The sequence below is a fragment of the Hyalangium sp. genome, from assembly GCF_045802625.1.
In the GTDB taxonomy this organism is placed as follows: domain Bacteria; phylum Myxococcota; class Myxococcia; order Myxococcales; family Myxococcaceae; genus Hyalangium.
Window position 1 is genome coordinate 1 of sequence record NZ_JBJMQP010000117.1, and the last position, 82,228, is coordinate 82,228.

The 82,228-nt window shown below is 68.1% G+C and carries 71 protein-coding genes; 45 read left to right on the top strand and 26 right to left on the bottom strand.

The genetic code is table 11. The annotated features are described in order from the left end of the window. Window positions 1–237: 237 nt before the first annotated feature. On the top strand, window positions 238–609 hold the full coding sequence (locus tag ACJ8AT_RS21575; protein WP_407739678.1) for a hypothetical protein: 372 nt from the start codon (window positions 238–240) through the stop codon (window positions 607–609). Window positions 610–639: 30 nt separating this feature from the next. Here ACJ8AT_RS21575 and ACJ8AT_RS21580 read toward each other — a convergent pair whose 3' ends face one another. After that, the gene (locus ACJ8AT_RS21580; RefSeq protein ID WP_407739679.1) at window positions 640–1,686 is read right to left on the bottom strand and encodes a hypothetical protein; all 1,047 of its coding nucleotides are present in this window, start codon (window positions 1,684–1,686) and stop codon (window positions 640–642) included. Between the two features lie 590 nt (window positions 1,687–2,276). Between ACJ8AT_RS21580 and ACJ8AT_RS21585 the strand changes: the two genes are divergently transcribed. The 3 genes from ACJ8AT_RS21585 to ACJ8AT_RS21595 are packed head-to-tail and all read left to right on the top strand — an operon-like array spanning window position 2,277 to window position 7,277. Beyond that, a complete protein-coding gene (locus ACJ8AT_RS21585) occupies window positions 2,277–4,277 on the top strand; it encodes a protein kinase domain-containing protein (protein WP_407739680.1) in 2,001 nt (666 codons plus the stop codon). Further along, complete coding sequence (locus ACJ8AT_RS21590; protein WP_407739681.1) at window positions 4,274–5,140, top strand: hypothetical protein; 867 nt, start codon at window positions 4,274–4,276, stop codon at window positions 5,138–5,140. The genes ACJ8AT_RS21585 and ACJ8AT_RS21590 overlap by 4 nt, the downstream gene beginning before the upstream one ends. A 13-nt stretch (window positions 5,141–5,153) precedes the next feature. Beyond that, window positions 5,154–7,277 carry a hypothetical protein gene (locus ACJ8AT_RS21595; protein WP_407739682.1) on the top strand — a complete coding sequence of 708 codons (2,124 nt, stop codon included), beginning with the start codon at window positions 5,154–5,156 and terminating at the stop codon, window positions 7,275–7,277. Between the two features lies 1 nt (window position 7,278). On the opposite strand, the gene ACJ8AT_RS21600 is transcribed toward ACJ8AT_RS21595, so the two are convergent. Further along, window positions 7,279–7,980 carry an aspartate/glutamate racemase family protein gene (locus ACJ8AT_RS21600; RefSeq protein ID WP_407739683.1) on the bottom strand — a complete coding sequence of 234 codons (702 nt, stop codon included), beginning with the start codon at window positions 7,978–7,980 and terminating at the stop codon, window positions 7,279–7,281. Between the two features lie 25 nt (window positions 7,981–8,005). Then, window positions 8,006–9,691: a M28 family metallopeptidase gene (locus tag ACJ8AT_RS21605; protein ID WP_407739684.1), complete on the bottom strand. Its 1,686-nt coding sequence runs from the start codon at window positions 9,689–9,691 to the stop codon at window positions 8,006–8,008. 101 nt (window positions 9,692–9,792) lie between these two features. Between ACJ8AT_RS21605 and ACJ8AT_RS21610 the strand changes: the two genes are divergently transcribed. Both ACJ8AT_RS21610 and ACJ8AT_RS21615 read left to right on the top strand, forming a co-directional pair. Continuing rightward, window positions 9,793–10,665 carry an alpha-ketoglutarate-dependent dioxygenase AlkB gene (locus tag ACJ8AT_RS21610; protein WP_407739685.1) on the top strand — a complete coding sequence of 291 codons (873 nt, stop codon included), beginning with the start codon at window positions 9,793–9,795 and terminating at the stop codon, window positions 10,663–10,665. Between the two features lie 109 nt (window positions 10,666–10,774). Then, window positions 10,775–11,563: a trypsin-like serine protease gene (locus ACJ8AT_RS21615; RefSeq protein WP_407739686.1), complete on the top strand. Its 789-nt coding sequence runs from the start codon at window positions 10,775–10,777 to the stop codon at window positions 11,561–11,563. 80 nt (window positions 11,564–11,643) lie between these two features. Here the strand turns inward: ACJ8AT_RS21615 and ACJ8AT_RS21620 are convergent, their stop codons facing one another. The 3 genes from ACJ8AT_RS21620 to ACJ8AT_RS21630 all read right to left on the bottom strand — a co-directional run bounded on the left by ACJ8AT_RS21620 (window position 11,644) and on the right by ACJ8AT_RS21630 (window position 17,394). Then, window positions 11,644–14,397 (bottom strand): M16 family metallopeptidase, encoded by a 2,754-nt coding sequence (locus ACJ8AT_RS21620; protein ID WP_407739687.1) that lies wholly within the window; start codon window positions 14,395–14,397, stop codon window positions 11,644–11,646. A gap of 81 nt (window positions 14,398–14,478) precedes the next feature. Next, complete coding sequence (locus ACJ8AT_RS21625) at window positions 14,479–16,065, bottom strand: hypothetical protein (RefSeq protein WP_407739688.1); 1,587 nt, start codon at window positions 16,063–16,065, stop codon at window positions 14,479–14,481. 72 nt (window positions 16,066–16,137) lie between these two features. After that, window positions 16,138–17,394, bottom strand: a complete 1,257-nt coding sequence (locus ACJ8AT_RS21630) for an AI-2E family transporter (RefSeq protein WP_407739689.1) — start codon at window positions 17,392–17,394, stop codon at window positions 16,138–16,140. A 38-nt stretch (window positions 17,395–17,432) separates the two neighbouring features. On the opposite strand from ACJ8AT_RS21630, the gene ACJ8AT_RS21635 reads away from it, so the two are divergent. Then, a complete protein-coding gene (locus tag ACJ8AT_RS21635; RefSeq protein ID WP_407739690.1) occupies window positions 17,433–17,921 on the top strand; it encodes a hypothetical protein in 489 nt (162 codons plus the stop codon). A 15-nt stretch (window positions 17,922–17,936) separates the two neighbouring features. Here the strand turns inward: ACJ8AT_RS21635 and ACJ8AT_RS21640 are convergent, their stop codons facing one another. The 4 genes from ACJ8AT_RS21640 to ACJ8AT_RS21655 all read right to left on the bottom strand — a co-directional run bounded on the left by ACJ8AT_RS21640 (window position 17,937) and on the right by ACJ8AT_RS21655 (window position 21,801). Next, window positions 17,937–18,050: an aminopeptidase gene (locus tag ACJ8AT_RS21640; protein WP_407739691.1), complete on the bottom strand. Its 114-nt coding sequence runs from the start codon at window positions 18,048–18,050 to the stop codon at window positions 17,937–17,939. 32 nt (window positions 18,051–18,082) lie between these two features. Next, a complete protein-coding gene (locus tag ACJ8AT_RS21645; RefSeq protein ID WP_407739692.1) occupies window positions 18,083–19,417 on the bottom strand; it encodes a P1 family peptidase in 1,335 nt (444 codons plus the stop codon). Window positions 19,418–19,451: 34 nt separating this feature from the next. Continuing rightward, window positions 19,452–20,099 (bottom strand): TetR/AcrR family transcriptional regulator, encoded by a 648-nt coding sequence (locus ACJ8AT_RS21650; RefSeq protein WP_407739693.1) that lies wholly within the window; start codon window positions 20,097–20,099, stop codon window positions 19,452–19,454. Window positions 20,100–20,181: 82 nt separating this feature from the next. Next, window positions 20,182–21,801 (bottom strand): hypothetical protein, encoded by a 1,620-nt coding sequence (locus ACJ8AT_RS21655; RefSeq protein WP_407739694.1) that lies wholly within the window; start codon window positions 21,799–21,801, stop codon window positions 20,182–20,184. Window positions 21,802–22,128: 327 nt separating this feature from the next. On the opposite strand from ACJ8AT_RS21655, the gene ACJ8AT_RS21660 reads away from it, so the two are divergent. Further along, a complete protein-coding gene (locus ACJ8AT_RS21660; RefSeq protein WP_407739695.1) occupies window positions 22,129–23,574 on the top strand; it encodes a serine/threonine protein kinase in 1,446 nt (481 codons plus the stop codon). Window positions 23,575–23,647: 73 nt separating this feature from the next. Here ACJ8AT_RS21660 and ACJ8AT_RS21665 read toward each other — a convergent pair whose 3' ends face one another. The 3 genes from ACJ8AT_RS21665 to ACJ8AT_RS21675 form a co-directional block, all read right to left on the bottom strand. Next, the gene (locus ACJ8AT_RS21665) at window positions 23,648–24,406 is read right to left on the bottom strand and encodes a DUF5953 family protein (protein ID WP_407739696.1); all 759 of its coding nucleotides are present in this window, start codon (window positions 24,404–24,406) and stop codon (window positions 23,648–23,650) included. Further along, entirely contained in the window at window positions 24,407–25,060 is a 654-nt protein-coding gene (locus tag ACJ8AT_RS21670; RefSeq protein WP_407739697.1) for a DUF6310 domain-containing protein, read from the bottom strand. A 267-nt stretch (window positions 25,061–25,327) separates the two neighbouring features. Further along, on the bottom strand, window positions 25,328–26,386 hold the full coding sequence (locus ACJ8AT_RS21675) for a hypothetical protein (RefSeq protein WP_407739698.1): 1,059 nt from the start codon (window positions 26,384–26,386) through the stop codon (window positions 25,328–25,330). Between the two features lie 157 nt (window positions 26,387–26,543). On the opposite strand from ACJ8AT_RS21675, the gene ACJ8AT_RS21680 reads away from it, so the two are divergent. Next, window positions 26,544–26,774, top strand: a complete 231-nt coding sequence (locus ACJ8AT_RS21680; protein WP_407739699.1) for a hypothetical protein — start codon at window positions 26,544–26,546, stop codon at window positions 26,772–26,774. 104 nt (window positions 26,775–26,878) lie between these two features. On the opposite strand, the gene ACJ8AT_RS21685 is transcribed toward ACJ8AT_RS21680, so the two are convergent. Beyond that, the gene (locus tag ACJ8AT_RS21685) at window positions 26,879–27,082 is read right to left on the bottom strand and encodes a cold-shock protein (protein WP_407739700.1); all 204 of its coding nucleotides are present in this window, start codon (window positions 27,080–27,082) and stop codon (window positions 26,879–26,881) included. 259 nt (window positions 27,083–27,341) lie between these two features. Between ACJ8AT_RS21685 and ACJ8AT_RS21690 the strand changes: the two genes are divergently transcribed. Further along, window positions 27,342–28,259: a fatty acid desaturase family protein gene (locus ACJ8AT_RS21690; protein WP_407739701.1), complete on the top strand. Its 918-nt coding sequence runs from the start codon at window positions 27,342–27,344 to the stop codon at window positions 28,257–28,259. A gap of 19 nt (window positions 28,260–28,278) precedes the next feature. On the opposite strand, the gene ACJ8AT_RS21695 is transcribed toward ACJ8AT_RS21690, so the two are convergent. After that, window positions 28,279–28,926 carry a hypothetical protein gene (locus ACJ8AT_RS21695; RefSeq protein WP_407739702.1) on the bottom strand — a complete coding sequence of 216 codons (648 nt, stop codon included), beginning with the start codon at window positions 28,924–28,926 and terminating at the stop codon, window positions 28,279–28,281. A 29-nt stretch (window positions 28,927–28,955) separates the two neighbouring features. After that, window positions 28,956–32,063, bottom strand: a complete 3,108-nt coding sequence (locus ACJ8AT_RS21700; protein ID WP_407739703.1) for a TonB-dependent receptor domain-containing protein — start codon at window positions 32,061–32,063, stop codon at window positions 28,956–28,958. Window positions 32,064–32,267: 204 nt separating this feature from the next. On the opposite strand from ACJ8AT_RS21700, the gene ACJ8AT_RS21705 reads away from it, so the two are divergent. The 20 genes from ACJ8AT_RS21705 (at window position 32,268) to ACJ8AT_RS21800 (ending at window position 53,325) form a co-directional block, all read left to right on the top strand. Next, entirely contained in the window at window positions 32,268–32,918 is a 651-nt protein-coding gene (locus tag ACJ8AT_RS21705) for a hypothetical protein (RefSeq protein WP_407739704.1), read from the top strand. A 34-nt stretch (window positions 32,919–32,952) separates the two neighbouring features. Beyond that, complete coding sequence (pxpB, locus tag ACJ8AT_RS21710; RefSeq protein ID WP_407739705.1) at window positions 32,953–33,618, top strand: 5-oxoprolinase subunit PxpB; 666 nt, start codon at window positions 32,953–32,955, stop codon at window positions 33,616–33,618. Then, on the top strand, window positions 33,615–34,544 hold the full coding sequence (locus ACJ8AT_RS21715) for a biotin-dependent carboxyltransferase family protein (RefSeq protein ID WP_407739706.1): 930 nt from the start codon (window positions 33,615–33,617) through the stop codon (window positions 34,542–34,544). Before pxpB ends, ACJ8AT_RS21715 begins: the two co-directional genes overlap by 4 nt. Beyond that, complete coding sequence (locus ACJ8AT_RS21720) at window positions 34,544–35,770, top strand: MFS transporter (RefSeq protein WP_407739747.1); 1,227 nt, start codon at window positions 34,544–34,546, stop codon at window positions 35,768–35,770. Before ACJ8AT_RS21715 ends, ACJ8AT_RS21720 begins: the two co-directional genes overlap by 1 nt. Window positions 35,771–35,798: 28 nt before the next feature. Continuing rightward, entirely contained in the window at window positions 35,799–36,491 is a 693-nt protein-coding gene (locus ACJ8AT_RS21725; protein WP_407739707.1) for a 5-oxoprolinase subunit PxpA, read from the top strand. Window positions 36,492–36,567: 76 nt separating this feature from the next. After that, on the top strand, window positions 36,568–37,299 hold the full coding sequence (locus tag ACJ8AT_RS21730; RefSeq protein WP_407739708.1) for an SDR family NAD(P)-dependent oxidoreductase: 732 nt from the start codon (window positions 36,568–36,570) through the stop codon (window positions 37,297–37,299). A gap of 19 nt (window positions 37,300–37,318) precedes the next feature. After that, window positions 37,319–38,464, top strand: a complete 1,146-nt coding sequence (locus ACJ8AT_RS21735; RefSeq protein WP_407739709.1) for an NIF family HAD-type phosphatase — start codon at window positions 37,319–37,321, stop codon at window positions 38,462–38,464. A gap of 172 nt (window positions 38,465–38,636) precedes the next feature. Further along, complete coding sequence (locus ACJ8AT_RS21740; protein ID WP_407739710.1) at window positions 38,637–39,230, top strand: hypothetical protein; 594 nt, start codon at window positions 38,637–38,639, stop codon at window positions 39,228–39,230. 140 nt (window positions 39,231–39,370) lie between these two features. Further along, on the top strand, window positions 39,371–40,900 hold the full coding sequence (locus ACJ8AT_RS21745) for a Ca2+-dependent phosphoinositide-specific phospholipase C (protein WP_407739711.1): 1,530 nt from the start codon (window positions 39,371–39,373) through the stop codon (window positions 40,898–40,900). A 68-nt stretch (window positions 40,901–40,968) separates the two neighbouring features. Beyond that, the gene (locus ACJ8AT_RS21750; protein WP_407739712.1) at window positions 40,969–41,628 is read left to right on the top strand and encodes a hypothetical protein; all 660 of its coding nucleotides are present in this window, start codon (window positions 40,969–40,971) and stop codon (window positions 41,626–41,628) included. Between the two features lie 252 nt (window positions 41,629–41,880). Beyond that, window positions 41,881–43,752: a DNRLRE domain-containing protein gene (locus tag ACJ8AT_RS21755; protein WP_407739713.1), complete on the top strand. Its 1,872-nt coding sequence runs from the start codon at window positions 41,881–41,883 to the stop codon at window positions 43,750–43,752. 156 nt (window positions 43,753–43,908) lie between these two features. Further along, entirely contained in the window at window positions 43,909–45,810 is a 1,902-nt protein-coding gene (locus ACJ8AT_RS21760) for a hypothetical protein (RefSeq protein ID WP_407739714.1), read from the top strand. 59 nt (window positions 45,811–45,869) lie between these two features. Beyond that, window positions 45,870–47,282, top strand: coding sequence for a vWA domain-containing protein (locus ACJ8AT_RS21765; protein ID WP_407739715.1), 1,413 nt, complete (start codon window positions 45,870–45,872; stop codon window positions 47,280–47,282). A gap of 38 nt (window positions 47,283–47,320) precedes the next feature. Next, entirely contained in the window at window positions 47,321–48,166 is an 846-nt protein-coding gene (locus tag ACJ8AT_RS21770; protein WP_407739716.1) for a polyphosphate kinase 2 family protein, read from the top strand. A 73-nt stretch (window positions 48,167–48,239) separates the two neighbouring features. Continuing rightward, the gene (locus ACJ8AT_RS21775) at window positions 48,240–49,223 is read left to right on the top strand and encodes a zinc-dependent alcohol dehydrogenase family protein (protein WP_407739717.1); all 984 of its coding nucleotides are present in this window, start codon (window positions 48,240–48,242) and stop codon (window positions 49,221–49,223) included. Between the two features lie 25 nt (window positions 49,224–49,248). Beyond that, window positions 49,249–50,016 carry a glucose 1-dehydrogenase gene (locus tag ACJ8AT_RS21780; protein WP_407739718.1) on the top strand — a complete coding sequence of 256 codons (768 nt, stop codon included), beginning with the start codon at window positions 49,249–49,251 and terminating at the stop codon, window positions 50,014–50,016. 38 nt (window positions 50,017–50,054) lie between these two features. Beyond that, window positions 50,055–50,408 (top strand): DUF2019 domain-containing protein, encoded by a 354-nt coding sequence (locus ACJ8AT_RS21785; protein WP_407739719.1) that lies wholly within the window; start codon window positions 50,055–50,057, stop codon window positions 50,406–50,408. Between the two features lie 394 nt (window positions 50,409–50,802). Then, entirely contained in the window at window positions 50,803–51,432 is a 630-nt protein-coding gene (locus ACJ8AT_RS21790; protein WP_407739720.1) for a hypothetical protein, read from the top strand. A 394-nt stretch (window positions 51,433–51,826) separates the two neighbouring features. Beyond that, window positions 51,827–52,966, top strand: coding sequence for a hypothetical protein (locus ACJ8AT_RS21795; RefSeq protein WP_407739721.1), 1,140 nt, complete (start codon window positions 51,827–51,829; stop codon window positions 52,964–52,966). Next, window positions 52,963–53,325 carry a hypothetical protein gene (locus tag ACJ8AT_RS21800; RefSeq protein WP_407739722.1) on the top strand — a complete coding sequence of 121 codons (363 nt, stop codon included), beginning with the start codon at window positions 52,963–52,965 and terminating at the stop codon, window positions 53,323–53,325. Before ACJ8AT_RS21795 ends, ACJ8AT_RS21800 begins: the two co-directional genes overlap by 4 nt. Window positions 53,326–53,334: 9 nt before the next feature. Here the strand turns inward: ACJ8AT_RS21800 and ACJ8AT_RS21805 are convergent, their stop codons facing one another. The 3 genes from ACJ8AT_RS21805 to ACJ8AT_RS21815 are packed head-to-tail and all read right to left on the bottom strand — an operon-like array spanning window position 53,335 to window position 57,560. Beyond that, window positions 53,335–54,135: a M15 family metallopeptidase gene (locus ACJ8AT_RS21805; RefSeq protein ID WP_407739723.1), complete on the bottom strand. Its 801-nt coding sequence runs from the start codon at window positions 54,133–54,135 to the stop codon at window positions 53,335–53,337. Between the two features lie 59 nt (window positions 54,136–54,194). Continuing rightward, on the bottom strand, window positions 54,195–55,106 hold the full coding sequence (locus ACJ8AT_RS21810; protein ID WP_407739724.1) for a CapA family protein: 912 nt from the start codon (window positions 55,104–55,106) through the stop codon (window positions 54,195–54,197). Next, window positions 55,107–57,560 (bottom strand): protein kinase domain-containing protein, encoded by a 2,454-nt coding sequence (locus tag ACJ8AT_RS21815; RefSeq protein WP_407739725.1) that lies wholly within the window; start codon window positions 57,558–57,560, stop codon window positions 55,107–55,109. Window positions 57,561–57,800: 240 nt separating this feature from the next. Between ACJ8AT_RS21815 and ACJ8AT_RS21820 the strand changes: the two genes are divergently transcribed. Together ACJ8AT_RS21820 and ACJ8AT_RS21825 are read left to right on the top strand one after the other, a co-directional pair. After that, window positions 57,801–59,222 carry an ATP-binding protein gene (locus ACJ8AT_RS21820; protein WP_407739726.1) on the top strand — a complete coding sequence of 474 codons (1,422 nt, stop codon included), beginning with the start codon at window positions 57,801–57,803 and terminating at the stop codon, window positions 59,220–59,222. 56 nt (window positions 59,223–59,278) lie between these two features. Further along, window positions 59,279–59,965 (top strand): SDR family NAD(P)-dependent oxidoreductase, encoded by a 687-nt coding sequence (locus ACJ8AT_RS21825; RefSeq protein WP_407739727.1) that lies wholly within the window; start codon window positions 59,279–59,281, stop codon window positions 59,963–59,965. Window positions 59,966–59,997: 32 nt separating this feature from the next. Here the strand turns inward: ACJ8AT_RS21825 and ACJ8AT_RS21830 are convergent, their stop codons facing one another. Next, the gene (locus ACJ8AT_RS21830; RefSeq protein WP_407739728.1) at window positions 59,998–61,995 is read right to left on the bottom strand and encodes a protein kinase domain-containing protein; all 1,998 of its coding nucleotides are present in this window, start codon (window positions 61,993–61,995) and stop codon (window positions 59,998–60,000) included. A 221-nt stretch (window positions 61,996–62,216) separates the two neighbouring features. On the opposite strand from ACJ8AT_RS21830, the gene ACJ8AT_RS21835 reads away from it, so the two are divergent. Then, a complete protein-coding gene (locus ACJ8AT_RS21835; protein ID WP_407739729.1) occupies window positions 62,217–63,284 on the top strand; it encodes an MBL fold metallo-hydrolase in 1,068 nt (355 codons plus the stop codon). Between the two features lie 102 nt (window positions 63,285–63,386). Here the strand turns inward: ACJ8AT_RS21835 and ACJ8AT_RS21840 are convergent, their stop codons facing one another. The 5 genes from ACJ8AT_RS21840 to ACJ8AT_RS21860 form a co-directional block, all read right to left on the bottom strand. Continuing rightward, window positions 63,387–65,570 carry an ATP-grasp domain-containing protein gene (locus ACJ8AT_RS21840; RefSeq protein WP_407739730.1) on the bottom strand — a complete coding sequence of 728 codons (2,184 nt, stop codon included), beginning with the start codon at window positions 65,568–65,570 and terminating at the stop codon, window positions 63,387–63,389. Further along, the gene (locus ACJ8AT_RS21845; protein ID WP_407739731.1) at window positions 65,555–66,172 is read right to left on the bottom strand and encodes an RDD family protein; all 618 of its coding nucleotides are present in this window, start codon (window positions 66,170–66,172) and stop codon (window positions 65,555–65,557) included. Before ACJ8AT_RS21845 ends, ACJ8AT_RS21840 begins: the two co-directional genes overlap by 16 nt. Window positions 66,173–66,195: 23 nt before the next feature. Beyond that, complete coding sequence (locus ACJ8AT_RS21850; RefSeq protein ID WP_407739732.1) at window positions 66,196–66,588, bottom strand: hypothetical protein; 393 nt, start codon at window positions 66,586–66,588, stop codon at window positions 66,196–66,198. A 198-nt stretch (window positions 66,589–66,786) separates the two neighbouring features. Continuing rightward, entirely contained in the window at window positions 66,787–67,755 is a 969-nt protein-coding gene (gene hemB / locus ACJ8AT_RS21855; protein WP_407739733.1) for a porphobilinogen synthase, read from the bottom strand. Between the two features lie 126 nt (window positions 67,756–67,881). After that, complete coding sequence (locus tag ACJ8AT_RS21860) at window positions 67,882–68,073, bottom strand: hypothetical protein (protein ID WP_407739734.1); 192 nt, start codon at window positions 68,071–68,073, stop codon at window positions 67,882–67,884. A gap of 232 nt (window positions 68,074–68,305) precedes the next feature. Here ACJ8AT_RS21860 and ACJ8AT_RS21865 point away from each other — a divergent pair, with 232 nt between their 5' ends. From ACJ8AT_RS21865 to ACJ8AT_RS21920, 12 genes are all read left to right on the top strand, one after another. Continuing rightward, window positions 68,306–69,217 (top strand): ABC transporter ATP-binding protein, encoded by a 912-nt coding sequence (locus ACJ8AT_RS21865; protein WP_407739735.1) that lies wholly within the window; start codon window positions 68,306–68,308, stop codon window positions 69,215–69,217. Beyond that, window positions 69,214–70,050 (top strand): hypothetical protein, encoded by an 837-nt coding sequence (locus ACJ8AT_RS21870; protein WP_407739736.1) that lies wholly within the window; start codon window positions 69,214–69,216, stop codon window positions 70,048–70,050. The genes ACJ8AT_RS21865 and ACJ8AT_RS21870 overlap by 4 nt, the downstream gene beginning before the upstream one ends. Next, entirely contained in the window at window positions 70,050–71,177 is a 1,128-nt protein-coding gene (locus tag ACJ8AT_RS21875; protein WP_407739737.1) for a hypothetical protein, read from the top strand. The genes ACJ8AT_RS21870 and ACJ8AT_RS21875 overlap by 1 nt, the downstream gene beginning before the upstream one ends. Further along, window positions 71,174–71,338, top strand: coding sequence for a hypothetical protein (locus ACJ8AT_RS21880; protein ID WP_407739738.1), 165 nt, complete (start codon window positions 71,174–71,176; stop codon window positions 71,336–71,338). Before ACJ8AT_RS21875 ends, ACJ8AT_RS21880 begins: the two co-directional genes overlap by 4 nt. 7 nt (window positions 71,339–71,345) lie before the next feature. Continuing rightward, window positions 71,346–71,837: a YkgJ family cysteine cluster protein gene (locus tag ACJ8AT_RS21885; RefSeq protein WP_407739739.1), complete on the top strand. Its 492-nt coding sequence runs from the start codon at window positions 71,346–71,348 to the stop codon at window positions 71,835–71,837. A 108-nt stretch (window positions 71,838–71,945) separates the two neighbouring features. Further along, window positions 71,946–72,824, top strand: coding sequence for a DUF2381 family protein (locus ACJ8AT_RS21890; protein WP_407739740.1), 879 nt, complete (start codon window positions 71,946–71,948; stop codon window positions 72,822–72,824). 11 nt (window positions 72,825–72,835) lie between these two features. Next, a complete protein-coding gene (locus tag ACJ8AT_RS21895) occupies window positions 72,836–73,330 on the top strand; it encodes a serine/threonine protein kinase (protein WP_407739741.1) in 495 nt (164 codons plus the stop codon). A gap of 850 nt (window positions 73,331–74,180) precedes the next feature. Further along, the gene (locus ACJ8AT_RS21900; protein WP_407739742.1) at window positions 74,181–76,394 is read left to right on the top strand and encodes an ATP-binding protein; all 2,214 of its coding nucleotides are present in this window, start codon (window positions 74,181–74,183) and stop codon (window positions 76,392–76,394) included. A 206-nt stretch (window positions 76,395–76,600) separates the two neighbouring features. Beyond that, window positions 76,601–77,080: a hypothetical protein gene (locus ACJ8AT_RS21905; protein ID WP_407739743.1), complete on the top strand. Its 480-nt coding sequence runs from the start codon at window positions 76,601–76,603 to the stop codon at window positions 77,078–77,080. Between the two features lie 90 nt (window positions 77,081–77,170). Continuing rightward, on the top strand, window positions 77,171–78,787 hold the full coding sequence (locus ACJ8AT_RS21910) for a serine/threonine-protein kinase (RefSeq protein WP_407739744.1): 1,617 nt from the start codon (window positions 77,171–77,173) through the stop codon (window positions 78,785–78,787). A gap of 118 nt (window positions 78,788–78,905) precedes the next feature. Beyond that, window positions 78,906–80,105 carry a crotonyl-CoA carboxylase/reductase gene (ccrA, locus tag ACJ8AT_RS21915; protein ID WP_407739748.1) on the top strand — a complete coding sequence of 400 codons (1,200 nt, stop codon included), beginning with the start codon at window positions 78,906–78,908 and terminating at the stop codon, window positions 80,103–80,105. 494 nt (window positions 80,106–80,599) lie between these two features. Beyond that, entirely contained in the window at window positions 80,600–81,844 is a 1,245-nt protein-coding gene (locus ACJ8AT_RS21920; RefSeq protein WP_407739745.1) for an ISAs1 family transposase, read from the top strand. Window positions 81,845–81,901: 57 nt separating this feature from the next. Here the strand turns inward: ACJ8AT_RS21920 and ACJ8AT_RS21925 are convergent. Further along, the coding region (locus ACJ8AT_RS21925) for a hypothetical protein (protein WP_407739746.1) at window positions 81,902–82,228 on the bottom strand (327 nt) is incomplete at its 5' end.

Genomic DNA, 82,228 nt, shown 5'->3' on the forward strand with positions numbered 1-82,228 from the left:
AGTTCACCTTCGGCGAGGGAGATCTCATCGACGCGGAGGCCGAGGGTCCGGACTACACGGTGATCGACTCGCGGCCCGAGATCCAGCACTCGAGCCTCATCCGCGTGCGCGCGAACTTCGACGCCGAGGTGATGCACTCGGCCGAGCAGTTGTAGTCCTCCGCCTTCCTGAAGCGGGGCATCCCGCGTCGCGAGCAGGCTGAGCCCGGAGGTTCCATCGGGCTCGGGAGATGTTAGGTTGCGCCGCCGTGCCGCGCATCAGAGCGCGCCGAGCGTCTTCGGGTTCGCCATGGCGGTCCACCCGAACAACCCGGACATCGCCTGGCGAGTGCCCGCCATCAAGGACGAGCGGCGAGTCCCCGTGGACGCCTGCGTCGTCGTCTCTCGAACGCGCGACGGAGGCCGGAGCTGGGAGGTGCTGCGCGAGGGGCTGCCCCAGGAGCATGCGTATGATCTCACGCTGCGCCACGCGCTCGACGTGGACGCCACGGGAGACAGGCTCGCGTTCGGCAGCACGACCGGCTCGCTCTGGGTGTCCGAGAACGGCGGGGACTCCTGGGCGCAGGTCTCCGCGCACCTGCCCCCGGTCTACGCAGTGCGCTTCGCCTGAGTGACTCTGCGGCGGCGAACGGAGCCGCCGTCAGTCGTGGGCCAGGTAGCGCACGGCGCTGGAGCCGAAGATCTGCTCCGGCGCCTGCTGCTGGCCTCGCGGCGCGTACGCGCTGGCCAGCCGGAGCTTCCCGTCCGGCCCCAGCGGCCCCGGCTCCACCACGGCGAAGCGCGGGCCCACGGGTGTGTCGGCCATGGCAATGACTGGCAGCCCTCGCGCGGTGGCCTCCATCAGGGCACTGCCCGCCACGACGCGCCAGCCTCGTGAGGGCGCGGTCTCGTTCAGCCACTTCCACAGCTCCGCGGGCGTGCCCGGCCGGAAGAGGCCCGGGGCCCCCGCCGGGAAGGCGTGCTCCAGCGTGGTGTGCAGGGAGTTCATCACGTCGAAGACGAAGAGGTGCCCGGCCTCGCGCGGCTCCACGGCCCGAGGGGCATAGCGGGGGTGGGTGGCCACCGCGTACTGGTTGATGACGTCCTGCGTCTGGCTCACCGTGCGCTGCCCCGGATAGCTCTGCACGGCCGCCACGAGGAGCTGCTCGGAGGCCCCCTTGTCCCGCCCGGACTGCTCGAGCAGCTTGTTGAGCTTGTTGGCCCTCAACATCACCGAGGTGGAGAGGCCCGGCTTGCGCGGAGCATCGTCGGCTGCCGGCTTCTGCTTCGGGGCGGGCCTGGGCTCTTCCGCGGGAGCGGCCACCGGGCGCTGGGGAGCCGGAAGGTTCTGGACCACCGCGGGGCGTGGGCCCGTGCCACCTGTCCTCGGGCTGCTGCCAGGGGACTCCACGGCCGCGACGCCTGGGGGCTTCTGCACCCCCGGGGCCGCCGGCACGGGAGTGGTGCGCGGCGCGGGACGGTGGAGCTCCGCGGGGCTCGGAGGAACCTTGGGCGCCCGTTCGGGGTCTCTTACGGGTGTGGAGGTGACCTTCTCTTTGACGTCCTCCGTGACAGGCAGGCGGATGGGCCGCATGGGCACCGTCGGTGCGCTGGAGGATTCTTCTGCCTTCCCCACGCGAATGGGCCTCATGGGCACCGTCGGCGCGCTGGAGGATTCTTCTGCCTTCTCCACGCGAATGGGCCTCATGGGCACCGTCGGCGCGCTCGACGCCCTGTCTGCCGGAGCGCGAGGGTTCGACTTGCGAGGCTCCATGGGACGCCGGGACGCCGGTGGCGGCGACACCTGTAGGGGGACCGCCTCCACCTTGAGCACGGTCTTCGTCTCGGCGCCCGGAGGGGCCTCTCGCGAGCTCTTCGGGGCGGAGGAGGCCGCCGCCTGCTCGCTCCCTTTGGGCTCAGTTGGAGGGCCACGCGGAGGCGAGTTGTCCTGTCCCATCGAGGGATACCTCAAAGATCACGGTGAAGTGCTTCACCCACCATCGTACCGGGTATGTCCGGGCTCGCGCCAACGCAGTCAAGCACTCGCGGGTGTCCATTTCTGGGACGGAAGTTCCCGTTTCTGGGACGAGCAAGCAGGCCCGCGGGTACTCGTCTCCGCGCCGGTGAGCGCCCCCCGAAAGCCGGGCCTGTCTGCTTGGAATGATGCTCTGCGTTGTGTGATATTCGCCGTGACAATTCAGTCCGCTGTGGGGGGGCTCAAGCACCACCAATGGTTGAGACCCAGGCGGCATGCGGCCTCCATGCCCGGGTGAGTGCCAACTACCTATGAATCAACCCATGCGCAGCTTGCTGAAGTGCTCCCAGTGCGGAGCCATGCTGCCTCCAGGTTCCACGGTCTGCCCCCGTGACGGTGCGCGCGCCGTGGCGGACAACCCCTTCGTGGACGAGGCCACCGTCCGCAGCCCCTCGGCGGGCGCCCGCGCCAACGGCAAGACCCCTCCAAGCGGCGTCATGCCCCAGCCGGCTCCCGCCCAGGCCGAGCCGGACGAGGACGTGGACGAGAAGTCCTGGGAAGCGACGGTGTCGCGCGACGTGCTGGTGGGCAAGAAGCTGGGCGACTTCGTCGTCAAGCGCCGCATCGGCGCCGGCGGCATGGGCATCGTCTACGAGGGCGAGCACCCCATCATCGGCCGCAAGGTGGCCATCAAGATCCTGCGGCCGGAGTTCTCCGAGGGCGCCAGGGATCTGATCGCCGAGGCCCGCGCGGCCAGCGCCATCCGCCACCGGGGCATCATCGACGTCTTTGGCTTCGGCACCATCCCGCACATTGGCCAGTACCTGGTCATGGAGTACCTGGAGGGCACGCCGCTCGACGAGATCATCTCCCAGCGCGCCCCCATGCTGGAGGTGGAGGTCATCGCGCTGCTGGACGAGCTGCTCGCCGCGCTCGGCGCCGCCCACGCCATGGGCGTCATCCACCGCGATCTCAAGCCGGGCAACATCTTCGTGGTGCGCGACAGCGGCGGCGGCGAGTCGGTGAAGGTGCTGGACTTCGGCCTGGCCAAGCGCACCGAGATGCCCCATGGCACCACCCCGCAGACCCGGGGCAGCATGATCGTCGGCACCCCCGAGTACATGGCGCCCGAGCAGGCCACGGGCCAGTCGGTGGGCCCGCATACGGATCTCTACGCGGTGGGCGTCATCGCCTTCGAGATGCTCACCCGGCGGCTGCCCTTCGAGGGCACGTCGGCCATGGCCATCGCCATCCAGCACGTGCAGGCCAAGCCACCGGCGCCGTCCACCTACGTGGATCTGCACCCGGATCTGGACGAGCTGGTGCTGCGGCTGCTGGCGAAGACCACCGACAAGCGCCCCACATCCGCGGAGGCGGTGCGCCGCGAGCTGAAGCAGATCTCCCGGCTGCTCGCCGACGGCGCCACGCGCCTGGAGCCGTCTCCGCGGGGCGAGAAGCCCTCCGACGAGCTGCCGAACGTGCGCCCCGAGCGCTTCGCCGCGCCCGCGCCTGAGCGTCCCGCCCCCAGGAACCCGCGGCCGGCGGCCGAGTCCATCACCGTCACACGCAAGACGCCCGGAACGGGCGAGACTCCCGTCAGCCAGCCGCGCCTGGCACCCCTCACCCGCGAGCCTGCGTCCGCCCGTCCCGCGCGAGTGGGCTCCGGGACGTTCCAGGCTTCCGCCGATCCCGAGCCGCGCGCCTCGCCTCTGAGCACCGAGCGGGTCCCCGTCATCCGCCCCAACCGGCTGCCGCAGCTCGCGGTGGCGGGAGTGATCGTCGCGGTGCTCGCGGGCCTGGGCATCTGGGCCCTGCGGCGCGGAGACACGCCCACCCCCGTGCCCCCCACCGTGGTGGAGGCCCCTGCCAACCCGGACAAGCCCATCAAGCCCACGCCCCCGGTCGTGGACTCACACCCGGCGAATCCCCCGGTGACGAATCCCCAGGTCACCGTGACGCCGCCCGGGCAGACGGTGAAGCCTCCGCAGACCCCGGAGACGACCCAGCCTCAGAAGCGGCCCGGAGAGCACCCGGAAACTGTCATGGCGACCAATCCCTCCCACCCCAAGAACAGGCCCGGGCACGTGGGGACTGGCGTCTTGCGCATCATGTCGCTCGCCTGGGCGGACATCACCGTGGATGGGCAGGAGAAGGGCCGGCTGCCGCGCGACAACGATCTGATCCTGCCCGTGGGCAGGCATCGGCTGCTGCTGCGCAACCCCGGCTTCAAACCCTACGAGGCCACCATCACCATCACCGCCGACGAGACGACGGAACACAAGGTGACCTGGCAGAGGGCTGACCCTGCCGACGAGGGGCAATGAGAACCACCGTTCTGCTGACCTTGGGGTGGACGTTGTTCATGGCGCTCCCAGCCCACGCGGAGCTGCGCGGCGTGGCGCTCTACGAGCGCGGGGACTACGTCCGAGCACGCAAGGAGCTCACCGCGGAGCTCAACTCGCCTGGGCTCTCCAAGGAGGATCGCGTCAAGGCCCGGCTGTACCTGGCGGCGGCGCTGTTCGCCTCGGGCGCGGAGGACTCCGCCCGGCTCCAGCTGGAGGAGCTGTTCGTGTCCGCGTCCACGGTCCAGGTGGATCCCATCCTCTTCCCGCCAGACTTCGTGGCCCTGGCCGAGAAGGCCCGCCAGAACGTGGAGGCGCAGCGCCAGGAGGCCGAGCGCCAGAGCCAGGAGGCCGAGCGTCAGCGCCTGGAGGCCGAGCGCAAGGCGCGAGAAGAGGCCGAGGCCCGGAACAAGCCCCCTCCCCCTCCAGAGCCTCAGGAGGAAGAGGAGCCCAGCGCGGTGCAGCTGCGCCCGGAGCTCTTTGGCTTCGCGGATCCGGTGGGCAAGGGAATTGGCCTGGGTGGCGGGCTGACGCTGGGGCTGGGCTCGGTGGATCTGAACGCGCACGTGCTGGCAGGAAAGAAACCCGGCGTCGGGGCGGAGGTGGGGCTGCTGCTGGGCAGCGGCACGGTGCAGCCACGGCTGGCGCTGCGTGCCACGGCCGTGCCGGGCTTGTCCGCCGTGGGTGGCGGAGCGGTGGCGGGGCTCCGGCTGGCTCCCTCCGGCAGCCTCACCTTCCTGCTGGACGTGGGAGCCGAGTACCTCAAGCTGGGCTCCCAGTACGAGTCCGCCTACCACTCCTTCGTCCTGACCGGCTCCGCGGGTGTGGGCTTCAATCTGCTCTAAGAGGATCTTCACTGTGTCCATTCACCTTCCGCGGAGCGCCAGGCTGGCCGCCGCGCTCGTGTCGCTGGCCGCTGTCACCCTCCCGCTGACCGCGAAGGCCCAGGTGGCCGCTACTCCTCAATGGAATACGTTCCTCGGTGGTGGCGGCGATGACCGCATCACGGCCATCGTGCATACCCAAGGCGACGAGGTCATCGTCGTCGGCGTCACGACTTCCCTGAGCCTCGAGCCCACTCCGTCGCCTTCGGGGAGCAAGACCGATCAAGACATCTTCGTCGCCCGCTTCGATACGAGCGGGGCCCTCCTGTGGAAGCAGGTGTTGGGAGGCTCGGGACAGGATGTGCCCGCCGCCGTCGCGGTTGACCTTCAGGAGCGGGTGTACATCGCGGGTAAGACCAGCTCCGTTGCCGCGACCGTCACGAACGCAGGCACCTTGTATGGCGCCAATTCGTCAGGGGATGACGCCTTCCTGGCCCGGTTGCAATTCAACGGAAGCCCCGACTGGTTCATGTACCTGGCAGGCAGCGGAGCGGACGCCGCCACGGGCCTGACCGTCATCCACGTCAATGACGTCATCACCCCGGCGAACAATGTCGCGGTCGCCTATGTCTCAGGGGTGACGACCTCGCCTGGATTTCTCGGTGGAGCGAACACCGCCGGTGCAGCGGATGGCTTCGTGACGGCGGTGGACTTCAGCACCACGCCCTCGCTCAAGTGGCCGGGCAAGACCACGCTCGTCGGCGGTACCGAGGTGGACCGGCTCAACGGCATCACCCAGGACGGGATCAAGCTGCTGGTGGTGGGAACGACCGCGTCCACGACGCTCCCCTACGACTCCTCCATCCTCTCCAACACCTTCCAAGGCGGCAGCGAGGATGCCTTGGTGGGCAGGCTGGACGCCAAGACGGGCGCGCTGGAGTGGCTGTCCTATGTGGGAGGCAACGGAGACGATGAGGGCAACGCCATCGCGCTGATTACGGCACCTCGGCAGATCGCGATCGCAGGCAGCACCCTGTCCACCAACATCGGCCCCACGCCGCCACTCGCGAAGAAGAACGCCTTTGCCGCATGGATCGCCGACGGCGGGCCTCTCAAGCGGATCCAGGTGTTCGGAGGCAGCGACGATGACGAGGCGCTGACCATCGCGGCGGATAGCGGCTATGGGACTACCTACATCGGCGGCAGGACGCTCTCCTCGGACTTCCCCTCCACCACCAGCAGCCACGCGTTCGACACCTCGTTCCAGCAGATGGAAGGCTTTGTGGTCGCGCTCTCCCCAATCGGAGGGAGTGGCTGGTCCTCCTTCGTTGGCGGACCGGGCGCGGACGAGGTCACCGCCCTCAGTGTCCATGCGTCGTCGAAGCTCGCCGTCGGCATGCAAACCGCATCGTCCACGGGGTTGCCTTCCAATACCCAGGCCCAGTCCTATGACACGAGCTTCAACACGCCCACGGATGGATACGTCGCGTCCCTGACCCTGGCGGACGTCGTGCCGCCCAACGCTGGCCAGGCGAAGGTGAACGACCGCCCGGTTCTCGATGACACCCCAGACGACATCGACGACACATCCTCCACCGACACGATCGCCGCCAACTGGAGCGGATTCACGGGCAGCTCGCTCACCTACGAGTGGGCCATTGGGACCCAAGCTGATCCTGTGGCGATACGGCCCTTCCGTTCGGTAGGCACCGCGACTCATGCCATGGACTCATCGCTGTCCCTGGCACCAGGGACTCGGTACATCGTCACCATTCGAGCCCAGGACGCCTATGGGCTGGCCGCGGTCGCCTCGTCCGACGGAGTGCTGACCCCTGGCACTCCTCCTGACACCGATGGGGGAGTGGATGGCGGCACGGAGATGGACGGCGGCACGACACCGGACGGCGGCACGACACCGGACGGTGGCACGGCGACGGATGGCGGCACGGTGACGGATGGCGGCACGGGTGGCCCGGACGGTGGTGGCGGCGGAGACGATGGCGGCACAGGCGGTGATGACGGCGGCACGAACCCTGACGATCTCAAGTCGCCCGTGGGCTGGGGGTGTGCCTCGGCGGGAGGAGCGGCCCTACCCCTGCTGATCGGCCTGATGGCCTTGATGCTCGCGGCGCGCAGGTTCAGCGCTTCGAGGCGGTGATTTACGCAGCTGCGTCCTGCACGGCCCGGCGCAGCGCCGCCTGCGCGAGCAACCGTGTGGAATCGAGCGTCGGCAGCGGAGAGTTCGAGTCGCTCATGATCAACGGGACCTCGGTGCAGCCGAGGACGACGGCATCACAGCCTTCGGCGCTCATCCGTCCGATGACCCGTTGAAAACAAGCGACCGCCTCGGGCTTGAAGACGCCGTACACCAGCTCCTCCATGATGAGGCGGTTGAGCTCTTCGCGCTCGGTGGTGTCCGGACGCACGTACTCCAGTCCGCGCGCCGAGAGCTTCTCCGGATAGATCTCGCTCTCGACGAGCCACCGCGTTCCGGTCAGGCCAATGCGCCGGAACCCGCGCTCGACCGCCTGTGCGGCGACGACCTCGGCGATGTGCAACCAGGGGCGCGGTGACCGGGCTTCAACGTAAGACAACGCCTGGTGGATGGTGTTGTCGGGGCAGATCAGGAAGTCCGCACCGATCTTCGCGAGCTTGTTGGCGGACGAGAGCATCAGCTCCCCCACGCCCTGCCAGTCGCCGCGGTAGATGCACTGCATGTAATCGGCGAGCGAGTGCGTGTGCATCGAGACCTCGGGATGAGCGTGCGGCCCGAGAAACCGCGCGCCTTCCACGCAGAGGGTCCGATAACAGAGCGCTGCGCCTTCGGCCGAGCAGGCCACAATGCCGATGTGTTGGGGCATGACGATCAGGCTGCCATAACACGGCTCACTTGCGAGCAGCCGCCGACCGCTCACGCACGGCCTTGAACTCCGACCCCTGCTTCCACTCCGGCCAGCGGTCCGTCGAGGCCAGCTCTCGGCCAATCTCATAGAGCAGTTGCACATCCTGGGCGGCGCCCCGCAGATCCCAGTCGGCGCTCCACTTGTCACAGGGCTGGTGGTAGCAGCGCGCGGTGTAATCAGCGACCCAGCGATCGCCGGCCTCCCGGCCACCGTTCACCAGCTCCTGACCGCCGCCCAGCCCCATCAGCAGCAACACCGGCACGCCTCGCCGAGCCAGCGAGAAGTGGTCGGCGCGATAGAACAGGCCCCGCTCGGGCTTCGCATCCGGCGTGACGGTCCGCCCCTGCCGCTCGGCGGCCTTGGCGAGCGCATCCTCCAGCTCATTCTGGCCCTGGCCCACCAGCACCACATCCCGGGACGGACCCGCCGTCTGCAGGACATCCATGGTCAGGTTCGCCACCAGGGTCTCGAGGGGCTGGAGCGGATGGGCTCCGTAGTATTCCGAGCCGAGCAAGCCCGGCTCCTCTGCCGTCCAGGCGGCGAACAGGATCGAGCGCGCGGGCCGAGGCCCCTGCTGAAACGCGCGAGCGATCTCGATCATACCCGCCACGCCAATCGCATCATCCACGGCGCCGTGGCGGACCTTGTCGCCCGAGGCGTCCGCGGGACCCAGCCCATAGGCATCCCAGTGGGCTCCGTACATGATCGACTCACCGGGGCGCTGCGCTCCTGGCAAGCGGCCCATCACGTTGTGACTGTCGGCTCGCGTGTGGGTCAGGCTGTAGTCGGCCGAGAGGCTGGCGCCCTTCAAGGGAACGGGCTCGAAGCTGGCCTTGCGCGCCTCGGCCTTCAGCTTCTCGAAGTCCAACCCCGAGCGGGCGAACAACGCGACGGCGGCGTCACGCTGAATCCAGCCCTGCATCAGGACCTTCTCCTTGTCTGGCTGGGCCCGGACAATGTCGAAGCTCTGGCCGTGGCCCGCGGTGATCGTTGACCAGCCATAGCCCGCACCCGGCGTCTCGTGGACGATCAGCGCTCCGAGGGCGCCTCGCCTCGCCGCCTCCTCATACTTGTAGGTCCACCGGGCGTAGTAGGTGGCCGCCTGCCCTCCGAACTTTCCTCGGACGGGCTCGCCCTCCTGCGCCTCGAAGTCGGGATCATTGATCAGGAAGACGGCGATCTTGCCCCGCAGGTCGGCTCTCTTGAAATCATCCCACCCGCGCTCCGCCGCCGAGACGCCATAGCCGACGAACACCAGCGGAGCCTTGTCGATCTTCACCCGCTCCACGGGACGCTGGGTGTTGACCATCACCTCCTGGCCCTGCCGCAGCGAAGCCGTCTTGCCTCCCGTGGTCAGCTTCAGGGTGACGGTGTCCCCCATCTGGAAACGCACCAGCGGGACCTTCTGCGTCCAGCCGCCGTTCTCGCCAGCGGGCTCCAGGCCCACCTCCTTGAACTGGTGGATGAGGTACTCCAGCGTCTTCTCCTCGCCCGGCCCGCCCGGCGCGCGGCCCATGAGCTCATCCGCGGCGAGCACCTTGACGATCCGCGACAGCCGCGCCGGCTCAATGGGACCCGAGCCCTGGGCCCGCACCGCCCCCGAGCCCAGCAGGAGGGTGGCGGCAAGGGCGTGGAGAGAGGCTCGCTTCGAGGCGTTCCAGGCAATCATGGGGGCGACCCTAAAATGGGCCGCGCGGCCTGGAAAGGTGACACGCCTGGACGGCAGCGCTGAAGGAGCGCCCCGGGCTCTTGTGATAAGGGCCTCGAAACATGGCCCCTCCCCGCCGCCCCGGGCGCCCGCTGGCCCTCAAGGCCCGCCAGCGCACGCCGGGCCACCACTACAACGCCAGCTTCCTCTCGGCCGCCGACCGCGCGGAGGTGCTCGTCTGGCTCGCCACCCTGAAGCCGCTGTGGGAGGAGCGCTACTCGAAGCACTTCCCTCCTCCGCCGGGCCAGACGCAGCGCCGGCTCCTGCGCCCCGTGTACTGGCTGGGCAACTGGCAGTTCGCCTGCCTCGACTACTACCGCCCGCCCAAAGGGGTGAAGGATCGATGCGTGCGCGCCGAGCCCTTCCCGCCCGTGCTCCAGCGCCAGGTGGAGAAGATCGAGGCGCTCGCGCGCCGCATGTTCCGCGGGCCGGACATGCCCGCGCGCTGGCACCTCAACACCTGCCTGGTGAACTTCTATGGCAACCGCCTGGAGGACGGACGCTGGGTGGACACCGCTCGCGTGGGCGAGCACAAGGACTTCGAGCCGGGGCCGGTGGCCTCGCTGTCCTTCGGCGAGCGGGCCCTCATCCAGTTCGTCACCTCCACCCGCCCGGGCGAGCGCGACGCGGTGGTGCTCGAGCAGTGGCTCGATGACGGCTCGCTGGAGCTCTTCGGCGGCGCGCAGTGGAAGGAGCAGACCTTCCACCGGGTGCAGCGGGTGGACACTCGCGCGGGGCACCTGCTGCCGCCCGAGCTGCCCGACTTCCAGACCCGGCGCATCAACCTCACCTTCCGCTACGTGCCGGACGAGCACGTGACGCCCTTCGCCGCGCTCTCCCCCGAGGCCCGCGAGGACGTGCGCCCCTACATGCGCACCCTGGCCGAGAGCAGCCCCTTCTTCCGAGCCGAGCTGGCGCGCGAGTCCACTCACTGACAGAGCGCATTACGGGTTAACGTACCGCGCCCTCCCGCGTCACCCGAGCGGCGCTGGAGGCTCATCCGCACCGAGAAATCCCCCGAGCTCGGAAGCAAGGAAGCTCCCCATGCGTCTGGCGCTGTTCACTGGCTTGTTGACCCTGCTGCTCGCCGCCCCGGCGCTCGCCATCACCAATGGCGTCGCGGATGGCAACACCCACCCCAACGCGGGCGCGTTCGTCGCCGCGGACTGGCTGCGCCCCGGACAGAAGGATGTGTTCTGCTCGGGCACGCTCATCTCCCCCACCGTGTTCCTGACGGCGGCCCACTGCACCTCGTATCTCGAGTCGCTGGGCATCTCCCAGGTGTGGGTCACCTTCGATGAGAAGTTCAGCTCGAAGGCGAAGCTCTACCCGGGCCACATGTACACCCACCCGCTCTACGGTCATGACGAGCATGATCCGCACGACATCGCCGTGATCGTCCTGGATCAGGCGGTGAAGGGCATCACCCCGGCCCGCCTGCCTCCGGCGGGCCTCTTCGATCAGCTGAAGGCGGCGGGGACGCTGTCCAGCCAGCTCTTCACCAACGCGGGCTACGGCGGCCAGGAGCGCGTGATTCAGCCCGGCGGCCCCGTGATCGGCTACAACGATGCGCGCGAGTACTCGGTCTCGTCGTTCAACGCCCTCAACGACTACTACATGCGCCTGTCGCAGAACGCGGCCACCGGCGACGCCGGCACCTGCTATGGCGACTCGGGCGGCCCGCAGTTCCTTGGGGCCGGCAGCAGCGAGCAGAACATGGTGGTGAGCACCACCATCACCGGTGACTCGCAGTGCGTGTCGACCAACGTCACCTACCGGCTCGACACGGCGTCGGCCCGGAACTTCCTCGCCCAGTTCGTCACCCTGCCGTAAGGCCGCACGGCCTCCCGGGCTTCGGCCGCGCCGCGTTCAGAACGGCGCGGCCAGTCCCCAGCGGATGGCCAGGGGGCGTGTCACGGGAAGGCAGCCTGAAACGCCGTGCGCGCCTGCCCCTCCTCGCCGGTAACGCCCACCACCAGCCGCTCGGCGCAGGCGGCGAACTCCTTCTGCAAGTCCGCAGGCGAGACCGCCTGAAGGAAGCCGGGCCTGCCCGTGACGGCCGTGGCGTCCCAGCCCAGCACTCGCGCATCCAGCAGCGCCTCCACCCAGTCTCCCGAGCTCGTGAGCGCCACGGCCTGCTCCGCGAGGAGTCGGCTGCGCGCACTCTCCAGCTCCTTCACCGGCACGCCCTGCTGTGCATACGAGGTGAGCGCCGCACGCGCCGCCGTCATCGCGGGCGCCAGCTGCGCGGAATCCACCACTCCCTCCAGCAGCAGGTGGGCCGCGCCGCCGCGCGCCATGGATACCCGCGTCTGGAAGCCATACGTCGCTCCCATCTGCTCGCGGACCTGGTGCCACATGCGAGTCCTCAGCACCGCGGCCATCAACGCATAGCGCGCCGCCGCCTCGGGAGTCACCTCCGGCAACCGGCAGGCAAGCTGTACGTGCCCCTGCGTCGCGCCAGGACGTGGGGTGATGATCTCCTGGGGCCGCGGCGAGGGCTTCGTCAACGCCGGGGGCGGAGGAGCCTCCACCGGGGCGCTCTTGCCACCCCAGCCAGTCAGGTACTCGCGCACCAGCGGCAGCACCTGCTGCGGCTCGAACTCACCGGCAATCACCACCACCGCGTTCGAGGGGCGATGCACCTGGGAGAGCCAGCCCTCCACCTCCCCCTGCGTCACCTCCTCGAGCTGCTGGGCCGTGGCGGACTGGCCGTAGGGGTGATCGCCGTAGAGCGCCCGCTGCAGCGCCCGCTCCGCCCGCACCTCGGGGTAGGCGTCCTCCACCTTGCGCCACGGCAACACGTTCTCATGGAAGAAGCGCAGGACGTCGAACTCGGTCCCCATGCTGGACAGCCTCTCCCGGAGGATCGCCAGCATGTTGCCCACGTTGCCCGCGGCGCCCGCCAGCCTGTAGCGCAGATGATCCCGGAAGAGCCGCTCCGAGCTGCGCAGGCCGAAGTCCCCCGGGACGCCCTGATACTCGGACTTGGGGAAGGAGACCTCCGTGGCCAGCTCCGCCACGCCGGGCTTCCCGCTCACCTCGCCCCCGCCCAGCGCCACCCCCACGCTCACCAGCGGAAGGCCCGGCCGAGGCGCCAGCAGCACCTCCAGGCCGTTGTCCAGCCGCACCGAGGTCACCGCCGCGGAGTTCGTGAGCGCCGCTGGCAGCGGCCCCTGCACCACCGCCACCGCGCCATCGTCCGGCGGCAACTCCGCGACGGACTTCAAGGCCGGCACCCCGCTCTCCCCAGGCTTCACCAGGAGCATGCGAGCCCGATCACGCTGGAGCCAGTGGTAGGCGAAGTCCGTCACCGTGGCGCCATCGATCGCCGCCAGCGCCCCCTGGGTGCGCCCGTAGGCCCGAGCATCCAGCGAGAAGTGGGTCAGCTCGGCCCGGCGCACCGCTCGCGCCAGGAGATCCTCGGACTCCAGCGCCATGCCGATGACGACGCTGCGATGCATCCGCTGGAACGAGAGCTGCCGCGCCAGCACGTCCCCGGCCCCGCTCTCCGAGTTCCACGTCCGGTAGACCTGGTCCAGCACCGTCTCGGCCGAGCGCTCTGGATGCTCGCCCGTGTTGAGCACCACGCGCACCAGCAGGAGCGAGGCGCGCGTGCCCGGAACGAGATCCGTGTCGATGCCAGTGATGTCCCCGTCCTGGAACAGCGCGTGGCCGAGCTCGTAGGAGAGGCTGGCGCGCACGAAGTCATGCACCGCGCTCGCCTCGTCGAAGCCGCGCGGCAGCACCCACGAGAGGTACAGCTCCGGAGAAGGCACGGCGGCCTCATGGGTCACCAGCTTCGGGGCCACCGGCGCCAGGGGCGGCTCGGGGGAGGGCTGCGGCAGCCGGGGGCTCACCGCCAGCGGCAGGCCTTCGCCATGCCATGCCGCGGGCAGGCTCTCCTTCAGCAGCGCCTCCATGGCCACCAGATCCACATCCCCGGTGATGACCAGCGTCACGTTCTCCGGCTGGTAGCTCTTGCGCACGAAGCGCTGGGCGTCCGCCAGGGTGAGCTGCGAGAGCGAGTCGTGGCTGCCGATGACCGGCCGCGCGTAGGGGTGCCCCGCCGGGAAGGACGTCTCCTGCACCCAGTGGAAGACCTGGCCGATGAAGCCCGTCTCGTTGCGCTCGCGCAGCTCGTTGCGCACCACCTCGCGCTCCACCGCGAACACCGGCTCGGTGACGCCTTCGAGCGGCGCGGACAACCGCTGGCCCTCGAGCCGGAGCAGCTCGGGCAACGCCTCGCGCGGGATCAGCGTCTCGTAGACGGTGTGGTCCAGGCTGGTGAAGGCGTTGAACTGGCCGGCGCCCACCTGCTCCAGCCGCGTCCACACCGAGGGGCCCCCCGCGTGGTGTGCACGGAAGGCCAGGTGCTCCACCACGTGAGCCAGGCCCTCCTTGCTCGTGGGATCGCTCGAGCCGCCAACGCCCACCACCGCCACCACCGCCACCACGGGCGAGCGCCGATCCTCCTCCACGACGACCCGCAAGCCCGAAGGCAGGCGGAAGTCCCGCAGCGGGAAGTTGACGTCGCGCATCACCACATTGCCCCGCTCGGGCAACATGGTGGCGCAGGCGGACAAGGCCAGCGAGACCCCGACGAGCAGCCCCATGGCGAGGCGCGGGCGCTCGCCGCGAGCGGACCGTGAAGAGGGAATGAGCATGGGGCGACATTTCCCACACCGGGCCACTGCCTGCCAATACCCAGAATGACCCTGGGAGCCTCGATGGTGGCCGCCCCGCGCTCAGAACGACGCGGTCAGTCCCCAGCGGACGTCGATGTGCTGCTCGGAGGCCACGCCGCCCTGGTCCCAGCCGACCCGCGCGCCCTCGCCAGCGAAGGTGTCCTGCACGGTCGTGTACCGGCCTCGCACCGAGTAGCCCAGCGGGCCCCAGAGCTCTCCGGCCACGCCCAGCTCTCCGGACCAGCCCGAGCTCGACACGTTATCGCCCAGATCCCTCACCTCCAGCTCCAGCGCGCCCTTATCCGCCGTGAGACTCTTGCCCGTCTTGGGGCTGATGAAGAACTGCCCGCCGCCCTCGATGCGCAGCCAGTGCCGCAGCGGCACCGAGAACTCCAGCCCCACCGCCGGGTGCAGCCGGTGCGAGCCCGTCAGCGGAGCGCGCGCCTGCGGATCCACCTCGAAGGCCCGGCTCAGCATGCCGCCCCGGAAGCCCCCGTAGCCCAGCCGCGGCCGCGACTCCGTGCCCATGTTGAAGTAGTAGCGGTACAGCAGCATGCCGGTCATGACCGAGTCAGTGGCCACCACGCTGCGCGTCGGCGTCTCGCCCGTGTCCGTCGTCACCTTCACCCGCGTCTCCGAGTAGCCCTGCTGGTAGCTCACCGCCACCCCCAGGCCCCGCCAGGGCTTCTCCGTGCGCGCCAGCGGCAACAGCTCGAGCTGGCCCGTCACGCCCAGGTAGGGCACGCCGGACTTGAAGTCGATCGTGTCTCCCGTCCGGCTCTCGGGAGGACGGCTGTCGAACTCGGCGCACGAGGTGACACCCGGCCGCGCACAGTACTGCCGCCACGTGGTGACGCCTCCCACGAACAGGAAGAGGATGGGCGGGTGGCGGTGCCGATCTATGGCCTCCAGCTCGGCGCGCGTGGCGTACTCGTCGAAGGCCTGCGAGGTGGTGTGCGACTCATCATCCAGGGACTGGGGAGCCTCCAGGGGCTCCAGCGCCGGTTTCGGAGGGTTCGAGGCCGTGGGCGCCCCGCTGAGGCTCTGCGGAGGCTTCTCCTTCTCGGGCGGCTTGGCCGGCGGGTTCGCCTCGGCCGTGGGCGGCGTCTGGGCAGGCGGGGCCGGAGTGGCCGTGGGCGGCGGGGGGCTCTCCGGCGTGACGGGCTGCACCGGCTCCGCGGGTGGAGGCGCCACCGGACGAGGAGGATTCTCGGCCGTGGTGGCAATGCCCGCCACCAGCCTGCGGGCGTCGCTCGCGGACATCTTCCCGCGCTGGAGCTTCACGCTCTTGGTCCACAGCTCCCGGCCATCGGAGCCCAGCACCCGGATGTCGAGGGTGCGCGCCACCGTCGCGGTCACCACCGCGTCGACACCGAGCCCGGAGGCGACCTGGGCCACGGCCTCGGCAGTCAGGGCCGCCGCCCCCTTGAGGCCCGCCTTGGCCGCGGCGCTCGTGTACTTCTTGAGCGGGACGAGCTGCACCTGCTTGTTCTTCTTGAGGCCCGACTCCACCTGGCCGCGCAGCGCATCGCGCCGGTCACCCTCGAAGTCGAGGACGACCACCCGAGGCTTCGTCGCCTTCTGGGCCAGCGCCACCTGCGAGGCCAGCGCCAGGCCCAGGGCCAGCAGCGCGCCCCACCGACTCATCGATTGTCCCAGGGACATCATCTGAGTGGGGAGGTTCACCCACCCCACACCCGATGTCCACAACCACAGGCATCAGGTCTCGGCAGGCGACGCGGCCAGGCTGGACGAAGAGTCGAGGACGGAGGCCGCCAGGACGGGCGCGGGCTCGCGGACGGAGTGGGTGCGCACGGGCGAGGGCTCCAGCGCGGAGGGCGGCTCAGCGGGCTCCTCGGGCAGCGCCGGGTGGGTGAAGCCCAGGAAGTCGCGCCGGTAGATGCGCACCATCGCCATGAAGAGCGCGGCGATCAGCGGCCCCACCAGCATCCCCATCATCCCGAACACCGCCATGCCGCCGAACATGGACAGGAAGACGAGCAGCGGGTGCAGCGCCATGCGCGTGCCGCACAGCTTGGGGCGGATGAGGTTGTCGATGGTGCCCACCACCACGGCGCCCCACGCCCCCAGGAAGATCCCCGCGCCCATCTTGCCCGAGAGGACCAGCAGGACGCTGATGGGCACCCAGACCAGGCCCGTGCCCACCACGGGCACCATGGCGGCGATCACCATGGCCGCGCCCCACACCCCCGCATGCGGCACGCCGGCCAGCAGCAGCCCCAGCGCCCCGGTGGCGCCCTGAATGAACGCGGTGATGGTGTTGCCGTAGACGATGGCGTAGGCCACGTCGTTGAACTCGCGCGAGAAGTGCTGGATGTAGCGCCGCTCCAGCGGTACCAGCCGGATGGCCTCGGCGTAGAGCCGCCGCCCATCCAGGAAGAAGTAGTACATGGCCACCGTCATGAGGAACAGGTTGACCACGAACGTGGAGCCCAGGCCCACCGCCTGGGTGATGAACGCGGCGCCCCCGGTGGCGGCGGACACCAGCGCCTCCTCCGTCTTCGAGCCCACCGTCTCCGGCCGCACGTAGCGGCTCAGGGAGGAGGGCAGGCTGGAGATCAGCTCCTGGCGCACATCCACCCGCTCGAGGAACGCGGGCAGGTGCGCCGCGAGCTGGAACAGCTCACGCCCCACCAGCCAGCCAATCCCGGCCAGCGGCACGAGGATGAGCAGGAAGACGGCCAGGGTGGAGAGTGTCGCGCACAAGGCCTTGTGGCCCTTGAGCCGCCGACACAGGAAGTCCTGGATCGGTAAGAACAGAACGACCAGGAAGCCGCCCAGCAGCACCGGCATCAAAAAGGGCAGCAAGATGAAGGAAAACAGCACCAGCGCGAGCGCAAAGAGCCCCGCGAACACGACATTGGACCACCGCTTCGAATCCGACGCCGACACTCCCCACCACCCTTGAGCCGCCAGGCCCCCACGCGCCACATCCAACGTAGGAATGCCCCCCATCTCGGGGAAGTCCTGATCCTCCCTGAAGGAAACGAGCTATGACTTCTGGACGCTTCTGGTTGATCGCCGCCGCGCTGGCGAGCCCCGCCCTCGCCGCCATCGCCTGCGGAGGCGGCGGCGCGCCGTGCACCACCTGCGCTCCCATCGAGGGCCGCTACCCGCTGGAGTTCGCCGCGGGCGCCGTGCCGGCCGACTGTGCCTCGCTGAACGTGGCGCTGCCGCGGGGGCCCTTGGACATCCAACGCGCGGGGAGCCAGCTCACCGCCACCCTGGACAACGTGCCCCTGCAGGGGACGCTCTTCCAGTCCTCCGACTTCAACCTGTTGGGGAGCCAGGCGGCGCAGGACGGCGGCAGCACCACCCAGTTCGCCTTCAGTGGGAGCTACACCCCCGGGCGAGCGGACGGCGGCACGGGGAGCCTCTCCGGCTCCTTCACGGGGACCTACTCCCGGCCCTCGCCCCAGGGCACGGGCCGCTGCACCCTGCCTCGCGCCTACACGGCTACCCAGCAACCGGCGCAGCCGTGAGTCGCGAGCGCAGGCCTACTTCTTCTTGCCCGCCTCCTTGGCGGCGACCTTCTGCTTCTTCATGCGCTTCTTCCACGCCTGACGGTTCTTCATCTGCACGCGACGGTGCTTGCTCTTGCTACGGGCCATTCCAGTGACTCCTGGGTGAGGAAAAGGGAGCGCTACGTATCAGAAGACCCCCCGTTAGCGGAACCCTTCGCTTCATCCGGGGCGGGCCGGGTGGGATAAGGGATGCCCTCGGCCCCCCGGACGGCGGTCGGAAGGGCCTCGGCCAGCCTCACCTCGCCCTCCTTGTCCGCGTCCACCGGCTTCTGCCGCGAGGCCGGGGCGCTGCTCTGCTGGGGGCGCTTCTTCACCGAGGCGAAGATGGGGCGGCAGGCGTCCACGAAGCGCCGCACCTCGTCCAGCGGCAGCGCCGGGCAGTAGTTGTCGTTCACGCCCTTCATGGGCTCGGCCATGCACATGGCGTTGAGGATGGCCTCCTCCGTGGCCTCCATCACCGCCTCGTAGAGCGGATCCAAGCGCTGATCCAAGAGGATCTTCAGCTTGTAGACCATCTTCTGGGTGCGCCGGGGGATGATGTTGGCCGTGGAGAAGCCGACGATGATCTCCCCGGAGCCGTGCGCCGCGTAGCTGCCCACCCGGCCGATGCCCAGCGACACGCGCTTGCACAGGCGGTTGATCTGGTGGCTGAGCAGCGGCGCGTCCGTGGCCACCACCGCGATGATCGAGCCGTACGTCTGCCCGCGCCGGGGCGTGTCCTTGAACTTCTCGGCGAGCACCTCGCCCACGGGCAGGCCGCCCACCCGGAGGTTGTGCATCTTGCCGAAGTTGGACATCACCAGCACGCCCAGGGTGTAGCCCCCGAGCGCCTCGGGCAGCTTGCGCGAGGAGGTGCCGATCCCGCCCTTGAAGTCGCACGTCACCATGCCGGTGCCGCCGCCCACGTTGCCCTCGGCCACCGGGCCCGCCTTGGCGTTGTGGATGGCCTCCAGCACGTGCTGATCCCTCACGTGCCGGCCGGAGATGTCGTTGAGCCAGCTGTCATCGCACTCGCCGACGATGGGGATGATGACGTCATGCTCGTCGCCGATGCCGGGGTAGCGCTCCACCAGGTAGCGCGCCACCCCGTCCGACACGGCGCCCACCGCCATGGTGTTGGTGAGCATGAGGGGCGTCTCCACCAGGCCCCACTCCATCAGCTGCGTCATGCCGGACACCTCGCCGGCGCCGTTGAGCACGAAGCCGCCGCCGTTCATCCGCTCCATGAAGATGTTGCCGTTGCCGGGCAGGATGGCGGTGACGCCGGTGCGCACGGGCCCGTGGCCGGGCCGCAGCGGGCCCTCGCCGCGGATGATGGTGCTGTGGCCGACGAGCACTCCCTCCACATCGGTGATGGCGTTGTACTTGCCGGGCTTGAAGCGGCCCAGGGGCAGCCCCAGCTCGCGAGCTCGGACGCGCGGCACGGTGAGTTCCAGTTGGCGCTGAGACGACATGAGGCCCCGGACGCTAGTCCAGCCCTGCGCCCGGTCAACCGTTCTGGGGGGTGCGCAGGAGCCCTTCCAACAACATCCGGCTCTGGGAGACGGCGAGCGCCTCGGCGTCCATGCCCCCCTTCCCCATCTGCCCGAGCACCCCGTCCACCAGCAGCGAGGCCAGGCCGTGCACCAGGGACCAGGCCCCCAGCGCCAGCGCGTGTGTGTCCCCCGGCCTGAACAGGCCGGCCTGCTGCCCCTCGGAGAGGCACTGCAGCAACAGGCCGAAGGCGTTGCCGCCCTCCGCGCTGAGCCCCTGGTGCTCCTCGGGCCGGACGAAGTGGGGCCCGAACATGACGCGGAAGTGCGAGGGGTGCTGGACGGCGAACAGGACATAGGCCACGCCACTGGCGCTCAAGCGCTCCGCGGGGCCACCCGCCGGGGCCATCCGCTCGCGCATCTGGGCGGCCATGGCGCGAAACCCCTCCTCGGCCACGGCGGCCAGCAGGGCCTCCTTGTCCGCGAAGTGCCGGTAGGGCGCCGCGTGCGTCACCCCGGCCCGCCGCGCCACCTCGCGCAGGGTGAGCGCGCTGAACCCCTCCTCGGAGATCAGCGCCAGGGACGCATCAATGAGCGCGCGGTGCAGATCTCCATGGTGGTAGCGGGGCTTGGGCTGTGTGCTCGTCTTCTTCCGGGCGGCCACGGACGATTCTCCTCCCTCGGAAGGTAACACCCACCGCCTCTGAAGTAACCAGCGTCAACTTGGCGCCCGTCCCCCAAGGTGGTCAATCAGGCAGCAGCTCGTAGGTCGCGTCATCCTTCTGGGGGATGCTGAGCCCCCGGGTCGTCTGGGTGACGATCCCCTGTATCGCATGGTCCACCTCGAGGGGCGCGATGTGCGCGGCGCACAGCTTCCCGGAGGGGAGCTCCGTGGGCGAGATCGTCGCTCGAGAGAACGTGACCGACGTATGCGGCGGCACGACCCGGTCCACGGTGTAGTGGTCGTAAAGGGCCTGCGGATCGCTGGGACGACACCAGAACTCGGCCCGGATGGTGGTCGTCAGCGAGCCCGAGTCATTGTGGACGAGCATCTCGGTGTTGAAGGCGCCCGAGTTGGCCGGGCTGGGGAACTCGAACTTGATGAGCGGTGCGGAGAAGCCGGAGCCGGAGGAGCTGCACTGGTAGCCGCTGCTCGGCATCTCGGGGCCGTCGTTCACCACGGCGTTGAAGCTCTTGTCGCTCGTGAGGACCGCGTAGCCCTTGGCTCCCTGAGGGAAGCCGCCAAAGGTCCCCGCCCATGGAGAGGCAATGGCGTTGCTGAATGGGGGAATCCCCGAGAACGGCTGCGAGTACACCCCCCCTCCCTCGATCTTGAGCTCGGCCAGCACATCCGTGGTCCCGTTATTGTCGTCGCTCATGATTCCGATGCCCGTGGAGCTCAGGACGGGCTGCCCGTCCGGCCCCGTCAGTCCCGTGGGAACCGCGTTCTTGATGAGGGGGCAGAGCACGCGCTGCGATGCGGTGGGGTCATTCGGGATCCGCGTGAAGTTGTGAGCGATGACGGTGGGGATGGGATCCACCCCGGTGGAGGGGTACTCCACCGCTACCGCAGCCAGGACGTTGCCGTTGGTGCTGCTGAGCCTGACGGAGCCGAGGCACTTGGTGCCCTCATTCAGGGTGCAGGACGCGGGCGGATGAGTTGTTCCATCGTGATACCACACGAAGTCCGAGGCCTGGAACGCGACGGAACTCCTCGCTGGAATGGAAGCGCCTGCGTAGTAGGTCTTCCCGTCACGCATATAGAGGTTGAGGCCTGCGGTCGTCGCTACAGCGCCCATATTCTGGACGAACAGTTGCGTGGAGCGCTGGCTGTAGCCGCTCTTCATGATCGGGTAGCCGAGCGCGACCGTCGTCTCCGCGTTGGCGCCGGCCTTCAAGCCAACATAGGCCGCGGTCGCGATGCCGTTGGACCGTCCCATGCTGCCAACGGGTGTGTTGGAGAGCAGCACCACGGCGCGCACCTCGCCATCGGCCTCGACGCTCATCGAGCCCTCGAAGTTGCCTGTGGCGATGGCCGGGATGCCGATCGTCCCGTCCGAGCCAGGGTTGTCCATGCGAAACACGACGAAGGCATGGGGCTTCAGCTCGGTCTCCGCGCACCCGCTGGACGCCGCCGAGCCACGCGGCCGCGCCGTCAGCCGGATGTGGACTGGGACGCTCTCCGTGTTCTGGATGATTGCATTCGTGTACCAGCCAGCGCCCGGCAGGGTGGCCGAGGCAGTCCGCATGTCCATGATGAGCGGGAGCGCCAGCGTCTTGTCCACCTCATAGGTGTACATCTGGCATGTGGCACTCAGCGCTCCCACCTGCGGCTGGCCCGTGGGTTCAGCTTCCGAGGACTTCATGCCACACGCTGAAGCAAGGAACGACAGTGACATCCCCAACACAGCAACGCGAACCGTGAGCATCGTTTCTCCTGGGCTTTAGAGGCTGCGGGGTCACCTGTTGCAACCCTCCGACCACGCCATGGCCCAGGGCGACGCGCTGTAAAGCTGCGGCACGACTGCGCGTCACATCCAGGCCGACGTGTCGAATCAGTCGCACTCGACACGTCGGACCTGTGTCCCACGGAGCTCCGCGGGTGCCCTGCTGCTCACGGACGTGCGCCGGCTGGTGGCGTAGGCTGCGCGGGTGCCAGGGAACGTCTCCCTCCGCCTCACGAGGTCCACCCCATGGAGAGCACGCCCGCCCCCGAGCTGCACCCGGCCCTGCTTCCCGGAGGCACGGTGGTGGGGCGCTGGCGCGTGGTGGCCTGGGCCGGCCGCGGCTCCTCTGGCACTATCTACCGCGCGGTTCCCCTGGGCCAGGAGCGTGCGCCCGCGGTGGCCCTCAAGCTGGCAGTGCACCCGGAGGATCCGCGCTTCGAGCGCGAGGGCGAGCTGCTCTCGCGCCTGCGCCACCCCAGTGTTCCTCGCCTGTGGGACCGAGGGGCCTGGCAGCCGCCAGCAGGCCCGCCCCATCCCTTCCTTGTCTTGGATTGGGTGGACGGAGCCACTCTGTACGAACAGGCTTTGTACCCGCGCTCCTCTCCGCAAGTGCTGCAACTGCTGGCCCAGCTGGCCCGCGCCCTCCAAGAGCTCCACGCACTCGGAGCCATCCACCGCGATATCAAAGGTGACAATATTCTGGTGCGTTACGCGGATGGTCGCGCGCTGCTCACCGACTTCGGCGCGTGTCATTACCCGGGGGCCGCCACCCTCACTCCGTCCGCCATGCACCCGGGCACCCCCGCCTACCGCTCTCCCGAGTCCTGGTGCCTGGAGTTCAACCGCGACCGCTCACTCCAGCACCGCGCACAGGCCGAGGAGGATCTCTTCGCCCTGGGCGTCACCGCGTGCCGGCTCATCACCGGTGAGTACCCGAAGCTGGCAGCGCCTCGCAGGGATGAGCACGGGCAGTGGCACGTGGACGCTGTGACTCCTCCCACAGCGCTGGGCCGGGACAAGCGCATCGACCCGACGCTGCGCGGGTGGATTCTGCGCCTGCTCTCGGTGCGCCCGGAGGAGCGCGGCAGCGCGGCGCAGCTGGCCGAGGCCCTGGAGCAGCACACGGCGCGCCCCCTCGCGGACTCCCCTGCTCCGCGCTCGCTCCAGGCGCACCGAGTGACGGAGCCACCGGCGAAGTCAGCCGCGGCCTCACCTGTACCGGCGAGGAGCACGCGAAGCCAGAGGCCGTGGCGGGTGCTGGCGGTGGCGGCCGTGGCCTTGGCAGTGGGTGCGTGGTGGGTGGGGACTGGGCGGGCCGGAATCACCCGCTCCCTCAAGCACACCGAGCTTGCGCCCCTGGGCAGCTCCGGCGCGGGGACGGCGGGGCTCGGCCATGCAGCCATGTCCCCGTCCACGGTGGCCTCTCCTGCCCTCCAGGAGCCCAAGGGCCTGGCGGAGGACACGCTGCCCGCGCCACTTCCGGAGCAGGTACGGCCCGATTCCAAAGGGCGCTGCCCTCACAAGAAGCAGGTGGCCCTCAACGGAGGCTGCTGGTGGGAGATGAATGAGGACCGAGAGACCTGCGATGCGGCCCTCGGCGGATACATGAGCAGGATGTTCAAGAACAAGTGTTACATGCCGGTCCTGCCCCACGGACGCCAGCCCAACTCCAGCCCTACGACTCCACCGTGATCCGCATCTCAGCAGGAGACGATCTGCGGAAAGCGCGGGATTTCGATCGCGGCGAGCGAGCGATGAGCAGTTGTCACAGCACTGTGCGCCCGCCGATCTCCGGGAAGCGCCCGTAGGCTCGCTTGAGCGCGTCCAGATGGGCGGGGTTGTCGAGAGCAAGCGGCGTATCCGTGAGCCGAACCACCCACCCGCCCGTTGCAGTGCGCCGCGCCCGGGAGAGCAGGTCCGCGTCGCGCGAGGGGTCCGGGAACCCGATGGCTTGGGCGGCAGCAGCCGACCAGTAGTTCAGCCAACCCAGGCGATGCGGAATCTCTGGCGCGCGGAGGTCCCATGAGAGTTTGAGCGCAGGGAGCCCTCGGGGTGGGCATGGCGGCCCCTCCAATGTGGGGCTCGTCTGCAGTGCAATGTCCAGCGCCGCACTGCCCGGCGTCGCATGTCCCCACAGCGCACGTGAGCCCTCCGCCACTTCCTCCAGCACATCCGCTGCCTCCACGATGCCGGCTGCCTCCAGTGGCCATTCCGCATGAACTTCAAACTGTGCTTGGCCACCCGGCGCCTCGCTGGCCAGCATTTTCACGCCGTAGATCGTCACGAGGTTGTTCTCGTCACCGTTGCAGAGGAGAGGAAATCCCCCGTCTCTCTTCTCTTCTGCGATCCACACATCACGCTGCGCCAATGGGATGAACCGCCCCTCGTCAGAAATCGTCCACTCCAGGCGCAAGCCAGGGAGAGCGCGTTCCATTCCATGGACGACGGTGGCCGGTCGGCCGTCGCCTCCCACGAGTGCAGGCGCGTACACGATAAGAATGAGGGATCCTTGTGGGGCTGCCATTCAGCACCATTCCATGACGACGATGTTGAGGGTGGGCACCTGTGCGAGCAGCGCAGCCCGGTGCGCGGCGCTCCGCACGCCGACAACGAAGTCATAGCCACAAGCCCTTGCGATCTCGCGCTCGCGCCGCAACTCCGGCACTTGGTTTCCGATCACAATCCCCTGAAGGGTGGCTGTGTACGTGTCGAAGTTATCGGTCTTGACCTCCCACAGAATGCCCGCGCGGATTTGCAGAGCGTCGAAGTGCTTGCCGTTGACGAGCACATCAAAGCCGGGGAAACCGTTCTGCGGAACCTTGTCGGCGCACTGATTGTGCAGGGGATCTCCGCCAAGGTGCGGCTTGATGTAGGGGATGCACTCAGGACGGGGGTCCGAAACCACCGGAGCAGGCGGATCCTTGTTCGATCCAGACCTCTCCGGCGCCGGGTTCGCCTGCGGTTCCTGCTGTGGGTGCGCATGGGGGTCCACTATGACGGTTATGGGCGGAGACAAGCCGGGCGCCGGAAGAACGGGCGCAACAGACCTTGGAGCGACGAGGGGCTCCACCCATGGGACAACCTCTTGGTTGTACTGCTTCGGCTTGCTCTCCCGCGGCTCGGTCGTAGCGCAGGCGCCGAGCAGGAACAGGAGTGCGCTGCCGATTCGGATACTCATTCCACGTTCTTTCATCGAAGCGGGGCGGTGCGGGTCACGGTTGAGCCGGTGCTACGTTGGATCATGTCAGCATGCCCCGACAGCGAGAGCCGGTGGAGCGGGCAGCCACCATCGAGGCTACCCAGTTCGGGCCTGTTTTTGCGCTGCCCGGAGCGGCACCGCGCCCCTCTGCTTCCGGCGCGTCGATGGGCGTGTCCCCCGGCGCGTCGTGGTCCACCTTCACGCCCGCCAGCTTCAGCAATGGACCGCCGTTGCTGAACCTGAAGCTCAGGACGCCCGGCGGATGGACGGGCGGGAGGAGTTCGTCAGCTCCAGCTGCTTGGCCCGGTACAGCTTCTCCAGATCGCTGCGCTCCTGCTCGGAGATGCGCCCGCCCGCGCGGGCCTCCTTGATGCTCATCCCCACCTTGCGCAGTGAGCGCGCATCCCGCGCCCCGGCAATGCCTCGGGCCAGGGTGCTCGCCTCGCCCCACGTCAGCGGCACGGGCGCGGCCGAGGCCTCGCTCTTCCCCGCACCGAAGTCGAACGAGGCAGCCCGCTCCCCCGCCATCAGCGGCGGCAGCGGCTCGTGGCCCCCCGCTGCCTCCGAGGCCCCCTCCCCCCGAGGCGTGGACACAGGCGCCGCCGGGTTGGAGGCACTGCCCAGATCCTGGAGCATGAAGTCCTCCACGTCCTGGGTGAACATGTCCGAGCAGCGCGCCAGCGCGATCGCCCCATCCACCTGGGCGCGCTTCTTCGCCATCTTCAAAATCGTGTTGTCCAGGTCCGCGATGTCCTCGTTCTCCACGCGGCCCACGGACTGGCTGGTGATGCGTTCGTCCGTGGCGGCGTACTTCTCTCCGCAGCCGCCCTTCTTCTTGAAGCAGACCCACCCGCCGCCGTACTCGCTCTTGCCCTGGATGATGGCGTCCTTGGTGCAGACGGGGCACTTGCGGTGGGCCAGGCGCCAGCGGAACCGGCTCTCGCGGCTGTTGGCCGAGCCGTAGCCCTCCGCCAGCACCGTGCCCAGCTCCCGGCTGAGGATGCGGCAGCGGAAGGTGTACTTGAAGAAGCCGCTCTCGAAGTCCTCGTGGCAGAACTCCGGCACCAGGGTGAACTCCGGCGTGCAGCCGAACAGATCGATCAGCTTCTCGGCGCCGGGCTTGAGCAGCGTGGGCTTGTCCGAGCCGGCGATGCGGCCGTAGTCGGTGCCCTCCACCATGCCCTGCTTCACATACTGGGCGAGGACCTGGTGCTGCTCACGCTCCTCCTTCAGGAGCCCGGCCGTGAGCTGTGCGCGACGGGGGACTGGCACCGCCGTCTCGCTGCGAATCGTCTCACCCTGCATGAAGACCTCCCTCTCGATGCCTCCAGTCCTAAATCAGGGGTCTGACGCTCACGCCTTGGGTGGGGGCCTCCACCCTCCCAGCCAGGTCGTCTCGCACTGCACGGTGCTGCCAATCCGGTGGTCCGGCTCGCCACCCCGGTGGTAGGGTTCGCGCGCCATGGCCAAGTCCCCCTGCCCCGTGTCCCAGACGCAGTTCCTCGAGAAGGCCGAGCCGCTGAAGATCGCCATCAACGGCCAGGAGATGCTCGCCGAAGTCAAAGCGTTCTCCACCGGCTCGTTCGGCTGGTACCTCAATGGCAAGACGACCGTCACCGTGGACGGCAAGCCCGTCTCGGTGCAGATCGGCATGAACCTGACGATCGTCGGCTCGAAGGAAGCGGCGCGCTAGCCTCCGCGGCCCCGCAACACGAAGGGCCCACCCCTCGCCGTTGGGCGAGAAGCAGGCCCTCGTGTGCCCGAGCCGCGTCGCGTGGCGAAGTGGCTCTGCCCCCGTCAGATCGGGCGGACGTTCTGCGCCTGCAGGCCCTTGGGGCCCCGGGCCACGTCGAACGTAACCTTCTGCCCCTCCTGGAGGCTGCGGAAGCCATCGGCCTGGATGGCAGTGTGGTGGCAGAAGACATCCTCTCCGCCGCCGTCCTGCGTGATGAACCCAAAGCCCTTCGCATCATTGAACCACTTCACGACACCAGTCGCCATTGTTCGATTCCTTGCTCGTCCGGAGCTGTTGATTGCGCCGGAGTTCCGGCCCGCCTTGCGAACCGTGGCCCCCCCGTGACAGCTTCCGAGGAGAAAAGCCAGGGGGGGCTGCTCGATTTCCGCGTCCGGACCCGCAACTGAACGTTCGACAGGCAACCAGACGCGGGGAAGTTGCTAGCAACTGAACAGTTAGTCCTGTAATGCGGGGCTAATGCTCCGATTCTCCGCCGACCGACGAACGCTCCTGTGGTGCGCGGCCATGCCCGGGGTGGCCCTCACCCTGTACGCCCGCCCCGAGCTCATCCCTTGGCTGTGCCCGCTGGCGTGCTACCTGGCGTTGTCCGCGGGAGTCATAGCCCATAACCACAACCACTGCCCCACGTTTCGCAGCCGCTCGCTCAACAACGCGTTCGGCATGTGGCTGTCCATCTTCTACGGCTACCCCACCTTCGCGTGGATCCCCACGCACAACCTGAACCACCACAAGTACGTGAACAAGGCGGGGGACGCGACCATCACCTGGCGCTACACCAACCGCCACACGACCTGGGTGGCCGCCAGCTACTTCTTCGTCTCGTCCTACTTCCAGAGCGATCCGATCAAGGCCTTCATCCGCAAGGCGCGCACGAACAACCGGGCGCTCTACCGGCAGATCATCACCCAGTACGTGGTGTGGGCCGGCACGCACCTGCTGCTGCTGGGGCTGGCCATGGCGATCCACGGCCCGAAGGCGGGCGCGCGGGTGTGGATCTTCGCGTTCCTGATCCCCGCCGTGTTCGCGCTGTGGACGATCATGTTCTTCAACTACATCCAGCACGTCCACACGGACCCCTGGAGCGAGCACAACCACAGCCGCAGCTTCACGGGCTGGGCCATCAACTTCTTCCTCTTCAACAACGCGCTCCACGCCGCGCACCATGAGATGCCGGGCGCGCACTGGAGCACGCTGCGCGAGGCCCACACGCGGATCGACGCCGAGATCCACCCGGACCTCAAGCCGCGCTTCTTCTTCCCGTGGTGCTTCGCCAACTACGTGCTGGCGCCCGTCTTCCCGCGGTTCGGCACGAAGCAGATCGGCCGCGCCCCGTTCTCCCTGCCCACCGGAGAGCAGGCGGACGTGGCGTTCGGCGACGAGCTGGAGGCGGTGGAGTCCGGCAGCAACGCCGCGCGGGTGTAGGCCCGCGCGGCCCGGCCGCTCACTTCAGCGAGGGCGGCCGCTTCGCCGCGACGCACGTCAGCAGCGTGGGATCGCACACGGTGGCGAAGTCCGGGTTGATGGTGCCCGCCTTCGCGCAGAGGTCATTGTCCGGCTGGCCGCCGTTGGCGCAGTCGACGTCGCCGGGCCACATGGCCCAGACCTCGTACTGCGCGGTGCACCCGTCCTCGGTGTACTCCAGATCCGCCACCATCTGCGTGCCCGGAGCGCGGGGGATGGCCAGGATCCGGACGTTGCTCCAGCGATAGGTGACGTGCCGGCCTGGCGCATCTCCCTCGTTGGGCGCCTGCTTCTCGGCCACGGCCATGTCGGTGGCGGAGCAGAAGCCGTCCGCGTCCGCCTCCTTGGCCAGCGCCCCGAGCGAGTACGGCAGGTGCGTCGGATCCGCCTCATCCAGCTCCATGAGCGTGGCCGGCTTGATGGAGAAGCTCTCATCACCCGAGGGCGTGGAGAACTTCTGGATGCCGAGCATCTCGCTGGCCTTCGCGGGACAGCCGCTGTCGCTCTTGGGATGGTAGGTGGCGGACCAGTTGAGGTTCTGCACGGGGCAGCCAATGGACGGCTGCTCGGTTTCGCAGGCGGCGGTCAGGGTGGTGGCGAGCACCAGTCCGAGGATTCGTCGAGTCATGGGAGAGACCTTTTCTGGGAGCAGCACGCCTAGAACGTCACCCGGGCGCCGAGGCGGAACGAGCGAGGGGCCTGATAGGCGGTGGGTTTGCCGAAGTTCTTGTTGACGGCATCCTCGGGGATCGGCTCGTTGTTGTTCGTCGGATCCACCACCTTGCCGGGCAGATCGCTCTTCGAGCCGCCGACGATGGGGAGCACCGGCGAGAAGGTGTAGTTCTGATCGTACGCGGTGGCCGTCTGGAAGTTGAAGATGTTGAAGACGTCCAGGCTGACCGAGGCGACCATGTCCTTGGCCAGCGTGTAGTTGACGGCCAGGCGGCTGTCGAAGCGGTTCACCCAGGGCAGCCGGCCCGCGGTGCCTCGCGGCAGGATGTAGGCCTGCCCGGGGCCGTAGTCGGCGTGCGCGCCCAGGTAGCTGTACGGCGTGCCGGAGCTGCCCCGGTAGGACATGCCGAGGTTGAGGCTCAGGCCGGGCCGCAGCACGAACTCGCGCGCACCGAAGGCCTTGATCTGGTGCGTGCGATCCGCCGGCAGCAGGCCGTTGCGGTTGGGCAGCAGGGACACCAGATCGAAGTCCGAGTTGATGTTCGGATCGAGCTGGCCGGTGTCGGTGCGGAACAGGCCCTCGTAGTTGCCGTAGAGCCGAGACCACGTGTAGCTCACCTGCGCCAGCCAGAGATCCGCGAAGGTCTTCGAGAAGAAGAGCGTGACGGCGTCATAGCTGCGGTGGGGCTTCACGAAGTCCTTGGCGAAGCCATAGCCCGGGTTGCCGATGAAGTACGTCTGGCCGTCATCGCGGCTCATGTCCTCGATGACGACGTTGAGCGAGCGCCGGGTGTACGAGAGGCCCACGCGCGAGTTGGAGAACAGCTCGTACTCGCCGCCCACGACGAGCTCGTCCGAGGACTGGGGCTTGATCGTGGGATCCACGATGGTGGCGCCCGCGCCCACGGCGCTCCAGAGGCGGTTGGCATCCAGCGGATCCTGATCGGGCAGGCGCGCGGCGTCGGTCTGGCAGACGCCCCGCTGCTGCTCCGGATCGCGCGGATCGCACTTCGCGGAGCTCTTGTCCGAGCGCACACCGGGCTCGCCCGGGAACGAGCGGTCCACCATGTCCAGCGGGACGCTCTCGTAGTACCGGGCGAAGTTGCCGTAGAGCTTCATGCGGCCGGAGTGCGTGGGGTCCACGATCAGGCCCAGGCGCGGAGACCACTGGTTGGGCAACACCATGGCTGTCTTGCCGCCACCGATGAGCTGCTGTGAGTCGTAGCGCAGACCCACATTGAGGGTGGCCGTGTCGAAGAGGCTCCAGCTGTCCTGGAGGAAGCCGCCGATGGAGTTGGACTTGGACTGCGGGCTCTGCGAGTCCTGGATGATGACCTCGTCCGGCCCCACCAGGTAGCCGTACTGGCGGTAGTCCCGGAAGTAGGTGCCGTCATCCGACTCGGTCAGCACGCTGCGGCCCGTCACCGAGCGGGTGTGGTTGTAGACCATCTGCTCGAGATCGATGCCCGCCTTGAAGACGTGCTGCCCGGCGGCGTTCACCAGGAAGGTGCCCACGGCCTTGCCCTGGTAGCGCTCCAGCGTGGCGTCATCCAAGCGGCCCGGCCCGCCCGTCAGGTACCCCAGCACCGGACACAGCCCGGGGCTGCATACGGAAGGATCCGGGAGCGACTCGAAGTCGGTGATGGAGTGCAAGGGCGTGGTGCGCTGCCAGGTGACGTTGGAGACGCCCGCCAGCCCCTGCATGGTGCCGCCCTGGGTGCCGTCCGCGGCGCGGATCGACAGATCCTGGTGGTGCCAGCCCGCGGTGGCGTTGAAGAGCAGGCGCTTGTCGAGGAAGGAGGAGGACCACTTGAGGCTGGTGTCCAGGCTGTTGGTGGAGCGCTGGGTGGCGATGGCGCCGTACTCGCCGTTGATGCGGTCCACCTCGGGAGCGCCGGTGCGCTCGCTGATGGAGAAGCGGCCCTCGCCGCCCGAGGAGGTAGGCGTGCCCGTCACCGTCAGCGAGATGTTGTGATCCTGGTTGACCAGGTAGGTGAGCTTGCCGATGTACTGGAAGCTCTTCTGATCCGCGAAGTAGAACTGCTGGGTGCCTGGGATGCGCTGGGTCTGTAGGAAGCCGCGCTCGTCCGTGGCGGGCAGGCCGTTCGAGTCCAGCACCAGGGAGTTGAGGTTGCGCTCCAGCTGGTAGCGGGTGAACGAGGGCGCGAAGCCCACGTAGAACCAGAGCTTGTCCTTGAGGATGGGGCCTCCCAGCTCGGCGCCGAAGTCTCCCAGGTTCCACAGCGAGGACTGGCCGGAGACGGTGCCCGCCTCCTGGCGGATCTCGGTGGCGGTGCCGCCCAGCGTGCCCGGAGTCATGTTGCCGAACACGGAGCCGTGGAACTCGTTGGAGCCGGACTTGGTCACCGCGTTGACGACGCCGCCGGTGGCGCGGCCGTACTCGGGCAGGTAGCCGCCGCTGATGACGTTGACCTCGCCGATGAACTCCACGCTCAGCGGGGTGCCGTTGATGCCGAAGCCGGGATCATTCACGGACACGCCGTCGACGATGTACTGGTTCTCGGGCGAGGTGGCGCCGCTGACGGAGACACCGTAGGTGTCCGCGTTGGCGCCGGGGGCCAGCTCCGCCAGGGACTCGAAGGAGCGCGCCGCCGCGCCCTTGCCCGTGGGCGCCACGACGGCGATGTTCCGCACGAAGGCGCTGCTGACGTTGACGCCCGTGGACGTCGAGCCGATGTCGACGGTGGGCGCCTGGCCGACGATCACCATCTCCTCGGTGAGCGCGGACTCCGGGATCAGCTCCACGTTGAGGCGGACCGAGTAGTCCAACCGGAGGGTGATGCCGTCACGGGAGTACGGCTTGAAGGCCTCCTTCTCGAAGCGCAGCGAATAGGTGCCGGGGGGGAGCTGGGGGATGCGGTACGCGCCGGAGCCGTCGGTGACGACGATCTGCTCGCCCTGGAGGTTGGGAGAGGTGGCCGTCACCACCACGTCCGCCACGGGCTTCTTCGTCGTGGTGTCCACCACGGTGCCGAGCAGCACCGAGCTGCCCTGGGCCAGGGCCGGGCTGGCCAGCAGACACAGGGCCAGTACCAGGAGTCCGGAGTGCCGGAGGTTCCGTCTATCTGTCATGGGGCTTCTGGCCCGGGGGGTGCGGGTCTCTACCGCCGGGCGCTCCTCGCCCGCGTAACAAATGCTCAGGCGCGAACAGAAGCAAGCGTTCCTTTCAATCTTCCCGTTGCGCTCCCGCATTTGCCTCCGAGTGCTGGGCCACCGCTCCTGGGATACGCTGGCGGTATGCCCCCTCGCCCACCAGGGCCGCCTCCGCCGCGAACGTTGTCGTTGCCCTACCGCAAGCCTCAGCTCGGCAGGGACTACTGGACCCACGAGCAGATGCTGCCCAACGCGATGGAGGTACGGGAGCGCTGCCTGGCCAAGCCCCAGTGGGATCTGGGCCTGCCCTACCGCAAGGAGACCTGGCCGGGGATGCGCGCCGCGAACGCGCTGCTGCCGGAGGAGCTGGAGCGAGTGGAGGCGTGGGTGAAGGAGCAGACCGGGGCAAGCCGGCTCTGGCAGGAGCGCACGCCCGAGGGCACCGCGCTCAACCACAACTGCGTGCAGTTGGTGGGAGAGAAGGACTCGGGCCCGAGGCCCCACACGGACTCGCTGCGGCTGTGCCGGTACGCGGCGGTGCTGTACCTGACGCCGGAGGCGCCCCCCCAGGCGGGCACCTCCTTCTACCGGCTGCGGCTGCCGAACGGAGCGCTGAGCGGCAACATCTGCCCCTCTCCGCACGCCAACCTGCGCGAGGCCCTGGGCGTCACCGGGCTGCCGCTCCAGGCCTGGAGCGAGGAAGTGACAGTGCCCAACGTGTTCAACCGGTTCCTGCTGTACCGGGCGGATCTGGTGCACTCGGCCACCAGCTACTTCGGCGCCGAGCCGCACACCAAGCGGATGACCGCGGTGTTCTTCTGGATGGCGGCCTGAGCACCACGTGGCGGACGCTCCTCACCTCCAACCCATGGGTGATTCGGCCTTCGTGGTCCGCTTCGGGGAGCTCATCTCTCCGGAGCTCCATGCGCGAGTCGTCGGGGCGCTGCGGGCCCTGGACGCGGCCCGCGAGCACTGGGTGGTGGATCTCGTGCCCGGGTACGCGAGTGTCATGGTCATCTACGACGCGGTGCGGGCCGCGCCCGAGGATGTTCAGCGTTGGCTCGAAGCCACGCTCCCGAACGCTCGCCCCGAGCCTCCCAGCCTCCGCCTCATCGAGGTGCCTGTCTGGTACCACCCTTCCGTCGGACCGGACCTCGAGCCGCTCGCGCAAGAGAAAGGGCTCAGCGTGGAAGAGCTGGTCGCCCTCCATACCGCGCCCGAGTATCTCGTGTATTTGCTGGGCTTCCGGCCCGGGTTCCCATTCCTTGGCGGGCTCGATCCGCGGTTGTTCTCGCCTCGGTTGGCGACTCCCAGAACCGTGGTCCCCGCACGCTCGGTGGGAATCGGCGGCCAGCAGACGGGCATCTATCCTCTGAGAAGTCCTGGAGGCTGGAGACTGCTCGGGCGGACGCCCCTGAGGATCTTCACCCCTGACGAGGCCCTGCCTTTCGTGCTGAGCGTCGGAGATCGCCTGCGGTTCGTCTCCATCACCGAGGAGCAATACCGCGAGCTCGGCGAAGGAACTTCCTCGTGAGCCTCCGGGTACGAAAGCCGGGGCTGTTTACGATGATCCAGGATCTCGGCCGGCCGGGACAGGGACGCTGGGGAGTTTCGCCTTGCGGCGCAATGGATCCGCTGGCGCTGAGGCTCGCCAACCTCCTCGTCGGCAACGACGCAGGCGCGGCCGCGCTCGAGGTGACCCTGAAGGGACCGGAGCTGATGTTCGAGGAGGAAGCCGCCTTCGCGCTCACCGGAGCGAACCTTGGAGCCACACTGGACGGAACTGCCCTCCCATGGGGACAAGCTCAGCGAGCCCAAGCCGGACAAGTCCTCCAGTTCGGCGCCAGAGCCCAAGGGGCGAGGGCGTATGTAGCTGTCGCCGGAGGTCTTGGCCGAAGCGCACGTCGCTTCTTGAACAGCGTTGCGACGGATCTCGACGCAGGCCTTGGAGGACTGGATGGTCGGCCACTCCGAGCCGGGGATACCCTCGCGCTGGAGCCTCAACCGTCCTTCCAGGCCAGGACAGTCCACGGTGCATGGGAGCGCTGGTACCAACCTCCCGACGTGGTGCGCTTCATCCCCGAGCCGGGCACGCCACTTCCCGCCGCTGCGGTGGAGGGCTTCCAAGCGGCACGGTTCCGGATCTCGTCGAAATCCAACCGCGTGGGCTATCGGCTGGAAGGAGCCGTGCTGCCCGCGGAGACTGGAGGGCTCCAGCTCTCGGAGCCGGTGGCGCCCGGCACCATCCAACTCCCCCCGAATGGCCAGCCCATCGTGCTGATGGCCGATCGACAGACCACCGGTGGCTATCCGCGGCTCGGGCACGTCATCCGCGCGGATGTGCCGAAGCTCGCGCAGCTCTGGCTGGGGGACGCGGTGACTTTTCGCGCCGTCACCCTGGATGAGGCAAGACAGGCCCTGGCCGAGCTGCAGTCGTGGCTCGAGAAAGCGGTGGCGTGATGCTCGCATGGTACCTGGAGGCGGACTCGAAGCAGCGGCGGACGCTCTGGGCCGGCTCGCTGGGGTGGATGCTCGACAGCATGGACACCATGCTGTTCGCGTTGGTCCTGACCCCGGTGATGAACGACTTCGCGCTCTCCGAGCGAGAGGCCGGTGTGCTCGGCTCGCTCACGCTGCTGTCTTCCTCCGTCGGAGGCATCTTCTTCGGAGTGCTCGCCGACCGGCTCGGGCGAACCCGGGCGCTCATGGCCAGCATCCTGGTGTACTCCGTCTTCACCGCCGCCTGCGGTGTCTCACAGACGCTCGGGCAGCTCGCCGTGTGCCGGGTGTTGCTCGGGCTGGGCATGGGCGGCGAGTGGGCCACCGGAGCCGCGCTCATCTCCGAGACATGGCCCGCGCGCCACCGAGGCAAGGCGCTGGGGCTGATGCAGAGCAGTTGGGCCGTGGGCTACGCCGTCGCGGCCGTGGTGACAGCGCTCATCCTCCCCCGGTACGGATGGCGAGCCGTCTTCTTCGTGGGGCTTCTCCCGGCGCTGCTCACCCTCTGGATCCGCAAGGCCGTCCCCGAGCCCGAGCTGTGGACCCAATCCCGCGCCGCAGCCACCGAAGGAGGCATGAGCCGCGTGCTCGGAGATCCAGCGGTGCTGCGCAGGCTCACCATCGCGGCGACGGTGAACGCCGCGACGATGTTCGCGTGGTGGGGGCTCTTCACGTGGATCCCAAGGTTCCTCAGCGTGCCGCTCGAAAAGGGCGGCGCCGGCCTCGACATCGTCAAGACGTCCACCTGGATCGTGTTGATGCAAGCGGGCATGTGGCTCGGCTACGTCAGCTTCGGCTTCATCAGCGATTGGTTCCGCCCCAAGCCCACCTACATCACCTACCTGTTCATCGCCGCGGCGCTGGTCCCGCTCTATGCGCGCACCCGCGATTCCACCGTGCTCCTGGTGCTGGGCCCACTCGTGGCGTTCTTCGGGACGGGCTACTTCACCGGCTTCGGCGTGATGACCGCCGAACTGTTCCCCACGCGCATCCGTGCCACGGCCCAGGGTCTCACGTACAACCTGGGACGGACCGTGAGCGCGGTGGCTCCCTTCGCCGTGGGCTCACTCGCGGTGGACCATGGCCTCCGGGTGGCGTTCAACATGGTCGCCGTGGCGTTCCTGGTCGCGGGATTGCTCGCCTTCCTCCTCCCGGTCCAGGGTAGGAAGGACCTGATGGCGGATTGAACGCGGCTCGGGTGGAGGCTCGAAGTCCATGGAGTGTCTTCTCAACATCGATCTCGGCGAGCTGCCCGACGAGGACGAGCAGCTCTATGCACTCGCCCACGTGGCCAACATCGCCTGCGGCGGGCATGCGGGAGACGAGGCCTCCATCCGCCACGCGCTGGAGCGCTGTGCCCGTCATGGGACTCGCGCCGGAGCCCACCCCTCCTACGTCGATCGCGAGGGCTTCGGGCGCCGGGCCCTGGAGGTGACTGCCGAGGTGCTGCGCTCGCAGATCATCGAGCAGTGCGCTCGGCTCGCAGCGCCGGCCAAGGCCCTGAACGTTCCGCTGGAGTTCGCCAAGCCGCATGGAGCGCTCTACCACTCGGCCAACCGTGATCCCCCGCTCGCTCGGGCCGTGGTGTCGGCGGTGCGCGAGGTGCTTGGCCCCCGAGTCATCTTCATCGGGCCGGGCTCCGGCGCCCTGCGCGAGGCGGCTCGGGAGGCGGGGCTCCCCTACGCGCGGGAAGGCTTCGCCGATCGAGGCACGCTGCCAGACGGAACGCTGGTGCCCCGCGGTCAGCCCGGTGCCGTCATCACGGATCCCCGGGTGGCGAAGGAGAACGCGGTGCGGCTGGCCCAAGGTGGCACCATCGACACGCTCTGCGTTCACGGGGACACGCCAGGAGCGGTGACGGTGGCACGCGAGGTCCGGGCCGCGCTCGACGCGCTGGAGCGCTCCTGAGATTCTCGAGCGCACGAGACACGAGAGATGACCGGCCCCGCCGAGAGGCCCTTCACGCACATTAAGGAACACGACCATGACACTGAATGGACGAGTCGCACTGGTAACGGGTGGGAGCCGAGGCATCGGCAAGGCCATCGCCGTGGCGCTGGCCGAGGCGGGCGCCAACGTCGCGTTGAGCTACCGCTCGCGGGAGGAGGAGGCCGAGGAGGTGGTTCGCACCATGCAAGTCAGTGGCCGCCACGCGGTGGCCTTGCAGGCGGACGTCGGCTCGGCGGCCTCGATTGACGCGCTGGTGAAGACCACGGTGGATCGACTGGGTCCCGTGGACGTGCTGGTGTGCAACGCGGGCGTCGGCCAGCCCGCCAGGCTGGAGGAGCTGACCCTGGCGCTCTGGGAAGAGACACTGAACGTGAACCTGCGCTCCGCCTTCCTGCTCACCCAGGCGGTGGTGCCCACCATGAGAGCGCGCAAGTTCGGCCGCCTCATCTATCTCTCCTCGACGGCCGCGCAGGTCGGCGGCATCGTCGGGCCGCACTACGCGGCGTCGAAGGCCGGGCTGCTCGGGCTGATGCACTCCTACGCCTCGCAGCTCGCCAAGGAGGGCATCACCGCCAACGCGATCTGCCCCGCGCTCGTGGCGACGGAGATGCTGACGGACAACCCTCGCGCCCCGAAGCCGGAGTCGCTGCCCGTGGGCCGCTTCGGGCGTCCGGAGGAGGCCGCTGAAGTGGCGGTCATGCTGGCGCACAACGCCTTCATCACGGGACAGACGCTCCAGGTGAACGGTGGCGTCTATATGACGTAGGCCTCTCGTCGGAGACACCATGCCTCGCTTCTCACTGCCGCTCCTGCTCGCCGCGTCGCTGCTCGGCTGTGCCACGAACACCGCCGCCCAGCGAGCCGAACCCCAGGCCCCCGCTGCAACCCCTCCCCAGGCCACGGGGGCCGGCGTTACCTCACTGGCCGACCTCGACTCGCTGACCCTGCCGGCCCTGCCCGCCTGGGTCGACAAGTACGCCGATACGCCCCAGGGAGATCAGCGCTTCTTCAACATGAGCCGGCTGATGGAGCGCTTCGGGCTCGTGCGCGCCCAGGCCGTCGAGCTGCAGAACCACTACCGGGATCTCACCCGCGCCAACCCCAGCGCCGATCACCTCAGCGCCTTCAACACCGCGCTCGATCGCGTGCGCCACGGCAACTACGAGAGCCGCCTCGATCTGGAGCGGCTCGCCAAGGCGCGCTTCATCGTCGTCTTCGATCTCGATGAGACCCTCTGGAGCCAGTACTACCCGCCCGAGGTCGGCGCCACCTGCCATGATCTCGTCATCCAGGAGGGCAAGCCCCCCGCTGGGCGGTACGTGAAGCTCGTGCCCGGCTGGCAGCAGGCCTTCGAGCGCATCCTGGCGCTCGGCGGCGCCGTGGTCCTCTTCTCCGCCAACCTCGAGGACTCCACCCACGAGAACCTGGCCCAGTGGAAGTTCAACGGGGTGCCCCTCACCGAGTCCCCCGCCATCTCGGGCATCCTCACCAACGGCCACCTGATCCTTCAGGACAAGTCCGAGGGCGTCACGGATCCGCACAAGGGCTCACCCATCCGGGAGCCCTCGAAGGATCTGCGCATCTTCGACGAGAGCCTGCGCCGGGTGATCATCGTCGACGACAACCCCACCCGCCTCTTCCAGCTGCGCAACGAGCGCGTCTTCAAGAAGTTCGAGGCGGGCACGTACTGCACCAGCTTTGACCGGCTGCTGCACCGCGCCTTCGATGAAGCCATGCCCCAGGTCGTCAAGGAGATCGAAGAGTCGGTCCAGTACATGAACCAGCAGCGCGTCGAGTTCGCCGACGCGTACCTGCCCTACACCTCGCTCGGCCAGGTCACCGTGCGCTTCATGGAGGGGATGGGCTTCGATCACGCCCAGGCCATCGAGTACGTGCGCAGCCACCCCCAGTCTGTCGACCCCAAGTACTGAGAGCGCCCCCCAGGCTCACCCGCAGTTCAGGGGAAGCGTAAAGGTTGACCGTCCCGGTTGGAGATCAGACCCTGGAAGGCCCGGCCAGCGACGCCGAGCCGCTTCTGGGGGATACTGTCCCGGCAGCCGCTGCGCGCTTCACGGAGAGTGCATGAAAACGGAGGTAGGTTGCATGAAGGCTTTCGTTCCAGTGCTTCTCGGTTTGTGCCTGCTGGGAGGCGCGGCCCAGGCGGGAGCTTTCAAGCAGCGCAAGCCCTCGGGCCGGGAGCTGGCCGCCTTGAAGGAGACGTTCTCCGGCAAGGAGCTCCTCGCCAAGAAGGCGCTGTCCGTGTCCACCAAGAACTCCGGCTCCTTCTTGTTCGTGCCGGTGATGGACTACACGGTGAACCCCGCGCTCCAGCTCCACCTGGTCCAGGACAAGAAGATCCTCTTCACCTTCCCGCCCTCTTCCGCGGACAAGCAGTGGCCCATCCTCCGGTTCGAGGGCGCCTTCTTCAAGGATCTCAACGATGACGGCTACGAGGATCTGGTGACGCTGACCCGGTACATGCCGGTGTCCGGCCCCAAGGCCAACCAGGTCTTCACCCAGGCCGCCGTGTACCTGGGCCGTGGGAGCAACTCCTTCGAGCTGCTCACGGGCGAGGTCAGCACCGCCCTCAACGAGACCCCGCCGCCCTCGCTGGCCGAGGTGCAGAAGCGGCTGAAGAGGCTCGACAAGCGCAAGCTGATCTTCCCCTCCCAGGTCAGCTCCAACGCGAAGAAGTAGGCCGCCCCCCAGGGCTCGGCCTGAATTGACCCACTGCGGCACGGCCCTCCGTGCGCGGAGAAGTCTCCAAGAGTCTTCCCGTCAGGGCGGGAATTCCTGCAAGGTGCGCGAACCACCCCTTGCCGGAAGGGCTCCCCCCCATGCAGCTCCGCGTCCCCCTGCTCCTCGTGCTGTGCGCGCTGTTCGTGTCCGCGTCGGCCCACGCCCAGCCCGTGTACAACGAGCTTCGCCAGAAGTCGTCCCACAACTCGTACCAGCGGTATGAGGCGCTGCTGGATCAGCTCGTCTTCCACCGCATCCGCTCGGTGGAGCTCGACATCCACACGGGCAAGAGCGGCTGGTCCAAAGTCGTGGGCAACTGGTTCGTCTACCACGACGACACGACGCCGGAGACCTCGTGCCACCGGCTCTCGGACTGTCTGGACGAGCTGCGCGCCTTCCACCTGGCCAACCCGAACCACGAGGTGGTGACGGTGTGGGTCGATCTCAAGGATCCCTTCGAGACGGACCGGATGCCCCAGGATCTCGACAACCAGATCACCGCGCACCTGCCCGCGACGTGGCTCTTCACGCCCTCGGATGTGATGGCTGGGTGCCCGGGTGTCTCCAGCCTCCAGGCGGCCGTGACGGGCGCCTGCACCTGGCCTACCTATGACACGATGCGCGGCCGCTTCATCTTCGTCTTCACCGGAGGCGGCGTCTCCTCGTCCACCAGCAACCTCAACACCTATGTGTCCAACGGCACCACCGCCACCAGCCGCGTGGGCTTCATCGCCCCGGATCTGACGAGCACCTCGGGCATCAACGCCAAGCAGTACGCCGTCTTCTTCAACATGGAGAGCGCGTATGCGTCGCTCTCCACGGACGTGCACCTGGCCAACTTCGTGGGCCGCGTGTGGGGCGTGAACGACTCCAGCACCTGGAGCAGCGTGGCGCAGCTCGACGTGAACCACATCGCCACGGACAAGGTGAACTACCTGGAGGATCCCTGGGCGAAGACGCACAACAGCCTGGGCTGGCCCTTCCAGTGCCTGGATGGCTGGGCGTGCGGCAGCAACCAGGAGCCGGTGAATGTCCTCGGCACGGAGGTGGACTCGGGCGACATCTGGAACAGCAGCGACAGCTTCCTGTTCGCCCACGAGAGCAACAGCACGGTGACGACGACGACGTGGACGGCCTCGGTGGCCACGCCGAACAGCCACGTGGACGAGTGGGGCAAGGCCTGCCTCATGGTGCGCGCCGGCACGGCGGCCAACGCGCGCTACTTCGCCGTCTGCCGCGCCGCGGACAACCACAAGCTGCGCATCCAGTACCGCACCGCCACGGGCGGAGCCTCCTCGTCCAACGAGGTGGACATCGTCCCCGCGGACACGGTGGACCAGGAGAACATCACCTTCGTGAAGCTCACCGTGCAGTATGACGGGACGCAGACGTGCGCGTCCGGGTACGGCTCGCAGAACGGCTCGACGTGGAAGCTGATTGGCAGCCAGTGCATGTCGGGGCTGCTGGCCAACCAGGGGCTGGCGGTCAGCTCCCATGGGAGCGGCAAGGTGAAGCTGCTGTTCACCAACGTGAAGCGCGGCTCCACGCTCTACAAGGCGGCCACCTTCCCGAACAAGACCGCCATTGGAGGAGTGACTTCCTGGCGCATCTTCGACGGCGTCCTCTGAGCGGTTTGAATAAATCCGGTGCCAGGTCCGTCGCGGTCCCTGCCACTTCTCTGCCGGCAGGGCCGCTCATGATCCTCACACTCCTCGGCATCACCCTCCTCGCCTCCGCCCCACCGATTCCCCCTCCCACATGCCTGACCTCCAACGGCAAGACGGCCTGTGGCTACTTCTGCAAGGCCAGCTTCAGCGAGCTCCGCTGCGCCAGCACCCCCTATGGCACCTGCGCCACCTTCAATGGGCAGGTGTACTGCTTCGATCCTACGGCCGCGGCCATCCACCACCCGCCCGACGAGGGCCTGCGCCCCGAGTGCAAGACCGTGGCGGGAGAGGCGGCCTGTGGCTTCAACTGTCTGGTGGCCAATGGGAAGGTGGCCTGCGCTCAGACTCCGTATGGGGCGTGCCGGGAGCACTACGGCCAGCTGGTGTGCTGGGATCCTTCCGAGGCCACCATCCACGAGTTCGGCTCGGACATCCGGCGGCCGGACTGCCTCACGGCGAACACGTCGATCGGGTGTGGGTATGACTGCAAGGCCGACTACTCGCAGGTGAAGTGCGCGGCGACTCCGCGCGGCCGGTGCGAGAAGCACAATGAAGTGCTCGAGTGCTTCGATCCGCCCATCCTCACGCAGGATGCCCACACGCAGCCACCTGACCCCGAGGAGATCCGCAAGCCGAAGAGCCAGCGGCGCCAGGAGAACCCGGCCGAGCCCACGAAGAAGGAGCGCTGATCCACCTCGGGGAAGGCCAGTGGGCATGGGCGGGAGCCCGCTTCCCAGCCAGTGCTGCCGCTCGGCCCGGCTCGCCCCGAGCCTTCCCAGGGTGTGGAAGTGAAGTTCTCCCTCGCGCGGAAAGCCCCCCGCGGAGCTCCACCCGGCAACCGGCACCCCGCCTGCAAGTGCCACCGTTCATGGACGCCCGTCTTGATGAGGGGCGTACCGGTGAATAGATGGAGGTTGGGCGTGGGCAGGTGGAAACGTGGAATGAAGTGGGCGATGTGCGCCGCGGCGGTGGGTGCCCTGGCGAGCTGCGGTGGGGAGCTCAACGCGGGAGACTCGGCGGACCGTCTCGGACAGGAACGGCAGGAGCTGACGCAGACGCTGGTGTTCAGCCCGGTCGCTGATGCGCGCGTCGAGGGCTCCCATCCAGACCAGAACTTCGGAAGCTCCAGTGTGCTGAAGTCAGATGGCGCGCAGCACTACGCCTCCTTCCTGCGCTTCCAGCTGAGCGGGCTGAGCGGCACCGTGGCCAGTGCGAAGCTCCGGCTCTACGCGACGTACTCCAACGGGAACGGGCCCGCCGTCTACACCACGAGCTCCTCGTGGGAGGAGAGCACCGTCACCTACAACAACCAGCCCGCGCCGCAGACGCTCCTGTTGACCGCGGGCCCGGTGACGGGGAACACCTGGGTCGAGTGGGACGTGACCGCCGCGGTGACAGGCAATGGCACGGTGAACCTCGCGCTGCTGCCCGCGGACCGCTATAGCACCGTGTACTACTCGCGCAACAACGCGGATACCTCCGTGCGGCCCCAGCTCGTCGTGACGGTGAACTCGAGCACGCCTCCCAGTGACTGGACGTTCTACGGCACGGCGCAGGGTGGCCCTCGCTACGTGTACGGCGTGAGCGCCGACGCGGGCGGCAACATCTGGGTGGCCGGCGGTGAGGAGGGGCTCTTCGTCCTCCAACAGGGCCAGACCCAGCTCCGCCACTTCACCATGGCCGATGGCCTGAGGCCCTATGGCTACATGCTAGATGGGAGCGCGCCCTCGGGCGTGAAGTACCTGAAGGTCATCTCCGTCGCCGGAGGCCCGGCGGGCGTCGCCTTCGTGGGCTACGAGGGCAAGCCTCCCGCCACGGGCATGCCCACCTGCGAGGACGAGTGGGATCAGGCCTATGCCGCCGGCCGCACTCCGGACGCGAGCGTCTACAAGAGCGGCGACGCGGACCGGGTGACGCTCACCGCCACCGGCATCCAGGTGGTGCACTACGATCTCTCCACTGGACCCAACAAGGTCGCCGCCGAGCCTCGTGGCCGCGAGAAGATCTGCAACATCCTGCGCATCGCCTACGATCCCCGGACGAAGAGCGTCTGGTTCGGAGGCAACCACGGCTTCGCCTGGGGCCGCGCGGACTTCCCCGGCTACAGCTGCGCGCCGGGGACCTGGGACTACGGCTGCGCGGGGGTGATGGAGCACGTGCACCCGGCCATCAACGGCTACAACAGCGATGGGACTCACCTGGTGCTGCTCACCGACGCGTACTACGGCGTGTCGGTGGCCTCGAATGGTGACGTGTGGTTCGGCGGCGCCATCCGCTCCACCCGCTTCCGCTACGGCACCGACGGCAACAACTACTGGCAGGCCCAGACCGAGACCGAGGGCAGCTCCTACGCGTGGAACCGCTACGACATCTGGCCGGACGCCGTCGCCGAGCCCACGCCTCCAACTCGGGCGCAGCGCGTGGACGACAACGTGTCCGGAATGGCCGTCATGAGCGACCAGAGCGTGTGGGTGGGCAGCTTCGGCAGGGGCCTCGCCCAGCTCAGCTCCAGCGGGCAGCGGCTGCGCACCCTGTCCACCGAGCTCATCGACGGGCACGGGTATGTGTCATCCGTCGCGGGCGATCCGCTCGATGAGAGCGTATGGGCGGGCACGGCCTGGGGCGGTGGCCTGAGCCGCGTGCGCGGCAGCACGGTGCAGAAGTACGGCAGCGGCGTGCTCCCCAACGCGCTGCTCTACATGCGCGTCTCGGACATCCAGGTGGACCGCTCGGGCCCCAGCCGCAGGATGCTCTTCGCGTTCCAGGGCACCGACAGCTCGCCCGGCGTCATCGGCGTCTACACCGGCCAGTAGCGCTCAGGCCGTGGGCTCCGGCCGCACCTCTCCTCATGGCCGGAGCCCCGCTGGGGCAACATCCACCTCTCAACGAAAGTCCCGCCGGGGTGCTGCTCCCGGCTGAGACCGAGAGTGTTCAGGGTTAGCCTGCATGGGCCCCCCGGCACCAAGCCCATGCCCTTTCCTGGCCTCCCCGCAGACATCCGGAAGGAGATCGAGGCCTCTACCGCCCTGGTGGAGGATCTGCGAGCGCACTGGCCGCATGCCATTGATCTGCGTCCGGACAAGGCCTCGGGCTACCTCGATCTGCCCTACCTCTTCCTTCCCGCCTTCCCCCACCTGCCGCTGCGCGACCTCCGGCCTCTGGCCGCCTTCTCGCGGCTGATGCATGGGGCCATCCTCCAGCACGACATGCTGGCGGATGAGGACCTTGCTCCACCTCGGGCGGGCGAGGCGGCCATGCGCCTCATGGCGATGCAGTTCGAGGCCTGCCACGTGCTCTACCCGTCCATCCCCGCTCACGCCGGCTTCTGGCAACGGCTGAGGATGGACCTGTCGGAGTACGCACACGCCCGCGTCGAGGAGCGGCGCTTCGCCCAGGGCGAGCGCTCCTGGCGCGAGTACACCGAGGAGGTGGCTCGCCGCGTCGTCCTGGGAAAGAACGGCGTGGCGCGCACGGTGGCCGCGGGGCTCGTGGAGCTGGCCCGGGATGAGCGCCTGCTCGTGCCGCTGTTGGAGGCCATTGACGCCTTCAACTTCGCCTCGCAGCTGTGCGACGACCTGCTGGACTGGCGAGATGACGCGTACCGGCGCATCCCTTCCCTGCTGCTGGCGCGCGTGCTCCCCGAGCGCCCCACCCTGCAGGGCGCGGCGTTGGAGCATGAGCTGGACCGGATCAGCCGGGAGCTCTACCTCGGAGGACATGCCGCCCACGTCGTCGGGCTGGCGCTCTCGGCCCTGGACACCGCGGACCGGCTCCGGCAGGTGCTGCCCGAGCTGCACCTGCCCTGGTACTCGCTGACGGAGGCGCTGCGCCGCAGGTGCCACGCCATCCGGGAGCACGGCGAGCGCCTCGCCGAGGAGCACCTCCCACGGCCCCGGGAGCTGCCTCCGCTCGAGCTGGAGCTGCCGGAGCCCGAGGGCCGCTGGCAGCGCGTGGCCTGGGAGGCCCTGCGCTTCCTTGTCCGGCAGTGGCACCTGGGCTTCGGCGAGATGCGCGCCGCGACACCCAGGCCAGGAAAGGATGGCGCCGCGAGCGAGGTGCTCGCACGAGCCATGGTGATCGACGCGCTGTGCGACGCGGATGCCCTGCTGGGAGGACGCCTGCGCGGGATGCTCGACTACGAAGCGCGGCACCTGCTGGGCCGCCGCGGTCCCGAGGGGCTCGCCGGGAGCGGCGGTATCCCGGGGCCCTTGCCGGACGCCGGTACCCTGACCCAGCTCGCGCGGGCCCTGCTGCGCACCGGCCATCGCGCCCAGGCCGAACAGGCCCTCGGGCGACACCTGGAAGAAGCCCTCGCCGTCTCCGCCTCGGGGCTGGCCGAAGCGGAGCAGGCCGCGCCGCTCCACGCGCTGTGGCTGCTGGATCCGGAGCGGTACGAGGACTCGCTCCAGCGCTGTGCCGAACAACTGGAGGCCCGGCTGGAGCCCGAGGCTTTCTGGAAGGAGCTCGCGCGCGCGGGGCCTTGCTCCCGAGCCCATGCCAGCCTGCGGCTGCTCAGCGCGGCCCGCTCCACTTCGCCCGCCCTGGGGCGCCTGCGCGACTTCATCCACGACTCCCAGAGGGCGGACGGTGGCTGGAGCACGGGGACAGGCCCGAGCGACGCGCTCAGCACGGCCCAGGCGCTCCTGACGCTGGCGGTGATTCAAGAGGCGAAGACGACACCCGCGGAGGCGAGCGTCGCCACACGAGCGCTCGGCTTTCTCGAGGCGGCACGTGGCGCCGAGGGGGCCTGGTCCGCCTGGCCTGTCCCGAAGACGAGCCCCGGCCCCCCCCACGTCAGCCGGACCCTCACCAGCGCCCTCGTGCTCCAGGCGGCGCTGAGCTGCCAACGCTGGGTCGAGGCCTCCGGGTAGAAGACTGGCAGCGGTTGCTTTCCGCGGTGTATGAACCCCTCCTCGCCGTGAGGAGGCCCATGGGTCGTCTTGAAATCCAACGAGGGGCCTCTGTCCTCCTGCTGGCCGTGCTCCTGGGGGCCGGCTTCGCGAGGGCTGACGAGCCCGACGTGCCAGACTGGGCCGAGGGCTGGAAGAAGACCTGGCTCCAGGCCTACGAGAACGGCTCGGTCCAGATGACGGCCAAGGTCACCCCTCGCTTCCTGGGGAACTCGCGTCAGGACGTCTTCGCCGTCCTGGAGCTGCGCTCGCTCGACTTCCCCACGGGAGAGGCTCCCGCCGCGAGCGTGGTGCTGGTCATCGACCGCTCGGCCTCGACCTCAGGCCGCCGCCTGCTGATCGCCAAGAAGGCCGCCCTGGGAGTGATCGACGGCTTGAGCGACAAGGACCACCTCTCCGTCATCCGCGTGAGCGACAAGCCGGACGTCCTCCCGATCGTGCCGATGACCCCTGAGAACCGCGAGAAGATGAAGGCCCGGGTCTCGGAGATGCAGGCGGTGGGACGCAGCGACATCTCCGCGGGGCTCGATGAAGCCTTCGACGAGCTCTCCAAGCCCACGGAGAGCAACAACTACCGGCAGGTGATTCTCTTCAGCGATGGACGGGCCACGGATGGCATGGTGGATCAGGACGGCCTGGCGGCGGTCGCTCGGGAGGCCCGCGAGCAGCACGCCATCCACGTGAACACGGTGGCCATTGGCGAGGACGCCGATCTCGATCTGATGGCGGGCATGGCCAAGGAAGGCTGGGGCTTCGCCGCCACGCTGAACGACTCCTCCGTCACGGGGCGCATCTCCATGCGGCGGCAGCTCGATCTCATCCGGCGCGCGGCCACCAACGTGGAGCTGCGCGTGAAGGTGGGGCCCACCGTCACCCTCGAGGAGGTGATGGGGCTCGACTCGGCCATGCAGGGCAACCTGGCGCGCATCCCCGTGGGAGAGATAGGCCCCGCCGAGGTGGTCCGGGTCGTCCTCCACCTCACGACGGACAACGTGGGCACGGAGGTGCGCCCCATCGAGCTCGCCCAGGTCGAGCTCGGGTACTCGGATGCCCTCACCGAGAAGCACCGCACCCAGAACCTCACGGTGCAGGCGGTGCTCAACCCCGCGAAGGCCAAGGGGCGCGAGGCCCTGGATCTCGATGCGCTGAAGATCGCCTCGCGGGCCTTCGTGGAGCGGCGCACGGCCCGCGCGGACGAGGCCGCCGAGGATGGAAACACGGCCGACGTCAAAGACATCCTGGACAAGAATCGCGAGAGCCTGAAGCAGATGGGCAGCCTGGCCCGGCTCGAGATCGCCGACGCGATGGCCCTGTTCGAGAAGCGAAGCAACGAGATCCTCCTCGAACAGAACCGCCCCCAACCCAAGCCGGACCTGTTCACCGCGAAGAAGACGAAGGCGAAGCCGAAGAAGAAGACGAAGAAGAAGCACTGAGCCGCAGGGCGCAACGTCTCACCTGAAAGGAGCGGACCGTGGACTTCACCGTGTTCGACAAGCCGGGGACGAAGGTCAAGCTCAGCACCCTCTCCGAGAAGCCTCCCAAGGGGCTCACCCAGGAGGGCGTCCAGGCGGACTTCGACAAGCTGGGCCAGGAGCTCTTCAATCTGCAGGATGTGCTCTGGGGCTCGCGCCAGCACTCCGTGCTCGTCATCCTCCAGGGGCGGGACACGGCTGGCAAGGATGGGGCCATCAAGCACGTGGTGGGCTGCCTCAACCCTCGGGGCGTCCATGTGACGTCCTTCGGCGTGCCGACCCAGGAGGAGCTGGAGCACGACTTCCTCTGGCGCATCCACCTCCACGCGCCGCGCAAGGGCGAGTTTGGCATCTTCAACCGCTCGCACTACGAGGACGTGCTCGTCACCCGCGTGCACGAGCTGGTGCCGAAGTCGCTCTGGAAGCAGCGCTACGAGCACATCAACGACTTCGAGGAGCTGCTCGCCGAGCACGGGACGATCATCCTCAAGTTCTTCCTTCACATCAGCCGCGGCGAGCAGAAGAAGCGCCTGCTCAAGCGCGAGGAGGATCCGCGCACGGCGTGGAAGCTCAGCGCGGGAGACTGGGAGGATCGCGACCTGTGGGATGACTACACGGAGGCCTACGAGGAGGCGATCTCCCGGACCTCGACGGAGCTGGCCCCGTGGACCATCGTCCCCTCGGATGCCAAGTGGTACCGGAACCTGGTGATCGCCCGCTCCATCGCCGATGCGCTCCGGCCCCACCGGAAGGCCTGGCAGAAGCACCTCGACGAGGAGGGCGTGCGCAAGAAGGCGGAGCTCGAGGCCTGGCGCAAGGGACAGCGCAAGGGACAGCGCAAGTAGGTGGCGCCTCTCCTTCGTAGCGCGCGGCTGGGAAAGCGGTAGGCTGCCGCGCACTTCGGATGGGAGAGTGGACATGAAAGCAGCGCGCTTCTCGAGCTTTGGGGCTCCGGCGGAAGTCATCCAGGTGGTGGACGAGGATCCCGGCCCGCTCGCGCCCGGCGAGGCGCTGCTGGAGGTGCTGGCCACGCCCATCAACCCCTCGGACGGCGCGACCCTTCAGGGCCTCTACGGCATCCTGCCGAAGCTGCCGGCGGTGCCCGGCAACGAGGGCGTGGGCCGCGTGGTGCGCGTGGAGGGCGCTGCCCCGGTGAAGCCGGGCGATCTCGTCTTCCTGCCCATGGGGGGCGGCACCTGGCGCACGCACATGAAGGCCAAGGCTCAGCGCCTGCTGCCCGTGCCCCCCGGTGGGGATCTGCTCCAGATGGCGATGCTCTCCATCAACCCGCCCACCGCGGAGCTGCTGCTGCGCGAGTTCGTCCCGCTCCAGCGGGGCGATTGGGTGATCCAGAACGCGGCCAACTCGGCGGTGGGGCGCTACCTCATCACCCTGGCGAAGCGCGAGGGCCTCAAGACGATCAACGTGGTGCGGCGCGCGGGGCTGGCGGACGAGCTGAAGGCGATCGGCGCGGACGTGGTGCTGGAGGACGGGGACGGCCTGGACAAGCGGGTGCGCGAGGCCACGGGCGGCGCGAAGGTGAAGCTGGGCATCGACGCGGTGGGAGGCGGGGCGACGCTGCGGCTGGCGGACGCGGTGAGCGAGGGCGGCACGGTGGTGCACTACGGGGCCATGAGCGGCAAGGGGCCTCACCTGTCCGCCGCGGCGATCATCTTCCGGAACGTGACGCTGCGCGGCTTCTGGCTGGTGCATTGGATGAGCACCGCGCCGCGAGAGGCGCAGGCGGCGCTGATGGGGAAGCTGGCGAAGCTGGTCGCCGAGGGAACCCTGAACGCGCCGGTGGATGCCACCTTCCCGCTCGAGAACATCCAGGAGGCTGTGACGCGAGCGCTGGAGGGTGGGCGCCAGGGCAAGGTCCTGCTGACGCCGGTGAAGGCCTGACGGTCGATTGAAAGGGAGAGACGCGATGCCAGGAAGAGTCGAGGGCAAGGTAGCGCTGGTGACGGGAGGGGCGTCGGGGCTGGGCGCGGCGTCCGTGCGGATGCTCGTGCGCGAGGGCGCGCGGGTGGCGATCACGGATCTGAACGAAGCGGGGGGCCAGGCGCTGGCGAAGGAGCTGGGCGAGGCTGTGCGCTTCTGGCGCCTGGATGTGACGCGCGAGGAGGACTGGATCTCGGTGGTGGACGCGGTGCTGGCCACCTTCGGCCGGTTGGACGTGGTGGTGAACAACGCGGGCATGGGCATCGCCAAGGACGTGGAGACGCTCTCGCTCCAGGAGTGGCGGCTGGTGCACGCGGTGAATGGGGACGGAGTGTTCCTGGGCTGCAAGCACGGCATCCGCGCGATGCGGCAGTGCGGCGCTCGCGGCTCCATCATCAACATGAGCTCCGTGGCGGGGCTCGTGGGGGTGGCGGGCTTCCCGGCCTATAGCTCGGCCAAGGGAGGCGTGCGCCTGCTGACGAAGTCCGTGGCGCTGCACTGCGCGCAGAAGGGCTACGGCATCCGGTGCAACTCCATCCACCCGGTCTACGTGGACACGCCCATGGTGACGCAGCTGGCGAGCCTCACCGGGGATGAGGCCAAGGCCAGGGAGCGGATGGCCAAGAGTATTCCGTTGGGCCGGCTCGGCCATCCGGACGAGGTGGCGTATGCCGTCGTGTACCTGGCCTCGGATGAGTCCTCGTTGATGACGGGCTCGGAGCTGGTGCTGGACGGCGGCACGACGGCTCAGTGAGGCGCTGAAGCGTTTAATGTCCGGAACGGGGTCTGGTAATGACGAAACTGGAAAAGCTCGTTGAGGAGTTCGCCCAGAACGTCGCTGCCCAGACGGAGGAGATCACTCACGGTAGTGCTGCCAAAGGAAACCGTCACGCGAAGCGCTACATCGCGGCATTCGACAAGTTGTGTGCGCATGGAGACCCTGGGAGGGATGCACTGGCTGTGCTGTTCATCCACCCTCGAATGGACGTGAGGGTAATGGCCGCGGCCTTCCTGTTGCGCCATCGCACAGCGGAGGCCAAGGCGGTGTTGGAAGAGGCAGCGCAGCACAGAGGGCTGTCGGCACTGAGCGCTCAGCAGACCCTGAAAAACTGGGAAAATGGCACCTGGGCACTGGACCCAGGGTAGGCACCATGCCGCACCAGATGGATCAACTGTCCATGAAAGTGCGCAACTTCCCAAAAGCGGGCATCGAGGAACTCCTCCAAGAATACGAGCAGTAGGCGATCGCCTATCGACAGGCACTGAACGCTGAGGATCATCGTGCTGCCAATCGCGCCGCCGACAGGATTATAGCACCATCCGGTTACATTGAACTCCCTCGATCATGTCCCGTAGAAAGCCCTCCAGTGTCCCAGGAGACGCCCACTAGAGAGGAAGGCACTCGGAGGCCGGAGCAAGTGACCGCTTAGTACTAGGTCAGTCGGGTGATGTTCATGTGACTTCCTGGTTGGTCGGTGGTATTCATGTTCACTGGTAACAGCAGCACTCAGTGTTCATGTGTCACTCAAGGAGCATGCTGATGGTTTCCCAGCAGAGATGCTTGGTCCTCTCTTTGTTGCTGCTTTTTGCCGCTACGGCAGTGTCCGCACAGCCAAGTGAGTGCGTACGCCAAGCAACCGCAGGAGAAAAGGTCGGGAAAGATGAATATGCAATCATTACCTACAAAGCCTCGAACACCAATCCAAGCACTCCCCTCTTGGCTACAGTGCATGTTGGCCCAGAGCAGGTGATTGCCGCTACAATTACCATCTCCGGCACTGCTGCCTACGGCTTCTATTCTGGCGTTGTGCTCAAGCCAGGATGCGTGAAGCAACCAACGCAGGTTCTTGTGACAAACACCAATCCCATTCCCGTAAGCAACCCTGGCAATTCACCGGAGCCATCGAAATCGCAGTGCATCCCGTTCTCTGCTACTCATGCAATATGGCAGGGGCACGGGTTTACACTGTCTGGTCCGAAGCAGATCTTTACATTTCAGGTTCAACAACCTCCCTGGGTTGTTTGCCAGATCAAAAAACCAAGCAATGTTGTGCCGTTTCAATTCTCGGGCAGCGTCTATACTCTTTCATCAGGCGAGGCGCTCGAATGTGGATTTACAGGCCCAAGTGGCTCGGACTCCATCTCCATCTCAGGATGTGCAGTGCAATAGCTCCTGTTAGATTGGGGCGCCTGGCTGCCAGAGCATATCGTCTTACCTAGGGCGTTGGAACCTGCCCCACAGGCCGCGGGCTGGACGAAGGGAAAGTTGGAGTGGGTGGAGTTCTTGAAGATGATGCGGCAGAGCTAGTATTAGACCGACCTCGCGGCCATGAACGAGTTTACTGAAGGCGAGTACGTCGACCTTGAGTGCCCCTACTGATGTCTGGCCACGGCACGCGGCCAAATCATATGCCTCTCACTTCTACGCGGAGACGGCAATTCGGTTGACCGTTGTGGTTCTTCTCCTGGCTCTGCTCAATGCGTGCGCCACCCCGCATGTCGTACGTCTCGATACGGGTCAGGGTGCGCCACTGGAGTACAGGCCGCCCACCTCGGCCCACTCTGTGAAGATGGACGCGGAAGCGTTTGAGGAAGCGCTGACGCAATTGGTGCTGAATGCGCCCTTCACCCTTCACTCTCCCCTGCAAGGCAGGCTGGTTCGCGCCTCCTATCCCAGCAGTGACGCAGACTCCCGCTGGCAGCGCCTGATGAGCAAGAGCTTCGGCGGCCTCTGCGAGCCGGGCCGGCGCAGCGAAAACTGCCTCTCCTTGCTCGACGACCTGATGGGCCTGAGCAAGTGGGACAAGCTGGGGGTAGCCCTGGGCTTATCCCTCGATCCTCTGAAGGAGAGCATCTCCAAGGCAGTGGAGGCCACTCTGGCCCCTCAGCTCTTCTACACCGTCATTGCGACGGGGCTCATCACCTGGGTCGTCATGGCGGCCAATCCCGAGCCCGTGTTCACGAAGACGGCGGCCATCGTCTCGACGCTCCTGCTGATCTGCCTGGGAGTGGAGACCTTCCTGGAGATGGTGGATGCAAGCCGGGAGTTGAAACGGGCCACAGACCGGGCCACGACCTGGGAGGAGTTGGAGCAGGCCAGCCAGCGTTTCGCGAACCGGGTGGGGCCGGAGGTGGCCCGCGTCTTTGTCCTCGCGGTGACGGTGGTGGTGAGCCACGGCATGGCCGGGGGATCGGCGTGGATGGCCTCTCGGCTGGCGATGCTGCCTAGCTTCTCGGAGGCAGCCGTGGCGGGTGCCTCACGAATCGGCATCAGCTTGGCGAACGTGGGACAGGTGAGCGCGATAGCCATTGTAGGAGACACCATTGTCATCTCGCTGCCCGCCACGGCGGTCGCCGCTGTAGCCCAGAGCTTGGGAGGTACCACAGCCGGTATCAGGTCCTGGGGCTCGTTCAGCGGCCTCAAGAACGCATTGGGCCCGGCGGGAGAGGGCAAGCAGTGGCACCACATAGTCGAACAAACGCCGAGCAATGTGGATCGGTTCGGTCCCCATGCACTTCACAACACCGAGAACGTGGTTGCCATTGATGAAGAGGCTCATCGGCGGATCAGCGCGTACTATTCGTCCAAAGATCCTGCCATCTCAGGTGATCAAACTGTACGACAATGGCTGAGTGGCCAATCGTTCCAAGCCCAGCGCGCGTTCGGCTTGAAGATCCTGAGGGACTACGGAGTTGTTCCATGAATGTGCGCAACTTCCGCAAAGCGAGCATCGAGGAACTCGTCCAAGAATATGAGCAGTCGGCGATTGCTTACGGACAGGCGCTGAACGCCGCGGATCACCGTGCCGCCAACCGCGCCGCCGACAGGATCATAGGAGCCTACCGTGAACTCCGGAGCCGGGCAGTGGCCTCCCACCTCCTTCCGCTGTTGAAGAGCGAGGACGATTTCGTGCGTTCCTTCGTGGCGGCACATGCGTTGGAGTTCGCGCCAGAGCAGGGAGAGCCTGTTCTGCAGGAGCTTGCTGCCCGCCCGGGGCTTCGCCGGACACCGGCTGAGTACACGCTCAAGGCGTGGCGAGAGGGGACACTCAAGTTCCCGTGAACTGCTTTCTCAGCGGGCCCGGCACGCCGGGTCGAGCAGCTCGGGGCGGTACTCGAAGTGCATGGTGTCGTAGTGGTACCAGCGCCCGCCCCAGATGAAGCCCTCTGCCTCGAACGCGTCCACGATGGCCTGGGGGATGCGGTTCTCCCAGTGCACCGGTGTCTTCGGCTTCGCCCACTCCCAGTAGTGTGAGCGCGCCACGTTCAGGTCGATGGACACCCCATACGAGTGGGCGCTCTGGCGGTTCGTGTTCGCGATCTTCCGCCAGTTGAAGGTGCCTCCCACGTTCGTCAGAAAGGGCCGCAGCGTCGGATCCTTCTCCACCGCCGCCGTGAGCCGCTTCTCCACTCGCGCGAAGACCGGCGCTACCTTGCGGTGCACCTTGAGCTTCTGCCCGAGGAACTCGATGCCCACCACGTCTACCTGCGCCTGCGATGCGCCGTAGGTCGCGTGAAACAAGGGCTCGAAGCGGATACGTCCCGGATCCTCGTTCTCCTTTGTCACCGGAGTGATGGGGCCCGCGTGATACGGGATGGAGAACGTGTCCTCCAGATCGGGATCTTCGAGCTTCTCCTCGAAGGACTTCGTGCGCCCGTCATCGAACGGGTACGTCTTGCCTCCCGGCAGCCGCGCCATCCACGTGCCGCTCTCCCGCACCGGCTCCACCGGATACCACTTCGACAGGCAGGCCAGCGCGGGCGGTGGAGCCTCCGCGGAGGCAGTGCTCCCCTGCCCCGCCCAGGCCCCCCTCGCGCTCCCCAGCGTCACGATCAGCACGGCACATCGGAAGCGCGGCGACCTGACGGGCATGGAGCGAGTGGGCACCCAATCATGCTGCCACACTGATGCGCGCCGCGCTGATACGGCCCTCAGCGAATGCGCACCCGGTCACCCTCGATGCGCGCGTCGCTCCCCAGATCGTCGGAGAGACTCTTGATGAGCTGGGCCACTCCCGGATCTCCCTCCGCACGCCGAGGCGGCTCGCGCAGCCCGGCTCGCAGGGGCAGCGCCTCCACCTCCACCGCCGCTCCCGCCTCATCAATGTGGAAGCGCAGCACGTAGGCGTCTCGCGCGTCCGTGCAACCACACGAGAAGGCCAGGTTGCCCAGCGAGTACGCGATGACGCCGCGCCCTCGCCGCTCGATGCCCTGGGGCGTATGCGGACCGTGGCCCAGCACCGCCGTGGCCCCCGCGTCGATGAGCCGCCCCGCCAGCCTGCGCTGCTCCTTCGTGGGCAACAGCGCCCCCGTGCGCCCCCAGTGCAGCGACACCAGCACGGGCCCCGCCGCTCGCGCCTCGCGGACCCGAGCCTCCAGCGCGGAGGACTCCGCCTCGGACCAACCCTCGGAGACTTCCCGCGCGATGAGCCGCACCCGCCGCCCCCCCCGCACCACCTCCGCATCCGTGGAGGCCGTGGCCGCCTGGAGGCCTTGGGCCCGCAGGTGCTCCACCGTCTCCGCGAGCCCCTGCGCTCCCTGATCCAACGCGTGGTTGTTCGCCAGCGACACCACGTCCACGCGGCCGTGGAGCCAGCGCGCCACCCCGGGAGGTGCGTTGAACTTCGGCTGTCCTACCGGCGTCCCATCCTGGGCGAGCCCCGACTCATGCCCCGAGGCTGTCAGCGGCCCCTCCAGGTTGAGGAACCGCACGTCTCCCTGGAGCAGCGAGGCCAGCGGCGCCACCTGCGCCTCGGGCGTGCTCGCGCTGGTCTGCAGATCCCCCGCGGCGGAGACCGTCAGCGGCGCGGCCCCCAGGCACAGCAGCAGGAGCAGGCCGCCCATCTACGTGGCCCAGATGGACTCGACGCGCTTGCGCACGGTGAGCCGCCCCTGCATGAAGCCGGGGAGCGAGCGCAGCGGTGCGAGCGCCGGGCAGCGGTCAATCCACTCCAGATCGATGAGCGCCGAGTCCGCCGCCCGCAGGAAGTAGGTCAGCGCGCGCTCTGGATGGCCGCTCAGGGCCAACACCTCCGTGGCGAGCTGGCAGAGCAGCGACGCGAACCTCGGGCTGATCGGCGCCTGAAGGAGCATGTCGAACCTCTCCACCAGAGGCCCCGGATCCCCGTCTCCCAGAACCGCGGCCGCATACGCGTCCGTGTTGAGCGCGAGCTGGGCGGGCTCATCGCGAATCTCTTCGCGGCATCGCTGGACCTCCTCGCGATCCTTCATCCACGCGCCGACCCGCATGCGCATGAGGAGCGTCGGCATCCGCTGGAACGGGTACTTCGACAACCGCTCGATGTTCAGGCGGTAGTCGTCCATCTTCCCTCGGAGCGCGCTGCAGCGGGCTATCTCGTACAGGGCGATGGACATCTCGGGATCCAGCTCGTAGGCCGCGCGCAGCCGCGCCAGTCCTTCATCCGCGCGCCCCGCCTCGCACTGCAGGCTCCCCAGGTACTGCAGGGCTCCGGGGAAGGTCGGCGCCGCGGCCAGCGCGGAGCGGAGCGAGACGGCCGCCAGCCGCCAGTCGCCATCCTGGGTCGCCCGCATCGCCTTGGCCAGCAGCGTCTCCACCAGCTCCGGAGCCAGCTGAACGGCGCGGTCAACGCTCGCGCGGGCCATGGACGCCCAGTCCCGCTGGCCGTCCGAGTTGCGCATGAACCACATCCTCATGCTGGCCAGGGCATGCAGCGCCACGGCGGGCAGGAAGCCCGGGGCCTGGACGATGCACGCGTCCAGCGGCCCGATCACCTCCTCGGGCAGCGCCTGCGAGCGCGTGTGCACCTGCACCATCGCCTGCCGGTAGAGCTCCAGCATCTCGGGGGTCGCCTGATCCCGGTACGTGGCAATGAGCAGCTCGCCCCGGATCGCCTCCGCCATCCGCCGCCCCAGCCGATCCTGGATCGCGAACGCGTCATCTCCCGAGTCCTCGAAGCGGCCGCTCCACAGCTGTACGCCCGAGGCCACCTCGACCAGCCGCAGCGACGCGCGCACCATCTTCCCGAGGCTCTGCACACCTCCATCGACCACGAGCCCCACGCCCAGCTCTCGCCCCACCACCCGCGGATCCCGCTCGTTGCGGAAGCGCTCCGTGGCCCCGCTGCTCTGCACCCGGGCGCCTCGGGTGCGCGACAGGACGTCGATGAGGCCCTCGGTCACCGCGTCGCCCAGGTACTCCTGCTCCTTGGGGCCCATGAACCGCAGCGGCAGCACCGCCAGGCCCTGCTCTCCCGGGCGGCTCATCGTCCGCGGTGTCGGACGCGGCACGCCGGTGTTCGCCTGCGCGCCCCACCCCGTCGAAGCGGCCGTGGCGCTCGGCGTCACCACTCCCGTGGAGGTGGCTCCGGGCACGGGCGTGCGCGAGGCAGCGGCCACCTCCACCGGCTCGCCCACCGAGCCCAGCCAGGTCCTCAGCACGGCGGCCACCTCGGAGGCCCCGGAGGGCCGCTCGCCGGGCTCGCGCGCCGCGCACTGCCGCACCAGGTGGGCCAGCGCGTCCGGGACACCGGTGCGCCCCGTCGGATCCGGTGGGGGCTGCCTCAGCCGAGCGAAGGCCACCGCCATGGGGGAATCTCCCGTGAAGGGCACCTCGCCGGTGAGCATCTCGTAGAGCAGCAGCCCCACCGCGTACAGATCCGAGCGCACCTCCACCTCGCCACCGGAGATCTGCTCCGGAGACATGTACATGGGCGTGCCCACCATGCCCTGCGTGCGCGAGGCCGACTCGCCGGCCATGGCCCGGGCGATACCAAAGTCGGTGAGCACCACCCGGCCGCCCTTCTCCACGAGCACGTTCGCCGGCTTCAAGTCCCGGTGCACCACCCCCGCCGCGTGGGCCGCGGCCAGTCCCTCACTCACCGCCAGCGCGATCCGCGCGGAGCGCACCGGCCCCAGCACCCGCTCGCGGCCCAGCAGCGACTGCAGATCCTCCCCCTCCACATACTCCATGGTCAGGAAGAGGTGCCCCGCGTGCTCGCCCAGATCGTGCGTGCGGGCCACGTGGTGGTGGGAGATGCGCCGGGCCAGCCGGACCTCGCGGCGGAAACGCTCCAGCAGGTCCCCCCGCTGTCCGTCCCCCAGCTCGAGCATCTTCAGCGCGACCAGATCGCCCACCAGGGTGTCGCGCGCCCGGTACACGGTGCCCATACCCCCGCGCCCGATCTTCCCCAGCAGCATGTAGCGCCCAGCGAACAGGCCTTCGCCCTCCGCGGCCACTACGCGCGGCGCGCCCGGCGAAGCCACTACGGTATCGTCGTTGCCCAGCGGAGCGTCGGCTCCATTGCGATCCTCTGACACGGCCGGCGCAGTGTATCCGCCCGGCCCCTTCCCGCCCAGCAATCCGCTCTTCCGGGGGCGGCGGTGACCTACCGTGCAGCCAGCCGCCACCTGGGCCGCCGGGTGAGCACCGGCAGTCTCTCGGCAGCCCTCTCAGTGTTGAGTCATGGGGCTCTCCCCCCTTTTGCCACACAGTTGTCCTCGCCGGGCGTAGGGTAAGGGTGGCCCCGCCGGGCCATGGCCGGGGGAAGTGAGAGAGGCATGCTCCTTCGAGGACTGCTCAGCGGCATCGCAGCGGCCATCCTGGCCCTGGCGCTCACGGTGGCGATAGCCCTGGTCACCATCACCACCCAGATGGAGAAGAACAACCGGCAGCTCTTGCTGGCCGTGGAGAGCATCCACACGGCGGAGCAGATCGAGATCCATCTCCTGCGCCACAGCCGCGAACACCGGCTGCTGGAGTCCACGAACGACCCGCACCACGACGACGGCATGCACGCGGAAGAGGAGAAGCTCCGGCAACAGCTGAGCCAGGCCGGCCAGTACGTCGGGAGCCCCGAGGAAGCCCACATCCTGGAGGACCTCAGGCGGCATGCCGAGGAGTACCTGGCACACGGCAAGGACGCGAAGGCTCCTGGCCAGGGGGACGTTGGGGATGACTCTACGCTCATCCAACCGGCGCTGGAGGACTCGGAGCAGCTCGTGAAAATCAACCTCGACGAAGCCGCCGCGGTGACGACGGAGACACGGCGGTGGGAGCAGGTGGCCAACCTCCTGGCCGCCACCGTGAGCACGGCGCTGCTCGCCGGCATCGTCATGGCCCTCTGGAGCATCCGCCGTTATCTGTACCGCCCCCTCCTGTTCATCCGCGATGGGCTGGTGCGCTTCCGTCCGGGGGCCTCCGGGGTGGTGGTGCCCGAGGCGGGCCCTGGGGAGCTGCGGGAGATCGCGCATGAGTTCAACGTCATGGCCGCACGGCTCGAGCGCCAGCGCGAGGTGCAGCTGCGCTTCATCGCGGGCGTGGCGCACGATCTGCGCAACCCCCTGAGCGCGCTCAAGCTGAACGCCTCCTTGGTGCGCCCGGACCGCCCCCTGCCTCCTGAAGAGAAGGTGCGCGAGCGCTTTGCTCTCGTGGTCCGCCAGGTGGAGCGGATCGAGCAGATGGTCGAGGATCTGCTCGACACCGCTCGAATCGAAGCGGGCAAGCTGGAGTTGCGCCTGACGGAGCACGATCTGCGAGGGCTGCTCCGCGAGGCCGTGGCGCTCCACGAGGAGACGTCGGCCGAGCACGAGCTGGTGCTCCACGTACCGGACGAGCCGGTGCTGGTGCGCGGTGATGCCACGCGCCTCTCGCAGGTGCTCAACAACCTGCTGAGCAACGCCATCAAGTACTCGCCCCGGGGCGGCCAGGTGCGCGTCGAGCTGACCCTCACCTCCGACGACGCCTGGGTGGCGGTGACGGACCCGGGAGTGGGCATCCCCGCCGCGGAGCTCGAGAGCATCTTCGAGCCCTTCCGGCGCAGCACCACCACCCGCGACACCATTCCCGGCGTGGGCCTGGGGCTGTCCGTGGGCCGCCGGATCATCGAGGCCCACGGCGGCCACATCCACGCGGAGAGCCAGGAGGGAACGGGCACCACCTTCCGCTTCCGCGTGCCCCGCGCGCCCCGGCCCCCAGGTTGATTCCTGGAGTGAGATGACTACAGCCCGGTGACGAGGCGGTGTGCTATATCGCGGCCATGAAACGAACCATCGTCGTGTGTGGCCATGGGCCTGGAATTTCGGATGCAGTGGCTCGCAGGTTTGGCAAGGAAGGGTTCGCCGTCGCGTTGGTCGCCCGCAATGCGGAGCGGCTGAAGGCCGCGGCCGAGAAGCTCTCGGGCACGGGGATCACCGCGAAGGCTTTCGCGTGCAACCTGGGCGATCCCAAGGCGGTGCGCTCGCTCATCCGCGACGTGCGCACGTCGCTCGGGCCCATCGCGGTCATTCACTGGAACGCGTACACCCCCGGAGCGGGCGATCTGACGACCGCGCCCGTCGAGGAGCTGCACGCACCGATCGACGTGTCGGTGTTCGGCCTGGTGGCCGCGGTGCAGGAGTCGCTGCCCGATCTGAAGAATGAGAAGGGCTCGGTGCTCATTACGGGCGGAGGCCTCGCGTTCTATGATCCGAAGGTCGACGCGACGGCGGTCCAGTGGAATGCCATGGGGCTGGCGATCGGCAAGGCCGCGCAGCACAAGACCGCGGGGATCCTGCACCAGAAGCTCAAGGGCGACGGCGTCTACGTCGGCGAGGTCGTCGTGCTCGGGCAGGTGAAGGGCACGGCGTTCGACTCCGGCCATGCCACGCTCGAGGCGTCGGCCATCGCCGAGAAGTTCTGGGAGCTGACCCAGCGCCGCTCGGAAGCCACGGTCAACTTCTCGTAGAGGCTCCACGCGGGCGGGGGTGGCTCGCGGGCCTACCGCGTCACTCCCGCGGCGACCGCCGCGTTGAACGGAGGCGTGTCTGCCTCCCGCGCGGCGGAGGCTGCCGAGCCACCCGCGCGGGTGAAGTTCACACCGCGCCGGCCCACGATGTCATGCACGAGCACGGGCGCGCCCGCGGCGCTCAGCAGGCGCTCTCCGGCGGAGCGGCACTCGAACTCCATGACGACGCGCATGCGCAGCCTGTCGCTGATCAGGATCTCGTCGCGCCGGGCCACTCCCAACAGCCGCGAGGCGTTCTCCACCGCCTCCCCGACCAGCGTGTAGTCCAGGCGCCCCAGCTCCGGGCCTCCCAGGCCTCCCAGGACTACCTCGCCCGAGTCCAGCGCCAGGCCCACGCCGTGCGTCCTCGCGGCGGCCTCCTCCCCACGGGCAGCCATCGCCCGGAGCTGCTCCCGGGCCGCCAGGCACGCATCCACCGCATGGCGCAGGTGATCCTGGCCGCGGAACATCAACCGCACCGAGTCCCCCAGGAAGCGGTCCACCATGCCACCGCGCGAGAGGAACTCGGGGACGAGCCCCTGGAAGTGCTCGTTCAACCGCTGGATGACGGCATCGGGCGTGTGCTGGCGCACCACGGGGGTGAAGTCCTGGAGGCGCAGCAGGACGACCGTGGACTCCATCTTCTCCCCGGCCAGCGCGCCGGGCCCCTGCGCCAGGGGCCGCAGGCGCTCCAGGACGGTGCTCTGCACGAACATGCGCAGCAGCGCGTTCTCCTCGATGGAGTGCATCATCTGCCGCGCCTCGGCCACGTGCTTGAGCGTCTTGTTCAGCGTGGCCTCGAGATCCTGGAGATCGAGCGGCTTGGTGAGGAAGTCGTACGCGCCGCGGTTCATCGCGGTGCGGATGTTGGTCATGTCGCTGTAGGCCGAGACGATGATCACCTTGGCCAGCGGGTTCACCTCGCCCACCCGGCTCAGGAACGAGAGCCCATCCATGCGCGGCATGTTGATGTCGGTGAGGATGACGTCGATGTCCGGGTTCTGGCGCAGCTTCTCCAGCGCGTCCTCGCCATCCGAGGCGAAGGTGAACGCGTAGATCTTGTCGCGGATCTGCCGGCGGAAGGCCTGGGATAGCAGCGTCTCCACATCCGGCTCATCGTCCACCACGAGGATCCGCGCCGCCTGGGTGCGGGGCGTCTGGACGATCGCCGCGAAGGAGGCGGCCAGCTCCTGCGCGGACTGGAAGCGCTGGGAGGGATCCGGGTGCAGGGCCTTGAAGAAGAAGCGATCCAGCTCCGGGCCCAGCTCGGGCAGCAGCGTGGAGGGCCGGGTGTCCGGCGGGTGGAAGGAGCCGTTGAGCAGCTCGCCCACGGCTTCCAGCTTGAAGGGGAACTGGCCGGTGAGCGCCCGGAAGAGCACCACCGAGATGGACCAGAGATCGCTGCGGTGATCCAGGTTGGTGTCCCCGCGGATCTGCTCGGGGCTCATGTAGCGCAGCGTCCCCACCATCCCGTCCATGGACTCGGGGGTCACCTCCGAGGAGGTGCGCGACTGCTGCCGCACCAGCCCGAAGTCGAGGATCTTCACCACCTCCTGGCCGTCCACCCGGGACACGAAGAGGTTGGCCGGCTTGAGATCGCGGTGGACGATGCCCACGGTGTGCGCGGCCGTCAGCCCACGGGCGATCTGGGTGAACAGCCCCGCGAGCTGGGCGGGCGGCAGCCGGGCTCGGCGCGTGAGGCGGGCCTCGAGGTCCTCTCCCTCGAGCAGCTCCATGACGAGGTAGGGCTCGTCTCCGTCCAGGCCGAAGTCATGAATCTGCACGACGTTCGGGTGGTGGAGCTGGGCGATCGCCTTCGCCTCTTTCTCGAACTGGTGCCGGGCCCCATCGGACGAGAGGCGCTGGGACGTGGTGAGCTTGATGGCGACGCGGCGATGGAGGTGGGGATCGAACGCCTGCCAGATGGCACCCATGCCACCGCCAGCGAGCCTGCGTTCGAGCACGTACCTGCCCCCAACCTGGCGTCCCATGAAGCGATCACCCGTGCAAGCGCCGGAAGTAGGACCCGGCAGTGAGGTGGAATTGCTGCCCCCTAACGAGACGGTCATATCACCAGCGCTCGCTCGCCGCGCCGGGTGGCTCCTCACCCGGAGGGGCAACTCCACTCGGGACCTGTTGCCCATGACGCATTGCATCCATGCACTTCGGGGTAGAAAGGGTGCACGCCGGACCAACCTGGAGGGTCTCTTCGATGGCCACGCCTCGCCTGCGCCGCGCCCTGCTCACGGGGCTGGGAGCGCTGCTGCTGCTGGTAACCACGGTGGCCGGAGTGGGCTGTCACGCCTTCTCCGCGCCCGTCTACCGAGGCCCCAAGTCGGACCACTTCGACGGCGAGCGGTTCCACAACCTGGAGCCCCGGCACACGCGCATGAGCTTCCTCGAGTGGCAGATGAACCGGGAGCGAGGCCCCTGGGCGGATTGGACGGAGGCGCCTCCCGGGCCTCCCCCGCCCCGGCGTGTGGCTCGCGGGGAGGTGCGCGTCACGTTCATCAACCACGCCACCACGCTGCTGCAGCTGGACGGCGTGAACGTGCTGACGGATCCGATCTGGTCGGAGCGCTGCAGCCCGGTGTCCTTCGCGGGCCCCAAGCGCGTGCGTCCGCCGGGGATCCGCTTCGAGGATCTACCGCCGATCGACGCGGTGATCCTCAGCCACAACCACTACGATCACATGGACGTGCCGACGCTGAAGCGGCTGGTGGCGCAGTTCCCCAACGCGCGCTTCTTCGCGGGGCTGGGCAACAAGGCGTTCCTGGAGTCCAAGGGGATCTCCCCCGTCACGGAGCTGGACTGGTGGCAGGAGGCGCGGCTCACCCCGGAGGTGAAGCTGGTGAGCACGCCCTCGCAGCACTTCTCGAACCGGGGGCTGGATGATGGCAACGGGACGCTGTGGACCAGCTACGTGCTCCAGGGCCCCTCGGGCGTGACGTTCTTCGCGGGAGACACTGGCTACGGCCAGCAGTTCCGCAAGGTGCGCGAGCGCTTCGGCCCGGTGCGGCTGGCGGTGCTGCCGATCGGTGCCTACAAGCCCGCGGCCTTCATGGAGGTCATCCACGTGTCGCCTGGGGAGGCGGTGCAGGCCAGCGTGGACCTGGAGGCGAAGGTGAGCGTGCCCATGCACTACGGCACCTTCAACCTGGGCGATGACGGGCAGGAGGAGCCCGTCACCGAGCTGCGGAAGGCGATCGACGCCCGGCCCGAGGAGCGCAAGCCTCAGTGGTGGGTGCTGGGCTTCGGCGAGGGCCGGAACGTGCCCTGAGAGAGGAACGAGCCTCGGTCACAGGGCCGGTCAGGGGAAGCAACGCCGAGAGGACTTGCTCCAAGGTGCCGGAGACGGGGCGCACCTCCACGGCGATGCAGCTCAGGCCTTCGCGTCGAGCCGCTGCGGCGGCTCTCCGCTCGCGTGCTGCGCGCCGTTGCTGGACCCGTTGCCGCCGGCCGGCTTGTCCTCCACCTTGTCGACCGCGTGCTTCTCCAGCATGGCCTTGGAGAGCGCGTGCTCGTCCGCGGCGCGGCGGGCCTCGCGCTCCTTGTAGCGGCGGATGGCCGGGGCCATGATCTCACCCATCAGCGTGCGGTAGTCCATGCCCGCGCCCTGGGCGATCAGCACCAAGTCACTCCAGCCCGGCGTGAGTCCAGGCAGCGGGTTGCACTCGATGAAGTAGATGCGCCCCTTGTCGTCCATGCGGAAGTCGATGCGCGCCACGTCGCGGCACCCCAGCGCCATGAACGAGCCACGCGCCGCCGCGCGCAGCTTCTCCAGCAGCGCCGGCTCCAGCTTCGCGGGCGCGTCGTACCGGATGCGATCGTTCCAGTCGAGCTTGTGCTGGAAGCTGTAGACCGGCGTCTTCTCCTCCTTGTCCAGGAAGACGATCTCCATGGGCGGTAGCACGCGCGGGCGGCGCTCGCCGAGCAGGCCCACCGTGAACTCGCGCCCGCCGATGTACTCCTCGATCAGCGCCGGCTGCTGGTACTTGCCCACCAGCTCCTTCACCACCTCGCGCAGCTCCGCCTCGGTGTTGCAGACGCTCTTGCTCACCACGCCCTTCGAGGAGCCCTCCGCCACCGGCTTCACGATCAGCGGGAAGGTGGTGAACTCCTTGTTGAGCCGCTCCTTGCCCGTGAGCATGAGCTGGAAGGTGGGCGTGTGGATGCCCGCCTGGCGGACGATCTTCTTCGCCAGCGCCTTGTCCAGCGCGAGCGAGAGCGTGGCCGGATCGCTTCCCGTGTACGGGATGTCCAAGAGCTCCAGCATCGCCGGCACCTGGCTCTCGCGGTTGCGGCCCTTGAAGCCCTCGGCGATGTTGAAGACGATGTCCACCGGCGTGGTGGCCAGCACCGTGGGCAGCTCCTGGTTGGCCTCGAGATCGATCACCTCGTGGCCCCACGAGGCAATGGCCTCGCGGATGGCCTGGAGCGTGGCCGGCGAATCGTACTCGGCCTCGCTGTCCTCCGAGGCGTCCGCCGTGGGCTTCACGCGCTTGACGTTGTAGGTGAAGCCCACGCGCAGCGGGCCGCTCTTGCGCGCCGGCTTGCCCTGGCGCCGCGCCGAGTCCTTGATCTTGTTCCGCTTGGCCGCGCCCTGGATGATGCTGCCAATCACCCCATCCAGGTGCAGCCCCTCCAGCTCCGCCGAGGCGTAGATGCCGGCGCCCGGCTCCAGGCTGGGCAGCGCGTTGATCTCCAGGAAGTACGGCACGCCCGCGTCGCTGAGGCGGAAGTCGATCCGGCCCAGATCCCGGCAGTCCAGCACCCGGAAGATCTTCTGCGCCATCTCGCGCATGTCCTCCGCCGTCTTCGCGGGGACATTGGCCGGAGCCTTCACGCTCACGGCCTTGTAGTTCTTCACCTTCAGATCGTAGTCGTAGATCGGGTACCTGCGGCCCGCAGTGGCGGCCGGATCGATCACGTACTCCACCGGGGTGAGCACGCCGTCGTAGTCGTTGTCCACGGCGGCCAGGAACGGCACCGTCACATCCCGCCCGCCGATGTACTCCTCCACCAGCACGCCGGCCGGGTACTTGGAGAGCGCCTGCGCCACCTTGGCGCGCACCTCATCCAACGTCTCGGCGATGGAGTCCTGGGTGATGCCCTTGGAGGAGCCCTCGAAGTTCGGCTTGACGATGACGGGGAAGCGCAGGTTCTCCGCCGTCAGCTCGCTGAGCTTCTCCACGTACTGCCAGCCCGGCGTGCGGATGCCGTGCTTGGAGAGGATCAGCTTGGTGAGCTGCTTGTCCAGGGTGATGGCCAGCGCGTACGCGTCGCTGCCCGTGTACGGGAAGCCCAGCTCGTCGAAGAGGGCCGGGAAGAAGGCCTCGCGGAAGCGGCCGCGGCGCCCCTCGGCGGTGTTGAAGATCAGCTCCGGGCTGTAGGCCTCCAGCCGCGCCACGGTGCGCGAGGCCGGGCCGCTCACCTCGAAGCGCTCCAGCCGGTGGCCGAGCCGCTCGATGGCGGCGGCCAGGGCGTTGACCGTCTCCTGGGTGTCGAACTCCGCCTCCTCTTCCGAGTCGGAGAGCCTGAGGTTGTACGTCAACGCGATACGCACGGCTTCCCCCTTCTCGCTTTCCTCAGCGAGCGGTCGCGGCGAGTCTTGGCCGCGGACAACAGTCGTCCCGGGGCGCGCTCATGCGCCACGGGGGTACGGGCGCCAACAGTCGCGCCCGCCACAACCTTTCCATCCACCACCTGCGTCTGGGCCCACATATCCCCGAGCCGCCAACCAAGCGGATCCTTGAGGACCCTCCAGCCCTCCAGCCCGCCGATGACGAGCAGCCCGGCCGCGCCCGCCACCAGGCCCAGGCCCTCGGGCATCATCCCCAGCAGAATGATCAGGGCCAGCGGCGCATTGCGCAGCGCGCTGTCCCGGTGGCGCGCCGCCGAGTGCGTGGGCAGGTACATCACCTTCACGCCGAAGATGCGCTTGCCCACGCTCTGGCCCTGGAGCATGCCGTCCGCCAGCAGCAGGAAGAGCAGCGCCACCACGGAGCCGGCGGCGCCGCACACCACCCACAGGCCCCACGCCACGGCCACGTCCACCAGCCGCGCGCCCAGGCGCAGCAGCAGCGAGGCCTTGGGGTAGGGAGAGCTGGCCATGGCATCGCCCTCGTGGACCAGGCGCAGCACGCGCTCGGTCCGAGGAGTGGCCATCCAGGGCCGTTCGGGGGCGGGGCTCACTCCTCGGGCTCCAGCGTGAGGCCCTTCTCGAGGGTCTCGGGCTCGTCCAGGCCCGCGAGCTGGGCCAGCCGCTCGTAGGCGCTGATGGGAGGGCGCTGGCCCGGGCCGGTCCGCTTCTCGTGCACCCGAGCGTGGTCCGCCATCAGCTCCGCCGTGGGCGAGCCCGTCTCGGACAGGCGCATCAGCCGCTCCCGAGCCGCCTCGGCGTCATGCTCGTGCGCCTCGCCCTCGCGGGTGAAGAAGACGAAGGCCATGGCGGGACGCTTGGAGGCCTCGCGCATGGCGAACTGCACCCCATCCAGGTTCCAGCCCTTGGCGATCCACTCGTTGAGGGTGCGCTCCAGCGAGCCCTCATCCACCGTGGACAGCTCCACCACTTTGTACTGCAAGGGACCCGGCGCGCGGACAACCGGGGTGTGACCCGATCCGGGGCGCTTGCCGGCTCGACGGGGGGAACGTTCGGGCGGAGGTTTCGCCGCCTTGCGTTTGGGGCGCTTCTTCTTCGTGGCCATGGCCGTAGCGCTCACTTTGCGCGCAGTCCCGGTGAGGATCAAGCGGCCCGGAAAACTTCTCGGGCTGCCTGTCGGCTAGAGGAGCTTGGACGCCTCCAGCGCGTGGTAGGTGATGATGAGATCCGCCCCGGCGCGCTTGATGGAGGTGAGGATCTCCATCATCACGCGATCGCCATCCACCCAGTTGTTCTGGGCGGCGGCCTTCACCATGGCGTACTCGCCGGACACGTTGTAGGCCACCACGGGCAGCTCGAAGCGCTCCTTCACCCGGTGGATGATGTCCAGGTACGAGAGCGCGGGCTTGACCATGATCATGTCGGCGCCCTCGTCCACGTCCAGGGCCACCTCCTTGAGGGCCTCGCGCGCATTGCCCGGATCCATCTGGTAGCCGCGGCGATCGCCGAACTGGGGCGCGCTCTGGGCGGCCTCGCGGAACGGGCCGTAGAAGCCGGAGGCGTACTTGGCGGCGTAGGCGAGGATGGGCGTGTCCACCAGGCGGGACTCGTCCAGGGCCTTGCGGATGGCGGTGACGCGGCCGTCCATCATGTCCGAGGGGGCGATGATGTCCGCGCCGGCCTGGGCGCAGGTGACGGCCATCTGCGCCAGCAGCGGCAGGGTGGCGTCATTGGCCACGTGCCCGCCCTCGAGCACGCCGCAGTGGCCGTGATCCGTGTACTCGCACAGGCACACGTCCGCCATGACTTGCAGCTCGGGGACGGCCTCCTTGATGGCGCGGATGGCGCGCTGGACGATGCCGTCTCGCGCGTACGCCTGCGTGCCCCGATCGTCCTTGTGATCCGGGATGCCGAAGAGGATGACGGAGGGCACCCCGAGCGCCTTGGCCTGCTTTGCCTCGGCCACCGCGTGCTCGATGGAGAGGTTGAAGATGCCCGGCATGGAGCCGATGGGACGGCGCACGTCCCGGCCCTCCACGACGAAGAGCGGATAGATGAAGTCAGAGGGAGCCAGCGTCGTCTCCCGGACCATGTCCCGGAGGACGGGGGAGCGACGCAGGCGGCGAGGACGGTGAATGGGGAAGGCCATGGGCGCAGGTTAAACCGTCGCCGGGCTCTCATTCAGCCCTCAAGTGGATCCAAGGCCCTGCCGGGCAGGCGACGAGGCGACCTGTGTCGCACCCGCTCCCCCACCCGGGGCCTCATTCCAAGGGCTTCAGTGCCAGGTTCGCCGGAGCGACTCGCGGGAGGCGCTCTCGGCGCGCTGCTCGGCAAGCTCCGCCTCGTGCAGGGCGCGGGCATAGCGGCTGTAGGCGGCCTCGGTCCCTTCCTTGAGCCCCTCCTGCGCCGCCGTAAGCTCCCGGCGGGCCTGCATCAGTTCCTTCGTCACGGCCTCGGTCCACGTCATTGAGTTCGTTCCTCCTTCCCCTGGCCCCTTGCACAGAGCGGACCAGGGGTAAGCATGGGTGAAAGGCTCGAAAAGTGGAGCTTTCACGCCGCAAGTGAACGCCCGTGCGGCGAACGAGCCTTCCCAGGAGCGCCAACCGCCCCGCGCGAGCAGGCCCAAGGCGCGCCCGCTCGCCCGCCACCCCTCCCGGGAGGGCAATCGGCGCCCCGCCTCATCGTCTAGAGTGGCGACCGTGTCAGCGATCGAAGTCAGTGGGCTCCGCAAAACCTACCGGCGCGCCTTCCGGCGGACGGGCAATGACGCCTTGCGCGGCGTGGATCTCTCCGTGCCCGAGGGCAGCGCCTTTGGCCTGATTGGCCCCAACGGCGCGGGGAAGACGACGTTCATCAAGGCCATCCTCGGCATCGTCCAGCCCACGGGGGGCACGGTGAAGGTGCTGGGAGGCTCGCCCGAGGATCCCCGCATCCGCGCGCGCATCGGCTACCTGCCCGAGCGCCTGCACCTGCCCAGCTCGTGGACGGCCGTGGCGTTTCTCCACACCGTGGCGAAGCTCAAGGGCCTGCGGCCGGATGAGGCCGGGAACCTGCGCTTGCTGGAGCGCGTGGGGCTGACGCAGGCGGCGGGCCGGCGCATCGGGGGCTACTCCAAGGGCATGCGCCAGCGGCTCGGGCTGGCGGCGGCGCTGGTCGGCTCCCCTTCCCTGCTCGTGCTGGACGAGCCCACCGACGGCATCGATCCCATCGGCCGCGTGGAGGTGCGAGCGATTCTCCAGGAAGAGGTCCGGCGCGGCACCACGCTGTTCCTCAACTCCCACCTGCTGGCGGAGACCGAGCGCGTGTGTGATCGCGTGGCCATCCTCGCGGACGGGCGCGTGCTGCGCGAGGGCCGGCTGGAGGAGCTGTCCCGAGGCGGAGCGCGGTGGGCCGTGCGCTTCGCGCCGGGCGCGGATGCAAGCTCGCTCACGGCGGCGGGCTTCCAGGCGGGGAGCTCGGAGGGGCTCTTCCACGTGGAGGCGGCGGACGTGGCGGCGCTGAACGCGGCGCTGGACAAGGCGCGAGCGGCGGGAGCCCTGCTGGTGGAGCTCAAGCGGGACGGACAGGATCTGGAGGCCGTGCTCGCCTCCACCGTGGGGGTGGCGGCATGAGGCCCGTGCTCGGAATCGCGGGGTACGTGCTGCGCGAGGCGGCGTCGCGCAAGTTCATCCTGGCCTTCGTGATTGGCATCACGCTGGTGCTGATCGTCCTCTCCGCGAGCCTGAAGCTGGAGGTCCTGGACGGGGCGCTGGCGGCCACGCGGCTGTTTGGCAAGGTCGTACCGACGAATATCGTCGCGGTGGACGTGGCGCTGCGGCCGCTGTTCCAGGCGTGCTCGTACGTCGTCTTCTATGGAGGCATCCTCTTCGGGATCGTCGCCTGCTCGGACTTCGCGCCGAGCCTCCTGTCTCCGGGCCGGATCGAACACCTGCTCGCCCTGCCCCTCCAGCGCTGGCACATCCTGGCGGGCACCTTCCTGGGCGTCATGGCGCTGGCGCTGGGCGGAGCGCTCTACGGCTCGGTGGGGCTGCTGCTCATCTTCGGGGTGAAGACGGGGTTCTGGACGGCGGGCCCGCTGATCGCGGCGCTGCTGGCCTGCGGGAGCTTCGCGGCGGTGTACGCGGTGATGCTCACCACGGCCACGCTGGTGCGCAGCGCCTCGCTGTGCGCGGCGGCGGGCTTCCTGATCTTCGTGGGAGGCATCATCGCGGGCTACCGCGCCTCCATCTCCCAGGTCTTCGAGGAGGGGCTGAGCCGGCAGGCCTTCCGCGCGGTGACGCTGCTGCTGCCCCGGCTGTCGGCGCTGGCGGACGCGTCCGCGGATCTGGCGGCCTCTCAGCCGCTGGAGGTGAAGTCCCTGGAGACGCTGCTGGCGGGAGTGGTGGTGTTCGGCCTGGGCGTGCTCGCGGTGGGCCTCTGGCGCTTCGAAGGGAAGGACTACTGATGAACCGACGGCGTGGCATGTGGCTCGCCCTGGCGGTGGTGCTGCTGGCGGTGGGCGCTGGGCTGATGCTCACCGGACAGGGCGAGGAGCCCGCTCCCCCGCCGCGCAAGGAGGTGGAGTTCCCTCGCATGCGCCGGGATGACTGGAAGCGCGTCGAGCAGCGGCGCACGCAAGTGATGCCGGCGCTCGTGCCGGATGCGGGGGTGGCGGCGGCCCCGCCCTCGCCCCCGAGGGATCCCGTGCTCGCGGCGCTGCCTCGGGGCAAGGGCCACTCCGCGGTGGTCATCGAGGCCAACGCCCTGCGCTACTCCCCCATCGGCGAGCTGCTGCTGGACTGCATGATGCGAGACGGAGGCAAGAAGCTGGACGAGTTCCGCAAGGCCAGCGGAGTGGATCCGCTGAAGGATCTGGATCGGCTGGTCATCACGGACAAGGGCGTGGTGTTCTCGGGAGACTTCAGCAAGGCCCGCTTCCAGGAGATGTTCCAGGAGCGAGTGGCCTCGGACTACGGCCCGGGCGCCCGGGTCTACGAGCCGGGCGATGTGATCGTCACCCTGGAGGACGGAGGCGTGAGGCGCGGCCGGGACACCTCGGCGTTCGGCACCTGGAACAATCAGCTGCTGGTGGTGGGGGACACCCCGGACTCCGTGAAGGAGGTGCTCGACCGGGTGCAGGGCGGTGGCTCCAACGAGCCGCCCGTCATCTCCGAGGGCAGCACCTACGGAGAGATGTACGGGGTGCTGTCCGTGGAGGAGCTCGCTCGGATGCTGCCCCCGGACCAGGGGGAGCTGGCGCAGCGGCTGAGGGAGGTGGCCAGCAACGTGGAGCTGCACCTGGATGCGAGCTCGGACGTGGCGATGGTGGCGCAGATCCAGGGCTCGGACGAGTCGCAGGTGACGGATCTGGGCAAGTCGCTGGGCGCGGCGCTATCGTTGGCCCGGCTGAAGGCGCAGGCGGACGGCAACAAGGAGCTGGCGCAGATGCTGGACTTCGCGAAGGTCCGTCCGCGCGGCTCGCAGTTCAACCTGGAGCTGGCCGTGCCGATCGAGGTCCTCAAGGAGCGCCTCTCGTTCTGCCGGGACGAGCGCAAGGCCACGGAGAACAAGAGCCCGGAGGTGCAGCCATGAAGCGCTCGGAGATGGTGGCGCTCGTCGACATGGATGGGCCCGAGTACATCCAGCGCTGGCTCACCTGGCGGCCGAGGGGGCTGGTGATCACCCCCGCGCAGCTGTGGGAGCCGAAGCCGCAGCCGACGCCGGAGGATGCAGCGTCTGAGTCCGAAGGTTGAAGTCCGCATGCCTCTGTCCACCTTGTGCCAGCGATGCGGGCTGTGCTGCGACGGGAACCTGTTCTCGACCGTGCCGCTGCGCCAGACCGAGGTGGCGGCCATGGAGCGCCTGCGGCTGGCGGTGATCAAGCGAGAGAACGGCACCTCGCCCGGGTTCACGCAGCGCTGCACGGCGCTGGAGGGCCGGTGCTGCACGGTGTACGCGGAGCGCCCCGAGGCCTGCCGCCGCTACCGCTGCCTCCTGCTGACAGCCCTGGCCGAGGGCGAGGTATCGCTGGAAGACGCGCTCAAGGTGGTGGACGAGGCGCACGAGCGCATCCGGGCCGTGGAGGAAGCGCTCCCCCCGGCCCGTGCGAATTCTCCCCGCGCCGTGCTGCAACGCGCGCACCAGGAGGATCAACCCGAGAACGGCGGTCCTCTGCCGCCACCCACCCGAGAGACCTGGCTCCAGACGGAGAGCTATCTCGATCGCCACTTCCGCGGGCGCCACCGCCGCTGAGCGCTCGGGTTAGTGCTCTTTGGGTTGGAAGCCTGGAACCCAATCTGATAGGTTACCCTTGCTATGCGGAATTGCCTACCCTCTCCGGCTGCGCTGCTTGTCGCCCTCGTGGCTTCCGTCGTCACCGCCAACGAAGCCAATGTCGTTGAGAGAACCATCAACCTCTCCGAGCACCCTGCCGAGACAGCGAATCGGATCTACGTCGCCGGTCGCATCGCTACTGTCCTCCGCTTCGAGAAACAGGTTGATCCAGCGCGGACGAGGATGCTCGGCTGGGAAGGTTGGTTCGAACCCCTCTTGGTGGGAGGCAAGAAGGTGGTGGTGGAGCCGCTGCGGGATATCGAGCCCGGTGATCGCTTCATGCTCCTAGTGACGCTGACGGACAACACAGAGATCCCCTTTGTCGTGACGTCGCGGGAGCAGCCCCTTGACGGTCGGCGTGAGGCGGATCAACAGGTCAACGTGTTCCGCAATCTGGAGTCGGTGAGCGCTGTGCAGGCTTCCCTCTATGAATCGCTCAAGCGCGAGCGGGAGCTTCGGGAGAAGGTCGGGCACTACGAGCAAGAGGATTCCATTGATCACGCACTCGCGGCGCTCCTGTCGAAAGGCGCGACGCAGCAGACCACCTTCCGTGCACATGACAAGTGGGTCCTCAACGATGGGGATACCGAGTTCGTGGTCCGCACCTTCACGGGCAAGGGAAAAGCAGGGGTCCTCTTTACGATCAGGAATCAAAACGGAGAGCATGCCTGGAAGATGAAGATGGCCCGCCTGTACACAGCACATGGCTGGAAGGATCGGCAGGTCGCCGTCCGCTCAGACCACGAATCGATCGCCACAGGAACGACGGGAAATATTGCCGTCGTTGTGGACAAGAGTGCCTTCGTGGAGGGAGACGGGGTAGAGCAACTCCTTCTAGAGATCTACCGGATCGATGGGTTCCGACAGGCCGTCGTTCTGCTGGATCCGAGCCTTATCCGTGAGTAAGAGCGCCGGTCATGTCCTCGCCTAAGACGCTCCTTCTTGTCTCTGCCATCCTACTCAGCACGGTCGTCGGATGCGCGACAACCCCCGGTAACGTACCGCTGCGACCGGATGGGAGCCCGGGACCGGAGGAATGCTCGGAGAAAGCGCTCGAAACGATGCGGATTCTTCGGATGCGCGTCGGTGACGCTGCGGACGTGGAACTCGACGCGAACCAGATCGACGCGCGACCCATCGTGCTTTTTGATGGCCCGGTCGAAAGCTACCTGGACGGCTCTCTTGGCAATCTCGAAGCCGGGACACGCTTGTACGGGCGGATATGGACCGGGGGGCATCAAGTTGTGGTCCGGTACTACGAGGCGCGACCAGTCGACGGCGACACGGTGAAGATCTGCGCGGTGGCCCGGCTTGGGAAGGGCCAACTCAGGAAGCGCCCGGACTCGAAGCCCGGAACGGCTGTCCTCGACTACTCTGGCGCATCGGCGTTCGTCGTTGACGCGTTCCGGTGACCCTCAAGGCTTTGCGTACGGTGTGGACTCTCGCCTCCCGGGCCTTGACCAACTCATCGCCACCTGCCAACGGCTTCAACTTGCCTTCAAGCTCTCCCCTCCTGTGGCATCACCTCCCAAGTCTGGAGAGTCCGTCTTCGGTGAACCCTTCGATCCTCTGCTCGCAGCGGTCTACCAACGTCTGGGCGCCGCCGAATTCGGTCCTCTCAGTCTCTACGGGCCCACTTCCGAGCGAGCAGGCCTCATCCCTCGAAACGAGTGGCTGAGGACATACGACGGGGTGCACCTCCGCTCTTCGCTCGTTTTCGGCTGGGAAGCGGGCTTTGCCTACTACTACGGCACTGTACCTGGACTTGCGGACTCCCGAGGCATTCAGCCTGTCATCTACATTGATGACTATGAGGCCAATACGCTGTTCCCATCGCCTCCAGCGTCGACCGATTCTTCGATATCTACTCCCACTACCTGGAGCTCATGGTCGTGGACCCCGAGTACATCTCTCAGGGTGTCACGGTCCTCAACTTCCCGTGGTCCATGACATCGCTCATCGCTCGGGATGAGCCTCTCATGGAGCAGGTCCTTGCTGCCCGCTTCGATGTTCTAACCAACAACTACCGAGATGCACTCGACTGGCTCCTGCAGTTACGAGCCATCCGCCCCTGACCCACGTCGGAGCCGAGACGTTCTGTAGGCTGGCGCCCGGCACCTCCCCCTGTTGCTGTAGTACCTGCTGCTCGTCCGGCAACACGCATGCCTCCCCAAGGTGGGCTCCTGCCCGCTCCATGTCCATCTTTGTGTTCGGGACACGAGCGCTCGCCGCACAGCCAGCGCGTCAGCAGGGGAACGATGGATGGGCACCGTCGAGGATGAAATCAAGCCGCTCGGAGAAGCCTCCTCGCAGACCGCGATCGAGCAACTCCTTCCGTTCGAGCGCCTCCTGAGCGAGATCTCAGCGGGTCTCATCCTCGCATCTCCGGCCACCGTTCAGCAGCACCTCCGGGCAGGTCTCCGCCGGCTCGCGGAGTTCTTCGACGTCGATCGAACCGTGCTCTGGGAGCAATCCGCCGACCACCAAGAGCTTCTCGAGCGCGAGAGCTATACGCGCCCAGGCACTCGGCTGGACCTACGGGAGGGGCCCGCGCGCATGAACCTCCCCTGGTGGCGCCTGCGCATGCTGCGCGGAGAGCTCATCCGCTTCAGCACGCTCACCGACCTTCCCCCCGAGGCCAGCCACGTCAGGGCCTTTGCCGAGCGCGTGGGGCTCCGCTCGTACCTGTCGGTGCCGATCTCGATTCAAAGTAAGCACCGCCACCACCTCGTGCTCGCGTCGTTCCGTCAGGAGCGCGTCTGGCCCGATGCCCTCATCCCTCGCCTGCGCCTGCTCGGCGAGATGTTCGCGGGGGCCCTGGAGCGAGTCCGGATCGAGCAGGCACTGCGTCAGAGCGAGCTGCGCTACCGTGAGGTCTTCGAGCTGACCTCCGACTGCATCTTCCTCCTCGACGTGACGCCCGATCTCCGGTTCGTTGTCACCCGGTTCAATCCGGCCGAGGAGCAGACCGTCGGGCTGTACGGTGTCGAGGGGAGATTCCTGGACGAGCTCCTCCCGCAGTCGCTCACCCGCACCCTCTATGCGAACTTCCGCCGCTGCATCGAGAGCGGAGCGTCCTTCTCCTATGAGGAAGCGCTCCCGCTGCCCATCGGCGTCCGCTACTTCCATACGACGCTCATCCCGGTGAAGGACGCCACGGGGCGCACCCACCGCATCGTCGGCATCGCACACCACATCACCGAACGCGTGGAGGCGGAGCAGACCGCCCACCTGCTGGCCGACGCCAGCCGCATCCTCGCGGAGTCGCTGGACTACCAGACCACGCTCGCCCAGGTGGCCCGCCTCGCCGTGCCCGTCCTGGCTGACTGGTGCGTCGTCGACATCCTGGAGCACGGCACATGCCACCGTATCGCGGGCGCGCATGTGGACCCCTCGAAGGAGCTGCTGCTCCAGGTGCTCGCCGAGCGCTACCCGGTGGACGCGGTTGCGTCCCAGCCGGCGAGCCAGGTCCTTCGCACGGGCCAGGCGCTCCTGCTGGCCAACACCCCCGAGGACGTGCTCCGGGCCCACACCCGCGACGCGGCGCACGCGACCCTCATCCGCATGCTGGGCTGCCTCTCCCTCATGGCCGTGCCGCTCATGGCCCGCGGACGCATGCTCGGCGTGCTGACGCTCGTCTCATCACAGCCGGGGAGGCACTATGGCCCCACCGCGCTGCACCATGCCCAGGATCTGGCGCACCGGATTGGGCTTGCCCTGGACAATGCGCGGCTCTACCGCGAAGCCCAGGAGTCCATTCGCCTGCGGGATGAGTTCCTCTCCATCGCGTCCCACGAGCTCCGCACTCCCATTACGTCGCTCAACCTCGCCACTCAGGCGCTGCTCGACCCGCAGCTCCAGCCGTCCCCGGAGAAACTGCATCGCACGCTGCGGCTCGTGCGGCGGCAGATCGATCGGCTCACCCGCCTGATCGAGGAGATCCTGACCGTCTCCAGGATCCAAGGGGAACACCTGGAGCTGCACCGAGAGGAGGTTGATCTCATCTCGGTGGTGCGAGCGGTCGTGGCCCGCCTCGAAGGGGATCTGGCACGCGCCGGTTGCGAGCTCCAGCTCAGGCTGGATACCGCCGGTCCAGTCATCGGCCGCTGGGATCGAAGCAGGCTCGACGAAGTGGTGACGAACCTGCTCACCAACGCCATCAAGTTCGGCGCGGGCAAGTTGATCACGCTGGAGCTCGAAGCAGTGGGCGACGTGGCGAGGTTGATCGTCTCCGACCGGGGCATCGGCATCGCGCCTGAGAGGCTCCCCCACATCTTCGAGCGCTTTGAGCGCGCGGTCTCCAGCAAGCACTATGGAGGGCTGGGGCTGGGCCTCTATATCGTTCGAGAGATCGTGGAGGCACTCGGCGGCTCCGTGCGGGCCGAGAGCTACCTGGGCTTCGGCTCCACCTTCACGGTCGAGCTGCCCCTCCGCCCCTGGGAACAAGCAGGCCCCCATCACGCTGACGTCCACTGAGCCCGCTGAGTTCGTAGAGGTGGAGTACCTCCGCCACTTCGAGTTGCCCCCCCGTGGGCTCGTGAATTCACACGCTGTCTCCTGAGCCGTCTCTATGGCGAGGCGCTGGCACGAACAACGTGCGCACACCGCGCACGGCGCAAGGCCACTGCCTCCTCACACACAGCCCTCATGACCCAGGCTGGGACCAGCCTCTGGAGACCCCCATGCGCCACGTATTCACAAAAGGCAACGCGCTTACCTTCGTGAAGATCAAGCGGAAGACGATGCTCATCAAGCCCACCGACAAGTACGGACATTGGTGGATCGAGCTCAACCTCTCGAATGGCTCGCAGGAGAGCTACGGGTGGTGGCCCAAGCACCAGGTCACGAAGGAGAGCACCATCGCCGGCGTAGAGGGCGAGCTCAATGGCATCTCGAGCTTCCATGGCACCAGCTCTCGGGATCCTCACCACGGGGAGGCGGCCGACATCGAGTTCATCCCTGTCACGGCGTACGACACGACCGAGGAGGACATCGCCCATTCCATCCGCAAGTTCGCCCAGGAGTACAACGGCCAGTGGAAGTGGGTCTTCGGCAAGGGGCAGAACTGCCACTCCTTCCAGCGGGAGCTGATGGCCGCGGTGGGGCTGACGGACGAGCGGCCCATCACGGAGAAGGTGAAGGGCAACTGCATCGTCCAGTAACTCTCGCCGTGGGCGGGCTCAAGTCCCGCTCCTCCCAGAAGGACTGAGCTGCGGAGACGAAGCTTCGGAGCCCGGCTAGAATGCCGCGCTATGCCGGCCGCCACTCCCCTGTCGCACTCCTCCCGGATGTTGCAGGAGTACCTGGAGCAGGACGTCATCCCCCGCGAGGCGTCCATCGCGCGCTTCCTGTGCGGGCTGGGGATCATCAGCTGCGGGGCGTCCCTGCTGCTCTGGCCTGTGATTGGCCAGGGCCTCTCGCTGAGCATGGCGGGGCTGCTCGTCGTCCTGTCCGGCTACTTCTGGCTGCGGCTGCGGTTGTTGACCCGCGGCCGCTTCTCCCCAGCCATGCAGTGGGTGGACAGCGCCATCACGGTGTCCGTCCCCGCGATGGCCACCGCCATCGAGGTGAACTTCCATGGCTCCGTGTACGCGCTCACCTCGCCGCCGCTGGTCGCCTGGGGCGCGCTCATCGTGGTGTGCGCGCTCCGGGCGGGCAAACGGCTGGCGTACTTCGCCGCGGCGTTGGCGGGGATCGAATACTTCGTCATGTACCTGCTGCTCATGCGGCCGGGGCTGCCTGCCGCTCCCCTGCTCAACCTGACGATTCCGATGATGCTGGTGCGCTGCCTGTTCCTCTTCGCCTATGGGCCGCTGACGGCGACGTTGGCCAGCATCATCGTGAGCAAGGCCGAGGCGGCGCTGCGCGCCATCCGCGAGAACGATGTGATGGGCAAATACTTCCTCCACGAGCGGCTGGGCGTGGGGGGCATGGCCGAGGTGTTCCGGGCCACCTACAGCCCCGAGGGCGGCTTCGAGAAGCAGGTGGCCGTCAAGCGCATCCTCCCGGCCTACGCGGATGACGAGCAGTTCCTCTCCATGTTCCGGCGCGAGGCGGAGCTGGGCTCGCTGCTCATCCACCCCAACATCGTCCAGGTGCTGGACATGGGGAGCTATCGCAACACCGTCTTCCTGGCCATGGAGTACGTGCAGGGCCTGCCCCTGAACCGGCTGCTGCGGCAGTTGCCCACGCACCGGCTGCCCCCGGCGGTGGTGGCCTATCTCGGCGCGGAGCTCGCCTCGGCGCTCGCGTACATGCACGCGCGCACGAACTCTCGCGGCGAGCCGCTGGGGCTGGTGCATCGAGATCTCAACCCGCCCAACATCCTGCTGTCGCGCCTGGGCGAGGTGAAGCTGACGGACTTCGGGATCGCCCGCGCGGCCAACCGAGTCTCCTTCACCCATGTCCAGACGGTGCGCGGCAAGGCCGGCTACATGGCGCCCGAGCAGATCCAAGGCTACGAGGTGGACGGCCGGGTGGACCTGTTCGCGCTGGGTCTCACCCTGCACGAGGCGCTCACCGGGCAGCCGGCCCTGAAAGGGGACAACAACGAAGCGCTGATGGTGGCCGCCTGCGAGCAGAAGCTGCTGCCGCCCTCCCACTTCGTCGAGGGCCTCTCGCCCGAGCTGGACGCCATCATCATGGGGCTGTTGCAGAAAGAGCGGGCCCGGCGCACGCCCTCGGGCGAGGTGCTCCAGCGGCAGTTGCTGGCGCTCACCGGAGCGGAGGCGCCGCTGCCCCACGGCCGGCGGCAGTTGATCGAGCTGCTGGGCCAGGTGTCACCCCAGCCGTCTCCGGCCCTGGCGCCCTCTCTTGGCCTGGGCACGGACGAAAAAACCGCGCCGGTGGAGCGCCCCAGCACGGGTTAGTCCTCCTCGACGTGGGCTCCTGGAGTCCCAGGGGGTATGAACGGGCCGCCCTACCTGATAAGTTGGTGGTATGCGTCCGGATTGCTTACCCATTGGAGAGGTCCCCCCCTTGGGCGTCGTGCCTCGCCGGATGATCGCTCAGGTCATCCGCCCCTCGCGCTTCGGTGAGCCGCGAGCGGCCTTCCAGATGGAGGAGTTGGAGGTTCCCCCGCTGGGCCCGAAGGATGTGCTCGTCTTCGTGATGGCGGCTGGCATCAACTACAACAACGTGTGGGCCGCCTACGGCAAGCCGGTGGATCCGTGCAAGCTGCACGCGCGCTACGGGGAGCCCTCGGACTTCCACGTGGGCGGCTCGGACGCCAGCGGCATCGTCTACGCGGTGGGCGAGAAGGTCTCCCGCGTGCGCGTGGGCGATCACGTGGTGGTCCACTGCGGCCGCTGGGACGCGGACGCGCCGGAGCTCGCCGAGGGCCTGGATCCCACCTTCCACTCCTCGTTCCACATCTGGGGCTATGAGTCCAACTGGGGCTCCTTCGCCCAGTTCACGCGGGTGCAGGAATTGCAATGCCTGCCCAAGTGGCCGCACCTGACGTGGGAGGAGGCGGCAGCGCCGACGCTGGTGGGCGCCACGGCCTACCGGATGCTCCACGGCTGGGCGCCCCACACGCTGAAGAAGGGCGAGCCCGTGCTCATCTGGGGCGGCGCTGGGGGGCTGGGGAGCATCGCCATCCAGCTGGCGGTGCTCGCGGGGGCTCGGCCCGTGGCGGTGGTGTCCAGCGAAGAGCGCGCCCGGTTCTGCAGGCAGCTCGGCGCGGTGGGCATCATCAACCGCCGCAACTTCGATCACTGGGGCCAGCTGCCGCACTGGACGGACACCGCGGCGTACGACGCGTGGATGGAGGGCGCCAAGGCATTCGGCAAGGCCTTCTGGGACGCGCTCGGAGAGAAGCGCAACCCCACCCTCGTCTTCGAGCACCCGGGCGAGAGCACCACCCCCACCAGCATCTTCCTCTGCCAGACGGGAGGCATGGTCGTCACCTGCGCCGGCACCAGCGGCTACAACGCGACGGTGGACCTGCGCTACCTGTGGATGAGACAGAAGCGCTTCCAGGGCTCGCACTTCGCCAACTTGGAGCAGGCGTCCGCCTTCAATGCGTTGCTGCGGGATGGGCGGCTGTCCCCGTGCCTGTCGCGCACGTTCCCGTTCAGCGAGCTGGGCGAGGCGCATCAGCTCATGAGCGAGAACAAGCACCCGGATGGCAACATGGCCATCCTCGTGGGCGCGCCGCTCCCGGGTCTCAAGGACGGTCCTTCATAGGAGGTCCGGTCGACCGGACTCCCGAGGGACTCCAAAAGTCTTACCGATAAGACTTACGAAAGTCTTACCGGTAAGACTTCCGTAGAGGGGCTCGCTGAGCCTTCCAGATTCTGGAGGCTCTCTTGTAAAATCAGCCACTTGCAGATTCAAAGAAAACCGGATTGGGTTCCGTACCTTCTGGCACCCTCTGCCCCAAGGCCTTGCATGAAGAGCCCTCAGGTCCCTGCGCTGCACCCGGCCTTGCTGCCAGGCCTGATGCGTTGTCGCGGATTCGGAATTGAAGAAGGGCCGTCAGGTCGCGGGGTTGCGCGCGCAGAAGCGTGACCGGATTCGTACACCCCCCGACGGGTGCTCCAAATGATCGCCTGCCTGGTGGGTAGGTTGTGCTCGAAACTGCTCCCGTGGCCAGAAGCGGAGGGATGGGGCCGGCGAGCCCCATCCCCCCTATGCCTCTTTCCGCGAGCAGAGCGGACAGGGGCGCGAAGGAGTCGAGCATGGGTGGACTTCGAGGACAACAGCGGCGGCTGCTGAGGCAGGCATGTGTGCCCTGGGATGAACGGGTGAAGGACCCGCGCAAGGCCCGGGGCACCCGCCATGGGCATCTGGGACTGCTGGGGCTGGTAGTGGCGGCCTTCGCGGTGGGCAAGAAGGGGCTGAAGCAGTCCGCGCACCTGGCTGGGGACGTAGGGGCCCGGACGAGAAAGCGGCTGGGCTTGCCGCAGTCGGTGGTGGGCTCGACGCTCTGGCGGTTGCTGGAGAAACAGCCGCCGGACGGCCTGCGCGAGACGTTGCGGGCCCAGGCGCTGGCGGTGGTGGAGGACCCGAATACCCCCCGCCTGCCTTTTCCCCTGGGCGTGGTGAGCCTGGATGGCAAGAGCCTGTGGACCACGCACCAAGCAGAGGTGGAGGGGCTGGAGGCTGTCGCCAATGATGAAGAGGGCCGTGCGCTCTGGAGGCTGGGCGCGCTGCGGGCTGTGCTCACCAGCGCGCTGGCCGCGCCCTGCCTCGACCTGGAGTTCATCAGCGCCAAGGAGGGCGAGTCTCCGGCCTTCCGACAGCTTTTTCCCCGAGTGGTACAGGCCTATGGCGAGCACTTCGGGGTGGTGACGGGGGACGCGGGACTGACGGCTGCGTCCAATGCCAGCCTGGTGCGACAGATGGGCAAGCACTACTGCTTCGGGCTGAAGGCCAATCAGCCCACCCTCCATGAGTACGCGGTGAAGGCCATCGCCGCCAAGCAGTGCCCACCTCGAGCGCGCACCCAGGAGCGAGCGCACGGGGAGAGTGTGGTGCGCGAGCTGTGGACGCACGCGCTGGCGCCCGGCGAGGTGGACTTCCCCGGCGCGCGCTTGCTGCTGCTGGTACGCCAGCAACACGGCAAGGAGGATGGCAGCTTCAAGGAGGAGTACCGCTACTTCGTCACCTCTCTGGACACCACCGTCTTCAACTTCCAGCAACTGCTGCGGCTGGTGCGGGTGCACTGGGGCATCGAGAACCGTCACCACTGGACGCTCGACGTGGTGCTGGGCGAGGACGCGCGCCAGCCCTGCCGCCCGACGCGCACGGCCCTGGAGGTGGTGGCTTGGCTGCGGGCCCTGGCCTTCAACCTGCTGTCCTGCTGGAGAGCGCTTCTGCCTCCTGAAGGCCGCCACCTCGTGGAGTGGGCACGCGCGTGCGAGCTGCTTCGCGACACCCTCGTCCATGGTCGCAGGCAGGAGACGCGCCTCATTCCCGCATAAGGGCTCGCCGGCCCTCCCTCCGCTTCGAGCCGCCACAGGCCTCTATACCCACGGCTCTCAGCCGAAGGGCGGAGCTTTGCCGCACCGTGCCGCGCTCTCACGAGGCTGCCTCGCCCAATCGCTCACACCCGAGAACGCATCAGACCTGGGATACCGGCCTCGAACCCATTCAGAAACATCGCCGAAGTGGGTGCCGTAGAACTTGTCCGCGATGTCGATGGGGGTCTGCTCCCCGGCCACAACCGCTTTGGCGGTGAAGCAAAGCAGCAGAACGCTGCCCGCAGCCGCAACCACCGCCCCACCTGTGACCAGGGCTTCTCCTGCCGCAGCGCCAGTGCCTGCTCCTGCCGCGGTCGTGCCGCCTTGCGGCACCGGGCGGAGCAT

Coding starts and splice junctions, on each gene's coding strand:
- ACJ8AT_RS21580 (WP_407739679.1), bottom strand. CDS start 1,686: ATGAGGCCCATTCGCGTGGAGAAGGCAGAAGAATCCTCCAGCGCGCCG.
- ACJ8AT_RS21585 (WP_407739680.1), top strand. CDS start 2,277: ATGCGCAGCTTGCTGAAGTGCTCCCAGTGCGGAGCCATGCTGCCTCCA.
- ACJ8AT_RS21590 (WP_407739681.1), top strand. CDS start 4,274: ATGAGAACCACCGTTCTGCTGACCTTGGGGTGGACGTTGTTCATGGCG.
- ACJ8AT_RS21600 (WP_407739683.1), bottom strand. CDS start 7,980: ATGCCCCAACACATCGGCATTGTGGCCTGCTCGGCCGAAGGCGCAGCG.
- ACJ8AT_RS21605 (WP_407739684.1), bottom strand. CDS start 9,691: ATGATTGCCTGGAACGCCTCGAAGCGAGCCTCTCTCCACGCCCTTGCC.
- ACJ8AT_RS21610 (WP_407739685.1), top strand. CDS start 9,793: ATGGCCCCTCCCCGCCGCCCCGGGCGCCCGCTGGCCCTCAAGGCCCGC.
- ACJ8AT_RS21615 (WP_407739686.1), top strand. CDS start 10,775: ATGCGTCTGGCGCTGTTCACTGGCTTGTTGACCCTGCTGCTCGCCGCC.
- ACJ8AT_RS21620 (WP_407739687.1), bottom strand. CDS start 14,397: ATGCTCATTCCCTCTTCACGGTCCGCTCGCGGCGAGCGCCCGCGCCTC.
- ACJ8AT_RS21625 (WP_407739688.1), bottom strand. CDS start 16,065: ATGAGTCGGTGGGGCGCGCTGCTGGCCCTGGGCCTGGCGCTGGCCTCG.
- ACJ8AT_RS21630 (WP_407739689.1), bottom strand. CDS start 17,394: ATGGGGGGCATTCCTACGTTGGATGTGGCGCGTGGGGGCCTGGCGGCT.
- ACJ8AT_RS21635 (WP_407739690.1), top strand. CDS start 17,433: ATGACTTCTGGACGCTTCTGGTTGATCGCCGCCGCGCTGGCGAGCCCC.
- ACJ8AT_RS21640 (WP_407739691.1), bottom strand. CDS start 18,050: ATGGCCCGTAGCAAGAGCAAGCACCGTCGCGTGCAGATGAAGAACCGT.
- ACJ8AT_RS21645 (WP_407739692.1), bottom strand. CDS start 19,417: ATGTCGTCTCAGCGCCAACTGGAACTCACCGTGCCGCGCGTCCGAGCT.
- ACJ8AT_RS21655 (WP_407739694.1), bottom strand. CDS start 21,801: ATGAAGTCCTCGGAAGCTGAACCCACGGGCCAGCCGCAGGTGGGAGCG.
- ACJ8AT_RS21660 (WP_407739695.1), top strand. CDS start 22,129: ATGGAGAGCACGCCCGCCCCCGAGCTGCACCCGGCCCTGCTTCCCGGA.
- ACJ8AT_RS21665 (WP_407739696.1), bottom strand. CDS start 24,406: ATGGCAGCCCCACAAGGATCCCTCATTCTTATCGTGTACGCGCCTGCA.
- ACJ8AT_RS21670 (WP_407739697.1), bottom strand. CDS start 25,060: ATGAGTATCCGAATCGGCAGCGCACTCCTGTTCCTGCTCGGCGCCTGC.
- ACJ8AT_RS21675 (WP_407739698.1), bottom strand. CDS start 26,386: ATGCAGGGTGAGACGATTCGCAGCGAGACGGCGGTGCCAGTCCCCCGT.
- ACJ8AT_RS21680 (WP_407739699.1), top strand. CDS start 26,544: ATGGCCAAGTCCCCCTGCCCCGTGTCCCAGACGCAGTTCCTCGAGAAG.
- ACJ8AT_RS21685 (WP_407739700.1), bottom strand. CDS start 27,082: ATGGCGACTGGTGTCGTGAAGTGGTTCAATGATGCGAAGGGCTTTGGG.
- ACJ8AT_RS21690 (WP_407739701.1), top strand. CDS start 27,342: ATGCCCGGGGTGGCCCTCACCCTGTACGCCCGCCCCGAGCTCATCCCT.
- ACJ8AT_RS21695 (WP_407739702.1), bottom strand. CDS start 28,926: ATGACTCGACGAATCCTCGGACTGGTGCTCGCCACCACCCTGACCGCC.
- ACJ8AT_RS21700 (WP_407739703.1), bottom strand. CDS start 32,063: ATGACAGATAGACGGAACCTCCGGCACTCCGGACTCCTGGTACTGGCC.
- pxpB (WP_407739705.1), top strand. CDS start 32,953: ATGGGTGATTCGGCCTTCGTGGTCCGCTTCGGGGAGCTCATCTCTCCG.
- ACJ8AT_RS21720 (WP_407739747.1), top strand. CDS start 34,544: ATGCTCGCATGGTACCTGGAGGCGGACTCGAAGCAGCGGCGGACGCTC.
- ACJ8AT_RS21725 (WP_407739707.1), top strand. CDS start 35,799: ATGGAGTGTCTTCTCAACATCGATCTCGGCGAGCTGCCCGACGAGGAC.
- ACJ8AT_RS21730 (WP_407739708.1), top strand. CDS start 36,568: ATGACACTGAATGGACGAGTCGCACTGGTAACGGGTGGGAGCCGAGGC.
- ACJ8AT_RS21735 (WP_407739709.1), top strand. CDS start 37,319: ATGCCTCGCTTCTCACTGCCGCTCCTGCTCGCCGCGTCGCTGCTCGGC.
- ACJ8AT_RS21740 (WP_407739710.1), top strand. CDS start 38,637: ATGAAGGCTTTCGTTCCAGTGCTTCTCGGTTTGTGCCTGCTGGGAGGC.
- ACJ8AT_RS21745 (WP_407739711.1), top strand. CDS start 39,371: ATGCAGCTCCGCGTCCCCCTGCTCCTCGTGCTGTGCGCGCTGTTCGTG.
- ACJ8AT_RS21750 (WP_407739712.1), top strand. CDS start 40,969: ATGATCCTCACACTCCTCGGCATCACCCTCCTCGCCTCCGCCCCACCG.
- ACJ8AT_RS21755 (WP_407739713.1), top strand. CDS start 41,881: ATGAAGTGGGCGATGTGCGCCGCGGCGGTGGGTGCCCTGGCGAGCTGC.
- ACJ8AT_RS21760 (WP_407739714.1), top strand. CDS start 43,909: ATGCCCTTTCCTGGCCTCCCCGCAGACATCCGGAAGGAGATCGAGGCC.
- ACJ8AT_RS21765 (WP_407739715.1), top strand. CDS start 45,870: ATGGGTCGTCTTGAAATCCAACGAGGGGCCTCTGTCCTCCTGCTGGCC.
- ACJ8AT_RS21775 (WP_407739717.1), top strand. CDS start 48,240: ATGAAAGCAGCGCGCTTCTCGAGCTTTGGGGCTCCGGCGGAAGTCATC.
- ACJ8AT_RS21780 (WP_407739718.1), top strand. CDS start 49,249: ATGCCAGGAAGAGTCGAGGGCAAGGTAGCGCTGGTGACGGGAGGGGCG.
- ACJ8AT_RS21785 (WP_407739719.1), top strand. CDS start 50,055: ATGACGAAACTGGAAAAGCTCGTTGAGGAGTTCGCCCAGAACGTCGCT.
- ACJ8AT_RS21790 (WP_407739720.1), top strand. CDS start 50,803: ATGGTTTCCCAGCAGAGATGCTTGGTCCTCTCTTTGTTGCTGCTTTTT.
- ACJ8AT_RS21800 (WP_407739722.1), top strand. CDS start 52,963: ATGAATGTGCGCAACTTCCGCAAAGCGAGCATCGAGGAACTCGTCCAA.
- ACJ8AT_RS21805 (WP_407739723.1), bottom strand. CDS start 54,135: ATGCCCGTCAGGTCGCCGCGCTTCCGATGTGCCGTGCTGATCGTGACG.
- ACJ8AT_RS21810 (WP_407739724.1), bottom strand. CDS start 55,106: ATGGGCGGCCTGCTCCTGCTGCTGTGCCTGGGGGCCGCGCCGCTGACG.
- ACJ8AT_RS21820 (WP_407739726.1), top strand. CDS start 57,801: ATGCTCCTTCGAGGACTGCTCAGCGGCATCGCAGCGGCCATCCTGGCC.
- ACJ8AT_RS21825 (WP_407739727.1), top strand. CDS start 59,279: ATGAAACGAACCATCGTCGTGTGTGGCCATGGGCCTGGAATTTCGGAT.
- ACJ8AT_RS21830 (WP_407739728.1), bottom strand. CDS start 61,995: ATGGGACGCCAGGTTGGGGGCAGGTACGTGCTCGAACGCAGGCTCGCT.
- ACJ8AT_RS21835 (WP_407739729.1), top strand. CDS start 62,217: ATGGCCACGCCTCGCCTGCGCCGCGCCCTGCTCACGGGGCTGGGAGCG.
- ACJ8AT_RS21845 (WP_407739731.1), bottom strand. CDS start 66,172: ATGGCCACTCCTCGGACCGAGCGCGTGCTGCGCCTGGTCCACGAGGGC.
- hemB (WP_407739733.1), bottom strand. CDS start 67,755: ATGGCCTTCCCCATTCACCGTCCTCGCCGCCTGCGTCGCTCCCCCGTC.
- ACJ8AT_RS21860 (WP_407739734.1), bottom strand. CDS start 68,073: ATGACGTGGACCGAGGCCGTGACGAAGGAACTGATGCAGGCCCGCCGG.
- ACJ8AT_RS21870 (WP_407739736.1), top strand. CDS start 69,214: ATGAGGCCCGTGCTCGGAATCGCGGGGTACGTGCTGCGCGAGGCGGCG.
- ACJ8AT_RS21875 (WP_407739737.1), top strand. CDS start 70,050: ATGAACCGACGGCGTGGCATGTGGCTCGCCCTGGCGGTGGTGCTGCTG.
- ACJ8AT_RS21880 (WP_407739738.1), top strand. CDS start 71,174: ATGAAGCGCTCGGAGATGGTGGCGCTCGTCGACATGGATGGGCCCGAG.
- ACJ8AT_RS21885 (WP_407739739.1), top strand. CDS start 71,346: ATGCCTCTGTCCACCTTGTGCCAGCGATGCGGGCTGTGCTGCGACGGG.
- ACJ8AT_RS21895 (WP_407739741.1), top strand. CDS start 72,836: ATGTCCTCGCCTAAGACGCTCCTTCTTGTCTCTGCCATCCTACTCAGC.
- ACJ8AT_RS21900 (WP_407739742.1), top strand. CDS start 74,181: ATGGGCACCGTCGAGGATGAAATCAAGCCGCTCGGAGAAGCCTCCTCG.
- ACJ8AT_RS21905 (WP_407739743.1), top strand. CDS start 76,601: ATGCGCCACGTATTCACAAAAGGCAACGCGCTTACCTTCGTGAAGATC.
- ACJ8AT_RS21910 (WP_407739744.1), top strand. CDS start 77,171: ATGCCGGCCGCCACTCCCCTGTCGCACTCCTCCCGGATGTTGCAGGAG.
- ACJ8AT_RS21920 (WP_407739745.1), top strand. CDS start 80,600: ATGGGTGGACTTCGAGGACAACAGCGGCGGCTGCTGAGGCAGGCATGT.